The sequence below is a fragment of the Xanthomonas sp. SI genome, assembly GCF_014236855.1.
Classification (GTDB): Bacteria; Pseudomonadota; Gammaproteobacteria; order Xanthomonadales; family Xanthomonadaceae; genus Xanthomonas_A.
Genome location: NZ_CP051261.1, coordinates 857,525 through 972,867, shown reverse-complemented (window position 1 = coordinate 972,867; position 115,343 = coordinate 857,525). Strand labels below are relative to the sequence as shown.

At 67.4% G+C, this 115,343-nt stretch carries 85 protein-coding genes, 1 pseudogene and 1 riboswitch (1 of these 87 cut by a window edge); of the genes and pseudogenes, 36 read left to right on the top strand and 50 right to left on the bottom strand.

Annotated features, from left to right (window positions below; translation table 11 throughout):
* Positions 1 to 2,200, top strand: the 3' portion of a protein-coding gene (locus HEP75_RS04195; protein WP_185826491.1) for a TonB-dependent receptor. 248 nt of this gene lie to the left of the window's left edge; 2,200 of the gene's 2,448 nt are visible here — the last part of the coding sequence; its start codon lies off the left edge, out of view; the stop codon is at positions 2,198 to 2,200.
* A 78-nt stretch (positions 2,201 to 2,278) separates the two neighbouring features.
* Complete coding sequence (locus HEP75_RS04190) at positions 2,279 to 4,141, top strand: alpha-amylase family glycosyl hydrolase (protein WP_185825559.1); 1,863 nt, start codon at positions 2,279 to 2,281, stop codon at positions 4,139 to 4,141.
* Between the two features lie 802 nt (positions 4,142 to 4,943).
* On the opposite strand, the gene HEP75_RS04185 is transcribed toward HEP75_RS04190, so the two are convergent.
* The 6 genes from HEP75_RS04185 to HEP75_RS04160 all read right to left on the bottom strand — a co-directional run bounded on the left by HEP75_RS04185 (position 4,944) and on the right by HEP75_RS04160 (position 18,277).
* Positions 4,944 to 5,624 (bottom strand): type 1 glutamine amidotransferase domain-containing protein, encoded by a 681-nt coding sequence (locus tag HEP75_RS04185; RefSeq protein WP_185815296.1) that lies wholly within the window; start codon positions 5,622 to 5,624, stop codon positions 4,944 to 4,946.
* 105 nt (positions 5,625 to 5,729) lie between these two features.
* A complete protein-coding gene (locus tag HEP75_RS04180; protein ID WP_185825558.1) occupies positions 5,730 to 6,983 on the bottom strand; it encodes a flavohemoglobin expression-modulating QEGLA motif protein in 1,254 nt (417 codons plus the stop codon).
* Between the two features lie 28 nt (positions 6,984 to 7,011).
* Positions 7,012 to 8,127, bottom strand: a complete 1,116-nt coding sequence (rsgA, locus tag HEP75_RS04175; protein ID WP_185815294.1) for a ribosome small subunit-dependent GTPase A — start codon at positions 8,125 to 8,127, stop codon at positions 7,012 to 7,014.
* Between the two features lie 230 nt (positions 8,128 to 8,357).
* Positions 8,358 to 14,252, bottom strand: coding sequence for a calcium-binding protein (locus HEP75_RS04170; RefSeq protein WP_255423995.1), 5,895 nt, complete (start codon positions 14,250 to 14,252; stop codon positions 8,358 to 8,360).
* A 441-nt stretch (positions 14,253 to 14,693) separates the two neighbouring features.
* Positions 14,694 to 16,115 (bottom strand): HlyD family type I secretion periplasmic adaptor subunit, encoded by a 1,422-nt coding sequence (locus tag HEP75_RS04165; protein ID WP_185825557.1) that lies wholly within the window; start codon positions 16,113 to 16,115, stop codon positions 14,694 to 14,696.
* Positions 16,112 to 18,277, bottom strand: a complete 2,166-nt coding sequence (locus HEP75_RS04160; RefSeq protein WP_276568363.1) for a type I secretion system permease/ATPase — start codon at positions 18,275 to 18,277, stop codon at positions 16,112 to 16,114. The genes HEP75_RS04165 and HEP75_RS04160 overlap by 4 nt, the downstream gene beginning before the upstream one ends.
* 266 nt (positions 18,278 to 18,543) lie before the next feature.
* On the opposite strand from HEP75_RS04160, the gene HEP75_RS04155 reads away from it, so the two are divergent.
* The 4 genes from HEP75_RS04155 to HEP75_RS04140 all read left to right on the top strand — a co-directional run bounded on the left by HEP75_RS04155 (position 18,544) and on the right by HEP75_RS04140 (position 22,064).
* Positions 18,544 to 19,824, top strand: a complete 1,281-nt coding sequence (locus tag HEP75_RS04155) for a pyridoxal phosphate-dependent aminotransferase (protein WP_185825556.1) — start codon at positions 18,544 to 18,546, stop codon at positions 19,822 to 19,824.
* 89 nt (positions 19,825 to 19,913) lie between these two features.
* Positions 19,914 to 20,555 (top strand): SGNH/GDSL hydrolase family protein, encoded by a 642-nt coding sequence (locus HEP75_RS04150; RefSeq protein ID WP_185825555.1) that lies wholly within the window; start codon positions 19,914 to 19,916, stop codon positions 20,553 to 20,555.
* A 60-nt stretch (positions 20,556 to 20,615) separates the two neighbouring features.
* Positions 20,616 to 21,287, top strand: a complete 672-nt coding sequence (locus HEP75_RS04145) for a class I SAM-dependent methyltransferase (protein ID WP_185825554.1) — start codon at positions 20,616 to 20,618, stop codon at positions 21,285 to 21,287.
* 435 nt (positions 21,288 to 21,722) lie between these two features.
* Positions 21,723 to 22,064 carry a hypothetical protein gene (locus HEP75_RS04140; protein WP_185815291.1) on the top strand — a complete coding sequence of 114 codons (342 nt, stop codon included), beginning with the start codon at positions 21,723 to 21,725 and terminating at the stop codon, positions 22,062 to 22,064.
* 105 nt (positions 22,065 to 22,169) lie between these two features.
* Here HEP75_RS04140 and HEP75_RS04135 read toward each other — a convergent pair whose 3' ends face one another.
* A complete protein-coding gene (locus tag HEP75_RS04135) occupies positions 22,170 to 22,961 on the bottom strand; it encodes a polysaccharide deacetylase family protein (RefSeq protein WP_185825553.1) in 792 nt (263 codons plus the stop codon).
* Between the two features lie 45 nt (positions 22,962 to 23,006).
* On the opposite strand from HEP75_RS04135, the gene grxD reads away from it, so the two are divergent.
* A complete protein-coding gene (grxD, locus tag HEP75_RS04130) occupies positions 23,007 to 23,933 on the top strand; it encodes a Grx4 family monothiol glutaredoxin (protein ID WP_185825552.1) in 927 nt (308 codons plus the stop codon).
* 100 nt (positions 23,934 to 24,033) lie between these two features.
* Positions 24,034 to 24,924 carry a hypothetical protein gene (locus HEP75_RS04125; protein WP_185825551.1) on the top strand — a complete coding sequence of 297 codons (891 nt, stop codon included), beginning with the start codon at positions 24,034 to 24,036 and terminating at the stop codon, positions 24,922 to 24,924.
* A gap of 115 nt (positions 24,925 to 25,039) precedes the next feature.
* Here the strand turns inward: HEP75_RS04125 and HEP75_RS04120 are convergent, their stop codons facing one another.
* Positions 25,040 to 25,585, bottom strand: coding sequence for a DUF924 family protein (locus HEP75_RS04120; protein WP_185815287.1), 546 nt, complete (start codon positions 25,583 to 25,585; stop codon positions 25,040 to 25,042).
* Positions 25,586 to 25,760: 175 nt separating this feature from the next.
* On the opposite strand from HEP75_RS04120, the gene HEP75_RS04115 reads away from it, so the two are divergent.
* Positions 25,761 to 27,161 carry an amidohydrolase gene (locus HEP75_RS04115; protein WP_185825550.1) on the top strand — a complete coding sequence of 467 codons (1,401 nt, stop codon included), beginning with the start codon at positions 25,761 to 25,763 and terminating at the stop codon, positions 27,159 to 27,161.
* Complete coding sequence (locus HEP75_RS04110) at positions 27,158 to 28,447, top strand: amidohydrolase family protein (RefSeq protein ID WP_185825549.1); 1,290 nt, start codon at positions 27,158 to 27,160, stop codon at positions 28,445 to 28,447. Before HEP75_RS04115 ends, HEP75_RS04110 begins: the two co-directional genes overlap by 4 nt.
* A 221-nt stretch (positions 28,448 to 28,668) precedes the next feature.
* Here the strand turns inward: HEP75_RS04110 and HEP75_RS04105 are convergent, their stop codons facing one another.
* Positions 28,669 to 29,487, bottom strand: coding sequence for a cellulase (locus HEP75_RS04105; RefSeq protein WP_185825548.1), 819 nt, complete (start codon positions 29,485 to 29,487; stop codon positions 28,669 to 28,671).
* A 324-nt stretch (positions 29,488 to 29,811) separates the two neighbouring features.
* Between HEP75_RS04105 and HEP75_RS04100 the strand changes: the two are divergent.
* The 3 genes and pseudogenes from HEP75_RS04100 to HEP75_RS04090 all read left to right on the top strand — a co-directional run bounded on the left by HEP75_RS04100 (position 29,812) and on the right by HEP75_RS04090 (position 31,959).
* Positions 29,812 to 30,440, top strand: a pseudogene (locus HEP75_RS04100) (DsbA family protein).
* A gap of 74 nt (positions 30,441 to 30,514) precedes the next feature.
* Positions 30,515 to 31,456: a DegV family protein gene (locus tag HEP75_RS04095; RefSeq protein ID WP_185822246.1), complete on the top strand. Its 942-nt coding sequence runs from the start codon at positions 30,515 to 30,517 to the stop codon at positions 31,454 to 31,456.
* Between the two features lie 164 nt (positions 31,457 to 31,620).
* Positions 31,621 to 31,959 (top strand): hypothetical protein, encoded by a 339-nt coding sequence (locus HEP75_RS04090; RefSeq protein WP_185825547.1) that lies wholly within the window; start codon positions 31,621 to 31,623, stop codon positions 31,957 to 31,959.
* A gap of 159 nt (positions 31,960 to 32,118) precedes the next feature.
* On the opposite strand, the gene HEP75_RS04085 is transcribed toward HEP75_RS04090, so the two are convergent.
* Complete coding sequence (locus tag HEP75_RS04085; RefSeq protein ID WP_185825546.1) at positions 32,119 to 33,048, bottom strand: DMT family transporter; 930 nt, start codon at positions 33,046 to 33,048, stop codon at positions 32,119 to 32,121.
* The gene (locus HEP75_RS04080) at positions 33,045 to 33,836 is read right to left on the bottom strand and encodes a PhzF family phenazine biosynthesis protein (RefSeq protein ID WP_185825545.1); all 792 of its coding nucleotides are present in this window, start codon (positions 33,834 to 33,836) and stop codon (positions 33,045 to 33,047) included. The genes HEP75_RS04085 and HEP75_RS04080 overlap by 4 nt, the downstream gene beginning before the upstream one ends.
* A gap of 125 nt (positions 33,837 to 33,961) precedes the next feature.
* Between HEP75_RS04080 and HEP75_RS04075 the strand changes: the two genes are divergently transcribed.
* Entirely contained in the window at positions 33,962 to 35,371 is a 1,410-nt protein-coding gene (locus tag HEP75_RS04075; RefSeq protein ID WP_185825544.1) for a PLP-dependent aminotransferase family protein, read from the top strand.
* A gap of 141 nt (positions 35,372 to 35,512) precedes the next feature.
* Here the strand turns inward: HEP75_RS04075 and HEP75_RS04070 are convergent, their stop codons facing one another.
* The 10 genes from HEP75_RS04070 to HEP75_RS04025 all read right to left on the bottom strand — a co-directional run bounded on the left by HEP75_RS04070 (position 35,513) and on the right by HEP75_RS04025 (position 42,449).
* Positions 35,513 to 36,229, bottom strand: coding sequence for a DUF4386 domain-containing protein (locus HEP75_RS04070; RefSeq protein WP_185825543.1), 717 nt, complete (start codon positions 36,227 to 36,229; stop codon positions 35,513 to 35,515).
* Positions 36,230 to 36,274: 45 nt separating this feature from the next.
* A complete protein-coding gene (locus HEP75_RS04065; protein ID WP_221899302.1) occupies positions 36,275 to 36,733 on the bottom strand; it encodes a hypothetical protein in 459 nt (152 codons plus the stop codon).
* Positions 36,733 to 36,948, bottom strand: coding sequence for a hypothetical protein (locus HEP75_RS04060; protein WP_185825542.1), 216 nt, complete (start codon positions 36,946 to 36,948; stop codon positions 36,733 to 36,735). The genes HEP75_RS04065 and HEP75_RS04060 overlap by 1 nt, the downstream gene beginning before the upstream one ends.
* Positions 36,949 to 36,957: 9 nt before the next feature.
* Positions 36,958 to 37,254, bottom strand: coding sequence for a winged helix-turn-helix domain-containing protein (locus tag HEP75_RS04055; RefSeq protein WP_255423993.1), 297 nt, complete (start codon positions 37,252 to 37,254; stop codon positions 36,958 to 36,960).
* A gap of 1,171 nt (positions 37,255 to 38,425) precedes the next feature.
* The gene (gene fghA, locus HEP75_RS04050) at positions 38,426 to 39,256 is read right to left on the bottom strand and encodes an S-formylglutathione hydrolase (RefSeq protein WP_185825540.1); all 831 of its coding nucleotides are present in this window, start codon (positions 39,254 to 39,256) and stop codon (positions 38,426 to 38,428) included.
* Between the two features lie 107 nt (positions 39,257 to 39,363).
* A complete protein-coding gene (gfa, locus tag HEP75_RS04045) occupies positions 39,364 to 39,936 on the bottom strand; it encodes an S-(hydroxymethyl)glutathione synthase (protein WP_185815276.1) in 573 nt (190 codons plus the stop codon).
* 69 nt (positions 39,937 to 40,005) lie between these two features.
* Positions 40,006 to 41,115, bottom strand: a complete 1,110-nt coding sequence (locus HEP75_RS04040) for an S-(hydroxymethyl)glutathione dehydrogenase/class III alcohol dehydrogenase (protein ID WP_185815275.1) — start codon at positions 41,113 to 41,115, stop codon at positions 40,006 to 40,008.
* A gap of 43 nt (positions 41,116 to 41,158) precedes the next feature.
* Positions 41,159 to 41,434, bottom strand: a complete 276-nt coding sequence (locus tag HEP75_RS04035; protein ID WP_145702911.1) for a metal/formaldehyde-sensitive transcriptional repressor — start codon at positions 41,432 to 41,434, stop codon at positions 41,159 to 41,161.
* A gap of 112 nt (positions 41,435 to 41,546) precedes the next feature.
* Complete coding sequence (locus HEP75_RS04030; protein WP_185825539.1) at positions 41,547 to 42,026, bottom strand: hypothetical protein; 480 nt, start codon at positions 42,024 to 42,026, stop codon at positions 41,547 to 41,549.
* A 120-nt stretch (positions 42,027 to 42,146) separates the two neighbouring features.
* Positions 42,147 to 42,449 carry a hypothetical protein gene (locus HEP75_RS04025; protein WP_185825538.1) on the bottom strand — a complete coding sequence of 101 codons (303 nt, stop codon included), beginning with the start codon at positions 42,447 to 42,449 and terminating at the stop codon, positions 42,147 to 42,149.
* 215 nt (positions 42,450 to 42,664) lie between these two features.
* Here HEP75_RS04025 and HEP75_RS04020 point away from each other — a divergent pair, with 215 nt between their 5' ends.
* Positions 42,665 to 43,381, top strand: a complete 717-nt coding sequence (locus tag HEP75_RS04020; RefSeq protein WP_185815272.1) for a response regulator — start codon at positions 42,665 to 42,667, stop codon at positions 43,379 to 43,381.
* Positions 43,378 to 44,928, top strand: a complete 1,551-nt coding sequence (locus tag HEP75_RS04015) for an ATP-binding protein (RefSeq protein ID WP_185825537.1) — start codon at positions 43,378 to 43,380, stop codon at positions 44,926 to 44,928. The genes HEP75_RS04020 and HEP75_RS04015 overlap by 4 nt, the downstream gene beginning before the upstream one ends.
* A 207-nt stretch (positions 44,929 to 45,135) precedes the next feature.
* On the opposite strand, the gene HEP75_RS04010 is transcribed toward HEP75_RS04015, so the two are convergent.
* The 6 genes from HEP75_RS04010 to HEP75_RS03985 all read right to left on the bottom strand — a co-directional run bounded on the left by HEP75_RS04010 (position 45,136) and on the right by HEP75_RS03985 (position 49,730).
* The gene (locus HEP75_RS04010; protein WP_185815270.1) at positions 45,136 to 45,384 is read right to left on the bottom strand and encodes a hypothetical protein; all 249 of its coding nucleotides are present in this window, start codon (positions 45,382 to 45,384) and stop codon (positions 45,136 to 45,138) included.
* A 97-nt stretch (positions 45,385 to 45,481) separates the two neighbouring features.
* Positions 45,482 to 45,688: a hypothetical protein gene (locus tag HEP75_RS04005; RefSeq protein ID WP_185815269.1), complete on the bottom strand. Its 207-nt coding sequence runs from the start codon at positions 45,686 to 45,688 to the stop codon at positions 45,482 to 45,484.
* A gap of 812 nt (positions 45,689 to 46,500) precedes the next feature.
* Positions 46,501 to 47,055: a GyrI-like domain-containing protein gene (locus HEP75_RS04000; protein WP_185825536.1), complete on the bottom strand. Its 555-nt coding sequence runs from the start codon at positions 47,053 to 47,055 to the stop codon at positions 46,501 to 46,503.
* A complete protein-coding gene (locus HEP75_RS03995; protein ID WP_185815267.1) occupies positions 47,045 to 47,725 on the bottom strand; it encodes a DUF1287 domain-containing protein in 681 nt (226 codons plus the stop codon). Before HEP75_RS03995 ends, HEP75_RS04000 begins: the two co-directional genes overlap by 11 nt.
* 64 nt (positions 47,726 to 47,789) lie before the next feature.
* Complete coding sequence (locus HEP75_RS03990; protein WP_185815266.1) at positions 47,790 to 48,080, bottom strand: hypothetical protein; 291 nt, start codon at positions 48,078 to 48,080, stop codon at positions 47,790 to 47,792.
* Positions 48,081 to 48,365: 285 nt separating this feature from the next.
* Positions 48,366 to 49,730, bottom strand: a complete 1,365-nt coding sequence (locus HEP75_RS03985) for a glutamate--cysteine ligase (RefSeq protein WP_185815265.1) — start codon at positions 49,728 to 49,730, stop codon at positions 48,366 to 48,368.
* Between the two features lie 220 nt (positions 49,731 to 49,950).
* Between HEP75_RS03985 and HEP75_RS03980 the strand changes: the two genes are divergently transcribed.
* The 3 genes from HEP75_RS03980 (at position 49,951) to HEP75_RS03970 (ending at position 52,910) form a co-directional block, all read left to right on the top strand.
* Positions 49,951 to 50,646 carry a VIT family protein gene (locus HEP75_RS03980; RefSeq protein WP_185815264.1) on the top strand — a complete coding sequence of 232 codons (696 nt, stop codon included), beginning with the start codon at positions 49,951 to 49,953 and terminating at the stop codon, positions 50,644 to 50,646.
* A 328-nt stretch (positions 50,647 to 50,974) separates the two neighbouring features.
* Positions 50,975 to 51,805 (top strand): helix-turn-helix domain-containing protein, encoded by an 831-nt coding sequence (locus HEP75_RS03975; protein WP_185815263.1) that lies wholly within the window; start codon positions 50,975 to 50,977, stop codon positions 51,803 to 51,805.
* 112 nt (positions 51,806 to 51,917) lie between these two features.
* A complete protein-coding gene (locus tag HEP75_RS03970) occupies positions 51,918 to 52,910 on the top strand; it encodes an MBL fold metallo-hydrolase (protein ID WP_185815262.1) in 993 nt (330 codons plus the stop codon).
* A gap of 438 nt (positions 52,911 to 53,348) precedes the next feature.
* On the opposite strand, the gene yihA is transcribed toward HEP75_RS03970, so the two are convergent.
* On the bottom strand, positions 53,349 to 53,972 hold the full coding sequence (gene yihA / locus HEP75_RS03965; RefSeq protein ID WP_185815261.1) for a ribosome biogenesis GTP-binding protein YihA/YsxC: 624 nt from the start codon (positions 53,970 to 53,972) through the stop codon (positions 53,349 to 53,351).
* 129 nt (positions 53,973 to 54,101) lie between these two features.
* On the opposite strand from yihA, the gene HEP75_RS03960 reads away from it, so the two are divergent.
* The 4 genes from HEP75_RS03960 to HEP75_RS03945 all read left to right on the top strand — a co-directional run bounded on the left by HEP75_RS03960 (position 54,102) and on the right by HEP75_RS03945 (position 57,386).
* On the top strand, positions 54,102 to 54,917 hold the full coding sequence (locus HEP75_RS03960; RefSeq protein WP_185825535.1) for a c-type cytochrome: 816 nt from the start codon (positions 54,102 to 54,104) through the stop codon (positions 54,915 to 54,917).
* Positions 54,918 to 55,002: 85 nt separating this feature from the next.
* Positions 55,003 to 55,644, top strand: a complete 642-nt coding sequence (locus tag HEP75_RS03955) for a thiol:disulfide interchange protein DsbA/DsbL (RefSeq protein ID WP_185825534.1) — start codon at positions 55,003 to 55,005, stop codon at positions 55,642 to 55,644.
* Between the two features lie 118 nt (positions 55,645 to 55,762).
* Positions 55,763 to 56,590: a thiol:disulfide interchange protein DsbA/DsbL gene (locus HEP75_RS03950; RefSeq protein WP_185825533.1), complete on the top strand. Its 828-nt coding sequence runs from the start codon at positions 55,763 to 55,765 to the stop codon at positions 56,588 to 56,590.
* Between the two features lie 28 nt (positions 56,591 to 56,618).
* Entirely contained in the window at positions 56,619 to 57,386 is a 768-nt protein-coding gene (locus tag HEP75_RS03945; protein WP_185825532.1) for an endonuclease/exonuclease/phosphatase family protein, read from the top strand.
* 227 nt (positions 57,387 to 57,613) lie between these two features.
* Here HEP75_RS03945 and HEP75_RS03940 read toward each other — a convergent pair whose 3' ends face one another.
* Positions 57,614 to 60,499, bottom strand: coding sequence for a TonB-dependent receptor (locus tag HEP75_RS03940; protein ID WP_185825531.1), 2,886 nt, complete (start codon positions 60,497 to 60,499; stop codon positions 57,614 to 57,616).
* Between the two features lie 649 nt (positions 60,500 to 61,148).
* Between HEP75_RS03940 and HEP75_RS03935 the strand changes: the two genes are divergently transcribed.
* Positions 61,149 to 63,104, top strand: a complete 1,956-nt coding sequence (locus HEP75_RS03935) for a transglycosylase SLT domain-containing protein (RefSeq protein WP_185825530.1) — start codon at positions 61,149 to 61,151, stop codon at positions 63,102 to 63,104.
* Between the two features lie 24 nt (positions 63,105 to 63,128).
* On the opposite strand, the gene HEP75_RS03930 is transcribed toward HEP75_RS03935, so the two are convergent.
* Positions 63,129 to 65,972, bottom strand: a complete 2,844-nt coding sequence (locus HEP75_RS03930; RefSeq protein WP_185825529.1) for an alpha-L-rhamnosidase — start codon at positions 65,970 to 65,972, stop codon at positions 63,129 to 63,131.
* Positions 65,973 to 66,174: 202 nt separating this feature from the next.
* On the opposite strand from HEP75_RS03930, the gene HEP75_RS03925 reads away from it, so the two are divergent.
* Positions 66,175 to 67,410, top strand: a complete 1,236-nt coding sequence (locus tag HEP75_RS03925; protein ID WP_185825528.1) for a multifunctional CCA addition/repair protein — start codon at positions 66,175 to 66,177, stop codon at positions 67,408 to 67,410.
* Positions 67,411 to 67,472: 62 nt separating this feature from the next.
* Here the strand turns inward: HEP75_RS03925 and HEP75_RS03920 are convergent, their stop codons facing one another.
* The 12 genes from HEP75_RS03920 to HEP75_RS03865 form a co-directional block, all read right to left on the bottom strand.
* Positions 67,473 to 68,135 carry a hypothetical protein gene (locus HEP75_RS03920; RefSeq protein WP_185825527.1) on the bottom strand — a complete coding sequence of 221 codons (663 nt, stop codon included), beginning with the start codon at positions 68,133 to 68,135 and terminating at the stop codon, positions 67,473 to 67,475.
* 181 nt (positions 68,136 to 68,316) lie between these two features.
* The gene (locus HEP75_RS03915; RefSeq protein ID WP_185825526.1) at positions 68,317 to 69,369 is read right to left on the bottom strand and encodes a S41 family peptidase; all 1,053 of its coding nucleotides are present in this window, start codon (positions 69,367 to 69,369) and stop codon (positions 68,317 to 68,319) included.
* 48 nt (positions 69,370 to 69,417) lie between these two features.
* Complete coding sequence (locus HEP75_RS03910; RefSeq protein WP_185825525.1) at positions 69,418 to 70,227, bottom strand: fructosamine kinase family protein; 810 nt, start codon at positions 70,225 to 70,227, stop codon at positions 69,418 to 69,420.
* A gap of 170 nt (positions 70,228 to 70,397) precedes the next feature.
* Positions 70,398 to 71,543 carry an N-acetylglucosamine-6-phosphate deacetylase gene (gene nagA, locus HEP75_RS03905; protein ID WP_185825524.1) on the bottom strand — a complete coding sequence of 382 codons (1,146 nt, stop codon included), beginning with the start codon at positions 71,541 to 71,543 and terminating at the stop codon, positions 70,398 to 70,400.
* Entirely contained in the window at positions 71,543 to 72,571 is a 1,029-nt protein-coding gene (locus HEP75_RS03900) for an SIS domain-containing protein (RefSeq protein WP_058360658.1), read from the bottom strand. Before HEP75_RS03900 ends, nagA begins: the two co-directional genes overlap by 1 nt.
* A gap of 8 nt (positions 72,572 to 72,579) precedes the next feature.
* Entirely contained in the window at positions 72,580 to 73,647 is a 1,068-nt protein-coding gene (locus tag HEP75_RS03895) for a LacI family DNA-binding transcriptional regulator (RefSeq protein WP_058360639.1), read from the bottom strand.
* Positions 73,648 to 73,689: 42 nt separating this feature from the next.
* The gene (locus HEP75_RS03890; RefSeq protein ID WP_185825523.1) at positions 73,690 to 74,970 is read right to left on the bottom strand and encodes a sugar MFS transporter; all 1,281 of its coding nucleotides are present in this window, start codon (positions 74,968 to 74,970) and stop codon (positions 73,690 to 73,692) included.
* Between the two features lie 36 nt (positions 74,971 to 75,006).
* Entirely contained in the window at positions 75,007 to 75,729 is a 723-nt protein-coding gene (locus HEP75_RS03885) for a GntR family transcriptional regulator (RefSeq protein ID WP_179568040.1), read from the bottom strand.
* A gap of 104 nt (positions 75,730 to 75,833) precedes the next feature.
* Complete coding sequence (locus HEP75_RS03880) at positions 75,834 to 76,988, bottom strand: heparan-alpha-glucosaminide N-acetyltransferase domain-containing protein (RefSeq protein ID WP_185825522.1); 1,155 nt, start codon at positions 76,986 to 76,988, stop codon at positions 75,834 to 75,836.
* The gene (locus HEP75_RS03875) at positions 76,985 to 79,237 is read right to left on the bottom strand and encodes an alpha-N-acetylglucosaminidase (RefSeq protein ID WP_255424072.1); all 2,253 of its coding nucleotides are present in this window, start codon (positions 79,235 to 79,237) and stop codon (positions 76,985 to 76,987) included. The genes HEP75_RS03880 and HEP75_RS03875 overlap by 4 nt, the downstream gene beginning before the upstream one ends.
* 106 nt (positions 79,238 to 79,343) lie before the next feature.
* Positions 79,344 to 82,235 carry a beta-galactosidase GalA gene (gene galA, locus HEP75_RS03870; RefSeq protein ID WP_185825520.1) on the bottom strand — a complete coding sequence of 964 codons (2,892 nt, stop codon included), beginning with the start codon at positions 82,233 to 82,235 and terminating at the stop codon, positions 79,344 to 79,346.
* Between the two features lie 111 nt (positions 82,236 to 82,346).
* Entirely contained in the window at positions 82,347 to 85,046 is a 2,700-nt protein-coding gene (locus HEP75_RS03865) for a TonB-dependent receptor (RefSeq protein ID WP_185825519.1), read from the bottom strand.
* A gap of 731 nt (positions 85,047 to 85,777) precedes the next feature.
* On the opposite strand from HEP75_RS03865, the gene HEP75_RS03860 reads away from it, so the two are divergent.
* Both HEP75_RS03860 and HEP75_RS03855 read left to right on the top strand, forming a co-directional pair.
* Positions 85,778 to 86,011 carry a hypothetical protein gene (locus HEP75_RS03860; protein ID WP_185825518.1) on the top strand — a complete coding sequence of 78 codons (234 nt, stop codon included), beginning with the start codon at positions 85,778 to 85,780 and terminating at the stop codon, positions 86,009 to 86,011.
* Positions 86,012 to 86,185: 174 nt separating this feature from the next.
* Positions 86,186 to 88,816, top strand: coding sequence for a TonB-dependent receptor (locus HEP75_RS03855; protein ID WP_185825517.1), 2,631 nt, complete (start codon positions 86,186 to 86,188; stop codon positions 88,814 to 88,816).
* Between the two features lie 189 nt (positions 88,817 to 89,005).
* On the opposite strand, the gene HEP75_RS03850 is transcribed toward HEP75_RS03855, so the two are convergent.
* From HEP75_RS03850 to ppc, 6 genes are all read right to left on the bottom strand, one after another.
* A complete protein-coding gene (locus HEP75_RS03850; RefSeq protein WP_185825516.1) occupies positions 89,006 to 90,247 on the bottom strand; it encodes a histidine-type phosphatase in 1,242 nt (413 codons plus the stop codon).
* 303 nt (positions 90,248 to 90,550) lie between these two features.
* Positions 90,551 to 93,364, bottom strand: coding sequence for a TonB-dependent receptor (locus HEP75_RS03845; RefSeq protein WP_185825515.1), 2,814 nt, complete (start codon positions 93,362 to 93,364; stop codon positions 90,551 to 90,553).
* Positions 93,365 to 93,855: 491 nt separating this feature from the next.
* Entirely contained in the window at positions 93,856 to 95,778 is a 1,923-nt protein-coding gene (locus HEP75_RS03840; protein WP_255424071.1) for an alpha/beta fold hydrolase, read from the bottom strand.
* A gap of 17 nt (positions 95,779 to 95,795) precedes the next feature.
* Positions 95,796 to 96,884 (bottom strand): DUF4105 domain-containing protein, encoded by a 1,089-nt coding sequence (locus HEP75_RS03835; RefSeq protein ID WP_255423992.1) that lies wholly within the window; start codon positions 96,882 to 96,884, stop codon positions 95,796 to 95,798.
* Complete coding sequence (locus tag HEP75_RS03830) at positions 96,881 to 97,447, bottom strand: TetR/AcrR family transcriptional regulator (RefSeq protein ID WP_185825513.1); 567 nt, start codon at positions 97,445 to 97,447, stop codon at positions 96,881 to 96,883. The genes HEP75_RS03835 and HEP75_RS03830 overlap by 4 nt, the downstream gene beginning before the upstream one ends.
* 115 nt (positions 97,448 to 97,562) lie before the next feature.
* Positions 97,563 to 100,280, bottom strand: a complete 2,718-nt coding sequence (gene ppc / locus HEP75_RS03825; RefSeq protein WP_185815241.1) for a phosphoenolpyruvate carboxylase — start codon at positions 100,278 to 100,280, stop codon at positions 97,563 to 97,565.
* Positions 100,281 to 100,625: 345 nt separating this feature from the next.
* A riboswitch (S-adenosyl-L-homocysteine riboswitch) is annotated at positions 100,626 to 100,725 on the top strand.
* 35 nt (positions 100,726 to 100,760) lie between these two features.
* On the opposite strand from ppc, the gene ahcY reads away from it, so the two are divergent.
* The 3 genes from ahcY (at position 100,761) to HEP75_RS03810 (ending at position 103,537) form a co-directional block, all read left to right on the top strand.
* The gene (gene ahcY / locus HEP75_RS03820; protein ID WP_185815240.1) at positions 100,761 to 102,206 is read left to right on the top strand and encodes an adenosylhomocysteinase; all 1,446 of its coding nucleotides are present in this window, start codon (positions 100,761 to 100,763) and stop codon (positions 102,204 to 102,206) included.
* Positions 102,207 to 102,708: 502 nt separating this feature from the next.
* Entirely contained in the window at positions 102,709 to 102,891 is a 183-nt protein-coding gene (locus HEP75_RS03815) for a hypothetical protein (RefSeq protein ID WP_185825512.1), read from the top strand.
* A gap of 91 nt (positions 102,892 to 102,982) precedes the next feature.
* Positions 102,983 to 103,537: a transglycosylase domain-containing protein gene (locus HEP75_RS03810; RefSeq protein WP_185825511.1), complete on the top strand. Its 555-nt coding sequence runs from the start codon at positions 102,983 to 102,985 to the stop codon at positions 103,535 to 103,537.
* Positions 103,538 to 103,867: 330 nt separating this feature from the next.
* Here the strand turns inward: HEP75_RS03810 and HEP75_RS03805 are convergent, their stop codons facing one another.
* A complete protein-coding gene (locus tag HEP75_RS03805) occupies positions 103,868 to 106,723 on the bottom strand; it encodes a TonB-dependent receptor (protein WP_255423991.1) in 2,856 nt (951 codons plus the stop codon).
* A 149-nt stretch (positions 106,724 to 106,872) separates the two neighbouring features.
* On the opposite strand from HEP75_RS03805, the gene HEP75_RS03800 reads away from it, so the two are divergent.
* On the top strand, positions 106,873 to 107,652 hold the full coding sequence (locus HEP75_RS03800; RefSeq protein WP_185820959.1) for a DeoR/GlpR family DNA-binding transcription regulator: 780 nt from the start codon (positions 106,873 to 106,875) through the stop codon (positions 107,650 to 107,652).
* A 7-nt stretch (positions 107,653 to 107,659) separates the two neighbouring features.
* Here HEP75_RS03800 and HEP75_RS03795 read toward each other — a convergent pair whose 3' ends face one another.
* Positions 107,660 to 108,790, bottom strand: coding sequence for an amidohydrolase family protein (locus HEP75_RS03795; RefSeq protein ID WP_185825510.1), 1,131 nt, complete (start codon positions 108,788 to 108,790; stop codon positions 107,660 to 107,662).
* Positions 108,791 to 108,899: 109 nt separating this feature from the next.
* Here HEP75_RS03795 and HEP75_RS03790 point away from each other — a divergent pair, with 109 nt between their 5' ends.
* The 5 genes from HEP75_RS03790 to HEP75_RS03770 are packed head-to-tail and all read left to right on the top strand — an operon-like array spanning position 108,900 to position 115,320.
* A complete protein-coding gene (locus tag HEP75_RS03790; RefSeq protein ID WP_185825509.1) occupies positions 108,900 to 111,011 on the top strand; it encodes an alpha-galactosidase in 2,112 nt (703 codons plus the stop codon).
* On the top strand, positions 111,008 to 111,928 hold the full coding sequence (locus tag HEP75_RS03785) for a DMT family transporter (protein WP_185825508.1): 921 nt from the start codon (positions 111,008 to 111,010) through the stop codon (positions 111,926 to 111,928). The genes HEP75_RS03790 and HEP75_RS03785 overlap by 4 nt, the downstream gene beginning before the upstream one ends.
* An 11-nt stretch (positions 111,929 to 111,939) precedes the next feature.
* The gene (locus HEP75_RS03780) at positions 111,940 to 113,229 is read left to right on the top strand and encodes a D-tagatose-bisphosphate aldolase, class II, non-catalytic subunit (protein WP_185825507.1); all 1,290 of its coding nucleotides are present in this window, start codon (positions 111,940 to 111,942) and stop codon (positions 113,227 to 113,229) included.
* Positions 113,216 to 114,376, top strand: coding sequence for an SIS domain-containing protein (locus HEP75_RS03775; protein WP_185825506.1), 1,161 nt, complete (start codon positions 113,216 to 113,218; stop codon positions 114,374 to 114,376). Before HEP75_RS03780 ends, HEP75_RS03775 begins: the two co-directional genes overlap by 14 nt.
* The gene (locus HEP75_RS03770; RefSeq protein ID WP_185825505.1) at positions 114,373 to 115,320 is read left to right on the top strand and encodes a BadF/BadG/BcrA/BcrD ATPase family protein; all 948 of its coding nucleotides are present in this window, start codon (positions 114,373 to 114,375) and stop codon (positions 115,318 to 115,320) included. The genes HEP75_RS03775 and HEP75_RS03770 overlap by 4 nt, the downstream gene beginning before the upstream one ends.
* The last annotated feature ends 23 nt before the right edge of the window (positions 115,321 to 115,343 follow it).

The window sequence follows — 115,343 nt, the reverse complement described above, 5'->3', positions numbered from 1 at the left end:
CTCGACCGCCGAGATCTTCCGCAATATCCCCGGCATCCGCTCCGAATCCAGCGGCGGCGAAGGCAATGCCAACATCGCGGTGCGCGGCCTGCCGGTGGCCTCCGGCGGCGCCAAGTTCCTGCAGTTGCAGGAAGACGGACTGCCGGTGCTGGAATTCGGCGACATCGCCTTCGGCAACGCCGACATCTTCCTGCGCGCCGACTACAGCCTGGAGCGCATCGAGGCGATCCGCGGCGGCTCGGCCTCGACCTTCGCCAGCAACTCGCCCGGCGGCATCATCAACTTCATCAGCAAGACCGGCGACACCGCCGGCGGCAGTGTCGGCCTCAGCCGCGGCCTCGGCCGCTTCGACAACACGCGCCTGGACTTCGACTACGGCGCGCCGTTCGCCGAGCACTGGCAGTTCAACGTCGGCGGCTACTACCGCCGCGGCGACGGCGTGCGCGACGCCGGCTACGCCACCGACAAGGGCGGCCAGCTCAAGGCCAACCTGACCCGGCTGTTCGACAACGGCTACGTGCGCGTCTACGCCAAGTACCTCAACGACCGCGCCGCCGCCTACACGCCGGTGCCTACGCTGGTCAGCGGCAGCGACGGTTCGCCGCACTTCCACGATGTGGGCAGCTTCGATCCGGGCAGCGACACCCTGTACAGCCCGTATTTCCGCAGCAGCAACAGCCTGGACGGCAGCAACCGGCTCACCCGCGTCGAGCTCGGCGACGGCATGCACCCGGTGTCGCGCGCGATCGGCGCCGAGGCGCAGTTCGACATCGGCGGCGGCTGGACCCTGACCGACAAGTTCCGTATCGCCGACACCTCCGGCCGCTTCGTCTCGCCGTTCCCGGCCGAGGTGGCCGACGCCGCCAACCTGGCGACGGAGATCGGCGGCGTCGGCGCCACGCTGCGCGATGCCGACGGCCAACCCTACAGCGGCCAGGCGGTGCGCACCCACCTGTTCAACACCCGCATCAACGACCTCGGCAACGCGGTCAACGACCTGAGCCTGGCGCGCGACTTCGGCAACGGCACTGGCGGCAACGTCAATCTCAAGGCCGGCCTGTACAGCTCGCGCCAGGTCATCGACATGGACTGGACCTGGAATTCCTACGTGCAGTCGGTGTCCAGCCGTTCGCGCCTGCTCGACGTGATCGCGGCCGACGGCAGCCTGCTCTCGCAGAACGGCCTGTATGCCTACGGTGTGCCCTACTGGGGCACCGACAACACCCGCCACTACGACGTGCGCTACACCATCAACGCGCCTTACGTGGCGCTGGGCTGGGACCAGGGACCGTTGAGCGTGGACGCCAGCGTGCGCTATGACATGGGCAAGGCACGCGGCGACACCGCCGGCGGACTGCTGGTCGACAATCTCGACGTCGATGGCGACGGCGTGATCCAGGCGCCGGAGCGCAGCGTGGCGACGATCGACTACGCCAACCGCAAGCCGGTGGATTACGACTGGAACTACCTGTCGTACTCGCTCGGCGGCAACTACATGCTCAACGACGATCTGGCCGCGTTCGCCCGCTACAGTCGCGGCGCGCGCGCCAACGCCGACCGACTGCTGTTCGGCGTGGTGCGCGACGACGGCTCGGTGTCTTCCGACGAAGCGGTGAACTTCGTCAAGCAGCTCGAGGGCGGCCTGAAGTGGCGCGCCGGCGGCCTGAGCGTGTTCGCCACCGCCTTCGCCGCGCGCACCCAGGAACAGAACTACGAGGCCACCAGCCAGCGCTTCTTCAACCGCACCTACAAGGCGCACGGGCTGGAGCTGGAAGCGGCCTACCGCAGCGGCGGCTTCGCCATCAACGGCGGCGCGACCTGGACCGATGCGACCATCGACAAGGACCAGATCACCCCGGCCAACGAAGGCCACACGCCGCGCCGCCAGGCCAGGTTCGTCTGGCAACTGACTCCCAGCTACCGCGGCGAGCGCTACGAGGTGGGGGTCAACGCGATCGGCACCAGCTCGGCCTACACCCAGGACAGCAACCAGTTGAAGATGCCCGGCTACACGCAGGTGAACCTGTTCGGCAACTACCGTGTCAGCGATGCGCTGACGCTGTCGCTGAACGTCAACAACCTGTTCGACGCCTTCGGCCTGACCGAAGCCGAGGACGCGAGCATTCCGGACAATGCCATCATCCGCGCCCGCTCCATCCCCGGCCGCACCGCCAGCGTCGGCGTGCGCTACGATTTCTGACCCAAGGAGCCCGTCGCGCCCGGCTCCCGGGCGCGGCCCATCATGAACACCGCTTTTCCCCTCTTCGATCACCCCGGCATGCACGCGGCACTGGCCGCACAGCCCGGCGCGCACGCGCGCTACGGCGCCCATGGCCCACGTCTGTTCGCCGCCCTGCAGGCCCTGTACGGCGAGCATCCGCACTACGCGCAATGGCTGCCGCGCTGGCTCGACGCGGTCGCCGCCACGATCCGCGCGCGCCCGCCGGCACTGGCCGAACTGGATGCGGCGCGCGCGCCGGACTGGTTCGGCGAGCCGTCGATGCTCGGCTACAGCGCCTACGCCGACCGCTTCGCCGGCACCCTGGCCGGCGTCGGCGAACGCGTGCCCTACCTGCAGGAACTGGGCGTGCGCTACCTGCACCTGCTGCCGTTCCTGCGCATGCGCGACGGCGACAACGACGGCGGCTTCGCGGTCAGCGACTACGGCCAGGTCGAGCCACGGCTCGGCGACAACGCCGACCTGGTCGCCCTGACCACGCGCCTGCGCGGCGCCGGCATCAGCCTGTGCGCCGACTTCGTGCTCAACCACACCGCCGACGACCACCCCTGGGCGCTGGCCGCCAAACGGGGCGACGCGCGTTACCTGGACTACTACCACCACTTCGCCGACCGCGACCTGCCCGACCGCTACGAACGCACCCTGGGCGAAGTGTTCCCGCACACCGCGCCGGGCAACTTCACCTGGGTCGAGGACGCCCAGGCCTGGCTGTGGACCACGTTCTATCCCTATCAATGGGACCTGGACTGGAGCAACCCGGCGGTGTTCGGCGAGATGGCCTTGGCCCTGCTGCGCCTGGCCAACCTGGGCGTGGAAGTGTTCCGGCTGGATTCCACCGCCTACCTGTGGAAGCGCGAAGGCAGCGACTGCATGAACCAGCCCGAGGCGCACACCATCCTGCAGGCGTTGCGCGCGCTCACCGACATCGCCGCGCCGGCGGTGCTGCTGAAGGCCGAGGCGATCGTGCCGATGGCGCAGCTGCCGCCCTACTTCGGCGACGGCGACGCACGCGGCCACGAATGCCAGTTGGCCTACCACAGCACGCTGATGGCCGCCGGCTGGGTGGCGCTGGCCGCGCAGCGCGGCGACATCGTGCAGGGCGCGATCGCACAGACGCCGGCGCTGCCGCCGGCCTGCGCGTGGCTGAGCTACGTGCGCTGCCACGACGACATCGGCTGGAACGTGCTGCAGCGCGAAGCGGCCGGCAGCGACGGCAACGCGCCGTTCGACCTCGCGCAGGCCGCACGCTTCTTCGCCGGCGGCGTGCCGGGCAGCTACGCGCGCGGCGAAGCGTTCCAGAGCAGCGGCGACGGCGTGCACGGCAGCAACGGCATGAGCGCCGCGTTGGTCGGCATCGAGGCGGCCCTGGCCGCTGGCGATGCCGCCGCCCTGGAACTGGCGATCCGACGCCTGCTGCTGTTGTACGCAGTGGCGCTGGCGATGCCGGGCATCCCGCTGCTGTACATGGGCGACGAACTGGCGCTGGGCAACGACGCGGACTATCGCAGCGATCCGCTGCGCCGCCACGAAGGCCGTTGGCTGCACCGCCCGCCGATGGACTGGGAGCGCGCCGCGCGGCGCGACGACCAAGCAAGCCTTCCCGGCCAGGTCTATACCCGCCTGCGGCGGCTGATCGCCGCGCGTGCGGCGACCGCTGCGTTGGCTGCCGGGCAACCGCTGCGGGCGTTGCCGCTGGGCGATCCGGCTTTGCTCGGGATCGCGCGCGGCGCAGACTTCGTCGCGGCCTACAATTTCAGTGCGCAACCGGTGGCGGTGGATCGCAACGCATTGGGCACTGGCGAATGGCAGGCCATCGCCGACGGCGGACCCGACGCGGCCACGCTGCAGGAATGGGACGGCATCCTGCCGGCCTACGGCCTGCGCTGGTGGCGGCGCGGCTGAGCGCGGCGGCGCGCCCTGCGGACGCCGCGGACTCGCGAAAGCGCTGCATCGGAGCAGCACTTTCGAGGATTAGACCGTCGACGCACGGGGCCGCAGCCGCGATCCGGCTCCGATGCAGTCGGGACTGAAGTCCCTCCCACAAAAAGCAGCAATGCCTGCACGGCAAAGCGCCTCTGTAGGAGCGGCTTCAGTCGCGACGCACGAAGCCGCAACTTGGCCGATCCCATAAACGGTCGGGACTGAAGTCCCTCCTACAGAAAAACGGGCATGACATGCACGCCAATTCCTTTGTAGGAGCGGCTTCAGCCGCGACAAACGAAGCAGCAGACGCTACGAACCCGGACAGCGTCGGGACTGAAGCCCTTCCCACAAAAAGCAGCGATGCCTGCACGGCAAAGCGTCCTTGTGGGAGCGACTTCAGTCGCGACGCACGAAGCCGCAACCTAGCCGATCCCGAAAGCGGTCGGGACCGAAGTCCCTCCTACAGAAAACGGGCATAGCATGTATCGCCAATACCCTTGTAGGAGCGGCTTCAGCCGCGACAAACGAAGCAGCAGACGCTACGAACCCGGACAGCGTCGGGACTGAAACCCTTCCCACAGAAAGCAGCGATGCCTGCACGGCAAAGCGCCCTTGTGGGAGCGACTTCAGTCGCGACGCACGAAGCCGCAACCTGGCCGATCCCGAAAGCGGTCGGGACCGAAGTCCCTCCTACAGAAGGCAAGCCGACGCCTTGCCTAGCCCTCGAGCCAGCATTGCGACACGCGCCCGGCATCCGCCGAAAAACGCGCGCCACAGACACTCACTTGCCCAACAACCCCAGCAACGCCTTCGCCGCTTCCTCGGACGAAGCCGGGTTCTGGCCGGTGACCAGTTTGCCGTCCACCACCACGTGCACGCCCCAGTCGGCGCCCTTCTCGTACAGTCCGCCGAGGCGCTGGAACTCGTCCTCGATCAGGAACGGCACCACCTCGGTCAAACCGACCGCAGCCTCTTCACCATTGGTGAAACCGGTGACGCGGCGGCCCTTGACCAGCGGCGCGCCATCGGCGGCGGTGACCCGGCGCAGCGCGCCCGGCGCGTGGCAGACGAAGCCGATCGGCTTGCCGGCACGCTCGAACGCCTCGATCAGCGCGATCGACGTGCGGTCCTCGGCCAGATCCCACAGCGGGCCGTGGCCGCCGGGATAGAACACGCTGTCGTAGTCGGCCATCTGCACGTCGGCCAGCGGCCGCGTGCTCGCCAGCTGCCGCTGCGCGTCCGCATCGGCCTTGAAGCGCTGCGTGGCCGCGGTCTGCGCATCGGCCGCGTCGCTCTTCGGGTCCAGCGGCGGTTGCCCACCCTTGGGCGAAGCCAGCGTGATCTCGGCGCCAGCGTCCTTGAACACGTAGTACGGCGCGGCGAATTCCTCCAGCCAGAAGCCGGTCTTGTGGCCGGTGTCGCCGAGGCGGTCGTGCGAGGTCAGCACCATCAGAATTTTCATGTGAATGTCCCTTGTTTGCGTGGAAATGGCGGCCATGCGCTGCAGGCCAGGCGCGCAGTATCGGCACGCATGCATTCGCGGCGGGTGAGCGCGGCGCGCTGGCGTTCAGGCGCCTTCGGCGCCGTCCAGCTGATCCATGCGGATGCGGTTGGCGAACAGCGAGAACGCCAGCATCCCGGCCAGGCCGCTGGCGCGCGCGACCCAGTTCGGCAACCAGCGCGGCGACGCCAGCACGCCGGCCTCGAACAACGGCGCGAACGCGGCCACGTCCTCCAGCGCCATCTTGCCGGCGAACAACCAGCGGCACAGCGGCAGGCGATCGCGCTGCAAGGCCTGGCGGAAGAAGGTGTGCACCGAGACCAGCCCACGCAGATACACCGTGTCCTTGGTGAAAGCGGCACCGCCGCCAGTCGGCACGCCGCGGAACACGCGCTGCGCCGAGGAAAAACTCTCCGCCGGCGACTGCCCGGCTGCATCGAAATAACGGAACACCTCAATGAAATCGGCACCGCCGCGCGCCAGCGCGATCGCCTCGATGCGCAGGCTGATCCGCTTCATGCGCGCGATGTCGATGCTGCCGGTGATCTGCTCGGCGAAGGTCGCCAGGCCCTCCTGCGTGGCGGCGACCCGCGGCGACGACAAGGCCAGGCTCGGCAGGTGCGCCTGCTCGCGGCCGTTGAGCGCGGTCAGCGAATGCACCAGCGCCTCGTGGTGGAACAGCTGCGCGCGGTCGTAATCGCTGAACGAGGCGCCGGTGCGCAGGCGGATGCGGTGCGCGCCGGCCGCGGCCTTGGCCAGCAACTCCGGATCCAGCTCCACCGCGATCACCCGCGCGCCGAAGAATTCGTCCAGATCGCGTTGCAGCAGCAGGCGCAGCGCCGTCGCCGACACCGGCACCTGTTCTTCGGCCGACAGCAGTTCGCGGTCCAGGTCCTGCGCGATATGGATGAAATGGCGCGCGGCATCGCGGGTGGTCGGGCCATGCCCGGGCATCGGATCCTCGGGCACGCCGAACAGCTGCGCCGAGTACGTGCCGACCGCCGGCGTGCCCAGCGACTCCAGCAACGCCGCGGCCAGGTCCCAGCTATGCGCGGAGGCTTGCAGATACGCGCCCAGCGGATGCGTCGGATCGGCCGCCTGCGCGATCGCCGCCAGCTCGCGGCGCGTGTCGGCGAAATCCAGCCGCGGGTACTGCACCTGCGGCAGCTGCGGCTGGCCGCGCGCCACGCTGTCCAGGAACGGCGCCTGCACCGCCGCCGGCCAGCTCGCCAGCGCCAACAGGCGGATGCCGCGCACTGCCTTGACCAGGCGCGCATCCAGAGCGGCGTGGTGCAGGATCTCGGCAGGCAGCGCGGTCATCGCGAGCGTGGCGGGCGCGCGCGGCCGCTCAGCGGCGCTGGTTGCGCGGCGGCGGCCGCTTGCCGCCGGGCTTGCCCGCGCCGGGCCGGCCCGACCTGGCGGCGTCCGCGTTCTGCGCCTGGCGCTGCGCCAGCTTGCTGGCGGCGCCGGCCACTTCCTCGCGCAGCTTCATGTAGTTGGCCAGCCGCGCCTCCTCGATGTCGCCGCGCTCGATCGCCGCCTGCACCGCACAGCCCGGTTCGGCCTGGTGCGCGCAATCGTTGAAGCGGCACTGCGCGGCCAGCGCCTCGATGTCGGCGAACCCGCCCTCGGCCAGGTCTTCCTCGCCGGTGGGCTTGAGCTCGCGCATGCCCGGCGTGTCGATCAGGCAGGCGCCGGACGGCAGCGGCAGCAGCGCCCGATGGGTGGTGGTGTGGCGGCCGCGCGAATCGTTCTCGCGCACTGCCGCGGTGCGCATCTTCTCCACCCCGAGCAAGGTGTTGGTGAGCGTGGACTTGCCGGCGCCGGAGGAGCCGACCAGCACCGCGGTGCGCCCGGCCCCCAGCCACGGCCGCAGCGCCGCCACGCTGTCGGGGTCCTTGGCGTTGACGGTCAGCAGCGGAATCGACTGCGCGGCCAACTCCTCCAGCACCGCCAGCGCATCGTCGGCGTACTCCGTGAGATCGGCCTTGGTCAGGATCACCACCGGCTCGGCGCCGCCGCCGCCGACCAGCAGCAGGTAGCGCTCGATGCGCCGCGGATTGAAGTCCGCATCCAGGCCGCAGACGATGAACACCGTATCGATGTTGGCCGCGATCACCTGCTGGTGATAGTGCTCGCCGGCTGCGCCGCGCTTGATCGCGGTGCGCCGCGGCAGCAGCGCGACAATGCGCTTGTCGTCCTCCAGCAGCACCCAGTCGCCGACCGCGGCGCGCTCGTGGCTGGGGAAGCGCGGCCGCTGCCATTCCGGCAACGACTCGACCTTGAAGCCGGCATCCACCGCATCGGCCACCACATAGCCGGTGCGGTGCTGCTCGCTGACCCGCGCCGGCCGCGCCAGCGGATGCGCGGCCATCGCCGCCAGCCAGGCCGGTTCTTCCGGCATGCCGGGCCAGGGCCAGCCGATGGGGCGCAGCGCGTCGAAGTCGATCTGGGGGGAAGTCATGGGCGGATTCTAGAGGGTGTCGCGTGCTCGTGGTGCTATCGAGACTCGAAGACCGCCGGAATAGTGAATCTGGGAAGATCACGACAATGGCAAGAATCCCTGGCGAAAAGGTGTTATCCGTGATTGCTTGCCGCGGATGCTGATCCCAGAAGAGGAGCACCCATAAAAAAGAGGCCCCGCGTCAGCGGGGCCTCGTTAGTTACAACTCATGCAAGGACTGGGAAGCAGTTTCAGACTATTGAACTGGCAACCAACAGCTTCGCTTCTTGAGAGTTGGAAGATACCAACGGTGAGGACGAGGAACTGGTGGTTGCCATTGCAGCGATCAAGGCGGCCACTTCGCTAGACGCGACAGTCTCGTCCTTGAACTGCAAATACTCGACTTGGCGGGAGCTGGAGGCAAACCAACCAGAGACGGTCAGCTGATCGTCGCTTCCCCGAATGGCGATGGACAGATCGTTTCCGGATCTGCTGAAGAAGGTGTCGTCTACAGCAAGATCCTTGTCAAAGACAATACGATCCGTAGCCCCACTATACGTGGAGATCTCTACCACCGTATCGCGACCGTCTCCCTTGTTGAACAAGTACGTATCCGAGTAGTAGCTGCCGGTGAGCGTATCGTTGCCCGTTCCGCCCACCAGCACGTTGTCTTGCGAGTCTGACGACACGCTCAGTACGTCGTCGCCTGCGCCGCCTTCCAGACGGTTTGTGCCCAAACTACCGTTCAACGTATCGTTTCCGTTGCCGCCCAACAGGATGTCGTTGCCACGCCAACCCGTCAGCGTGTCATTCCCGTCCGTACCCAGCGTTGTCAACCCTGTCGCCTTTATGGTCGCTGGCGTCCAGATCGTCCCATCGGCAAAGATGACCTGCTCGATGCTGGCACCTGCACTCTCATAGCCGCTGGAGTCCAGCCACTTCTTCAGCCGCACCGCGTCCGTACCATCGCCAATGGACAGCACCACATCCTGCCCTTCTCTCAACACGCGCACGTCACTGGCTGCAATACCGGTACCGAACACGATCTTGTCCACCGCCCCACTCGTGTAGGACGTCTCCACCACCGAGTCGCGACCATCGCCCTTGTTGAACAGGTACGTATCCGAGTAGTAGCTGCCGGTGAGCGTATCGTTGCCCGTTCCGCCGACCAGCACGTTGTCTTGCGACTCCGACGACACGCTCAGTACGTCGTCGCCTGCGCCGCCTTCCAGACGGTTTGTGCCCAAACTACCGTTCAACGTATCGTTGCCGTTGCCGCCCAACAGGATGTCGTTGCCACGCCAACCCGTCAGCGTGTCATTCCCGTCCGTACCCAGCGTTGTCAACCCTGTCGCCTTTATGGTCGCTGGCGTCCAGATCGTCCCATCGGCAAAGATGACCTGCTCGATGCTGGCACCTGCACTCTCATAGCCAGCGGAATCCAGCCAGTTCTTCAACCGCACCGCGTCCGTGCCGTCGCCGATGGACAGCACCACATCCTGCCCTTCTCTCAACACGCGCACGTCACTGGCTGCAATACCGGTACCGAACACGATCTTGTCCAGCGTCCCACTCGTGTAGGACGTCTCTACCACCGTGTCACGGCCATCACCCTTGTTGAACAGGTACGTATCCGAGTAGTAGCTACCGGTGAGCGTATCGTTGCCCGTTCCGCCGGCCAGCACGTTGTCCTTCGACTCCGACGACACACTCAATACATCGTCGCCTGCACCGCCTTCAAGACGGTTTGTGCCCAAACTACCGTTCAACGTATCGTTTCCGTTGCCGCCCAACAGGATGTCGTTGCCACGCCAACCCGTCAGCGTGTCATTCCCGTCCGTACCCAGCGTTGTCAACCCTGTCGCCTTTATGGTCGCTGGCGTCCAGATCGTCCCATCGGCAAAGATGACCTGCTCGATGCTGGCACCTGCACTCTCATAGCCAGCGGAATCCAGCCAGTTCTTCAACCGCACCGCGTCCGTGCCGTCGCCGATGGACAGCACCACATCCTGCCCTTCTCTCAACACGCGCACGTCACTGGCTGCAATACCGGTACCGAACACGATCTTGTCCAGCGTCCCACTCGTGTAGGACGTCTCTACCACCGTGTCACGGCCATCACCCTTGTTGAACAGGTACGTATCCGAGTAGTAGCTACCGGTGAGCGTATCGTTGCCCGTTCCGCCGGCCAGCACGTTGTCCTTCGACTCCGACGACACACTCAATACATCGTCGCCTGCACCGCCTTCAAGACGGTTTGTGCCCAAACTACCGTTCAACGTATCGTTTCCGTTGCCGCCCAACAGGATGTCGTTGCCACGCCAACCCGTCAGCGTGTCATTCCCGTCCGTACCCAGCGTTGTCAACCCTGTCGCCTTTATGGTCGCTGGCGTCCAGATCGTCCCATCGGCAAAGATGACCTGCTCGATGCTGGCACCTGCACTCTCATAGCCAGCGGAATCCAGCCAGTTCTTCAACCGCACCGCGTCCGTGCCGTCGCCGATGGACAGCACCACATCCTGCCCTTCTCTCAACACGCGCACGTCACTGGCTGCAATACCGGTACCGAACACGATCTTGTCCAGCGTCCCACTCGTGTAGGACGTCTCTACCACCGTGTCACGGCCATCACCCTTGTTGAACAGGTACGTATCCGAGTAGTAGCTACCGGTGAGCGTATCGTTGCCCGTTCCGCCGGCCAGCACGTTGTCCTTCGACTCCGACGACACACTCAATACATCGTCGCCTGCACCGCCTTCAAGACGGTTCGTGCCCAAGCCACCATTCAATTTATCGCTACCATCCCCCCCCAGCAAGATATCGTTGCCAGCCCAGCCAGTCAGGATGTCGTTTCCTACCGTGCCAAGCGTTGTCAATCCTGCTGCCTTTATTGTCGCTGGCGTCCAGATCGTGCCATCGGCAAAGACGACCTGCTCGATGCTGGCACCTGCACTCTCATAGCCAGTGGAATCCAGCCAGTTCTTCAACCGCACCGCGTCCGTGCCGTCGCCGATGGACAGCACCACATCCCGCCCCTCCTTAAAAACCCGAACATCGCCAGTTGCAATGCCGGCACCGAACACGATCTTGTCCAGCGTCCCACTCGTGTAGGACGTCTCTACCACCGTGTCGCGGCCATCACCCTTGTTGAACAAGTACGTGTCCGAGTAGTAGCTACCGGTGAGCGTATCGTTGCCCGTTCCGCCGGCCAGCACGTTGTCTTGCGCCTCCGAGGACACGCTCAATACATCGTCGCCTGCACCGCCTTCCAGACGATTCATACCCAAACTACCGTTCAACGTATCATTGCCGTCGCCGCCCAACAGGATGTCGTTGCCACGCCAACCCGTCAGCGTGTCATTCCCGTCCGTACCCAGCGTTGTCAACCCTGTCGCCTTTATGGTTGCTGGCGTCCAGATCGTTCCATCGGCAAAAACGACCTGCTCGATGCTGGCACCTGCATTCTCATAGCCAGCGGAATCCAGCCAGTTCTTCAACCGCACCGCATCCGTGCCGTCGCCGACGGACAGCACCACATCCTGTCCTTCCTTAAAAATCCGCACATCGCCAGTTGCAATACCGGCACCGAACACGACTTTGTCCACCGCCCCACTCGTGTAGGACGTTTCCACCACCGTGTCGCGGCCATCTCCCTTGTTAAACAGGTATGTATCCGAGTAATAGCTGCCGGTGAGCATGTCGTTGCCCGTTCCGCCGGCCAGCACGTTGTCCTTCGACTCCGACGACACACTCAGTACGTCGTCGCCTGCACCGCCTTCCAGACGGTTCGTGCCCAAGCCACCACTCAACGTGTCGTTGCCTCCACCGCCCAGCAGAACATCGTTACCTTCTCCACCGATGACCACATCGTCACCCAGGCCGCCGAACAACCTATCGTCTCCTGCCTCACCATACAAAGTGTCCGCCTCTGCGCCACCTCCGATAAGATCGTTACCGGCACCGCCATGAATGATGTCTCTAGCCGCTTCACCCCAGACCAGATCATCTGCAGACGTGCCCGTGAAACTTCCTGACACGGTCTTGATGCCCGCGAACGCGATAGCTTCGAGCCCGGCGGATGTCGTGCTGGCGCTTTCGATCCAGTCGTTCAGTAATGTCGGACCATCCCAGCCGCCGTCACTCAGGAAACCGTCTGCGTATGTATAAAGATCCAGGACATCTTGAAGAGCTGCACCAAGATCACTTTCCCGCTTACTTTCCAACATTTCACCCAGCGCAGAAAGATCAAACTGCAGATTTCCATTGGAATAATACAATAAGACACTATCCATATAGCCTGACAGCCTAGTATAGGCAACCAAACCAGCGTACACTGACTCTTTTAGCTTACTGTAGGCGTCCAGTATGGCGCTGATTTGCTCAGGCTGCAAAAGGATACTCATTATCTGTTCGGAAGCACCATTCGCACGTGAAATGCTCCTCCACTGATATGTACCCCCACCAGTTGATACCTGATCATTTTGATAACTGACCAAGCTAGATCCATTAAACTTCTCCAGGATGGCAATAATAGGTGCTAACTGCTCATGCTGCTGCTGTATCCATGCTTCGACGGCAGCTGGACCCTCAGCGTTGACAGCCGCCGGAACTGCGCCATGGTAATAGACGGTGCGATTTATCGAACCGGAGGCTTCAATGAAATCCTCGCTACTCTGCATGGTCGAGGTCTCCGCCCAGCGCATGATAATCATGTCGAGTGCGGATCTCATCTGGTTACGGGAAATTCCGGGCGCTAGTGATTGAACCGATGCGAGAAGATCTTCTGACAGACTTGCGGCCTCTACCAAATCGCGGACAGCTCCACTACCCTTGAGTCCAGGCAACTGTTTCGCTTCGTCGGTTATGACAATCGGCACCAAAGAACCACTGAAGTCCCGAAAGAAATTGTTCATAGCTAGCTGCAGGTCGCCCGCCAAACCGGTAGCGCCGTCAGTGCGGGTATACGCACCACGATTGTCAACGATATTTCCGTTGCCAAGATCGAGATCTGTGGTTGTAACCGGCGTCAGCGTAATCGATGCAATTCCAAGCGTGGAGAGCTGAAACAACTCAGAAGCCTGCGACACCCCATCCTGATTGAGGTCGCGCCATACCCTAACGTCACCGAATCGTGTATCGCTTGCGTCAAATATGCCATCATTGTTGGAATCAAGATCAGCTAACGCTGCAAAGCCTGACGACGCGCTTCCGCCATCAGCAAGAATAGTATCCACACCAAAAAGCTCAGAACCATTATCTATCAAGCCATTCCCATTCCTATCCAGAACGAGCAAGCCGTCATCTGACGATATCCATCCTGTGCCACTACGTACACCGTCGCCATCGTGATCGAATAGCACCGAACCATTAGCACCAATGGTTTCAATCCCGTCGCCATCAAGATCCAGCGTCAATGGGTCACGGCGAGGAATCCACTGACGTGCGCGATCAAACAGATCATCGACAAAATCCCCGGCTTCAGCCACTTTATCCTTGGTCCAGTGCCATGCATCCTCGTACCAGTCGTCAATGGCCTTCTTTGCATCATCTAACTTCTTCCTTCCTGCTTCGTACCATTCCTCACCTGTTTCTTGGGCCTGCTGCGCCCTCTCTTTAACCCAATCAGATATCTGCTCAGCGGTCTTATCCGCCCAATCCTCGACACTTTCTATCTCCTTCTGTATCCACTCACTCGCACCACCGTAATAATCTTCAATCTGGTCAACGATGTATTGACCATATGGATTCCAGTTACTATCAGCCAGAGTAGGAGACGCCAAGCCAGCATAATCGAAAGCCGCATCTTGCCAAGTGGTGCAGTTGTACATTTTCGGCGTCAAATTATCGCCACCAACCCAATATTCACTACCAGATCTTGTGTAATCAATAAATTCCATAAGATTAGCATATTGAGCCTCGGTAATGGCGACCTTATTGCTCGCCCCTTGATATTCATGCTCCCCCTCCTCAGTCCCCACACCCGTTTCATAGACTTTTCCATCCCCCCACATTCTTCCACTCACCGCCGGAGCAAAACCATACTCCCTAGTAGTGCCATCAGGGTTGGTGACAACAATAAATGTATGAGGAGTGCTATCAGCTCCACCCACGTCATACCTAACTTCCACATATCCGTAATCTTTCACAAAATCTCCTTTGTATGCACAGGGGTACAGTTAAATTTACAACTTAAAGCCTCGAACTTACTATCCTTAAAAAAGGATAATTTAACAGGATGCTTAATATTTGAATCATACTTAACCTTAGCCACAGCAGATTCGATTTCCGACCACTGATTCGCATCGCCAGATGAATAAATATTAAAATACATCGTATTGTTACTACTCTCCCAAAAAACAATACTTTTGCCCTGGCAGTCCCTCAGACTTTCACAAACTCCTCTTTTCATCAAGACTTTGTTAATTGCGACATATACATCGCTGTGACCAGGCAAGGGCCCACTATCACAACCCACTAGTATAAAAGTAAAAAAAAATATAAAATTTAATTTCATATAGTTTTCCAAACTTTATTTAATAAATATTGGGCACACGCCACATCATTAGGGAATGCACACTCTTTTAGAACTATCGCTCCCGTAGCGACTCGGACGAATAGCTACTTAATGGACTCAACAGATATTCAATCACCCTCCGCTTCCCCGTCTTTATCTCCGCGCTCAAACTCATGCCTGCACTCATCTGCACTTTCATACCCTCAATCTCCAGCATGTCGTTATCAAGCCGAATTCGTGCCGGAAAAACTAAACCGAGCTTTTCATCTTGCGCAGCGTCATGCGAAACACTCGCCACAGTCCCAGTCAAATAACCATAGCGCGTGTAAGGAAAGCTATCGATCTTCACGGTCACCGGTTGCCCAGGCCGCATAAATCCGATGTCCTTGTTCAACACGGTGACTTCCACCTCCAACGCCTCCTCAGCTGGCACCACCACCAGCAGGGATTGCGCTGGCGTCACCACACCGCCAACCGTGTGCACCGCCAGTTGCTGCACCGTTCCGTCCACCGGAGCTCGCAGTGCCATCAGCTTGTCGCGCTGCCCCGTCTTTGCTACATCCTGCGTCAGCTGTCCGACTTGTTCGTTCGCCTGGCGCACAGCGTCCAACGCTTGCTGCCGGGTATCGGTCACCAGTATCCGCAGCTCCTCCTGCGCGCCACTGAGGGCAGAGCGAATCTCCTGCAGGCGATTGCGCTGAGTCGCGAGCTGGCTTTCCGCAGAGATGCGTTCTTGTTCGCGCAGCAGGTATTCGTGGCGTCCCACGTACTTACCCTCTAGCAGGCGGCTGTAGTCCTCTGCGCGGACTTTGGAAATGCGCGCAGACTCAGCCAACGGGCCGATCTCATCCTGTGTCGTGCGCAGTTCAGCCTGCCGTTGCGCGATGCTGGCCTGCAGGTTGTGACGGCGAGCCTGGAAGGCTTCGAACTGGCTGACGACCAGTTGCTGTTCGGTTGCGACACGCTCGGCATCTAGATCCGGCGCCGGGTCCAAGCTCGGCGGCTGGCCATCGGCGATCGCACGGGCAAGTGCCGACTGCCGCAGAACCATTAGGCGCGCATTGACCAGAGAACCGCCGGCCTGGACGAAGTCCGCACCGGTTGCGGTGGCGTCCAACTCGATTAGAAGTTGGCCCTGCTTCACTGCCTGCCCATCGCGCACCAGGATCTTGCGCACCACCGCTGTCTCTGCCGTCTGCACCACCTTGGTCCGGGAATCGACTACGGTCTTGCCTGGGGCGACTGCCACGATGTCCAACTTGCCCAGGCAAGCCCATAGCAACGCTACGCAAAAGAACGCGATGATGACGCGCATGGTCCAACGCGCAGTGGGCGATGTCGGCGATTCGATCAATTCAAGATGCGCGGGAAGAAACGCACGCTCGTCCGATGTCCTATCAGGCGCATCCAACTGCTTCCGGATGGACCAGACGGATCTGAAGACATTGAAATAACGGTGGAAAAAGTCGCGCCATCCCTGGAGCAGATGCTTCATGGGGTTCCCTGCTGAAGTCGGAATAGATTTGCGTAGTGGCCGTCTGGACGATCCACCAGTTCGCTGTGCGAGCCGCTCTCTACGATGCGTCCCTTTTCCACCACGACGATCCGATTGGCCTGGCGCACGGTCGATAGCCGATGGGCAATGATCAGCACGGTGCGGCCTTTGCAGATCGAACGCATGTTGCTCATCACCGCATGCTCGGACTCATAGTCCAGAGCGCTGGTCGCCTCATCCAGGATCAGGATGCGAGGATCACCGATCAATGCGCGTGCAATCGCGATTCGCTGGCGCTGGCCGCCGGATAGACCCGCGCCGTGCTCGCCCACCTTGGTGTCGTAGCCTTCCGGCAACTCGACGATGAAGTCGTGTGCGCCCGCCAGTCTCGCCGCATTGATCACCCGATCCAGCGACATGCCGGGGTCGGACAGGGCGATGTTCTCGCGCACACTGCGGTTGAACAGGAAGTTCTCCTGCAGCACAACGCCCAGCTGCCGGCGCAGCCAGGCAGGATCGGCCAACGCCAGGTCCTGACCATCGATCAGGACGCGGCCACGCTCAGGCGTGTAGAGCCTCTGCACCAGCTTGGTCAAGGTGCTCTTGCCGGAGCCAGATCGTCCTACGATGCCGATGACCTCGCCTGGCCGGACATCCAACTCGATGCCGTTCAGCACTTCCGGCGCATCAGGACGATAACGGAACGTCACCCGTTCGAACGTCACTTGCCCACGTATCGGAGGCAGCGCCAGGCGGCTACCTGGCACCTCGGTACGCGTATTGAGGATGTCGCCCAACCGCTCGACCGATATGCCGACCTGCTGAAAGTCCTGCCACAGCTGGGCCAGGCGGATGATCGGCGCAGTCACCTGACCGGACAGCATATTGAAGGCGATCAATTGCCCAACCGACAGTTTGCCCTCGATGACCAGCTTGGCGCCCCAGAACAACACGGCGACGGCTGTCAGTTTTTGGACCAGTTGCACGCTTTGCTGACCGAGCGTGGCGATCCTGGTAACGCCGAAGCCCGCATTGACGTAACCAGCGAGTTGATTGTCCCAGGTACGGGTAACACGCGGGTCGACCGCCATTGCCTTGACTGTGCCGATGCCACTGATGGTTTCCACTAGAAAGGATTGGTTGTCCGCACCGCGGGCGAACTTCTCGTTCAGGCGGGTCCGCAACACCGGGGTCACTAGTGTCGAGATCAGTGCGTAAAGCGGCAAGGACAACACTACGATCAAGGTGAGCCAACCGCTATACCAGAACATCACCGCCAGGAATACCACGGTGAAGAACAGGTCCAGCACCGAAGTAAGCGCCTGCCCGGTCAGGAAATTACGGATATTCTCCAGCTCCCTCACGCGTGCGATGGTGTCGCCTACTCGCCGCGATTCGAAATAAGCCAGCGGCAGGGCGAGTACGTGGCGGAACAGACGCGCACCGAGCTCCACATCGATCTTGCTGGTCGTGTGGGCGAAGACATAGGTACGCAAGCCAGACAACACCACCTCGAACACGCCCATCGAGACCAGCCCGATGGCGATGACGTCCAGGGTTGTCAATCCGTGATGGACCAGCACCTTGTCCATCACGACTTGATAGAACAGCGGCGTTACCAGCGCGAACAGCTGGATGAAGAAGGAGACGACGAACACCTCGAGCATCAGCTTGCGATACTTGACCACCGCGGGGATGAACCAGCTGAAATCGAACTTGGCCAGATCGCCGAGCACAGAAGCACGAGATGCCACTTGCAACAAGCGACCTTTATAGCGTGCCTCGAACTCAGCAACTGAAATCGAGCGCGGCCGCTTTTCGACCAGATCGTGGATCAGGATTTGTTCGCCACTGACCTTTGCGACAATGAATGCCTCGCCGTCCGGCACCAGCGCAAGCGCTGGCAGGGCCGCCATACCTATCCGCGAGGCAGATTGCGACACCACCTTAGCCTTGAGCCCAAGTTGCTTGGCAGCCAACAGCAATGTGGTTTCGTCGAACGATTCGCCGATACGTGCGAACGCATGCGCGAGTTGCGCCGCATCGGCTGCCACCCCATGAAACTGCGCAAGCAGCACCAAACCCTGCAGTGCCAGATCTGTTCGATCCTGCACAGCCTCACCGCCCTCGATGATCGAGAGCGACGCCATTCCCCCTGACATAGCACAATCCTTTGCTTCTGAACCCAACTTAGGCCCAAATCCCTACATAGGATCCTTCGGTCTGCGCGCCTCGTCAATCCGGCTATCGCCATATCGACCCGGTTTTGCCTTTCCTTACTGCCACCAATAAAGCCTGCCGAATGACCGAGCCTCCAGCGGCTAGTGCCCAACGCCCCAAGACGTTTCCCATCAGGGCGCCACGACCTGCGGCACAACCACATTTCCGTTACCATGCCAAGTCCAACGCCTGCCACCGGCTCACCGCAATGCCCACGCCCCCGATCAAGCCGCTCGCGATCCGCGAACGCCTGTCCGAAGTCCGCTACGAGATCCGGGGCGAACTGGCGCGGCGAGCCCGGGAGCTGGAGGCGCAGGGGCGCAAGCTGATCAAGCTCAACATCGGCAATCCCGGCGCGTTCGGGTTCCGCGCGCCGGAGCACCTGCAGCGTGCGATCGCCGACGACATGGGCCGCACCGATCCCTATACGCACCAGCAGGGCCTGCCGGAGGCGCGCGAGGCGATCGCCGCGGCCTATGCGCGGCGCCAGCACCCGGACGCGCATCCGGACCGCATCTTCATCGGCAACGGGGTCAGCGAGCTGATCGACCTGTCGCTGCGCGCGCTGCTCAATCCCGGCGACGAAGTGCTGGTGCCCTCGCCCGACTATCCGCTGTGGTCGGCCGCCACCATCCTCAACGACGGCCGCCCGGTGTACTACCGCTGCGCGCCGGAGAACGGCTTCCAGCCCGACCCGGTGGAGATCGAGACGCTGGTGTCCTCGCGTACCCGCGCCATCGTGCTGATCAACCCGAACAATCCCAGCGGCGCCAGCTATTCGCGCGAGCTGCTGGAGAAGATCGTGGCGATCGCGGCCAAGCACAACCTGCTGCTGATGGTCGACGAGATCTACGACCAGGTGCTGTACGACGGCGCCGACTTCGTGCCGGTCGCGCCGCTGGCCGGCGAGCACCCGTGCATCAGTTTCGGCGGCCTGAGCAAGGTGCACCGCGCCTGCGGCTGGCGGGTGGGCTGGGCGCTGCTGTCCGGCGCCGCCGAGCGCGTCACCGAATTCCGCAATGCGATGGATCTGCTCGGCGCGCTGCGCCTGTGCGCGAACGTGCCGGGCCAGTACGCGATCGACGCCGCGGTCAACGGCCCGGACACGATCTCGCCGCTGTGCGCGCCGGGCGGGCGCCTGTACGAAACCCGCCGCGCGGTGATCGAGGCCTGTGCGGCCAGCGAACACTTGTCGCTGGTGCAGCCGGCCGGCGCGCTGTACGCGTTCCCGGCGGTGGTCGGCGCGGCCGCGCGCAACTTCGACGACCACGACTTCGCGCTGGAGCTGATGAACGACGAGGGCGTGCTGGTGGTGCCCGGTTCCAGCTTCAACGTGCCCTACCGCCACCATTTCCGCGTGACCCTGTTACCGGAAGCGGCGGTGATGCGCGAGGTGTTCGCGCGCATCGACCGGGTGCTGGCGCGCCGCGCCGAGGCGGCGACCAAGGTGGTGCCGCTGAAGCAGCGCAGTGTGGCTGGGGGGCGGTGAATCGGGAATGGGGAATCGGGAATGGCAAAGCGTGAGGCGTTGCTGCGATTTCCGGTGTCGGTGACCCGGCCGTCTTCGGTGCCGTCGCGATGAGCCAGGCCAGCTTCGCCACACTCCAGCATGCCCCGCTGCGCTATCTGGCGCTGGGCGATTCCTACACGATCGGCGAAGGCGTGGCCAACGCCGGGCGCTGGCCGCTGCAGCTGGCCGCGGCGCTGCGCCACGACGGCATCGCCATCGCCGATCCGCAGATCGTCGCCACCACCGGCTGGACCACCGACGAACTCGCTGCCGGCATCGATGCGGCCGCGCCGCAGGGGCCGTTCGCGCTGGTGACGCTGCTGATCGGGGTCAACAACCAGTACCGCGGGCGCGCGCTCGACGAGTACCGCACGCAGTTCGCTGCGCTGCTGCAACGCGCGATCGGCTTTGCCGACGGCCAGCCGCGGCGGGTGCTGGCGGTATCGATCCCGGACTGGGGCGTGACCACGTTCGCGCAGACGCCCGAACACGATCCGGTGCGCATCGGCACGCAGATCGATGCGTTCAATGCGGCCGCGCAGGCCTGCTGCCAGGCGCGTGCGGTGCGCTTCGTCGACATCACCGCGGCCAGCCGCGATGGCGGCGGCAGCGCCGCGATGCTCGCCGCCGACGGCCTGCATCCATCAGCGGCGATGTATGCGCGCTGGACCGGCCTGCTGTTGCCTGCGGCGCGCGATGCGTTAGCCTAGCGGAGTACGACGCCCCGCTGCCAAGGACCGACATTGCGCGACGCCAGCACCATCCAGCCCATGACCCGCCCGCAGGCCCTGGCCATCGCCCGCGCCTTCCTGCCGACGCATCCGCTCGGCAACCGCTACGACTACTACTACACCCGCACCAAGCTGCGCACCGATCCGCTCTACCCCGGCGTGCTCGCCGCACTGCGCGGCACCGACGCGCCGATCATGGACCTGGGCTGCGGCCTGGGCCTGCTCGCGCATGCGCTGCGCGCCGACGGCCAGCGGCAGCGCTACCTCGGCGTGGACATCGACGCGTCCAAGATCCGCCGCGCGCTCCGCATCGCCGCGCGCAGCGAACTGCACGACACTCGCTTCGACGTGGTCGATCTCGGCCAGGCCTGGCCTGAGCACAGCGGCAGCGTCGCGATCCTGGACGTGCTGCAGTACCTGGACGCGGCCATGCAGGCCAACCTGATCCGCAGCGTGGCGAAGATGCTCGGCCCCGGCGCCAAGCTGGTGATCCGCAGTGCCCTGGGCGATGCCAGCGGCCGCGGCCGCACCAGCCGCGTCACCGATGTGCTCGCGCACCTGGCCGGCTGGATGCAGGAAGTGCCCAAGTGCTATCCCACCCGCGACAGCCTGGAACGCCAGCTTGGCGACGCTGGGCTGCGCGCCACGTTCGCGCCGCTGTACGGCAACACGCCGTTCAACAACTGGCTGATCGTGGCCGAACTGCGCTGACGCGGCTGGTCATGCGCCTTTACGCCTGGGAATACACCAAGCAGCTCCGTTTCGACATTGCATGCACTGCCGTCGCCAGACGCCTGGCGACGCGGAAACGCTGTGCATCGGTTGCGTGCACGTATTGCAGCTCGAGTCCGCACCGCATTTCCGCGGTCACCGGCAACTGGCGAGGCGCGTGACGTCTATACTGCCGCGCCGTCGCTGGCGCATCGATAGCGCCGCTCGGATTCCACGGATGGAAATGCAAGCTTCGGCAATGTGCAGCGCCACGCTCATTCAGTGCGAACGCGCCGACCTGCCGATTCGCATCCGCATCCGCGATCGCTGCCATGGCAACGCATGCCGACGCGACCAGCGCCGCGCGCGCAAACCGCATCACGCTCTCCTGCGCGCATCGGCGCCGGAACGATCCTGCCCCCCCTCGGAGTCCCCATGACATCCCCAACGCTTCCTCCCTATTCCGGCCTCGGCATCGCCTCGTTCGCGGTCAGCCTGATCGCCGCGGTGCTCACGCTCGTGCTGATCGGCGTGTGCGCGGCACTGGTCTATTCCCAGCCCGACAGCCTGGACGAAGACTCGCCGCTGGCGATGCTGGTCGGCATGGCGATGATGGTCGGCGTCTTCGCCGAGTTGGCCGCCGCCGCGCTCGGCATCGGCAGCCTGTTCCAGCGCGACCGCAGGAAGCTGTACGGCGTGCTAGGCCTGATCTTTGCGATCGCGACCCTGGTCGGCGTCGCCGCGCTGATCGTGTTCGGACTCATCCAGGGCAGCTGAGTCCGGCGCGAACGCGAGCTGCTGGCTCGCGTCGCGACTCCACAGCAACTGCAGTGCAGGCAGACCCGCGCGGTTGCCGCCTGGCATCTCGGTCGCGCAGGCGCGCTAGCCCGGCAGGATGCTGACCAGGCCTTTGTCGCGCATCGCCTGCAACACGCCTTCCACGATCGCCAGGTTGTGCCCATGCGCCGCGCCCTCGTGCAGCAGCACGATCGCGCCGGGCGCCAGATCGCGCGCGATGCGCGCCACGGTCGCGGCGGGATCGCAGTTCACGCCGTCGAAGCCGCGCGCGCTCCACGCCACCCGGGTCAGGCCATGCGCGCGCAGCGGCGCGGCGACGAACGGGTTGGTCATGCCCACCACCGAGCGGTACCAGCGCGGCGCGGTGCCGGCGATGGCGCCCAGCACCTGCTGCGCCTGGCCGATCTCGCGCGCCATGCGCCGCGGCCCCAGCGCCCAGAACCAGGCCTGCGGGTGGGTGTGGCTGTGGTTGCCGATGCCGTGGCCGCGGCGCAGGATCTCGCGCACCAGTTCCGGGCGGGCAGCAGCGCGCACGCCGACCAGGAAGAAGGTGGCCTTGGCCTGGTGGCGGTCGAGCAGGTCCAGCAGCGGCGCAGTGTCGGCGGAGGGGCCGTCGTCGATGGTCAGCCACACCCGCGGGGCGGTGCCGGGCAGGCGGCTGAGCACCGGCGCGTACAGCCAGGCCCGCGGCAGGAACACCGGCAGCACCAGGGCCGCATGCGAGGCCAGCAGCGCCGGCAGCCCGATCCGCCAGCCCCAGTGCCACCAGAGCGCCGCCACCAGCGCCTGCGAGGCCAGCGCCACAGGCAGCCAGCGGTAGGGGTGACGGGGGATGCGATGCAGCGTTTCCGGAACTGTCATGCCCCATGATGCCATGCGGCGTAGAATGACCGGTCCGACTCAGCGACCGAAATCACTGCCATGTCCCTCGATCCCGCCCTGCGTTCCCGCATCGAAACGCTGCTCAGTTCCAACCGCGTCGTGCTGTTCATGAAAGGCCAGCCGAGCATGCCGCAGTGCGGCTTCTCCGCCAAGGCGGTGGGTGCGCTGAACGAACTGGGCGTCGATTTCGCCCACGTCAATGTGCTGGCCGACCAGGACATCCGCGAAGGCATCAAGGCCTACGGTGATTGGCCGACCATCCCGCAGCTGTACGTGGACGGCGAACTGGTCGGCGGCAGCGACATCATCCTGCAGATGGCCGGCAGCGGCGAGCTGAGCGAACTGCTCGGCGTGCAGGCGCCGGACCGCACCCCGCCGTCGATCACCATCACCGACGCCGCCGCCGACATGCTGCGCGGCGCGCTGGCCGATGCCCCGGGCGCGACCCTGGCGCTGGCGATCGACGCGCAGTTCCAGCCGAACTTCCAGCTGGCCCCGACCGACCCCAACGCCATCGCCGCCGAGTCCAACGGCCTGCGCGTGCAGTTCGATCTGGCCAGCGCGCGCCGCGCCGAAGGCATCACCATCGACTGGGTCGACGACCTGCGCGGCCGCGGCCTGGCGATCGACAACCCGAACGCGCCCAAGCCGGTGCAGGAACTGAGCGTGCGCGACGCCGACGACCAGGTGCGCGCCGGCGGCCTGATCCTGGTGGACGTGCGCCCGCCGGAAGAGCGCGCAATCGCCTCGGTGAACGTGCCGTTCCGCACCCTGGACGGCGACCAGCGCGCGCAGCTGGAAGCGCTGCCGAAGGACACCGCGCTGGCGTTCCTGTGCCACCACGGCGGGCGCAGCGCGCAGGCCGCCGAGCAGTTCCGCGCGCTCGGCTTCAGCCGCGTGCACAACGTGGTCGGCGGCATCGAGGCCTGGGCCAGCGACGTGGACAGCAGCGTGGCGAAATACTGAGCCAGCGGCACGCGATACAGCGACATCACGGCGGGCGATCCAGAGGGTCGCCCGCTTTTTTTGCGATACGGTTTTTGTGCTTCCGGGGAGGAAGCAAGCCATGACACGCACACTGAAACGCTGGACCGCAGCACTACTCTGCCTCGCCGCCCTGCCTGCCGCCGCCGCGCCAACCGCACCGACGCCGCAGACGGTGATCTACGTCACCCCGGTCTCGGACGAGGCGAAGGTGATGAGCTATATCCCGGTGCGCGGCGCGCCGTCGGAAGAAGCCGAACTGGGCGCCTGGCGCGGGCTGAAAAAGCCGCTGCGGGTGTTCGACAAAGGCGCCGAGGACGGCGTGGCGACCCCGCTGGCGTTCTCGGTCGACGACAACACTATGTGCGGCGGCGACCTGCGCGTGCGCCTGAAGACCGCGCACGGCGCTACCTTCGCCCACGATGCCCTGCTCGCCTCGTTCGACCTCAATCCCGGCCAGCGCTTCACCCGCCACGATCCCGATGCCACGCAGCGGCGTGCGCTGTTGCAGGTCGTCGGCGCCGATCCGTCGGTGCGCAAGCGCCTGCCTGCCGCGGCGCTGAAGCGGCTGCTGGCGCATCTGGCTGCGGCGCCGGCCGACGAGAAGCCGGCACTGACCGTGATCGCCGATGCCAAACGACCGGGGCACGACGTGGCGCTGGTCACCGCCAGCGTCTACGACCCGGCGCCGGCAGCGAACGCGGACGGCGCCTCACCCAAGCTGACCACCCTGCTGGCGGTGCTGGAACGCAGCGACAGCGGTTGGCGCATGCGCAAGATCCTCGCCGACTACGGCTGTGACGATTGCGAAGGGCGCAAGGACAACTATGCACTGCTGCAGTTCGCCGATCTCGATGCCGACGGCACGGTCGATTTCCTGATCCAGCACAGCGGCTACGAGACCTACGGGTTCTGGCTGCTGCACCTGGTCGATGGCCAATGGCGCAGCGACGACCTGGTCGGCGGCTGCTGAGCGCGAAAACGCTCGGCGCTGCACTGTAGGAGCGGCTTCAGCCGCGACAGACTCTCCGGATACAACCTGTCGCGGCTGAAGCCGCTCCTACAACAGCGCTACCGCGGCGCGCCACTCAACCGGCGAAACCGCCCTCGTCCAGAAACCGCTGCTCGTCCTGCGTGCTCTCCCGCCCCAGCGCCGCATTGCGATGCGGGAAGCGGCCGAAGCGCTGGATGATGTCCTCGTGCTGCGTGGCCCACTGCAGGCTGTCGGCATCGCCGAGCGCGCTGAACAGCTCCACCGCCTCGCGCTGCAGGCCCGGATCCTCGGCGTGTTCGTACGGCAGGTAGAAGAACATGCGCAACCCCGGCTCGACCTGCTGGTCGAAGCCGGCCGCCAACGCCCATTGCGCGTAGCGCCGCGCCAGGCCATCGGTGGCGTAGGCGTGCGCGCTGCCGCGAAAGGCGTTGCGCGGCACCTGGTCGAGCAACAGCAGCAGCGCCAGCGCGCCCTCCGCGCTGCCCATCCACGCCGCGTATTCGTCCCGCGCCGCGGCGTGATGCGCGTCCAGCAAATTCTGGCGGACGTTCGCATCGAACGAGTCGTTGGCGGCGAACCAGCGTTCGCGGCCGGCGCTGCGCCAGAACTCCACGACATCGCAGGGCAGGATCTCGGTCATCGCATTTCCATCGGTCGGCAATCGGCCTCTATACCCGATCCGGCGTCGGCATGCGGTGTGCGCCGCGGCGCCGCCGGCATGCGGCCGCCACCGCCCGCACTTGGCAAGCGCGCCGGCTCGGGCTAGCGTGCGCAGGCGGCGCCAACGCTGCCAGCCAACATCCGGGGAAAATCTGATGCGTCATCTGTTGCTCGCCTGCCTGGGCGTGGCGCTGTGCGGCCCTGCCGCGGCCGCCTCGCGTTTCGTCGAAGACCCTTACCCCAGCACCTACCGGCCGCTGGCGTCCACGCCGGTGCTGATCGAACACGCCACCGTGCTCACCGGCACCGGCGAGCGCCTGGACGATGCCGACGTGCTGCTGCAGGACGGCCACGTGCAGGCGGTGGGCCGCGCGCTCGCCGCCCCGGCCAACGCCACCCGCATCGACGGCCACGGCAAGTGGGTCACGCCCGGCATCATCGACGTGCACTCGCACCTGGGCGTGTACGCCAGCCCCGGCGTCAGCGCGCACAGCGACGGCAACGAGATGACCGCGCCGGTGACGCCCAACGTCTGGGCCGAGCATTCGATCTGGCCGCAGGATCCGGGCTTCGGCACCGCGCTGGCCGGCGGCGTCACCTCGCTGCAGGTGCTGCCCGGATCGGCCAACTTGGTCGGCGGCCGCGGCGTGACCCTGAAGAACGTGCCGGCCACCACCTACCAGGCGATGAAGTTCCCCGGCGCGCCGTGGGGCCTGAAGATGGCCTGCGGCGAGAACCCCAAGCGCGTGTACGGCGAGAAGGGCGGCCCGGCCACGCGCATGGGCAACGTCGCCGGCTACCGCGCCGCGTTCATCGACGCCAGCGAATACCTGCGCAAGAACGCGCCGAAGAAGAAGGCGCCGGAAAAGCGCCATTGGTGGAGCCGCGGCGCAGGCGACAACGACAGCTCCGGCGACAGCGGCGGCAAGCGCGACCTGAAGCTGGACACCCTGGCCGGCGCGATCAACGGCGACATCCGCGTGCACATCCACTGCTACCGCGCCGACGAGATGACCACCATGCTCGACCTGGCCAAGGAATTCGGCTTCAAGATCGCCGCCTTCCACCACGGCGTGGAGGCCTACAAGATCGCCGACCGGCTGGCCCAGGAAAACGTCTGCGGCGCGCTGTGGGCGGACTGGTGGGGCTTCAAGATGGAGGCCTTCGACGGCATCCAGGAGAACATCGCGCTGGTCGATCGCCCGGCCAACGGCTGCGCCATCGTGCATTCGGATTCGGAGGAAGGCATCCAGCGGCTCAACCAGGAAGCGGCCAAGGCGATGGCCGCCGGGCGCCGTGCCGGCATCGCCATCGCACCCGAGCGCGCGATCCGCTGGCTGACCAGCAATCCGGCCAAGGCGCTGGGCATCGAGAAGCAGACCGGCTCGCTGGAGCCGGGCAAGATGGCCGACGTGGTGGTGTGGAACGGCAGCCCGTTCAGTTCCTACGCGCTGGCCGAGAAGGTCTACATCGACGGCGCGCAGGTCTACGACCGCGCCGACCGCCGCCTGCAACCCACTTCCGACTTCATGCTCGGCCAGGAGGCTGCCCCATGAGCCGCTCCGCTCCGCCCTCGCGCCACCTGGCGCAACGCCTGCTCATCGCGGCCTGCCTGGCCCTGGGCAGCGCGCCCGCCTTCGCCCAGGACGTGCTGATCCGCGGCGCCACCGTGCATACCGCCAGCGCGCGCGGCACGCTGCAGAACGCCGACGTGCTGGTCCAGGGCGGCACTATCCGCGCGGTCGGCAGCGGCTTGTCGGCACCGGCCGGGGTCGCGGTGATCGAGGCCAAGGGCCGCCCGCTGACCCCCGCGCTGTTCGGCGGCATCACCGAGATCGGCATCGAGGAAGTGTCCGGCGAGTCCTCCACCGTGGACAGCGCGCTGAGCCTGCCGCACGACCAGCCGATGCGCCCGGAGTTCGACGTGACCCTGGCCTACAACCCCGACTCGGTGCTGATCCCGGTCGCGCGCGTGGAGGGCATCGGCTTCACCGCGCTCGGCGCCAACAGCGGCGGCGCCTTCATCGCCGGCCAGGGCGCGGTGATGCGCCTGGACGGCGGCGCCGACCCGATCGGCCCACGCGCGCTGTACGTGCGCCTGGGCAGCGACGCGCTGGAACTGAGCGGCAAGTCGCGCGCCGCGCAATGGATGCTGCTCGACCAGTTGGTGGCCGAAGCGCGCGGACGCATGCCGGCCGACTCGCCGCATGCCTTGCTGACCCCGGCCGGGCGCGCCGTGCTGGCCAGGTACCTGGCCGGCCAGGGTCGCATCGTGGTGGCGGTGAACCGCGCCGCCGACATCCGCCAGCTGCTGCGCTGGGCGCAACGCGAGAAGGTGCGCATCGCCATCGCCGGCGGCGACGAGGCGTGGAAACTGGCGCCGGAACTGGCCAGGGCGCAGGTGCCGGTGTTCGTCAACGCGCTGGACGACCTGCCGGCCAGCTTCGACCAGATCGGCGCCACCCTGGAGAACGCCGCGCGCCTGCACGCGGCCGGCGTCGCGGTGAGCTTCACCCAAGGCGGCGACGGCTCGCACAACGCGCGCAAGCAGCGCCAGCTGGCCGGCAACGCGGTAGCGCACGGGCTACCCTGGGAAGACGGCCTGGCCGGCCTGACCCGGGTTCCGGCCGAGGCGCTGGGCGTGGGCGACAGGCTCGGCAGCATCGCCCCCGGCAAACTCGCCGACCTGGTTCTGTGGGAAGGCGATCCACTGGACGTGGCCCACTACGCCGAACAGGTCTGGCTGGGCGGCCGCGCGATGCCGATGCGTTCGCGCCAGACCGAACTGCGCGACCGCTACATGAAGCAGGCCGGCGCGCTGCCGCGGGCGTATACGCAGTAGCGCGAGTGGTACAGGCGCTGCGTGCCGCGACGCAGGACGTCGCGACACGCGGCGTGGCCCGGCTGCTGCTCTGCAAGCGTCCGCGGTTGCGCCGCGACGACAAGTGCGGCACTCCGGTCCGCTCCGCTGGCGCCGGCTATTACCGGCGCGCCAGCATCGATGCCGGGAACTTCCCGCCATGGCGGCGACGGCCCGGCCTGGCCGTCGCTGCGGCGCGCGACTCAATGCGCGTCGATGGTCGCGCTGACCTTGGCCCAGCCGTTGCCGCGCACCACCTCGAAGCCGGCCTCGACCACATGCAGGTACAGCGCGTTGCTGTAACGGCCGTCCTTGCTGCGGTTGGCCTGCAGCCAGTTCAGGAACGGCTTGACGTCGACGTTGAGGTTGCCGCTGGTGGGCAGGTTGGGCTGGCCGGCGGTGCCGTGCGGGATGAACGTGTAGACGTAGTAGCCGGCGGCGCTGTTGTTGCCTTCCCACAGGTCGAAGGTATAGCCGCCGGCGCTGATCACGTTGCTGGCGCTGAGCGTGCCGATCGGCCAGGAGTTGTGCCCGCCCCAGATCATCACTTCCAGCTGCGGCACGCCCTTGCTGGTGTCGTGGCGGAAGAACAGGTCGTAGGCGAAATCGCCGCCCAGGTTGCTGCCGCCGGCGCTGTAGTTGAACTTGACCGGGATCGTGCTCAGCGACGACACCTGCCGTGGGAACAAGGTATCGCTGGTCGGATTCCAGTCGTAGTGCCAGCCGCGCACGATCGCCGGATACCCGTACAGGCTGGAGTTGGCGAAATTGAAGGTGACCCTCAGCTCCGGCGTGCTGCCGGTGCCGAAGGTGCCCTGGATGACGTTGTTGGGGTCGTTGAAATTGTTGACCCACGCATAGTGGTTGCCGAAGATCTTGTAAGGCCCGGCCAAGGCCAGCGGCGCGGCCGCCAGGCACGACACGGCGAACAAGGCTTGCAGCAGGCACCGGCGCAAGCGCGCGCGTGGCACGGCGGCGCGCAGCTGCGGTGCGGCGATCGGAGCGATCTGGACATCATGCATGTTCGGTTTCTCCCAAGAGGTCGGCAGGCACGGCAGCGGAGGTGCTGTCGCGGCGGACGCTAGCAAGAGAGGCGCGGCACGAGCTATGCGAAGAACGTCGAGCGGCATGCGCTGCGGCAATAGCGCCACGCGATCGCGACCGGCAGCGTGCGCGCGTTCCCAGTTCCCATACGCCATCGAGATCGGCGGCGACGCATTGTCTACCGCAGCGTCCAGCGTGCCGGTTGCAACACGTTCACGAACGCGGCATGCGCCGCAGTGCAACACGCTGCGCCGCAGACCGGCAGGCGAGTAAGCTGGCGCATCCCCGACCGGAGCCCGCTCATGCGCCTGCGCTGGTATTTCGATTTCGTCTCGCCGTTTTCCTATCTGCACTGGCACAAGCTCAAGGCGCTGCCCGAGTTCGCGCGGATCGAACCGGTGCGGATCGTGTTCGGCGCGGTGCTGCAGCATCTGCACACGCGCGGACCGGCGGAGATCCCGCACAAACGCAGCTTCACCTATCAGTTCGTGCAGTGGCAGGCGCAGCAGGAAGGCGTGCCGCTGCGGTTTCCGCCGGCGCATCCGTTCAACCCGCTGGCCGCGCTACGGCTGTGCATCGCCGCCGGTAGCACGCCGCAGGCGATCGACGCGCTGTTCGATTGGCTGTGGCGCGATGGCCATGCCGGCGACGATGCCGCCGCACTGGCGCCGGTTGCGCAGGCGCTGGGCATCGCCGATGCGGCCGCCGCCGTCGGCGATCCGCAGGTCAAGGCACGGTTGCGCGCAAATACCGAAAGGCGATCGCCGCGGGCGTGTTCGGCGTGCCGACGCTGCAGATCGGCGAGACCTTGCTCTGGGGCAACGATGCGCATCCGCTGATGCAAGCGCTATTGGCCGATCCGCGGCTGCTGCAGCGCGGCGAGATGGCGCGGCTGGCGGCGCTGCCGGTCGCCGTGCAGCGCGGCGGCTGAGCCGGCCGCGACGTCGCCAGGCGTCTGCGCTAACCTAGCCGGTACTGACGAGGCGCAACGCCGGAGGGGGCCAGATGCGTATCGGGATCGTGGTGGATTCTGCCTGCGACTTGCCGCAGGACTACATCGCAGACAACAACATCGTGTTGCTGCCGATCAGCGTGCGCATCGGCGAGGCGGTGCTGGCCGACCATCGCGACGAGGAAGCCACGCTCAGCTTCCTGCATGCGCACGTGGCCGAGCACGGCGCCGAAGCGGAGACCATTCCGTTCAGCGTGGCGCAGATCCGCGAGCTGTTCCTGAGCCGGCTGGTGATCGACTACGACCACGTGTTCTGCATGACCATCACCAAGACCCGCAGCCCGATCCACCAGCATGCGCTGCAGGCCAGTTTCGCCATCCTCAACGACTACAAGCCGATCCGGCAGGCCGCCGGGCACACCTCGCCGTTCGCGCTGCGGGTGATCGACACGCAGAACCTGTTCGCCGCGCAGGCGGTGACCGCGGTGGAGGCGGTACGCCTGCGCGCGGCCGGGGCCAGCGTGCAGGCGATCCGCGAACGGCTGGAGGAACTGGCCGGCAACGTGCACGGCTACATGATCACCCGCGACCTGTACTACATGCGCGCCCGCGCGCGCAGCAAGGGCGACCGCAGCGTCGGCCTGATCAGCGCCGCGCTCGGCACCGCGCTGGACATCAAGCCGGTGCTGCACGGCTATCGCGGCGAAACCGCGCCGGTGGCCAAGATCAAGGGCTTCGACGCCGCGGTGCAGAAGCTGTTCGAGTTCGTCGGCAAGCGCGTCGCCGCCGGGCTGATGACGCCGACGCTGTGCCTGAGCTACGGCGGCGAACTGAGCGAACTGCGCGCCCTGCCCGGCTACGCGGCACTGCGCCAGGTCTGTGAGGCGCACGCGGTGGAGGTGCTGGAGAGCGTGATGAGCCTGACTGGCATGGTCAACGTCGGCAAGGGCGCGCTCACCCTGGGTTTCGCCGATGGGCCGCATGCGTTCGCCTAGACGTTGCGGGCGGATCCTGTCGTTGTAGGAGCGGCTTCAGCCGCGACAGGTGCGATCGGCAGCTGGTCGCGGCTGAAGCCGCTCCTACAGGGATCGCAGCGTAGACAGCCCACTCACGACGCCGCCTGCTAGGCTGCGCCGCACCGCTCCACAGAGGAACCGCCATGGCCGTGACCTATTCGATCAGCTTGCCCGACCCTGCCCGCGCACGCGGCAGCGAGCCCTCGCTCAGCTTCAGCGCCAACGGCGCCGACGCCTTCGCCGAGCAGTTGCAGCAGGCCTTGAGCAGCCCCGCCTGGTTCGAGCGCTGGCGCGCGCTGCAGCCGGAACCGGACGACGTGGACCCGTCGCTGGGCGTGGTCGATGCAGCCGCCACGGTCAGCGGTAAGCAGGACGACCTGCGCATCGATCTGGTCGCCACCACCAGCATTCCCGGCGACATCCTCAAGCAACGCATGCGCCTGCTCGCCGGCAGCGGCTGGGAATTGCGCAACGTGCGTTGAGCGCATCGCCGCATGCCCGCGACGACGTGGATCGGATAGATCAGCCTTGGTGCAGGCGATGACACCTGTAGGAGCGACTTCAGTCGCGACAGGCCTTGCTGAAAAAGTCTGTCGCGGCTGAAGCCGCTCCTACAGTGCTTCGCCGACTGCAATGAGCATCTAGGGCACTACGCCGCCTGCCGCCGCGCCTGCGGCGCGCTGCGGCCAACGCCATTTCAGGTTCACCGCCAGCGTGCCAAGCACGATCAGCGCCAGGCCCAGCCATTGCACCGGCACCAGCCGGTGACCGTACAGCAGGAAGTCCAGCAGCAGGGTGACCAGCGGGTACACGAACGCCAGGATCGCGATCGTCGCCACGTGCAGGTGCCGGTAGGACGAGTAGAACAGCACGTAGACGATGCCGCTGTGGATCACCCCCAGGCCAACCAGCCACAGCCAGTGCATGCCGGTATGCAACGCGCTGCCGCTGGAAAATCCCGCCAGCAGCAGCGTGCCCACCCAGCACTGCACCGTCACCACCGCCAGCGGCCGCTCGCGGCTGATGCGCCGCGACATCAACAGCGACGCGCCGCACAGCAGCGCGGCCAGCAAGGTCAGCGCGATGCCGAGCAGGTAGCCGCGATCTGCGGTGTGCCAGAGCCGCGCCGGATCCGCCGAGCACGCCACGCCGACGAAGGCCAACAGCGTCCAGCCCAGGTCGCTGCGGCGCGTGCGCTCGCCTTGCAGCATCGCGGCCAGGAGCAGCATCACGAACGGGAACACGTGGTAGACCATCGTCGCCACGCCGATCGACGAGCGCGCCATGCCGGCGAACAGCGCCACCCAGTTCAGCACCAGCAGCACGCCGCTGATCGTGGCGTCGCGCAGCAGCCCGCGCTCGCGCCACAGCCCGCGCAGCTGGCCGCCGAGCAGCCCGCACACGGTGAGGAACAACGCGCCGAACAGGCAGCGGTAGAACACCGCGGTCACCGGGTCCTGCCCGCTCTCGTGCACGAACACGCCGACCGAGCCGATCAGCACTTCGGCCAGCAACAACTGCCACAGCGCGCGCCGCGTGGCGCCGGCGGGAACGGCGACGGCCGCGCTCACAATTCGATCGTCCCGTGCAGGTACTGCACCGCGCTGCCGCGGACATACACGTACTGCGTCTCGACCCGGCACCCGAGCTCACCGCCACGCGCCGAGGCCTGCAGCGCGGTCAACTGCGCCTTGCCCAGCGCCTGCGCCCACAACGGCGCCAGCGCGGCATGGATCGAGCCGGTCACCGGATCTTCGGCGCCGCCATTGGCCGGCCAGAAATAGCGCGACACGAAATCGTGGCCGCTGCCCGGCGCGGTTACCGCGACGTCGCGCGGCGCCAGCGCCAGCATTCGCGCCAGATCCGGCACCACCTCGCGCACCTGGCGCTCATCCGCATACACCGCGATGTACGCCTGCTGGTTGGCGTAGACCGCCTGCGGCGCGATCGACAAGGCATCGCGCAAGGCCTGCGGCACCGACGCCAACAAGGCCGGCGCCTGATTCGGAAAGCGCATCTCGAAACTGCCGTCGGCGAGCCGCTCCACACCGAGTTCGCCGACTGCGGCCGCACGCAAGCGCAGCGGGAACGGTGCCAGTTGCTGGGTGGCGATCACGAACGCACTGGCCAGCGTCGCATGGCCGCAGAAGCCGACTTCCTTCAGCGGCGAGAACCAGCGGATCGCGAACACGCCATCGGCATCGCGCACGAAGAACGCGGTCTCCGACAGGTTGTTCTCGCTGGCGATGGCCTGCATCAGCGCATCCGGCAGCCAGGCCTGCAGCGGCACCACCGCGGCGGGATTGCCCTTGAAGCGGACCGTGGTGAAGGCATCGACGACGAACACGGAAAGCGGCATGGCCGGCCTCGCAAACAATGGGAACGCCGACACGGTGGCCGGCACAGGACCAGTGTGCAGCGCCGTCCCCGACCAGTACAGATTCAGATACGCTGTAAGTGGACCGATACAGATGAGGCGCCCGCATGCTCTTGTACGAATCGCTCGCCGTGCAGCTGCGCGCGCAGATCGAGCGCGGCACGCTGCGCGCCGGCGAGCGCCTGCCGTCGATCCGGCAACTGGCCGCCAACCACGGCATCAGCACCGCCACCGCGGTGCAGGCCTGCCTGCAGCTGGAACGCGAAGGACGGGTGCAGGCGCGGCCGCGCTCGGGCTATTTCGTACGCACTGCAACGGAGTCATTGCCGCCGCTGCCGCCGCCGATTCGGCGGCGCACCCCGGGCATGGTCGACAACCCGGCGCTGCAAGGCGTGCTCGACATGCTCGCGCGCTCCGACCTGGTTCCGCTGCACACCGCCACCCCGGCACCGGCGCTGCTGCCGGCCGCGCACCTCGCCGCCGCGTTGGCGCGGCAGCTGCGCCGCCATCGCGCGGTCGCACTCGACTACGCGCCGCCGCAAGGCCACGCCGCGCTGCGCCGGCAGATCGCGCAGCGCTACGCGCACTGCGCCACCACGGTGGCGGCGGACGAAGTGGTGGTGACCGCCGGCGCGATGGAGGCGATCAGCCTGGCGTTGCGCACGCTGACCGCACCCGGCGACGTGGTGCTGGTGGAAACACCGACCTACCACGGCATCCTGCAGGCGGTCGCGGCGCTACGGTTGAAGGTGCTGGAAGTGCCCACCCGCGCCGGCCACGGCATCGACGCCGCGCGCCTGGACGCGCTGCTGCAACGCACCCCGGCGCGCGCGGCGGTGCTGGTGCCCAACTTCAACAATCCGCTCGGCAGCCTCACCCCCGACAACGCCAAGCGCGCCCTGCTCGACAGCTGCGCGCGCCACGGCACCGTGGTGATCGAGGACGACATCTACGGCGAGCTGGATTGGTCCGGGCAGCGCCCGCGTCCGCTGCGCCACTTCGATACCCACGGCAACGTGATCACCTGCGGCTCGTTCTCCAAGGTGCTGGCGCCGGGCCTGCGTGTGGGCTGGTTGCTCGGCGGCGAATGGACCGATGCGCTGGTTCGCGCCAAGTATTTCTCCACCGTCGGCGGCGCCAGCCTGCCGCAGCTGGCGCTGGCCGACTACCTGGCGCAGCACGACCTGGAACGGCACCTGCGCAAGCTGCGCCGCACCCTCGCCGACAACGGCCAGCGCCTGCGCGAGGCGATCGTGCGGCATTGGCCGGCCGGCACCCGGGTCGGCGATCCCGCCGGCGGGCTGTCGCTCTGGCTGCAGCTGGCCGACGGCGGCAGCGGCCAGGCGCTGTTCGAGGCGGCGCTGGCCGCAGGCATCGGCACCTCGCCCGGGCACCTGTATTCCAGCCGCGGCGACTACGCCGACCACCTGCGCCTGACCTGCGGCCAGCCGTGGAGCGAAACCCTGGAAAGCGCGATGCGACGACTGGGAACACTGGCCGCGCGGTTGCCGCGCTGAGCGCGTCCACGCAGCCAGGCACTCACCGCATCCGCGTCGACACAGTGCCAGGGCTTGCACAGGCCAAGCGCCTGCACTGCGGCAAGTCTGCCGAACAAGGACATGCCGCAACGGACCCGCGACAGGACCTGGCCGGAACGTCTACGGCACGGCGGCCCTGGCCTCCCATTGCCGCAGGTTGACGCCGCGAATCAACAGCCACAGGCAGAACGTCGTCTCGCCCACCAGCACCGGCAACAAAATGCCGGGGCCGAGCAGACGAGCGACCGCAGGCGCCAACAACGCTGCGAACGACGCCACCAGATAACTCAGGCCGGCCAGCACCATCAATGCGCCGACGAACCGGGGCAGGTAGCGCGAGCGCCAGATCAGCGTGCCACTGACCAGGCAGGCGGCGCCGAAGAAGATCAGCGCGATGTTGAAACCGACCTCATGGCCCAGCAATGCCAGCGAGGCCAACGCGACCGCCTGGTGCGGGTCAGCAGCCAACGCGTCAGCGGACGCCAGGGGCAGGACCAGCAGTTGGAACAGCTTGCTGACCGCCTCCACCGCAAGCGACGCCATGTTCAACAATACGAACAGCAGCGCCAGGCCCTTTCCGGCCGGCCGCAGCAACATGTATTCGATCCACAGCTGCACCACCGCGATCAGCGGCACGACTAGGTTCGCGGCCAGTCCCAGCTTCCATAGTTGCGCATGCTGCACGATGGCGTGGATCGTCGCCAGGTCGTCGCCGGGCACGACCAGGGCGTTCGTCACATAGCCCTCGGCCAGGCCGCCCAGGACGATCACGGCCAGATAAAGCGCGCCAGCCAGGCGCGCGTAGAACTGAGGGCGAGCTTGAATGTCGTAAACCATGAAGTGTCCCGCCGTTGCAGAGTTGCCAATGGAGCGAGGCGGCAGCTACCGCCAGCGGTCGCCGCGGGCGCGGATGAAGGTCGCGGCGACGTAACGCCACGGGATCACGATCGGGAAGACCACGACCAGCAGACAGGCCGAGAGCGTGGACCAGGTGCCGGCATCCATCTGCTCGTGCATCAGCCGCGGCGCTGCAACGACGCCGAGCCACACGAGCTTCCACACGATCTCGAACAGCAGCAGCGGCAGCATCTTGAGCGGGTAGCGAAGCCCGAGCACAGCCAGCAGCCCCATCGCGCCAAGCATGCACTGCACCACGCCCTCCATCAGTTCCCAGCCATCATGCCGCAGCACGATGCCCGGCCAGACCTGCACGCCCAGACCGATCGCGAGCAGCAGATAGCCGGCGCGCAGCGCGTAAAACCGCCACAGCGGCACCGCGTCGCGCTCGCGCCCAGGCGCGGTGCTGGCGGCAGCGATGGCGGGAGCTGGCTGGATCGCCATCACCCGACGTCCTTGAGAATCTTCTCGATGCCATCGAGGCGGGTACGGATGTCGCTCAGCGCAGCCTGGGTCTTCTCCGCCAGTACGCGATAGGCCTGGTTGTGATCGAGCTGCGCCTTGGCCTGCCGCACCGCAGCGAGATAGCGCATGCCGAAGATCAGCAGAACAGTGCCCAGCGGCAGGCAAATCGTCAAAAGGTACAGATGCTCCGACAAGGCCGTCTCCTATTTTTCCGTCTTGTCGGTCAGCGACATCGCTGCATCCGCAATGACCGAGGGTGAAAGTTCGAGTCGAAAGGCGCTGACCTCGAAGTAGTTGAGCGCCTTTCCGTCGTGCGACAGCTCGAGCTGGCTGGTCACCAGACCGGCGGCCTCGAGTTTGTTCAGATGCAAATGCAATAGCGGCCGGCTGATGCCGACGTCCCGCGCCAAGCTGCTGATGTAATTGCGGCCACCGGTTTGCAGCGCCGCGATGATCCTCAGCCGGTGCGGGTTGTCGAGCGCCGAAAGGATCGCCAGCAATCGATCCCCTGTCGTCTCTGCCTCCCTTTTCATGCGTAAGAAATATCTGACAGGTTACGGCGTGTCAAGCCTCGCCGCAGGCGGCGCGCACGAGCGCGATGCCCGAATGGGAGGCCATGAGGCGATTGGACGCGCGCGCACTCGCCACACGAGGCACTGCATCATGCGGATGCATCAGCGAGGCCGCTGCGGCCACGCCCCTGCAGCGTGCGCGCGGCATGCTGCAACCTCCCGCGCGCGTCGGCGCGCTCTCGTCGGCGCATCGGCATCACAGACGCCGGCCTTCCAGTCACAGCGACGAGATCGGCCAGATGCGGCCGACTGGCAGCCCGCCGCGCAGCGCGCCTCTTCGGAACCGACGATGCGGCCGCCGCACAGAGCCGTCAGCGGCCATGCCATGCGAACGAATGGCGCCATGCTCACTGCCAGGGCGGAATGGTGCGCAGGAATGCCCAAGGTGCCGGTCAGCCGCAGCGATCGCGCCCGGCGTCGAACGATGCCGTCGCTGCGGCGCTCGATAACGGAGTGTGGACGCGGGCACCGCCGTCCAAGCGCGGTCCGATCTACGGCGTCGCCGCGCCGATCGCCAGCGCTGCGCAAGCGCCGAACAAGGTGCAGGCGAGCATGGCCCGCGCGCTGAGCGGACTGCGCCAGCGTTGCCGCGAGAACAGCGATGCAGGTTTGCGGCAAGCGAGCATGGCGCGACTCCAGTCCCGGAAGACACGATGGCGAAGGCCGAGGAATCTAGCGGCACGCCGTCTCAGCCGACGCGACGGCAATCGCACAACCGCGCATTGGACGATGCGCCGTGCATTTGTTTACGAGCAGCGCCGGCACCCGAGTGGAATCGACATGCAACTGCCATTGCGCCGTTATCGTGCGGCAGCGATCGCGATGATCCGGTGGCGGCGGGAGCCGGCCAGTGCCGGCATGCCAGCGGCACCGCAAGACGGCGCCAGCGCGGTTCTCTGTCTACTGACAGGCAACGCAACCTTGTAGGAGCGACTTCAGTCGCGAAGGGCCTTACCGGGTAGAGCCCGTCGCGACTGAAGTCGCTCCCACAATGATGCCCAGGCATGTACCCCGCCATCGCTTCCGATGCGGAGCATGCTGCGCTAACGCATGCAACCGCCGGCGCCCGGCATGACCGGGACACCGCCGCGTTGCGAACTCAATCCTGCAGCGCGCGCGCGTGGTGGGCGATGTGCTCGCCGATGAAGCTGCCGATGAAGTAGTAGCTGTGGTCGTAGCCGGGCTGCAGGCGCAGCGTCAGCGGATAGCCGGCGGCATCGGCCGCGGCCTGCAGCAACTGCGGCTGCAACTGCTTGTCGAGGAACTCGTCGCCGCCGCCCTGGTCGATCAGCAACGGCAGGCGCTCGCTGGCCTCGGCGATCAGCGCGGTGGCGTCGTAGGCCTTCCAGCTGGCGCGGTCGTCGCCGAGATACGCCGAAAACGCCTTCTCGCCCCACGGCACCTGCGACGGCGCCACGATCGGCGAGAACGCCGACACGCTGCGATAGCGGCCCGGATTCTTCAGCGCGATCACCAGCGCGCCGTGGCCGCCCATGGAGTGGCCGCTGATCGCGCGCCGCCCGTTGTGCGGGAACTGCGCTTCGATCAGCGCGGGCAGCTCCTGCACTATGTAGTCGTACATGCGGTAGTGCTTGGCCCACGGCTCGCGGGTCGCGTTGACGTAGAAACCGGCGCCCTTGCCCAGGTCGTAGCCCTCGGCATCGGCGACATCGTCGCCGCGCGGGCTGGTGTCCGGCGCGACCAGGACCACCCCGTGCTCGGCGGCGTAGCGCTGCGCGCCGGCCTTGGTGATGAAATTCTGCTCGGTGCAGGTGAGCCCGCTGAGCCAGTACAGCACCGGCAGCGTGGCGTGTTCGGCCTGCGGCGGCAGGTACACGGCCACGTTCATCGTGCAGCCGAGCACGGCCGAGTCGTGGCGATAGACGTCCTGCCAGCCGCCGCAGCAGGCATGGTGTTCGATGCGTTCCATGAAAGGGATCCCGAAGAGGGGGGAGGCGGCCGGGCAAACGCCGGCCGCCTCCGGAGACGCCGCCGCGACGCGCCGCCAGGGCGGCACGCCGCGGGGAGCGACAGGCTTTACTGGAGCACGCCGTTCTTGCGCGCGACGTGGGTGGAAATTGCGTCCATCAACGCCGGCGACAGGCAGTCGTACGGCTCCAACTTCAGCTCGCGCAGCCGGCTGCGCACGCCGTCCATCGCTTCCGGGCGGGTGCCGCTCTCGATGATCGAGGACACGAACGCGGCGAAGCCCGGCGCCGACCAACCCTGCTGCGGCGACAGCTCGGTATGCACGAAGTCCAGGCCGTAGAACGGATGCTCGGTGTTCTCGATGCGCCCGTACAGGTGCACGCCGCAGCCGGTGCAGGCATGGCGCCGGATCGTCGCGCTGTCGTCGACGACCTTCAACTTCTCCTCGTGCGCGGTGACCTTGACCTTGTCGCGGCCCACCACCGCCACCACCGAGAAGGTCGCCCCTTTCGGCTTCCAGCACTTGGTGCAGCCGCAGGCGTGGTTGTGCGCGGTCTGCGCTCCCACGTCCACGGTGACCTTGTCGCTGGCGCAGTGGCATTCCAGCGTGCCGCCCTGGAAATTCTCTGCGCCTGCGCGCACACCACCGTCCACCGACGGATGAATCGTTACGGTACTCATCATGCCCCTCCCGGGTTTGTCGCGTACCTGCATGCGCGGAATCGGCCGCGCGCCGGACTGACCGTCAGGTCAGAAATGGATCACGGTGCGGATCGACTTGCCTTCGTGCATCAGGTGGAAGGCTTCGTTGATCTCTTCGAGCGGCATGGTGTGGGTGATGAACGGATCCAGATCGATCTCGCCATGCATCGCCTGCTCCACCATGCCCGGCAATTGGGTGCGGCCCTTGACGCCGCCGAACGCGCTGCCGCGCCACACGCGGCCGGTGACCAGCTGGAACGGACGCGTGCTGATCTCCTGGCCGGCGCCGGCCACGCCGATGATGACGCTCTCGCCCCAGCCCTTGTGGCAGCACTCCAGCGCCGAGCGCATCACGTGCACGTTGCCGATGCACTCGAAGCTGAAATCCACGCCGCCATCGGTCAGCTCGACGATGACTTCCTGGATCGGCTTGTCGTAGTCCTTCGGGTTGATGCAATCGGTGGCGCCCATGCTGCGCGCCAGATCGAACTTGCCCGGGTTGGTGTCGATGGCCAGGATGCGCCCGGCCTTGGCCTGCACCGCGCCCTGGATCACCGCCAGGCCGATGCCGCCCAGGCCGAACACGGCCACCGAGTCGCCCGGCTTGACCTTGGCGGTGTTGTGCACCGCGCCGATACCGGTGGTGACGCCGCAGCCGAGCAGGCACACCTTCTCCAGCGGCGCCTCCGGATTCACCACCGCCAGCGAGATCTCCGGCACCACGGTGTATTCGCTGAAGGTGCTGCAGCCCATGTAGTGGAAGATCGGCTGGCCGTTGTAGGAGAAGCGGGTGGTGCCGTCGGGCATCAGGCCCTTGCCCTGGGTGGCGCGCACCGCCTGGCACAGGTTGGTCTTGCCGGACAGGCAGAACTTGCACTTGCGGCATTCGGCCGTGTACAGCGGGATCACGTGGTCGCCGACCTTGACGCTGGTCACGCCCTCGCCGATCGCCTCGACGATGCCGCCGCCTTCATGGCCAAGCACGGCGGGAAAGATGCCTTCCGGATCGTCGCCGGACAGCGTGAACGCATCGGTATGGCAGACGCCGGTGTGGGTGATGCGGACCAGCACCTCGCCCTGGCGCGGCGGTTCGACGTCGATCTCCACGATCTGCAGCGGCTGGCCGGCTTCGAAAGCGACGGCGGCACGGGATTTCATGAGGTTTCTCCTGGAAGAACGGGTTGGGTCGTGGGGTTCGGGATCACTTGAGGTAGGAACGGACCAGCATGCCCATCTCGCGCACGCGCGCGGCGCGCTGCGTGTCCGAGGCGGCGGCGTGGCCGAATTCTTCGCGGATATGCGCCTGCATCACTTCCGACATCAGGCCGTTGACCGCGCCGCGGATCGCGGCGATCTGCTGCAGCACCGCGGCGCAATCGGCGCCGCCTTCCAGCGCGCGCTCCAGCGCCTCGGTCTGTCCGCGCACGCGGCGGATGCGGGCCAGGACGCGTTTCTTCTCGTGGGGCGTATGCGGCATGCGGGACCTAGGAACTATACTGGGGGACAGTATATTCCCCTGCCCGAAAAAGAAAACGCCCCCGCCGTCCCGGATCGGGACGACGCGGGCATGCGGCACCTGGCCGCAGGACTCAGCGTTGGGCGGGCGGCGCCGCCGGGGGAGGCGCGGCGCCGTCCTGCGGCGGGCCGCGCCACGGCGGTGGGGTCACGCCCTTGCCGCGCAGACAGGCGTCGAGCTTGGCGAAATTGGCGCGCATCGCCGGGTCCGGCTTGGAGCCTGGCGCCCGCGTGGCCGCAGCGGCCGCAGCGGCCGGGGCGTCGTCCGCGCCGGCAGCGGCCGGCGGCGGACCCGGCGGACGTCCATGCGGCGGCAGCGGCAGCCCGAGTTCGCGCGCGCAGGACTGCACCGCGGCCTCGAACGCCGGGTCGCGCGGCGGCGGCTGATCGTGGCCCGGTCCCCCGCCCACTCCGTGACCGGGGCCGTGATGCGGCCCGCCATCCGGCGGCGGCGGCGGCGCGGCGGGTCCACCGACACAGACGGTGACGCAGCCGCTCAGCGCGGCACTCAACACTAGGGTCAGCGCCCCTTTGGCGACTCGATGCGATGTCATGCTAGGCATGCCTCCTCCTGATGGCGGGGTGGTGAAAATAGGCAATGGACGCGGTGCGCCGACGGCGCCGCGCCCGCTCCCCGCGACACGCTCGCCAATGCATCCACGTACGGCATCGTTTCATGCCGATATCGCGTGCCGTTGTCGCCGCGCGACACGTGGGAAAGCGCGCTTGCCGAGCACGACGCACGCAGCGCAGCGCCGCTCGGCCGCCGACTGCGGCGCAACCGCAGACACCGCGCCGGCGTCGGAAAGCTCATGGCAGCGACGCGCCGCATCGGCCGCCTTGGCAGGCGCCGACTCGGTCAGCACCGCGACCTGGAAGCGCGCCGCGAAAGCCGCGTCGTTATGGCAGAAATAGCGGTGCGCGATCGAGGCGCGCGGCAATGCCGACGCCCGCTGACGCCGGCTTGATGCCGCCATGGTCGGCTGCGAGGCGCCGGCGCGTTAGCGTTTTGTGTCAACGCATGGCTGAATACGACACAAACCCGCCATGAGGCCACCGTCGCCACTCCCTATCATGGCGCCGCGATCATGCGCCCGCTTGCTTCCGGCAGCGACGGCCTGCCCGCACCAGTTACCGGCGGCAGCGGCCGCGTCTAGACTGGCTGTACTCCGAGCGGCCGCCCTTCAAGATCATGGATATGCAATCCTTCATTCTGGTAGTCGACGACGACCCCGATCTGCGCCGGCTCATCAGCGAGTTCCTGCAAGAGCACGGCTACCAGGTGGAAGCTGCCGAGAATGTCGCGGACATGCGCCGGCTGATGGCGATACGCCAGCCCGACCTGGTGATCCTGGACGTGATGATGCCCGGCGAAGACGGCCTCAGCGCCGCCCGGCAGCTGGCCAGCGAGCGCGGTGCGCCGGCGGTGATCATGCTCAGCGCGCTGGGCAGCGACACCGACCGCATCATCGGCCTGGAAGTGGGCGCCGACGACTATCTGGCCAAGCCATGCAATCCGCGCGAACTGCTGGCGCGGGTGCGCGCGCTGCTGCGCCGCAGCCAGGCGGCGTCGCTGCCGCCGGAAGCGCGCGGCAACGTCTACGAATTCGCTGGCTGGCGCCTGGACGTGATCCGCCGCGACCTGCGCGATCCCACCGGCATCTTCATCAACCTCTCCGACGGCGAATTCGCCCTGCTGCGCACCTTCGTCGAGCATCCGCAGCGGGTGCTCAGCCGCGACCAGTTGCTCGACTACGCGCGCGGCCGCGACACCGAAGTCTACGACCGCGCCATCGACAGCCAGATCAGCCGCCTGCGGCGCAAGATCAACGAACGCGTGCAGACCGAACTGATCCGCACCGTGCGCAACGAGGGCTACATGCTGCTGCCGAGCGTCGCCCGGCTGTGAGCGCGCCCAAGCAGCGGGGCCGCCGCGGCGTCTCGATCTTCGCCCGCACCTTCCTGCTGCTGCTGGCCGCCCTGCTGACCGCACAGCTGATCGGCATCGCCCTGCTGGTGTTGCGCACGCCGGTCTACGAAATGCCGGTGCATCCGCCGGAAGTGATCGCGCTGCTGACCACGAAGATGCCGGCCGGCACGCAGACGTTGAAAGTGCACGACGCCAAGCAGGCGCCGTTGCCCGCGCCGGGACAGGTGCGCGACCGTTTCGCCGAGTTCATGCTCACCAATTGGCTGGACGTGGCGCCGGAGCGGGTGCGCTTCTACCGCAGCAGCGACGAGAAGCTGCCCAACCCGAATTTCTCGCCGGAAGAACGCAACCGCCTGCGGCCGCGCTCCGGACCGCCCGGCGACGCGCGCTTCCTGCACGATGGACCGCCGCCGTTCGCAGATCCCGGCGTGCCGCCGCAGGCGCCCTTCGACAGCGAAGCCGACGCGCAACAGCCGCCACCGGCACCACCGGGCGAGGCCAATCCTGACGCGTTCGGCAGCGCGATGCGCGCGGCGGGTTCGCGCTGGCGCGAGCGCGGGCTGGCCCCGGCGTCGCCGCTGCTGGGCGGCTTCACCGCCGCACTGCAGCAACCCGATGGCCGCTGGCGCAGCGTGGTATCGCCGCCGCGACGCTTCTCCACCGCGTTCAAGACCCAGGTCGCGCTGCTGTTCGTCGCCGGCCTGCTGGCGATGCTGCCGCTGGCGTGGTGGTTCTCGCGCGCGCTGGCCGCACCGATCAAGCGTTTCGCCGAAGCCGCCGACCGGCTCGGCCGCAATCCCGATGCGGAGCCGCTGCAGCGCAGCGGCCCCAGCGAAATCGTGCAGGCCGCTGACTCGTTCAACGCCATGCAGGCGCGCCTGAACCGCCTGATCAACGAGCGCACGCACATGGTCGCGGCGATCGCCCACGACCTGCGCACCCCGCTGGCGCGCCTGGCGTTCCGCCTGGAAGGCCTGCAGCCGCCGCTGCGCGACAAGACCATCGCCGACATCGACGAGATGAAGGCGATGATCTCCGCCGCGCTGGACTTCATCCACAACGACAGCCGCCGCGGCACCCGCGCACCGCTGGATTTCCGCCTATTGGTGGAGAGCGTGGTCGACGACGCCAGCGACACCGGCGCCGAGGCGAGCTTCGTCGCCGGCCAAGCCATCACCCTCGATGGCGATCCGTTGTCGCTGCGGCGGATGGTGATGAACCTGCTTGAGAACGCACTGAAGTACGGCAAGCGCGCGCGCCTGCAACTGCACCGCGACGGCGCCGACTGCGTGCTGTGGATCGACGACGACGGCCCCGGCATCGACCCGACCCAGCACGAGCAACTGTTCCTGCCGTTCTTCCGCGGCGAGAACTCGCGCAACCGCGACACCGGCGGCATCGGTCTGGGCCTGTCGGTGGCGCACAGCATCGCGCTCGCCCACGGCGGCGAAATCACCCTGACCAACCGCTCCGAAGGCGGGTTGCGGGTGTGTGTGGAGTTGCCGTGCCAGGCGGCGACTGTCTAAGACAGCGACAGCATTACGGGGCCACGGAGTGTGGTGCAACATCGGCGCGACAGGATGCACGAGCCGATACCCAGGCTCCGTTGCAGTTCCAGCAAGCGTGCGCTCCCCCACCCCCGATACCGTGCACACGGCAAAAATCATCGGCCTTGAGGGCTTTGGCGCCTGAATCAAGCCGAGCCGCGAAGCGGCTTCGGCCTGAATAGACCATCAGGTTTCTGCGTCCAATTGATGAATGTAGAGCTTTTTCGCGTGTGGCCGGACATCCAAGAAATACTGAGTGTCGCAACCCCTGCAGCTAGCGGGATGATCTTCATCACTTCCCCGCTGGCTATCCAGCGCCACAGCCACTATCGGGTAACCACATTGCATGCAGCAAAAGGCTAGATGGTCGCCATCGGAATCAGCAGCGATCACGATGCCGTACGCGTCCATTATCAGAAAGTCAGTAATCGTCATGATTCCACAGAATCCTTGATATCCTCAGCGCCTGAGCCCAATACCCGAGTTGGACCGCGCCATAAGCAGCCTCGGCTTGAACGGATTGTCCGGGGGGTCACTTGTCTTGTCCAATCCAGAGGCGATTGCCGTCCGGATCCTCAATCCGAAACTCGGTCATGTCGCAGAACGTCTTGTCTGCATCCGGGACGTCCAGGCCGTTCTTGCACGCACGCCTGTGGAAATCCTGCAAGTTCTCCGTATAGAGATAGATGACAGAAATCCGGGGAATGTCTGGATGAAGATTGATGGATTGATCGACCATGAGCCGGCATTCGCCACAATAAGGCATGGCCCAGCCCCAGTCGTCGTTCCGGCTCTCAACCGAGAGCCGAGCTTCTCGTAGAACTCGACGCTCGCCGGCATGCTTGCAACGGGCTGCATTGGAACGAGACGCTTGAGACTCATATGAACCCTCCTCGATGGATTGCAGGACTCCAGGCCAGGAGAGGCCAACCAATCAGTGTCGCAACGCGCGCCCGGCCCTGACCAGGCAGACACCCACCAACAACATTCCGACGCCTACGCTCAGTGGTACTAACGGCTCAAACACGCCCTCTGGCGGATCGACAATGGCCGTTAGAACGCGAACCATCTGGAAAGCCCCAAGCAACGCCGCGATGGTCCCCGCCAGCAGGGCAAGAGCCGCCGCAAGCCTTCGTAGCTTTTCCATTGCACATCGCCTGAATTAGGCCGAGCCGCGACGCAGCTTCGGCTTGAATGACGTGTCGGACGCCACACCGAACCACGCGATGCACGTGAGCGTGACTGGAAACACTACGCCTCCGACCGGAAGTTGGGATTAGATGTGTAGCTCCCAGGAACGATCTCGCCACGGTCATCCACGCGCCAGGCGCCCTTGATTGCGTGAGGCGGAACTGCGCCATTCGGGTCGTACCGACTTGAAATCTCGTACACCCATCCGCCCGGATTGGCTTTTGCTTCACGGACCATGTCCTCCGGGAACGCGTGGCGCGGTTCCGCAGCGCCTTTGGAGAATAGATTTCTGAAAATTTTCATGAAGCCTGGTGTCCGAGTTACGCAGCGCCGCAAAGCGGCGTCGACCTGAACAACTTGTTAGGCCTTGGCGGCTGGCCCGAGTGGGAGATACACATCCGTGATCATTTCATGCTCTTGAACATCCGGACCGACGTTGACGTAGTGGAAAAAGATGGGAAACGCTCCGCTGACCTCGCCGCTGTTCGGAAGCCAAGCGCGACCGAGGTATTCGGCGGTGGCGTTATGCCGGCGAGAGCCCAAATGCCGCGCGAACGCGCAACGAAGGCGGGGAATGACCTTGGCCACCACCCCTTCTTCGTTCGGCTCGATCGTGCCGTTGTACGACACACAGAAGTCGACACGGTGCTTCTCGGGAGCAACGCGAGCAGGGTCAGTGTGATGAACTCCAAACGTGCGGGCAAGCTGAGGTGAAATGCCGTTGCGTATACGCCACAGGATCAGACGCTTGGAGCTCTCGTACTCCAACTCTGGCGGCCCGTAATGCTCAACCGCGGCCACGGCGGTTTCGGAGAACTCGACGATTTTCACTTCCATAAAGCTTTCTGGCAGGTCCAACGCCTGAATTAGGCCGCGCCGCAAAGCGGCATCGGTTTGAGAATTGTTAGGCGTCATCGGGAAAGTAGCGAAAATGGCCTACTATCTTATAGGCGAAGAGGATGTCGTCTTCAGCAGTGCCGGCACCAATATTGTGGAGTATCAGGAGACGGTCGCTGCTTGGCGCATGGCGATCCGAGACGATTCCGATGTGGGGCAATCCGCCAGCCAGCCGCCACGTCACCAAGTCGCCGGGACGATAGTCCACGGCACGGTCGCTGATCGGCAGCGATGCACCCTCGCGGGCCAGGAACCGCTCGATGTTGGGCACCCGCCGATGATCGATGTTGCTGTCGGTCGATTGGCTTCCCCAAAGCTGCGGATACGCCGAAAAATTCCGACGCATGTCCTCATGGATCAACTGCTGAAAATCGATCCCGAGATGCCTGTAGGCGCGAATGACGACATCGGTGCAGACGCCACGGTCGTTGGCGACATCTCCGCCCGGATAGGCGATGGTGTAGTACTTGGGATCGTAGATCTCTCCCAAGGACATTCTTTCTCGGCTGGCCGCAATGATGGCACGGGCATCGGCAGGCAAGCTTGGCCGAGCCGGCGCGCGGGCAGCCGAATCATCGGAAGTGGACGCTCGTGGAGCACGGATCTGCTCCTCTTGCTGCGGCTTGCACGCGGTGATGGCGAGTGCGATGCAGATACTGGCACCGACAATTACACGAAATTTGGGCATGGCACCTGACACCAAAATTAAGCAGCCCGCAAGGCGGATTCGTTTGAATGAACTGCTGGGCATGCTAGCGCGTCACAGCATCCCGCCATTCGAGCAACTTACGCGCCGCCAAATCCGAGCGGTCTTGCGTGTCGGGAAGGCCCATATTCTGGTCGGCCAGTTGCACAAGGTGCTTTGAGATTTGAATGGCGTCAGCGCCGTCCCAAAGTAGGCCACAGACATGATCGATATACCCGTCGTACTCGTCCCTGGCCTGCACCGATCCGGATACGCCGATCGGATCCCATATGTAATGCAGGACCTCACCTACAGCACGTCGCAACACTTGCTCCTCGGGTCCCAATCGATCTTCCATGGCCTGCCTGACTATTGTTGGACCGCCAAGCGGTCTTGCGCCGAGTATCCACCATCGATGGCGGCCTGGAAAAAAGCCGTTCCTATATCAACGACTTACCGGATGGCCTGCAGGCAATTCTATCGGCGCGAGGCGCGACCCGTTCGTGACGGCGACCCACGCTCCCGAGGACAGGCCGGCGCGCTTGAGGCGCTTATCTCGCGATGTTGCGATCCAAGCCGCTCCGCAGAGCAGGCAGCGACGCGCAGGACAGCGACCGCATCGAACGCAGCCGGCGGTCTCCGATCAGTAAGCGAACTCAGTGAATACCGGATCGACGTTTTCCTGCCAAGCCCCGTGATACAGCGCCAGCTTGCGCTCGGCCGCGGTCTCGCCGGCGTGCAGGATCTCCACCAGCGGTTCCAGGAAGCGCGATTCGTCCTGGCCGTCGCCGTTCAAACGGGCGCGGCGGCGCAGGCCGTTCAGGGCGATCTTCACCGACTCGGCGGCGAGGTCCTGCACGGTGCCGTTGCGGAACGGCAGCTTCAGCGCCTGCTTCGGCACGCCGTCGCGCAGCGCGTGGCGTTCGACCAGGCTGAAATCCTTGACCAAGTCCCAGGCTGCGTCCAGTGCGGCATCGTCGTACAACAGGCCGACCCAGTACGCCGACAGCGCGCACAGCCGGCCCCACGGGCCGGCGTCGGCGCCGCGCATTTCCAGGTATTTCTTCAGCCGCACTTCCGGGAACGCGGTGGTCATGTGATCGGACCAGTCGCGCAGCGTCGGCAGCGCGCCCGGCAACGCCGGCAGCTTGCCCTGCATGAAGTCGCGGAAGCTCTGCCCGCTGGCGTCGACGTAGGTGCCGTCGCGGTAGGAGAAGTACATCGGCACGTCGAGCAGGTAGTCGACGTAGCGCTCGTAGCCGAACCCATCTTCGAACACGAAGTCGAGCATGCCGGTGCGGTCGGCGTCGGTGTCGGTCCAGATATGCGAGCGGTAGCTGAGGTAGCCGTTGGGCTTGCCCTCGGTGAACGGCGAGTCGGCGAACAGCGCGGTGACGATCGGCTGCAGCGCCAGCGACACGCGGAACTTCTTGATCATGTCCGCTTCGCTGGCGTAGTCCAGGTTGACCTGCACCGTGCAGGTGCGGGTCATCATGTCCAGGCCGAGCGAACCGACCTTGGGCATGTAGTTCTTCATGATCTGGTAGCGGCCCTTGGGCATCCACGGCATCTCGTCGCGGCGCCACTTCGGCTGGAAGCCCATGCCGAGGAAGCCCAGGCGCAACTCGTCGGCGACCTGCTTGACCTCGTTGAGGTGGCTGCCCACTTCCACGCAGGTGTCGTGGATGGTTTCCAGCGGCGCACCCGACAGCTCCAGCTGCCCGGCCGGTTCCAGCGTCACCGAGGCGCCGTCGCGCAGCAGCGCGATGGTGTGCCCGCCTTCGCGCACCGGCTCCCAGCCGAAGCGGGTCAGGCCGGTGAGCAGGGCCTCGATGCCGCGCTCGCCTTCGAAGGTCGGCGGGCGCAGGTCGTCCAGGCGGAAGCCGAACTTCTCGTGTTCGGTGCCGATGCGCCACTGCGCTTCGGGCTTTTCTCCGGAGGCCAACACCTCGACCAGTTCGTTGCGGTCGGTGATCGGCGTTTCGGCAACGTGGCTTGGGCTCGACAAGGGCAGGCTCGCACGGAAGATGAGGCGATGTGGGGATGGAACGCCCGCCTCGCAAGGCCCGCACTATAACGTGACCGGCGCCAAGCCCACATCGCTACCAGCGGTGCTGCAGCATTCCACGGATCCGCCCGGTCGGCGCCGGCGAGAGTGAGACGCAGCACCGCCGGCCGCGCCGCCCTCGGCTAGGCTGCAGGCCTGTTCTCCGCCATGCAGGCCTCCGATGCGCCCCGCCCATTCCGAACTGCATCGCGCCGATCGCGCCGGCTGGCTGCGCGCCGCGGTGCTCGGCGCCAACGACGGCATCCTGTCGGTGGCCGGGCTGGTGGTCGGTGTGGCCAGCAGCGGCGCGCCCGCGCCGGCGGTGCTGGCGACCGGTATCGCCGGCCTGGTCGCCGGCGCGATGTCGATGGCCGCCGGCGAATACGTCTCGGTGCAGTCGCAGGTGGACACCGAACGCGCCGACCTGGCGATCGAGCGCCGCGAACTGCGCGAGGATCCGCACAGCGAGTTGGAAGAACTGGCCGGGATCTACCGCCAGCGCGGGCTGGACGCGGCGCTGGCGCGGCAGGTCGCCGAGCAGCTGACCGCGCACGATGCGCTGGGTGCGCATGCGCGCGACGAACTGGGCATCACCGAGACCCTGCGCGCGCGGCCGCTGCAGGCCGCGCTGGCATCGGCGGCCGCGTTCTGCTGCGGCGCGGCACTGCCGATCCTGGCCGCGCTGCTGGCGCCGGCCGGGCGCCAGGTGTGGGTGACGGTCGCGGCGACGCTGCTCGGGCTGTCGCTGACCGGCGCCTTGGCGGCACGCGCCGGCGGCGCCTCCGGTGCACGCGGCGCGGCGCGCGTGGTGTTCTGGGGCGCGGCGGCGATGCTCGCCACCGGCGCGGCCGGCCGCCTGTTCGGCGTACAAGTCTGATCCGACGCTGCGCAGCCTGGACCAGGGCGATTCCTTTCCGGCACGGCAGCGAGCCTGGCCGCCTCGATCAAGCGGCGGCGACGCGTAACGCCAGGGCGACACCACCGTCGCGACTAGAGGGCACCTCTAATAACCCCCAAAAGCTCTGTCTAAGCACTCGCAAGTGATTGATGTGTCTAGCGTGCAATTCTCGGATTGAGGTTATTAGAGGTGCCCTAGAATCGCCTTCGGCCGCGACCGCTTCTGATCGGAAATGCGCCGACCGCGGACCGCATCGCGCGCCGACGCCGCGCATGCGGCGCTGCGCACTGCGGTAGCATCGCCAACGATGGCCGACACCCACGACCCCGAATTCCTGCTGCTCGCGCAACTGGCGACGCTGGCGGAGTGCGAGCGCGCCGAAGGCTATGCCTGCATCACCGCGCGCCGCGAACACGGCGCAAGCTCGGTCGCCATTCCGCGGCCGCAGCTGGCGATCCTGCTGCAAGGCCGCAAGCAGGTGCGCACGGCGACACAGACGCTGGAATTCGCGCCGGGCGATCTGTTCCTGGTCACCCGGCGCTGCCGCATCGACGTAGTGAATATCCCCGACCCGCACAGCGGCATCTATCTGAGCGCGGTGATCCCGTTGTGCGAAGAAGCGCTGACCGCCGCGCGCACGCTGTGGAACGAACCGTTGCCGGCCGCCGGCGAGGAACTGGCGCGGCTGCGCACGGTCGAGTTCGGCAGCGCGCTGCTGCAGTGGCGGCAGGCGCTGCAGGACGGCCACTACACCGAAGCCAGGCTGGCGCTGGCGTCGCTGGTGGTCGCATTCTGCCGCCGAGGCCATGGCGGCTTGCTGTTGCCGCCGGCCCCGAGCATCGCCGCGCAGGTACGCGACTTGATCGCGGCCCAGCCGCAGCGCGCGTGGCGATCGCGCGATCTGGAAGACAGCCTCGGCCTGAGCGGCGCCACTTTGCGCCGGCACCTGGCCGGCGAGCGCACGTCGTTGCGCGAACTGATCACCGACGCGCGCCTGGCGCATGCGATGGAACTGCTCTACACCACCCGCTGGCCGCTGAAGACGGTGGCCGCACGCGCCGGCTATCGTTCCACGCGCAGCTTCAGCCAGCGCTTCCAGCAGCGCTACGGCCTGGATCCGGCGAGCATCGGCAACTAGAACCCGTTCGCAACCCAGCGAGCGCCGCGCGCAGCCGAATGAGCGAATCGCGCAGCGCCGTCCGCGCAGCATGCGGGCACCGCGGCGAATGCCGCTTCCGCTGGAACTCTCGATGCCTGTTTCCCTATCGCGCCCGCTGGCCTTGCTGGCGCTGGCCGCCGTGATCGCCTTGCCGCTGCCGCCGTCCGCCCATGCCGCCGCGCCGGCCGCGCCCGTCCAGCAAGTCCCCGGCGTGTACCGCCAGGCGATCGGCAGGCTGCGCGTCACCGCGCTGTTCGACGGCACGGTGCCGCTGCCGCGCGCGCAGTTGTCCAATCTGGACAGCGACGCGATCGCGCGCCTGCTCGACCACCGCTACGTACCGGAAACCGAGAAGGGGCTGCAGACCGCGGTCAACGCCTACCTGATCCAGGACGGCACGCACCTGACCTTGGTCGATACCGGCACCGCCGCCTGCTTCGGCCCCGGCCTGGGCCAGGTGCTGGCGAACCTGCGCGCGGCCGGCTATGCGCCGGCGCAGGTGGACGACGTGCTGCTGACTCACGCGCATCCCGACCACATGTGCGGCCTGCTCGATGCGCAGGGACAGGCCGCCTACCCCAACGCCACGGTGTGGCTGAGCGCGGCTGATGCCGCGTACTGGCTGGATCCGGCCAGCGAGGCGAGCGCACCGCAGATGCTGAAGTTCGCGTTCCCGCTGGCGCGCGCGGCGGCGGCGCCGTACCAGGCCAAAGACCGGCTGCGCCGCTTCCGCCCCGGCGATGCGTTGCCCGGCGGCGCGGTGGCGCTGGATACGCATGGGCATACGCCCGGCCACGTGTCCTATCGCTTCGATGGCGGCAGCGGCCAGCAGTTGCTGGTGTGGGGCGATCTGGTGCACTACCACGCGGTGCAGTTCGCGCAACCGCAGGCGTCGTACGAGGCCGACAGCGACCGCGCCGCGGCGATCGCCGCGCGCAAGCGGACCATGGCCCAGGCCGCCGACGGCGGCTGGTGGGTGGCCGGCGCGCATCTGCCGTTCCCGGGCCTGGGCCACGTGCGCCGCGACGGCGACGCGTTCGCCTGGGTCCCGGCCGAGTTCGCGCCGTTGCCGGCCATGCCTTGAGGGCGGCCTGCTTTCGGTGGGAGAAGGAAGAACAGCCGCGGTGCGCCTGTGCCTCTCTCTCCTCGGCGACCGAAGGAAGTCCCGTGGGAGAGAGGGGTTGGGGTGAGGGTCCGGCGCGAAAGCGTCTCGCGGAGTTTGGGGCGCGAGGCTGCGCCCGTACCCTCATCCGGCCCTGCGGGCCACCTTCTCCCGACGGGAGAAGGGAGCAGCCGCTAGCCCCTCTCCCACCGGGAGAGGGGTTGGGGTGAGGGTCCGGCGCGAAGCGTCTCGCGGAGTTCGAGTGCACGAGGCTGCGCCCGTACCCGCATCCGCCACTGCGAGCGCCCGGCATCGTGCATGCGATGCATGCCAACGCAGACAAGACGACCGCGTCCGCTATTCGCGATCGATCGCAAGCAGCGCATGCACGAAGACACCGGAGGTCCGGCGCCGCCGCGCTCATTCCGCGGCGGTCGGCTCCGTGTCCAGCCCCAGCCAGCCGCCGACGATGGCGCGCGCCTCGTCCACGCCCTGGCGGGTCTCGCCGGAAAACAGCTGCACGCTGACCGTGTCGCCGAAGGAACTGGACAGGTCCTTGCGCACCTGCTGCAGCGCCTGCGCCTGCTGGCCGCGGCCGAGCTTGTCGGCCTTGGTCAGCAGCGCATGCGCCGGCAATCCACGCTGCACCGCGTAACCGAGCATCTGCCGGTCGTAATCCTTCAGCGGGTGGCGGATGTCCATTACCACCACCAAGCCGCGCAGGGCATCGCGGGTGCGGAAATACTTGTCGATGAACGACTGCCAATGCGCCTGCAGTTCCAGCGGCACCTTGGCGTAGCCGTAGCCGGGCAGGTCCACCAGATAGCGCTCGGGCTGGATCTGGAAGAACACCAGCTGCTGGGTGCGGCCGGGGGTCTTGGACACGCGCGCCAGCGCGTTCTGCCGGGTGAGCGCGTTCAGCGCGCTGGATTTGCCGGCGTTGGAGCGGCCGGCGAAGGCCACCTCCCAGCCCCCGTCCTCCGGCAGCTGCCGGGGATTGTGGGCGGAAAGCAGGTATTGGGCACGTTCGATGAGGAGCGACATGGCGCTAGGATCGCACGTCCGCCGCTCCGGGCGGGGTTCGTTGACCGGCAGGGCGCCGCACAGGGATAATCGCGCGAGTGCGGTGGCCGACCTGGCAGCCGCGGGTCGGGTCACACGGAGCTTCAGCTAATGCGCCACGCTCGCGTTCTTGCCTTTGCCGGTCTAGCAATTTCCATCGCGGTCGCGTTCGCGCAGACCTCGGTGGTTCCCATTCCAGACAACGCACCGGTGCGCACCGCGCCACTGGAAGGCGACGTCGGCAAAGTCGCCTGGGGCGATCCCAAGGCCGGCCAGGCCAAGGCCGCCGCCTGCGCCGCCTGCCATGGCGCCGACGGCAACCCGGCGCTGGCGATGTATCCGCGCATCGCCGGCCAGAGCGAACGCTACAGTTCGCGGCAAATGGCCTTGATCGCGCACGGCGAGCGCACCTCCGGTGCGGTCGCGGCGATGATGCCGTTCGTGCAGCCACTGAGCGCGCAGGACATGCGCGATATCGGCGCCTACTTCGCCACGCAGAAGGCCGGTGCCGGTATCGCCGACGACGCGGTGGTCAGCGAAGGCCCGTACGCCGGCATGAAGTTCTACGAGGTCGGGCAGCAGCTGTACCGCGGCGGCGATCCGGCGCGCGGGATTCCGGCGTGCATGGCCTGCCACGGCCCCACCGGCGCCGGCAATCCCGGCCCGGCGTATCCGCACCTCGGCGGCCAGCACGCCGACTACGTGGCGCGGCGCCTGCAGGAATACCAGTCCGGCACCACCCAGGAACGCGACCAGACCATGTTCAAGATCATGGCGCAGGTGGCCAAGCCCCTGACCGAGCAGGAGATGAAGGCGCTGGGCAGTTATCTGCAGGGCCTGCACGACCGTGCCGACGACGCGGCCGCGGCGCAGGCCGCGCCGGCAGCCGCCGCGCCGCAACAGGCCGCGCCTGCGCAACAATCCTGAGCGTGCGCCGCCGTCGCGGCGCCGGACCGCTTCCCCCTCGCGCCGGTCGTCACGACCGGCGTTCGTTTTTTGCCATGGAGATCGCATGAACCGTCTGCCCCGCCTGCTGCTGTGCCTGCTCACCCTGTTGCCGCTGAGCGCCTGCGCGCAGCCCAAGACCGCCGCCGTGGTCGAAGGCGAGGACTACGCGTTGATCGCCAAGCCGCAGCCGTTCGCGCCGCTGGCCGGCAAGATCGAAGTGGTGGAGGTGTTCGGCTACACCTGCCCGCACTGCGCGCACTTCGAGCCGATCCTGGAAGAGTGGACGCGCAAGCAGGGCAAGGACGTGCGGGTGACCCTGGTGCCGGCCGCGTTCGGCGGTTTCTGGGACAGCTTCGCCAGCGCCTTCTATGCGGCGCAGAAACTTGGCGTGCAGACCCGCAGCCACCATGACCTGTTCGAGGCGATCCACGACAAGCACAGCGTGCCGGTCCAGAACGTGGCGCCGGAAGAGCTGGCCGCGTTCTATGCCGCGTACGGGGTCAAGCCGCAGGACTTCGTCGCCGCCTACAGCAGCCCGCAGGTGGCCGCGCAGGTCAAGGCCGCGCGCGACTTCGCCGCGCGCAGCGATATCCCCGGTACCCCGGCGCTGGTGGTCAACGGCAAGTACCTGGTCAAGGGCAAGAATTTCCAGGACATGCTGCGCATCGCCGATGCGCTGGTCGCCCGCGAGCGCGCGGGCAAGTAATCCCGCGCGAACCCGCAACACGGCGCTTCATCCACGCCATGGCATCATGCCGGGGTTGCCTGCCGCGCGTTTCGGCGCGGCCGGCGTTCTGCCCCCCATCCTGCTGGAGATGTCGCCGATGAAGACCCGCTTCGCCCTGACCCTGATGGCCCTGCTGCCGATCCTGGTCGCATGCAAGGCCCAGGACGGCTCTGCCGACACCGTCGCCCCGGCCGCCGACGCGCCTGCCGCAGCGCCGGCTGCGCCCGCCAGCGACGCCGCGCCGGCCGCCACTGCCGACACCGCCTCCACCCCGGCTACCGATGCCGCTGCGCCGCCTGCCGCCGATGCGCCTGCCGCGCCGGTCGCGGCGCGTGCGCCGAGCGGGGCCGAGCCGGTCGCCGGCACCGACTATGTCGACATCGCGGGCGGCCAGCCGTTCCAGCCGACCAATGGCAAGATCGAAGTGGCCGAAGTGTTCGGCTACGTGTGCCCGGCCTGCGCGCGATTCCAGCCGCTGATCGGCCCGTGGAAGGCCGGCCTGCCGTCGGATGTGCACTTCGTCTACGTGCCGGCGATGTTCGGTGGCCCCTGGGACGACTATGCGCGCGCGTTCTACGCTGCCGAGACGCTGGGCGTGCAGGAAAAGACCCACGAGGCGCTGTACAAGGCGATCCACGTCGACGAGACCCTCAAGGGCGAGCGCGGCAAGGACTCGGTTGAGGACATTGCCGGCTTCTACGCCAAGTACGGCGTGGACGCCAAGCAGTTCGCCGACACCATGGGTAGCTTCGCGGTCAGCACCAAGACCAGCCGCGCCAAGCAATTCGCCATGCGCAGCGGCATCACCGGCACGCCGTCGCTGATCGTCAACGGCAAGTACCTGATCAAGGGCAAGGACTACAACGACATCCTGCGCATCGCCGATCACCTGATCGCGCGCGAGCGTGCGGCGCTGGCCAAGTAAGCTCCCGCTCCCACCAGGCCGCTCTGCCGTGACTGCCCCCGCCACCCGCACGCTGCGCGTGCTCACCGCCAATATCCAGGCCGGCTCCAGCACGCGCCGCTACAGCGACTACGTGACCCGCAGCTGGTCGCACGCGCTGCCGGCGGGGAGCAAGCGCAGCAGCCTGGATGCGATCGCGCAGCTGGCCCGCGAGCACGACATCGTCGGTCTGCAGGAAAGCGATCCGGGTAGCCTGCGCTCGGGCTTCACCAACCAGACCCACTACCTGGCCGAGCGCGCCGGCTTCAACTATTGGAGCCACCAGCCGAACCGGCGCATGGGCGGCGTGGCCTCCAGCGCCAACGGCCTGCTCAGCCGGCTGGAGCCGGTGGAAGTGCAGGACCATCCCCTGCCCGGCCGGCTCGGCGGGCGCGGCGTGCTGCTGGCCAAGTTCGGCGACGGCGCGGAAGGATTGGCGATCGCGGTGGCGCATCTGTCGCTGGGCGCCAACTCGCGCGCCTCGCAGTTGGCGTTCATCGCCGAATTGCTGTCCGACCATCCCAACGCGGTGTTGATGGGCGACTTCAACTGCGTCGCCGACCGGCCCGAAATGCAGGCCCTGTACAAGCGCACCCGGCTGCAACCGCCGGGCTGCGTGGTGCCGACCTTCCCCAGCTGGCGCCCGCAGCGCGCGATCGACCACATCCTGGTCAGCGACGGCCTGCGCTGCAACGAACAGCGCGCGCTACCGGCTGCGTTCTCCGACCACCTGGCGGTGGCGACCGAGATCGAAGTGCCGCAGGGGATGCTGCGCTAGCCAGCTGCTGCGTTTGCTATGCGGAATGCATTCGCTGTGCCGCTGCCGCCGAGGTCCCTGTAGGAGCGGCTTCAGCCGCGACCGAACATTACCGGTAACGCCCGGTCGCGGCTGAAGCCGCTCCTACAGAAATGCGGCGACTCGCAAGGAATTGTGGGAGCGACTCTGGATGGCCTAGGCCACCAAGAATCGCTCCCACATTCGGCTTCAGGCGAAGCGCAAGCGCCCTAGAACTTCAGATCCGCACGCACATACAGATAACGGCCGCCCGGGATGTCGTAGGTGGACGCGTCGTAGCCGTTGAGCGAGCACGACAGGCAGATCGGCGGATCCTTGTCGAACACGTTGTTGACGCCGCCGCTGACGGTCAGGCCTTTCATCCAGTCGAAGCGGTAGCCCAATTGCACGTCGTGGTAGGTGATCGCATCCAGCGTGTTGGTGCCGGCGGCCTGGTTGCTGCACACCGGGAACGCCACCGCGTCGCCGCACTGCTCGGTCAGTTCGGAAATATGCCGCACCGTCCACGAGGCGTTCCAGCGGTTCAACGACCAGTCCAGGGTCAAATTGCTGGTCCACTCCGGGATCGAGCTGTCCACCACTTCCACGCCCGGTTCCTGCGGCTGCACCTGGCCGGCGGCGCCGGTGGCGACGTAGCGGGTGACGAAGGTGTTCTGCCAGCCGATCTTGAGCCGCCCGGCCGCGGTTTCCGGCGAGGTCCAGAACAGGTCCACGTCCCAACCGTCGGTCTTGATCGAGCCGAGGTTGGTCAGGCGGTTGTTGAAGCCGTTGATGCCGCCGGTGGAGGCGCGGGTGATGCCGTCGCAATAGGTCGCGTCCAGCGTGTCCGCGCACAGGTCGAGCTGGGTCTGCGCGTTGATCGCCTGGATCGCGCCGTCGATGTCGTGGCGGTAGAAGGTCACCTCGACGTCGAAGCGGTCCGACCACGGCACGTTGCTGGCGAACCACGGGCTCCACACGAAGCCGGCACTGAAGCTGCGTGCCTTCTCCGGTTCCAGCGCGCGGTTGCCGCCGGTGGTCACCGAGATCTGCGAGTTGGCCTGCTGGTAGCCGGCCGGCACGCCGAGCGCGGCGCAGTTCGCTGCGCTGCCGCGCGGCGCGGTGCCGCCCAGGCCGATCGAGCACGGATCGGACAGGGTCAGGTCGGCGCGCGCGGCCGAGCCGTACAGCTCGCCGATGGTCGGTGCGCGGAAGCCTTCGGCATAGCTGGTGCGCAACACGAAGTCCGGCGACACCTGCCAGCGCAGGCCGTACTTCGGGGTGAACTCGCCGCCGAAGGTGGAGTAATCCGAATAACGCCCAGCCAGGCTCAGGTCCAGCTTGTCGCCTAGCGGCGAGTCGGCAAAGATCGGCACGCTCAGTTCGAGGTAGGCCTCCTTGACGTTATAGCTACCCTCGGTCGGCAACGACGGCACGCCGTTGTAGTGGCCGATCACGGTCAGCGGATCGGGCTGGTACCAGCCTTCGTACTTGCGGTATTCCACGCCGGTGGCGAAGGACACCGCGCCGGCCGGCAGGGTGAACAGGTCGCTGCTGAGGTTGGCGGTGAACTGGGTCAGCTCGTTCTGGCTGCGGTCGTGCACCACCGGCTGGATCCAGCGCAGCATTTCCGGGGTGATGCTGCCGGCGCCGCCGAAGATGTCCAGCGGCACGCAGCCGGCCACCGCCGCACAGGCCGCCGGGTCGCCCAGCGCCAGGTTGATGTTGTAGATGTTGTAGCTGCCGTAGTTGGTCTGCTCGGCCTTGTTCTTGCTGTAGGCGCCGTTGACGTCCCAGAACCAGGTGCGGTCGGCGCTCTCGAAACTACCGATGAAGCCGGTGCCCACGTACTGGGTGTCCACGCGCTGCTCGAACACGCGCGCGCCGCCTTCCACCGGCCGCCGTCCGATCATGATCAGGTTGCTGGACGAATCCAGGTCGAAGCCGAACGGGTTGTACGGATTGGCCGCGGAAATGACGATATTGTCGGCCAGCGGATTGCCGGTGCCGGCATCCGGGCCAAGGAAGATCGGCTCCGGCCCGGCCTGGTTGGTCGACTCACGACGGTTGCCGAGCACTTTCAGGTACCACTGCACGTCGTCGTTGAAGAAGTAGCGGAACTGGCCGAACACGCCCTTGCGCTCGGACGGGGTCAGCAACAGGTTGGAAGCGGCGAAGTTGTAGCGGTCGCTGGTGCCGAAGCAGTGGTAGCCGTCACTGCGCGTGCAGCCGGCGCTGCCGTCGTAGGTCGGGGCGCCGGCACCGCTGTTCGGGGTCAGGTCCTGCTCGGCGCCGGTGATCGGATCGACGAAGATGAAACGGCCGTCCGGCGTGGCCGAGCTGCCGAAGCTGAGCCCGGTGCCGGGCACCGGATACAGCGACTGCTTGCGGTCGCGCGCGTAGATCGGATCCTGCTTGGTGTAGCTGGCGCCGAGGAACAGGCTGGTGCGCTCGGTGCTGTGGCCCCAGGCCAGGTCCACGCCCTTGCTGGCACCGTCGCCCTTGTCGAACTGGCCGTAGTTCAGCGTGACCTGGCCGCCGTCGAACTTGCGCCGGGTGATGATGTTGACCACGCCGGCGATCGCGTCGGAGCCGTACAGCGAGGAGGCGCCGTCCTCCAGCACTTCGATGCGCTCGACGATGGCCAGCGGAATGGTGTTGAGGTCGGTGGCCGCGCCCACGCCGGACGCCGAGGACTCGTTGACCCAGCGCATGCCGTCGACCAGCACCAGCACGCGCTTGGCGCCCAGATGGCGCAGATCCACCTGCGCCGAGCCGGCGCCGACGCCGCTGCCGTCGGGCGGGAAACCGAAGTTGCCGGAGGAGTTGAACTTGGTGTTCAACGCCGAGCCGGAGGCGGTCAGTTCCTGCAGCACATCGGCGATCGAGGTCAGACCGGTGCGTTCGATGTCGGCGCGGCTCAGCGTCTGCACCGGCACCTGGCCCTCCAACTCGGCCTTGCGGATGCGCGTGCCAGTGACCTGGACGCTGTCCAGGGTGGTGGCGGATTCGGGGGCAGCGGGCGCGGCCTGCTGGGCGATCGCCAGCGCGGGCGAACCGGCCAGCAAGGACAAGGAAACCGCGAAAACCAAAGGATGGCGGTGCAGGCAATTCATCCGTCTCTCTCTCCAGAAAGGATGTGGGTCGGCCGCTGCGACCCCCTGCACCGCGACGGCGTGGCCTACCTTGTAAACAAAACGTAAACCCTAAGCAAGCAATCGGACCGCGATTCGGACAGTCCTGGACCGACTGGACGATTTCGTAGACATAGCGACAGTCCATCAGGACGCGCATCACGGCCGGCGCGGGACAGCGCGCGCCAGGCGAGCGAGTGCCGGGACATGGGGGAAGCCAACGGCATGCGGATCGCGCCGGCCGGTTCGGGGAGGTGCGGGGACCACGTGCGCGGTGTTCTTGCCGGCACAGCCGCGGCGCGGACCATGCGGGCGACATGGCCGCACGCATCGCGACAGTGCGCACGGTCGCGACACCGCATCGCGGCCTTCGACGGTACGAGGCGGACACGGCGCGAGGCAGCGCCAAGCGTGCGGCAAGCAAAGCGCATGGCGACAGTCCAATGCATCGGCACGCCAAGCACAGATGACGCCTGATCCAGCCTGCGCCTATGCCGCGCCCGACAGCACTGCGCAGGCTGCGGCGAGCCAAAGTGCAACCTCTGCATATCCCTGCCCCGCTGCGCTCGCGCCGCCATCGCCGCGGCGCCCTTGCCGCGCCGATTCATCGGCGTTCGGTATAGTCCCGCGCATGAAATTGCGCACGTCTCTCCTGCTGCTCGCCGCCGCGTTGTGCGGCACCTCCCCTGCCCTCGCCCAGACCCTGGACGCCCAGCGTCCTGCGCTGCGCGCGGCGATCGACGCCGCCGAGCGCGGCCAGTTCGATCCCGCGCAAGCGGCCGCATTCAAACAGCACCCGCTGTACGGCTGGCTCGAATACGCCAACCTGCGCCGCACCATCGACCGCGTCTCCGATGCGCAGGCGCAGGATTTCCTCAAGCGCTACGCCGGGCAGCCGGTGGCCGAGAGCTTCCGCACGCTGTGGTTGCCCGCGCTGGCGCGGCGCCAGGATTGGCCGGCGCTGCTGGCCAACTGGAAACCCACCGACAACACCGGCCTGCGCTGCGCCCAGCTCAACGCGCGCCAGGCCACCGGCCGCGCCGACGCGCAATGGGTCGACGAGGCGCAGGCGCTGTGGCGCAGCAGCGGCAAGTCGCTGCCCGATGCCTGCGACGCGGTGTTCGCGGTGCTGCAGGCGCGCGGCGGCATGACCGACGCGTTGCGCTGGACGCGCGTGGAAGCGGCGGCCGATGCGCAGCAACCGGCAGTGATGCGCAGCGCCGCGCGCGGCCTGCCCGCCGCCGAACTGGCCCTGGCCAACGACTACGCGGCGTTCCTGGACGCGGTGCATACGCGCGCGCTGACCTGGCCGAAGACCGAGCGTAGCCGCAAGGTGGCGGTGGACGGCCTGGAGAAACTGGCCAAGACCGATCCGGACGCGGCCGAGCGGCAGTTGCCGCAATTCGCCCAGGCGCTGCAGCTGAGCGAAGCGCAGCGCGGCGAAGTGCTGTACCAGATCGCGTTGTGGACGGTGGCCTCGTACGGCCCGGATTCGGCGCGCCGGCTCAACGCGGTACCCGAGTCCGCCTACGACGAACGCCTGCACGAATGGCGCACGCGCGAAGCGATGGCGCGCGGCGACTGGCCAGCGGCGCTGGCGGCGATCCGCAAGATGGCGCCGGCACAGCGCAACGATTCGCGCTGGCAGTATTTCGAGGCGCGGCTGGCGGAGAAGACCGGCAATGCCGGCGAGGCGCAGCGCCTGTACCGCGAGGCGGCCAAGTCCGCCACCTTCCACGGCTTCATGGCCGCCGACCGGCTCAAGCAGCCCTACGCGCTGTGTCCGTGGGAACCCAACGACAACGCCCAGGCGCAGGCCGCGGTGGCCCGCGATCCGGCGCTGGTGCGCGCGCTGGAACTGTTCAAGATCGACCGCGCGGCATGGGCCGTGGCCGAATGGAACGACGCGCTGACCCGCTTCGACGACAGCCAGCGGCGCATCGCGGTGGAAGTGGCGCGCGACAACGGCTGGTTCGATCGCGCGGTGTTCGCGCTGGGCAAGCTGCCCGACGAGCAGCGCCTGTACTCGCTGCGCTTCCCGCTGCACCACGACGCCAGCATCCGCCGCGAAGCGGGCAAGAACGCGATCGACCCGGCCTGGGTCGCCGCCGAGATCCGCGCCGAGAGCATCTTCAATCCGAACGCGCGTTCGCCGGCCAATGCGATGGGCCTGATGCAGGTATTGCCGGCCACAGGCGCCAGCGTGGCCAGGAACCTCGGCCTGGCCGGTTACGGCGGCGCCGCCAGCCTGTACGACCCGGACACCAACATCGCCATCGGCACCGCCTACCTGCGCCAGCTGTTGAACACCTACGGCCTGCCGTACCTGACCATCGCCGCCTACAACGCCGGCCCCGGCCCGGCGGCGCGCTGGCAGACCCAGCGCCCCGGCCACGACGCCGACTTCTGGATCGAGACCATCAGCTACAAGGAAACCCGCGAATACGTCGCGCGCATCCTCGCCTTCAGCGTGATCTACGACTGGCGCCTCAACGGCGACGCCCTGCCAGTCAGCGAGCGCATGCTCGGCAAGCTGGATGCGCCGCGCAAACGCTTCGTCTGCCCGCTCGACACGGCGCCACGGTGAACGCTGTCCCCCGGGCAGCGGCGTTCACCGTGGTGCCAACGGCGCCTCCAAGCCATAGCGGCCCGACCCCAAGGTCAACGCGACCTGCCCCTGCCAGGCGTCGACCCGCAGCACACCGCCGGCATGCGCCAGCGGCCGCCCGCCTTCCCTGATCGCCGCGGCCTCGGTGGTTGGCAGGATGACCTGTGCGGTGGCGCCAGGCGGAATCGCCACATCCAGCCACAACCGCTGCCGGTCCTGGTGCCACACGCTTTCCACCCGGCCCAGCGTACTTTCGTAGGCCACGCTGGCATGGTCGACCGCGGCGACCGGCTGCGGCGCGATGCGCAGCGGCAAGCCGCCGTCGGCGCGTGCGAAGTCCACGCTGACACCTCCCAGCCCACCATACAGCCACGCCTCGGCATGGCCGAGCATGAAGTGGTTCAACGACTGCGCTGGATTGGCATCCCAGGCTTCGGCCAGCGAGGTCATGCCATGCGCGAGCTGATAGCCGTAGCTAGGCCGATCGGTGAGCGCGAGCATCGCCATCATCACGTCCGCGCGGCGGTATTCGGTCAACGCACGCACCACGTAGTGAAAGCCGACATCGCCGGCGGTGACCGCATTCCCGTCGGCACGGATCGTCGCGACCAGATTCGCCAGCACCTCCGCTTCGCGCCCGGACGGCACCAGGCCCACGACCAGCGGCATCGCCTGCGCGGTCTGGCTGCCGCGATCGTAGCGGTTGCGTGCAGGATCGAATAACCGCGCGTTGTACGCATGCTTGACCGCAGCAGCACGCTGGCGGTAAGCCTCGCGCTCTGCGGCCGGACGGCGCAGGATCGCGGCGATCCGCGCCATCGCATCCAAAGCCTCGTAGTAGACGGCGGTCGCGGTAACCGCCTTGCTGGTCAGCTGTGCCTCGCCCGGCTCCTTGGGGCCGATGTCATACCAGTCGCCCAGGCCATAGTCCAAGATGTCGTCGTGCGCTTGCCGCTGCAAATACGCCAGATAGCGGCGCATGCCCGCATAGTTCTGCTCCAGGATGTGCGGATCGCCATAGCGCCGGTAAGCGGCCCAGGGGCTGAGCACCGCCGCGATGCCCCACTCCGGCGAATCGCGGAACGCGTTATTGCGGCCGTGGTCGGCGAAGACGGTGTACTCGGGCGCGATCGACGGCACCAGGCCATCGTCGAGCTGGCTGTCCAGGATGTCCTGGCCCATTTTTTCGTACAGGGTGATCGCGTCGAGGTTGTACAGCGCGGTATCGGCGTTGAGGTACGTCTGCTCCAGCCAGCCGAGCTTCTCGCGGTGCGGGCAGTCGGTAAAGATGCTGACCGTATTGCTGAGCAAGGCGCGTTCGATGATGCGATGGGTGTCCACCAGCAACGGCAGGCTGCAATCGAAGCGGCCGCTGCGTGGCAGATCCGCGTGCATGAATTCGCCATGCAGCGCCTCGATCGCCGGCATGTCGGCCTGCGCCTGCGCGGCCGGCGCCGCCCCTTCCACCTGCAAATAGCGGAAGCCGTGATAGGTGAAGCGCGGGTGGAACGTCTGCGTGCCGGCGCCATCGACGGTGTAGCTGAAATAGGTGGCAAAATCCGCCCGCGCACCGTAGCTGCGCTGGCTGACCAGGCCCGCGGCATCCAGCGCCTCGCCCGGGGTCAGGCGGATCGTCTGCCCGGCGCGCCCGGCACGCACCTGCAACCGTGGCCGCCCGGAAAAGTTACTGCCAAAGTCATAGACGTACACGCCCGGCCGGGGTTGCTGCACGGCCACCGGCGCGAACGTCTCGACCGGCAGAACGGACGGCGTGGCCTGCGCCCGCAACGTGCCTCCCGGCCCCTCGCCACGGATCACCGACGTCCACCCGGGCAGCTCGCTGTGCGGCGTGTCCCAGCCGGCGGTCGCGCGGCGCGCGTCCACGTCTTCGCCGCCATAGATCGACGAGAACGTCACCGGACCGGAGCGCGACTGCCACGCCTCGTCGCTGAGCAGCCATTGCTCACTGCCATCCTCGAACAGCACACGCAACTGCGCGATCAGGGTAAGTGCGCCAAACGAGCCGACGAACTTGGTGTAGCGGCCAGGACGATCCGGCACGTTGTACATGCCATTGCCAAGCATCACGCCCAGCGTGTTGGCGCCGGCCAGCAAGTGCGGGGCGAGATCGTAGGTGTTGTACAGCACCGTCTTGCGGTAATTGGTCCAACCCGGGTCCAGCGAGGCGTGCAGCGCCTGTCCATTGAGTGACAGCAGGTACTGGCCGAGTCCACTGATCGATAGCAACGCCTGACGCACACGCTTGTCGGCTGGCAAGGTGAAACTGCGCCGCAGCAGCGGCAGCGCCTCGGCCCCGTCCACCGGCGCCGGCACGATCCAGCGCGCGCGCCAGTCCGCGGCGGTGAGAATGCCGGTGGCGAACGACGCCGGTTCGCTCCACGCCGAGGCGCGGCCGTGCCGGTCCCAGACCCGCAGCGACCACCAGTAGCGCTGCTGCGAGCGCAGCGGCAGGTCGCGGAACGGCGTGGCGCGGGTGTGCTCGCCGGGGACCCGACCGCTGTCCCACACATCGGCGCGGCCGGCGCGCAGCGACTCCAGCGACGAGGCGACGCGCAAGTGATATGCCTGCTGGCGCAGATGTCGCGCGCCGTCCTGCACGCCCTGCAACTGCCAATCGAAGCGCGGGCGCAAGGTATCGATGCCCAGCGGCGCGATACGCCATTCCACGCGTGGCGCGCGGATACCCAACGCTACCGGCGCGACGCTCTCGCCAGGTTCGCCGGCCAACGCATTGACCAACGCCGATGCTGGCGGCAAGATCGCCATCGACTTGAGCAGACGGCGGCGCTGCTGTGAACAGCCGCCCTCTGGGCCTTCGTAGTTCATGTCGTGCCTCTTGCAGTTCGGTAGCCTGCTCGCCGCCGCCGCCGCCGCCGCCGAGCATAGCAGCGCACAAGCGCGGCACACACGCCAGGCGCCGGAAGATGCAGACGCCGCGAGAATCAGGCACCATTGGCCGCCATCGCGGCGCAGTCCCACACGCGTCCCGGTTTCATCACCCAGCAATCGCGTGCCGCGGGGCTTTTCGATGCATGTCTATCTGGTTGGCGGCGCTGTCCGCGACAGCCTGCTCAAGCAGCCGCCCGGCGACCGCGACTGGGTCGTGGTCGGCGCCACGCCGCAGCACATGCTGGACCTGGGCTACAAACAGGTGGGCCGCGATTTCCCGGTGTTCCTGCATCCGCACAGCGGCGAGGAATACGCGCTGGCCCGTACCGAGCGCAAGTCCGGGCGCGGCTACCACGGCTTCGTGGTCGACGCCGACCCGTCGGTGACGCTGGAAGAAGACCTGCAGCGGCGCGACTTCACCATCAACGCGATCGCCCGCGACGAGGACAGCGGCACGTTGGTGGATCCGTATGGCGGCGTGCGCGACATCGAACAACGCGTGCTGCGCCACATCGGCCCGGCCTTCGGCGAAGACCCGTTGCGCGTGCTGCGCGCGGCGCGCTTCATGGCGCGGCTGGCGCCGCTCGGTTTCAGCGTGGCGCCGGAAACGCTGGCGCTGATGCGCGAGATGGCGGCCAGCGGCGAACTGGACACGCTGGTGCCCGAGCGCGTGTGGCAGGAGCTGCGGCGCAGCCTCGCCTCGGCGCAGCCGTCGGCATTCCTGCGCACGCTGCACGATGCCGACGCGCTGCGCAGCGTGCTGCCGGAACTGGACGCGCTGTACGGCGTGCCGCAGCGCGCCGAATACCATCCCGAGATCGATACCGGCCGCCACCAGGAACTGGTCAGCGACATGGCCGCGCGGCTGGCGCCGGGCGATGCGCTGATCGGCTTCGCCGCGCTGACCCACGACCTGGGCAAGGCGCTGACGCCACCCGCGGAATGGCCGAAGCATGTGATGCACGAACAGCGCGGCGTCGCCCCGCTACGCGCGCTGTGCGAACGCCTGAAGCTGCCGCAGGAACATCGCCAGCTGGCCGAGATCGCCTGCCGCGAGCACTTGAACGTGCATCGCCTGGCCGAGCTGCGCGACCGTACCGTGCACGAACTGCTGCAGCGCTGCGACGGCTTCCGCAAGCCCGAACGCATCGCGCAGCTGGCACTGGTGTGCGAAGCCGACAAGCGCGGCCGCCTCGGCAGCGAGGACGCGGACTATCCGCAGGGCCGCGAACTGCAGCGCCTGCACGCCGCGGCGTTGGCGGTCAACGCCCGCGACCTGGCCGCGCAAGGCCTGAGCGGCCCACAGATCGGCGAGGCACTGGCGAAGGCGCGGATCAAGGCGATCGCCGCGGCGCGTGACACGCCCGCGGACTGATGTGGCCGGGCACTATGTCGCATCCGTCTGTTGCAGGCGTCGCTGGATTGCGATGCCGCAGCTCAGGTAAATTGAACGAAGAAATACCCAGCTTCGTCGCCTTCCTTCATCTTCTTCGCTCGGTTGTCGGCGAACACATAGCCGATGCCGCCGCCGAAAATTCCTTCGTGGCGCGAACTGATTCCAGCGATGTCGGCGTCCAGGAGTTGGGCCAGGAAATAATAGCGCGGGCTCTCGTACAAGGGATCCTGCAACCAGCCAGGGCGACCTAATGCCTTGCTGAGACTGGCGCCACTATCAGGATCATCCAGCTCTTCGGACATTTGTTCATCGGTGAGGGGTTGCTGGGCGATGTATCTACGCGGAATCGGATCTTCCAGCATCGGCGGCGAAAGCTCGACAGGTGCCAACGTGTGCAGCAGAACCTTGCTGTGCCCCTGCGCCAGCTTTTCCATCTCGCTCTGTTGGTGGACGGCCAATTGACGCAACGATGACCGCTTGTACGTATCGCCTTCGCGCACGACGGAAACGAATACCGTCAGAGCCATGTCCGGCGGGATAAAAGAAGTTCCCAGGAAGTTCGATGTCACCATGAGCATCGGCAACATCAGGCGACCGGTCTTCGGATCCTTTGGCCACATATCGAGATCCATGAGCCAAGCGCCACCGCCTACTTGCCCAAGGCCATGGTCTTTTTCGGAGAGGAGAATCTGGTTGATGCCCATGGCCCACTAGCCTTCAGAAGCTGCTTGCCGTTTGGCGACGGGTATGGATCACCGGGTCGCTGCTTGTGCGTATCGTAGGTAATGCAGTGTTTGCCCGGTCGGCATTGCCCCCCTGCCTACCGCCGCCCGCAGCTCGAAGGCGCTCTCGCGCGTGACAGCGTCGGCGCCCAGGTCTGATCATTCAGCGCCCGCCACCGGCGCAGCGGCCTTGCGTCGCCAGCCAGGCCTGCGCCTGGCCCACCGTGCTGTCGATCGCGCCAGGGTCGACCGCGACGCGCTGGTCCGGCTGCAACGCCTGCAGATACAGCTGTCCGTTGCGGTCGCGATAGTAGGCGCTGGCGATCGCGAGCATGCTGCCGTCGGGCAACTGCAAGGACATGTTCGCCGACACGCGGCCATCGCTGGGCAGGCCTAAGCTGCGGGTGGCAGTGCGACCGCGAAACGCAACGGCGACCGCTTCGCCGGCACTGGAGGTGCGCGGCCCTTGCAGCACCGCCACCGGCACCTGGGTCAGGTCTGGCCAGCGCTGCGCGTCCGCCAGCGGCATGCCCGATGCCGACCACGGAAGGTTGCTGCCGTCGCGGGGTCGCATGGTGCCCAGCACGCCATTGCCCAGCAAGGGACGCAACGCGGCGAGCATCGGCCACATGTTGCCGCCGGTGTCGTCGCGCAGGTCCACCACCCACCCGCAGCGGGTCTGGGCCGCCGCCGCGGCAATGGCGTTGCCGATGCCGGCGGCGAACGCCTGTTGCGCCGCCGGGTCGGCAGCAGTGAAGCCGGGCATCGCGACGAACCCGGTCTCGCCGCGCAGCACCAACACCAGCGTCGGCGGTGACGCGACAGTTACAGCGCGGGTACCGGTATCGGAACGCATCGCCGCCGTGGCGGCCGGCATCAGGAAGCTGTGTCCGTCGCCAAGGGCCTCGAGCAACGCGCGAATCGCCGGATAGGCATCGGCCGGCGGCGCGCCTGCGCGCACCATCGCGCGCAGGCGCGACTCGGTCCGGACCCAGTCGATGCGATCGACGTGGTAGGCATGCTCGCGCACCAGCGCAATCGCCTTGTCGAGCATCTGCACCGCATCGGCGGTCTGCGCAGCGGACGCTGTCTGGACCTGGGCAGGGGCGACCCGCGGCGCGGAAGCGGCGCTGGCGTCGACGCCAGCCAGGGCATTGAGGGGCAGGCAGGCCATCGCCAACAGGCAGGCGCAGGCACCTGGATAAGCTGATTTCATTCGGCGTCCTTGTCGCAAAGTCGTCCGCTCGCGGCGGGATGCCGAATCCTACCCGAAGCGGCGCAGCACCTGCTCCACCTTCGGACGGTAGCCCGCGCCGAACAGGTTCAGGTGATTGAGCAGGTGGTAGAGGTTGTACAGCGGCGCACGTTCGCGCCAGTCGTTCGCCAACGGCGCGTGTTCGGCGTAGTTGCGCAGCAGTTGCGGATCGGGTTCGCCGAACAGCGTCAGCATCGCCAGCTCGGCCTCGGCCCAGCCGTAGTGCGCCGCGCCGGCATCGATCAGCGCCGGCAGGCCGTCGCCGGCGCAGTGCAGGTTGTCCTGCCATAGATCGCCGTGCAGCAGCACCGGCGGCTGCGCCGGGATCAGCTGCGGCAGGCGCGCGTACAGCCGTTCGAGGCGCGCCATGTCGGCAGGGCCCAGCGCCGCGTTGCGCAGCGCGCGCTCCGCTTGCGGGCGCAGCCGCCGTTCGACGAAGAAGCGATGGCCATCGCAGTCGGTACAGTTGTTCTGCGGGCTGTCGCCGATGTAGCCGTCGTGGTCGAAACCGAAGTGGCCGCCGCGTACGTGGTGCTGGCGTGCCAGGCCCTCGCCGGCGAGCCGGGCGAAGTGCGGATGCGGCGCTGCCGCGCCCAGGTCTTCGAGCAACAGCCAGTCTTCGCCTTGCGCGTACACCTGCGGCACGCGCAGGCCACCCGCAGCGCGCAGTGCGTCCAGGCCGCGCACTTCGGCGGCGAAGAAATCGGCCGGCATCGCGTGGCGACGTTTGCAGATCGCGTCGCGGCCGTCGCGCAACCTCAGCCGGTGCAGGCCGTCGTGCAGCGGCAAGGCGAACAGGTCGGAACCGGCGGTAGGCATCGGCTCAGGCTAGAGGGCTTTCGCTTGGGTGCGATCGGCATTCACGGTGCAGCGCGTCGCGACTGAAGTCGCTCCCACAACTGGATCGAAATCGCCAGCACGCCGGCGACGAACGCCACCCGCTTGCGCGAGGGCGGACGCGCGCGGCGCACGATCGGCAACGCCGCCGATTATTCCACCGCGCCCGCGATCCAGGTCTGCCGCACCTGCAGCGCGTCGTCGAGCAGCACCAAGTCGGCCTGGTAGCCGGGCGCGATGCGGCCGTAGCGGTCGTCCAGGCCCAGGCATTGCGCCGGATACAGCGAGGCCATGCGCGCGGCTTCGTCCAGGCTCACGCCCAGCCACTGCACGCTGTTGCGGACCGCGCTGGCCATGTCCAGCGCCGAGCCGGCCAGGGCGCCGGCCGCGTTGCGCACCACGCCGTCCACCTCGGTGATGGTTTCGCCGTACAGGTCGAAGCTGGGGCTGTCGGCGCCGACCATTGGCATCGCGTCGGTGACCAGGAACAGCGTGCCGCGCGGCTTGGCCGCCAGCGCCACGCGCAGGCTGGCCGGATGCACGTGCACGCCGTCGACGATCAGCCCACACCAGGCGTGACGGTCTTCCAGCGCGGCGCCGACCGCGCCGGGATCGCGTCCCTGCAGCGGCGACATCGCGTTGTACAGATGGGTGAAGCCGCACACGCCCGCCTCCAGGCCGGCACGGATCTCGTCGTAGCTGCCGGCGGTGTGGCCGGCGAACACGCGCGCGCCGGCAGCGGCCAGCGCGCGGATGCTGTCGACCGGCAGCCGTTCCGGCGCCAGCGTGATCAGGGTGACGCCGTTGTCCAGCGAGGTTGCCAGCGCCAGTTCGGCGGCGTCGGGCACGCGGAACTTGTCCACGTTGTGGGTGCCCTTGCGCGCCGGCGCCAGGTACGGCCCTTCCAGGTGGATGCCGAGCACGCCCGGCACGCCCTCGGCGATGGCCTGGCGGGTCGCGGCGATCGCCGCGCGCATCACCTCGACATCGTCGCTGATCAACGTCGGCAGGTAGCCGGTGGTGCCGTAGCGGCGATGCGCCTGGCCGATGCGGCGCAGCGCCTCGACGTCGGTGCTGTTGTTGAACAGCACGCCGCCGCCGCCGTTGACCTGCACATCGATGAAACCCGGCAGCAGCGTGCCGCCGCCCAGGTCCAGCTGCGTCGTCGCCGCAGCCACGCGCGCGTCGCCGTCGTCGAGCAGCGCGGCGATGCGCCCGTCCTGCAGCAGCACGCTCACGCCATCGAGGAATCCGTCCGCACCGAGCACACGCGCATTGCGCAGCGCCGTCGTCGTCATTACACCGTCTCCGTCACTTTGTTCAGATGCGGCGGCAGGTCCGGGTTGTAGCCGCGGCGCAGCGCCAGCGCGTTGATCGCGCGGTAGAAACTCTGAATGGTCAGCAGCGGCGCGCACACCGGATGCGGCGCGGCGACCAGCGGCAGATCGCCGTCGGCGCTGGCCAGCCACACCTGCGCACCGCGGCCGCGGAATTCCTCGGCCAGGCTGCTGGTGCCGGCGCCGGTTTCGTCAGGCTGGGCGAAGGCCAGCACCGGGAAGCCGGGGCCGACCAGCGCCATCGGTCCATGCTTCACTTCCGCCGAGCTGTAGGCCTCGGCATGCAGGCCGCAGGTTTCCTTGAACTTCAGCGCCGCTTCCTGCGCCGCGGCCAGGCCCAGGCCGCGGCCGAGCACGAACAGGTTGTGCGCATCGACCAGACCGTCGGTGAGCGGCCGCCAATCGGCCTGCCACGCGGCGCGCAGCGCCTGCGGCAGCGCGTCGAGCGCGGCGAGCAGCGTCGCATCGTTCTTCCAGTGCGCGCCGAGCTGCAGGATCGCCGCCAGCGAAGCCAGGTAGCTCTTGGTCGCGGCCACGCTCTTCTCGGGGCCGGCGCCGAGCGCGATCACCGTGTCGGCCAGCTGCGCCAGCGGCGAATCCTCGACGTTGACCAGCGCCACCACGCGCGCGCCGGCGGCCTTGGCGGCCTCGGCGTTGCGCAGCAGATCGGGACTTTTACCGGACTGCGAGATCACCACGTACAGCGCGCCGCGCAACTGCAGCGGCGAGGCGTACACCGAGCCCACCGACGGCGAGGCCGAGGCGGTGACGACGCCGAGCTGGGTCTCGAACAGGTACTTGGCGTAGGTCGCGGCATGGTCGGAACTGCCGCGCGCGCAGGTGACCACGAACGGCGGTGGATCGGCGCGCAGCGAAGCGGCCAGCGCGCTGACCACGGCATGGTTGCGCGCGAACTGCGCGGCGACGACATCGGCGGTTTCCGCGGCTTCGCGGAACATCAGGGTTTCGGTTTCGGTGGGCAGTGCCATGGGCAGGGTCATGTGGGATCGGGGGAAGGAGAGCGGCGGGAATGCGGCTGCATCGGCGCGGTGGAGCCGCGCACCACCAGCTGCGGCACGAAGCCCTGGTTGTGCATCGGCGCCGGATGGTCTTCGTAGGCGTCGCTGCGCAGCTGGCTGATCAGCAGCCGGGCGGCGTGGCGCGCGATGTCTTCGGTGGCCTGCTTGGCGGTGGTCAGCGCCGGCCACGACTGGCGCGAGAACGGGCTGTCCTCGAAGCCGGCGATGGACAGGTCGTAGGGCACGTTCATGCCCGCCGACTTGGCCGCGGCCAGCACGCCGGCGGCGATCTCGTCGTTGGAACCGAAGATCGCGGTCGGCGGCTCGCGCAGCGCCAGCAATCGCCGCGCGCCGCGGAAGCCATCGTCGAAGGTGTAGTCGCCGGGCACCACCAGGTGCTTGTCCAGGGTGATGCCGTAGTCCTTCAGCGCCGCCTCGTAGCCGGCGTAGCGCTCGCCGCTGGAGCGGTGCGAGGTGCCGCCCCACAGGAAGCCGATGCGCTGGTGGCCGAGCTGGATCAGGTGTTCGGTGACCTCGTAGGCGGCATCGCGGTCGTCGACGTAGACGCAGGGGCCGTCCTTGGGATCTTCGGTGGCGGCGATGATGCGCACGGTCTTGATCCCGCGCGCGGTCAGCGCCGCGACCAGTTCGGCGCGCTCGGACATCGGCGCGGTCAGCACCAGCCCGGCCAGGCGCGAGCGCTGGGTCCATTCGGCCAGCTCCTCGGCCAGCATCGGCGAGGTCGAATCGCAGGGATGGATCTGCAGGCCGAAGCCGGTCTCGCGGCACGCCGCCAGCACGCCGTTCTGCACGCCGATGATGTGGTACGGATTGGGGTTGTCGTACACCAGCCCGATCACGAACGGGGTGCCGCTGCGCAGGTTGCGCGCCGACGGATCCGGTTCGTAGTCCAGCTCGGCGATGGCGTGCAGCACGCGCGCGCGCGTGGCCTGCATCACCGACGGTTCGTTGTTGATGACCCGCGACACGGTCTTCAACGATACCCGCGCCCGCTCGGCGACATCTTTGATGGTGGGTCTACGCATACTGCGGTCCTGCACGTCGGGAAGTACGCCCATGATGCGCGATCACGCGCGGGCGGAGGCTTGACCGGCGCGGTGGCCGACCAGGGAATAGAACAGGATGTACAGGTAGCACGGCACCATCAGCAGCAGGAACACCAGCTGGAAATCGAAGTGCTGCTTCAGCACCGCGAACAGCTGCGGGATGATCGCGCCGCCGGCGATGCCCATCACCAGCAAGGCCGAACCGATCTCGGTGTGGCGGCCCAGGCCCTTGATCGCCAGCGGGAAGATCGCCGGCCACATCATCGCGTTGGCGAAGCCGAGCGCGGCGACGAAGCCCACCGACACGTAGCCGTGGGTGAAGTAGGCGCCGGCCGAGAACAGCACGCCCAGCACTGCAGACACGCTCAGGTAGCGCGCCTGCGAGATCAGCGTCGGGATCAGCAACAGGCCGGCCACGTAGCCGGCCAGCATCGCCGCCAGGGTGTAGGAGGTGAACAGCTTGGTCTCGTCCAGCGGCAGGTGGAAACCGTTGCCGTAGGTGCCGATCGCATCGCCGGCCATCACTTCCACGCCCACGTACACGAACAGGCACAGCACGCCCAGCCACAGGTGCGGGAACTGGAAGATGCTGGTCTTCTGCGCGGCGCTGCCGGCGCCGACCGGCGTGGCGTTGACTTCCGACGCCTTCAGTTCCGGCAGCGGCGAGAACAGCACGCCGATCGCCACCACCACCAGCACACCGGCCATCACCAGGTACGGCAGGTGGATCTTGGCGGCGAACGCGGTGAGCAGCGCTTCCTTGGCCACCGGGTCGGCGGCCTGCACCTGCGTGGCCAGGTCGCCGACGCCGTGCAGCACCAGCGTGCCGATCAGGAACGGCGCCAGGATGCCGGCGATCTTGTTGCAGATGCCCATCATCGCGATGCGCCGCGCCGCGCTCTCGATCGGGCCGAGGATGCTGATGTACGGGTTGATCGCGGTCTGCAGCAGGGCCAGGCCGCTGCCGATCACGAACAGACCGGTCAGTGCGCCTGCATAGAAACGCTGCGTGGCGAACTGGCCGAACGCCGCCGCGCCCACCGCCATCACCACCAGGCTCAGCGCCAGGCCCTTCTTCATGCCGGTGCGCTTGAGGATCCACGACGACGGCAGCGCCAGGAAGAAGTACGACAGGTAGAACACCATCAGCACCAGGAACGCGTTGACCTCGTTGAGGTCGAACGCCAGCCGCACGAAGGTGATCAGCGGGCCGTTGATCCAGGTGAAGAAGCCGATGATGAAGAACAGCAGCCCGACGATGGCGATCGAGGCGAAGGGACTGGCAGGCCGTGCGGTGGTCATGGGCGGGCGGGCTCCGGAAGCGCGTGGGTCGGTCGATCAGCGTCGCAGTTCGGCGACGAAGTCGTAATAGTCGTTGTGGCAATAGGTGTCGGTCAGCTCGATCGCGCTGCCGTCGCGGGTGTAGCCGACCCGCACCACGTGCAGGATCGCCTCGCCCTCCTTCATGCCCAGGTGCCCGGCCAGCCGCGCCGGCAGGTTGATCGCACGGAAGTACTGCAGCGCGCGCACCACCGGGGTGCCCTGCGCGTCCAGGTAGGCGTACAGCGAATCGCCGATGGCCAGCGGATCGGGCACGGTGCGCTGCGGCAGCACCGCTTTCTCGTAGGCCATGACCCGGCCGTCGGCGCTGCGCAGGCGGGTCAGCGACGCCACCACGGTATCGGGCGACAGGCCCAGGCGCAGGATCTCTTCGCCGTGCGCCGGGCGCACGCGCCGCTCCAGCCAGCGCGTGCCCGGCTCCAGGCCCTTCATGCGCAGGGTTTCGCTGAAGCTGGCCAGACCACTGAGCTGGTGCTGGATGTGCGAGGTGATGAAGGTGCCGGCGCCCTGCCGGCGCGAGACCAGGCCCTGTTCGACCAGCGCGTCCACCGCCTGGCGCAGGGTCACCCGCGACACTTGCAGTTGCTCGCACAGCTGGCGTTCGGCAGGCAGGGCCTCGCCCGGCTTCCATTGGCCGCCCTTGATTGCCTCCACCAGCTTGCTGGCCAGTTGCAGGTACAGCGGGGTCGGCGCGCTCGGGTCCACGGCCAAGCCGGCCAGTCTGGGGTCGGCTTCCGGCTTGGGCTTGGTCATCGTGCTCCCTCCGGACCGTATGGATTCATTATGTCCAATATAGTACCAATCTGCGGCCTGTGCACGCCGGGTCAGAGCCGCAGGTACAGCCGCCGCCGGTCCATCCACCAGCCCATCGCCCAGCACAGCAGGGTGTAGGCCAGGGCACAGGCCAGGCTACCCCAGGGTCCCGGCAGCAGCCGCTGGAACACCGCGATGCCCACCCATTGGTACAGGTCCATTCCACTGGCGCCGGCCGGAACCAGCCGCAGGCTGATCACGAACAATTCGGAGAACAGGTAAATCGCCAATGGATTGCGTCCGAGCACGGTGAAGAAGCCGCTGCCGGCCCGCCACTGGCGTACCTCGATCGCCCACAGCAGCGCACCCAGCAGCAACAGGTCCAGGCCCACGGTCAGCAGCACGAACGAACTGGTCCACAGCTTCTTGGCCAGCGGGAACCACGGCTGCCAGGCCAGGGCAAGCAGCGCCAGCGCGATGCCGGCCAGCAGCAGCCAGCGCACCGTGCGTGCCTGCTTGCCGACACGGCGCACGTACAGGCCGGTCAGGTAGCCGGCGATGACATTCACCGTGGCCGGCAGCGTGCCGAGCAAGCCTTCCGGATCGAAGCCGCCGTCCTTGCGGTACAGCTGCGCCGGATCCAGCAGCCACAGGTCCAGGCGCGTGCCGGCGTTGCCGAGCTTGCTCAGTTCCGCGCCCGGCTGGCCCCACAGATACAGCGCCGCCCAGTAGCCGAGCAGCAGCGCGACGCAGGCGGCCAGCAGCCCGCGCGGCGGCAGCCAGCGGCACAGCAGCGCCCCCAGCGCGTAGCACAGCGCAATGCGCTGCAACACGCCCGGCACCCGGGTCTGGTCGATCGCGGTGAAGCTCCAGCTGCCGTCGGCGCCCTGGTGCACGAACGGAAACCAGTACATCAGGAAGCCGAGCAGGAAGATCAGCGCGCTGCGCTTGCCGATCCGGCGCAGGAACGCGCCGAGCGGCTGGCCGCGGTCCAGCGCGAAGCTCATCGCGTTGCCGACCGCGAACAGGAACGACGGGAACACCAGATCGGCGGCGGTGAAGCCGAACCACGGCGTGTGCCGCAACTGCACGAACGCATCGGCGCCGGCCCCGGGCGTGTTGACCAGGATCATCAGGAAGATGGTCAGGCCGCGGAACACGTCCAGCGACAGGAAGCGTTCGCGCGACGGCGCCACGGCGGGGATGCTCACGGAAGCGGCGCTCATCGGGCATCCACCTGTTGCAGCAGCGTACGCACCGCGGCGACCGGGTCGGCCGGCGCTTGTCGCGTGTATGGAGTGTCCCGCTTCACCCAGGCCTGCTCCCATGCGCGCAATCGCTGCTGCAACGCTGCCTCGTCCACGCTGCCGCCGCTGACGGCGGCGTCGCGCAGCGCCTGCATCGCCAGCGCCCAGCGCGGCAGGTAGTAGTCGGCGTACATGCCCTGCCAGGCCTTGGACGCGTAGTCGCCGAGATTGCCCTCGCCGCCCCACACGCTGACCTGCGCCTTGGCGTCGCGCCGGTAGTAGGCCGCGTCCTGCGGCGTCTTCGCATAGCCTTCGGCATCGCCGAGCCAGCTCGACAGGGTTTCCTGCTGGCCGCCGACCAGGCCGTCGAGCTGCTGCACCGCCGCCTGCACACGGGCGAAGGCGGCATCGCCGGCGGCGACGTCGCCGCGCTTGTACGCGGCCACCGCCTGCTGCAACTGCGCATCCACGCTGCCGGTCGCGTAGTGGCGGGCGAAGTCGACCAGGTCGTAGCGGTACAACGGCGCGTCGGCGTACTCCGGCGCCAGCGCCAGCAACTGGTCCAGCGCGCGGCGCAGGCGCGGCGGATCGCCGGGGGCGCCTTCGAATTCGCCGATGTCCAGCGTCGGCCGCTTGAACAGCAGGTAGGCGCCAGCCCGGCTGCGCCACCAGCGCGGCGTCCAGTAGCGCGTGGACAGCACCGAGGCCTGCAGATCGTCCCAGGCCGCGCGCAATGCCGGCGAAGTGTGTCCATAGCGGGCGCGGGTGTAGTCGCCGAGCCAGTCCTGCAGCGAACGCTCCTGCCCGCCCCAGGCCAGCGCGTACATGTACTCGTAGACCACCGAGTTGTTGTGCAGGCCTTCGGGGAACGCGCCGAAGCCGACCAGTTGCTGCTTGTCCTTGTCGGCGAGCAGCCCGCGCAGGTCGTCGCGGTAGAACGCCAGGTCGCCGTAGACCGGATTGCTGCCGCCGTAGTTGTGCACGTAGCCGTAGATCCACTGCTTGCCGTCGAACGCGTCGGACAGTTTCCAGGTGCCCGGATAGCGATCGTTGCCGATGTCCAGCACCAGCAGCTTGTCGTTGGGCACCTCGCGCAGGAACGCGGCGATCGCCTGCGGCGTCCAGAAATGGCGATCGGCGCCAAACAGCCAGCCCTGCATCACCCACACCGCGTCGGGATTGGCGCGATGGATCGATTCGTACAGCGCGCGGCCGTAATCGGCCAGGCGCTTGTCGCGCTGCGCCGGCGACACCTCGGGCGGCGCAGTCTTGGCGGTGTTGGCGGTGCTGTCGCCGTAGCTGGCCAGGCGCGCGTCGCTGCCGTCGGCGGCGATCGGCGGTAGCATTTCGTTGAACGCATCGGCCAGGTAATAGGTGCCCTTGCCGTAGGTGCGGTCGTAGAGCTGGATGAAACGCTGCGCGATTTTGGCGAACAACGGATCGGCCGGATCCAGCCAATAGGTTTCGTGGAAGCCTTCCCAGGCGCGCATGCGGTAGATGCGCGCCTGCGGATGCGCCTGCGCGAACGCCTTCGGCACGTAGCCAGCGAAGGCCGGCAGCACCGGCTTCATGCCCAGCGCGCGCATGCGCTGCAGGATGCGCTGCTGCAGCGCGTGCTTGTCCTCGATCCACTGCTGCGGCAGCGGCGCGTCGTAGCCTTCGATGTTGCCCATGCGCTGCCACGGCGCGAACGCCGGGCCGGAGAAATACTGCGCCAGGTCCGCTTCGCTCACCCCGAACTCGCGCCACAGCGCCTGCCACACGTAGTCCTGGCCTTCCATCGCCAGCGGCATGTCGATGCCGTGCAGCGCCATCCAGTCGATCTCGCGCTCCCAGCGCGCCCAGTCCCACCACGGCGTGGTGTAGCCGTAGGTGCAGACATTGAGATAGGCGCGATAGGCGAACGGCGTGACCACGCGCTGCCCGCTGAAATCGGCATAGGCCGCAGGCAACGCGACCCGGCTGCCCTCCCAGCTCACCGAGGCGGCGCCGATCGATTGCAGATAGCTGTACGCGCCATGCGCCAGCGCCACTTCCGAGGAACCGGACACGCGCAGCGTGCCGGCCTCGGCGGCGACCTGATACCAGTCGTTGCCGCTGCCGCGCGGCTGCCGTTGCAGGGTCAGCGCGGCGGCGCGCGGGCCGAGCGTACGCAGCAGCACGCCGCGTGCGGCGTCGGCCTGCGTGTCCTGAGCTGGTGCCGCAACCGCGGCCGGCACCAGCAGCATGCAGGCCAGCAGCAACACGGCTCGCGCGGAAATCGGCAACGCGCGTACGAGGCGCATCCAGGCACCCGCGTGCGGGAAGGCATGGCGGAAAACTCGCTTCATTCGGTCAATACTCCACTATCGCGACATCGTCGAAGCCGAAAGGCATTCCGGCCGTCACCTGCATCACCACCGCCAGCACGCGTTCGCCGTCCGCGGGCGGCAAGCGCAGGTGCGCATGCTGCCCCGCGGCCACGCGCGCGACCAGTTTCCGGTCCAGATACACCTGCGCCGCGCCGGTCGCGCGACCCAGTCGCAGCACGCCGCCGCGCTGCTGGATCCCGGCCCACGGCGTGAACGCGGTGCGGTACAGCACATAACCATCGCGCTCGGCGCGCGTTTCCAGGTTGCCCGGCTGGCAGAAGCTCCAGCTGTTGTTGTCGTTGGGCGCGCGCGGCAGCGCCGGATCCGGCGGCGCGGCGAACGGCAGCGTGCGCCGCCAGCCGGGCACCACCATCGCCGCAGCGGCCGGCGGCAGCGACGGCGGCAAGGCCACCGCATCCAGGCCGATCGTGACCTGTGCAGCCCGCAGCCCCGGCGCGCGCGCCTCGATGCGCAGCCGACGCTGGCCAGTGCCGGCCTCGACGATGGCCTGCGCCAGGCCGTTGAACAACTGCACCTGCGGCACGTTGTCGGCCGCATGTCGATTCGGATCGCCGTTGCCGACGCCGAGCAGGCGCCCGCCTTCGACCTGCAGCGCGATCTGCGCATCGGCGAACGGCACGTGGCGGCCCTGCGCGTCCACCGCTTCCAGGGTGATCGGCTGCGCATCGCGGCCATCGCCGCGCATCCGCGCGCGGTCCGCGGTCAGCCGCAGCGCGACCGGCGCACCGACCGTCTGCACCCGCTGCCGCGCCACTTCGCGGCCGTCGCGATAGGCCACCGCCTCCAGCACGCCCGGCACGTACGTCACCTGCCAGGCGTTCATTTCGATCCGGTCCACCGCCTGCCGCCCCTGCGACTGCCCGTTGAGCCACAGCTCCACCTGCTGCGCATTGCAGAACGCCATCACCTTGATCGGCGTGCCTTCGCGGCCCGGCCAGTTCCAGTGCGGCAGCAGCTGCAGCACCGGCGCATCGTCGATCCACTGCGCCTGGCGCAGCCAGTAGGCGCCTTTCGGAAAACCGCACAGATCCATGATGCCGAAGAACGAGGACACCGATGGCCATTCGAACGGAGTCGGCTCGCCGCGGTAGTCGAATCCGGTCCAGACGAAACCGCCGGCCAGATAGGGGCGCTCGTCGATCAGTTTCCAGGACGTGCGATGGGTGTTGCCCCACGGCGCGGCGACCGAATCGTCCTCGGCGGTCACGTGCGCGTCCATGTCGGTGAACCAGGCGCCGCGGGTCTGAAACGCGCTGGTGTCCTCGCTCGACAGCAGCGGCTTGTGCGGCATCGCCGCGCGCACCCGGTCGTAGTTGAACTGGCGGTAGTTGAAGCCGACCACGTCCACCGCATCGGCGGCGTTGCGCTGGGTCAGCATGCCGTCGTTCATCGCCGCGGTCACCGGGCGGCTGTCGTCCAGTTCGCGCACCAGCGCCACTGCGCGACGCACCATCTGGTAGCCGGCGACGGTGCCCTGCATCGGCTCCTCGTTGAACACCGACCACAGGAACACGCAGGCGCGGTTGCGGTCGCGACGCACCAGCCAGCGCAATTGCGCGGCGTAGTCCGGCGCCGGATTGAACACCCGGTTCTCGGCCATCACCAGCATGCCCAGGCGATCGCACACGTCGAGCAGTTCGCTGGCCACCGCGTGGTGCAGGCGGATCGCATTGCAGCCCAGCTGCTTGAGCCGGCGGATGCGAAACTCCAGCAGGCTGTCGGGCACCGCCACGCCGACCCCGGCATGGTCCTGGTGCAGGCAGGCGCCCTTGATCTTCAGCGGCCGCTCGTTGAGGAAGAAGCCCTGTTGCGCATCGAAGCGCAGCGTGCGAAAACCGATCGCGCATTCGCGGCGGTCGCGCTCGCGGCCCGCGCTGCGCAGCACCGCCGCGACCCGGTACAGATTCGGCGCGGCCACGTCCCAGCGTTGCGGCTGCCGCACCTGCAGTTCGACCTGCGCCACCGCCTGCGCCAGCGCGCCCACCTGCAGCGCGCTGCTGCCCTGCGCCATCAGCGTGCCGTGCGCGTCGTACAGCGCCACCTCCAGCAGCGCCGCGCCGGCCTGTTCGCCAGTATTGGCGACGGTGACCGCAACCGGCAGCGTCCAATGTTCGTTGTCGCCGATCCGTGGCACCGCGTGCACGCCATCGCCGACGATATGCAGCGCATCGCGCACCGCCAGCCAGGTGTGCCGGTAGATGCCCGCGCCTTCGTACCACCAGCCGTCCATCGCCTCGGCATCCACACGCACCGCGATGCTGTTGAGGTCCTGGCCGTAGCGCGCGATCGCGCTCAGGTCGATGGCGAACCCGTCGTAGCCGCTCCAGCTGCGCGCCATCAGCAAGCCGTTGACCCACACCGTGGCACGGCTGGAAATGCCGTCGAAACGCAGCTCCAACGCCTTGCCGCGCTGCGCCTCGTCCAGCCGCAGGCTGCGCCGGTACCAGGCGATGCCGCGGCGGCGATAGCCCTGCGCCACGTTGGCGCTGGCCTCGATCGGCTGCTCGATGGCGAAATCGTACGGCAGTCGCAGTTGCCGCCATTGGCTGTCGTCGAAATCGCCCGCAGCCGCGCCCCAGGCCTTGCCGGCCTTGGCGTTGTCGTAGCTGGCGTCCTGGCCGATGACCGGCGGGAACGGGATATCGCCTTCGTGGAAACGCCAGCCCTCGTCCAGGCACAGCAGGCCGGGATCGACCGCCAGCGTCAGCGCCGGCACCGCCGCTGCGGCAGTGCCGGTGCCGGTAACGGTGCCGGCCATGCCGGCATCCGCCGCGCTGCCCGCCCAACTCAACTGCGGCGCCGCCAGCAGCAGGCCGGCGCCCGCGCCGCCCGCCAGGAATTCTCGTCGTTGCATGCGCTTGCCCTAGAACCTGTGAATGCGATCGGGAGAGGCCACGTTGCCATGCCCGGCGCCAGCGCGGCGCCGGGCAGGCTGCGGACTAACCTGCAAGCGACCGCACCGCCGTCACAGGATGTCCCACTGCATCGACACGTAGAAGCTGCGGCCGGTGACGCCGGTCATCTGCCAGCGGTCGCTGATGTCCTTGTACGCCTCTTCCTTCTTGTCGGTCAGGTTGAGTCCGCCGAGCTGGAAGCTGAGCTTGTCGGTGGCCTGGTAGCCGAGCACCGCGTCGAGCTGGGTGCGCGCCTTCATGGTGTGGCCTTCGCGAGCGAAGAAGCTGTCGCTGCTGTCCTGCTCGTACTCGCTGCGGTGGTTCAGCGACAGCCGCGCGGAGAACATCGCGTTTTCCCAGTAGCCGGTGGCGTTCCAGGTCTTCTCCGACAGGTTGCGGATCTGGAAGTCGGTATCGCGCTGCGGGAGTACCCGGGTGAAGTTGGCGGTCAGGCCGAAGCCCTGGATCGGCAGCCACGCATCGAACGACTGCGTCCAGCCCAACTCGTAGCCCTTGATCTTGACCTTGCTCGGATCATTCCGGGTGGCGGTGATCTCATAGATGTTGCCGCTGCCGTCCACGCAATCGCCGGAGCTGTTGCTGGACAGCGCCGCACCGTTGAACGTGGTCGGGCACACGATGCTGTTGAAGGTGCCGTTCTTGACCTGCTTCCAGAAGCCGGCCAGGGTCAGGCCGCCGCCTTGGCCGTAGTACCACTCCAGGCTGAGGTCGGCCTGGTTGGCGGTCAGCGCCTTCAGGTCGGTCTGGCCCAGCGACACGTCGTAGGTGGTGGTGCCGCCGGTGTTGCTGCCCGAGGAGAAGGTGCTGGCGATGGCGGTGTTGCTGTCCAGGATCGGCCGCACCAGCACCTTGCCGGCGGCGAAGCGCAGCAGCAGGTCCTCGCGCATGTCCAGCACCAGGTTCAGGCTCGGCAGCCAGTTGTGGTAGTCGTACGGCGCGCGTTCGGTGCCGATCACCTCGTTGGCGTCCTCGCTGTACTGCGAGGCGGTGGTCAGGTAGGTGTCGGTGGTGCGCTTGGTGTTCTCGTAGCGCACGCCGACATTGCCGCGCAGGCGCATGCTGCCCAGTTCGGTGTCGATCTTGGCCAACGCGTAGGCGGAGAAGATGTCGTTGCGGATGTGGTAGCTGGCCTGCGGTGCGAACAGCACCGGCACGGTGATGCCGGAGGCGGCCAGCGCCTCGGCGTAGGCGTACACGTCCGGCGCCACCCAGTCGGCCTGCGAGGCCAGGTTGCCGTCGAGGAAGTTGCTGACGCTGGAACTGGCCGCCGACAGTTCCGGGAACATCGCGTAGCCGGAGACCGCGCCGGAGTTGATCAGGTACAGGAAATCGCGGCGCCAGACGTTGCGGTCGAAGGTTTCGCGGCGGAACTTGGTGCCGAACTTCACCGAGTCCAGGAAGCCGGCGCCGACATAGCGCTCGGCATCGAACTGCAGCGACCATTCCTTGTTGCTGAGCTTGGTGATCGCGCCGTTGGGGTATTCGTCGCGCACCAGGTTGGCCTGGTTCCAGGCGCTGGCGTCGTTGGCGTCGGCATCGGTGGTCAGCGAGATCGCGCCGGGGTTGGACATGTCGAACAACGTCGCCGACGGCTTGCGGCCGAGGATCACCGCGCGCTCGTCCTCGTCGGTCTTGCCTTCGGTGTAGTTGGCCACGCCGCTGAAGGTCCACGCATCGCCCTTCCACTTCGCGTCCCAGGTCAGCAGCTGCGAGGTGAGATCGTGGCGCTCGAGCTGGCGGTTGTTCTCCAGCCAGTAGTTGGACGCCGACACCTTGGTCGCGGTCAGGCCGTCGGTCTCCAGCACGTTCAGGGAATTGCGCTCGAAGGAATAGACCAACTGGTTCATGTCGTTGTCGGTCTTGTCCTGCGAGTACAGCGCAGTCAGGTTCATCTCCAGCCGGTCGTTCGGTTTCCACTGCAGGCCGGCGGTGAGCATCTTGCGGTCGGTCTCGCGCTCGATCGAGCGGTAGCGCGGACGGCGCGGGATGTACAAGGTGCCGTCGTCGGTGTCCTGGGTGAACCAGCGGTCGATCCACAGGTAGTCGGCACGGTCCTTGAGCTTCTGGTAACCGGCGTTGACGAACACGCCCAGTTGGCCGCCATCGGCGAGCTGGAACTGGTCGATGTAGGTGAGCACCGCCTTCGGCGTCGGCGCGCCACCGGCGAATTCGGAGTACTGCTCCTTCGCCGACAGCAGCAGCTTGCGCTCCTTGTAGTCCAGTGGCTTGGTGGTCTCGATGTTGACCGTGCCCGAGAGCCCGCCGGCATCCATGTCCGCCGACGGCGACTTGATCACCTCGATCGCCGCGGCCACTTCCGGCTGGATGATGTCGTAGCGGAAACCGTCGGTGAAATCGGCGCTCTTGATGGTCTGGCCGTTGATCGTGGTGGCCGAATACTGCGGGCCCAGGCCGCGGATGCTGATGGTCGAGCCGCGGCCGTTGATGGTGGAGATCTGCACGCCGGGAATGCGCTGGATCGCCTCGGCGATGTTCTCGGCCGGGAACTTGCCGATGTCCTCGGAAGAGATGCCGTCGGTCATGCGCGCGTCTTCGCGCTTGTTGTCCAGCGCGGTGATCAGGCTCTTTTGATAGGAGCTGGTGACGGTGACCGTGTCGAGCTGGGAGATCGCATCGGATGCGGGCGCTTGCTGCGCCTGCGCTCCGGCACTGAGCAGGCCGAACGCGATGGCGCTGGCGAGGACGGACATGGAACAACAGTGCGGACGGGAGCGGGCGGCATGTGGCATGGGCTAATCCTGGTTGATGGCTGGTCGGCACGGCACGTCTGACATCCAGCGGCAGCGATCGGCAGGCAGCACCCTCCATTGCGCCCGACGCGACGCGCAGGGCGATGCCGTCCGTGCGGGCACGGAGTCGATGGAACGTGCTGTCTGTTGCTGCGCCTCGTGTTGCGGAAGGCGCGTCCCCGTCCCTACCCCGGAGCGGGCGATTGCATGCTGCTGGCTGATCGACCCGAATTGGCAAAGACCAATTCCAGGCGCCTCGATTCTTATGGTCTTAGAAAGATTGTGTCAACGCCGCAATACACACAATTTGCAAATGGCGCCTGGACTTGTCGCGGATTTCGAAAAATATTATTTATTATCAACCACTTGAAGATTTAAAATATTTTGTATGGGTTCAATTTCACGTATCGTTGTCACGATACCTATGACGCACCAATTCTACGAATGAGACCAATTTTGTGCGTCGCGACATGATTGCGCCGCGTTCTCATTTGCGCGCCGCCGCCGCCGCCCCGGTGCTCCGCATAACCCGTTGATGTAGCTGTCTTTCAGCGATTCCAGGCGACCGCGGCCAAGCGCAGGCCTGGGTGACGCAGCGCGAAACCAGCACCAGACGAATTTTCCGGACAAGACTTGACATCGTTGTCATAGCCTCGTAAGAATCGGCACACACGGGGGTGGGGCCGCGCATACGCGGCGCAAAAGCGGGGCATGGGAGGCATGTGATCGCAATGGTCCGTACGCACGAATCGTGTGCCGCACTCGGCACGCCGTTGCAACACCCGACGCCGTTGCGCGCCCTGTGCGCCATCGGGGTCGGCGCGCCGGTACTGGTGCACGCCGCGGCGGCCGGCATCGCCCTGGCCAGCACCCCCCGGCCGCATCCGTATCGTTTCCAGCTCGACAGCTCGACGCAGCGCGTCCCGTACCACGGCAGAACGCTGCGCCTGGCATTGCACGCATAAGCGAAAGAACCGGCCGCCCTCGGGCGGGAGATTGCAGCCAGCCACACCCCGCATCACCGCACGCAGCAGCACAGCAGGCATCAGCACCGCAGGCAGTAAGGCAACAGGCAGAGCCGGCACGCAGCGCAACGCTCGCGCGCCGCGTCGACCCATTGAATGATGAGGAGAGACATCATGCAATACCGCCATTCCGTCTTGTCCGCAGCAATCCTCGCCACCCTGGCCTTTTCCGCGCAGGCGCAGCAAGCCGGTGGCGACGCCACCGATCTGGACGCGGTCCAGGTCGTGGGCATCCGCGCCAGCCTGGAAAAATCGCTGGACACCAAGCGCAACAACGTCACCGTGTCCGAGGCGATCACCGCCGAGGACATCGGCAAGTTCCCCAGCACCAACGTCGCCGAAGCGTTCGCGCAGATTCCCGGCGTCACCATCGACCGCCGCTTCGGCCAGGGCGAACGGGTCAGCATCGACGGCACCGACCCCAGCCTCAACCTGTCGTTCCTGGACGGCCACCCGGTGGCGCAGGCGATCTGGCTGTACGGCGAGCAGCCCAACCGCGGTTTCGACTACACCCTGCTGTCCCCGCAGATCCTGGGCCGGGCGGAGATCGTCAAATCCTCCGAGGCACGGCTGGTCGAAGGCAGCCTCGGCGGCACCGTGCTGATGCACAGCCGGCAGCCGCTGGACCTGAAGGCCAACGAGATCGCCGGCTCGGTCGGCTACAGCTACAGCCAGCAGGCCAGCGAGGGGAAGCCCAACGCCTCGCTACTGTACAGCTGGAAGAACCCGCAGCAGACCTTCGGCATCGCGGTGTCCGCGCAGCACTACGAGGAGCGCGTCGATCGCCAGGGCATGGAGGTGTTCGGCTACGCCAAGGCCGCGGCCTTCGGCAACGCCGGCGGCGTGCCGGCCGATGCCGACGTGCCCAACTCGGTCAACGCGGCCTGGTTCCAGCAGGACCGCAAGCGCGACAGCGCCGTGGTCAACCTGCAGCTCAAGCCCAGCGATGCGCTGGAGTTCAACCTCAGCGGCCTGTACATCAAGGAGAACTTCGACAACTACAACCAGTCGATGTACAGCTTCCTGACCTGGAACCAGGGCACCATCGACGCGGTGGACGCGCTCGGCAGCGTGCGCAACGGCGTGGTCGGCAGCGGCCATTCCGGCGCCAACGCCAATGCCGGCGGCGGCACGGTGATCTACGACAACAACGTGCGCCAATCGGAAGTCGTCACCAAGGGCATCGACCTGCGCGGCGCGTTCCGCGGCGAAGGCTGGGGCGTGAGCGGCCAGATCGGCCAGAGCAAGTCGGACAACAAGGACCTGTCGCAATACTTCATCGAGCCGTTCTACAACGGCGGCTTCAGCTGGGACCTGCAGCGCGGCATCCGCTTCGACGATGCAGCCGGCGCGCGCGACCCGGCCAACTGGGGTTCGGCCGGCGGCTGGTTCGGCAACAACGGCATCTTCGCCACGCACAGCAAGGACCGCTATGGGCAACTGGATTTCAACCTGCAGTTCGACAGCGTGTTCAACCAGTTGCTGTTCGGCGTGCGCCAGGGCAAGCACGACGAAGACTTCACCTTGAACGTGTACGGCGGCGTCACCCCCGGCACCCTGGCCGACGTGGGCACGATCGGCCTGACCGACATCCAGGGCTTCTATCCCGACCAGGGCCGGCATGTGCAGGCCGGCCGCGGCAACGTCATCGACTGGATCCGCAACAGCCCGGTGGACTACGCCGATCCCGACCCGGCCAGCTACCTCAACAACAGCTGGGCATTGCAGCAGACCAACAATGCCGCCTACGTGCAGCTGAATTTTTCCAACGGCGGCCTGCGCGGCAACCTCGGCGTGCGTTACGTGGATTCCAAGACCGAAGGCAGCGGCTTCGTCTACAGCGGCACGCCGACGCTGGACGACTTGGACAGCAAATGGCAGACCCGCACCCGCAAGGAACACTTCCTGCTGCCGTCGTTGAACCTGGCCTACGACACCGACACCGACTGGGTGTTCCGCTTCGCCGCGGGCAAGGTGATCGCGTGGGCGCCGTACAACCAGATGGTCAACAACACTTTCTTGAACGACACCACGCTCACCGGCAGCGGCGGCAATGCGGCGCTGTCGCCGTACGAATCGTGGAACTTCAACCTGTCGGCCGAGTACTACTTCGCGCAACAGGCGGTGGTGGCCTGGTCGCTGTTCTACAAGAAGATCGACAACTACATCGACACTTCGGCCACGATCGAGCGCCAATACAATTCGATCCGCGACACCTCGCCGCAGACCTGGGCGCAGATGCTGGGCAGCAACGGCTGCAGCGCCGACGGCTATTGCGACTACAGCATCCAGCGCCCGCGCAACGCCGGCGACGGCAAGGTCAAGGGCTTCACCCTCGCCTATCAGCAGCCGTTCGGCAGCAGCGGCTTCGGCCTCACCGCCAACTACACCTATGCCAACGGCGAGAACAACACCGGCGACCGCCTGCCCTACCAGTCGCGCAACAGCGTGGCCTTCAGCCCGTACTACGAGAAGGGGCCGTGGAACGCGCGTATCAGCTTGAACTGGCGCGACAGCTATCTGGCCGGCGGCTACGTCGCCGGCGCCGCGCCAGCCAGTGTCGACGACTACACCGACCTGGGCGCGAGCATCGGCTATGCGATCAGCGACCAGTGGTCGCTGCAGGTGGACGCGCAGAACCTGCTGGACGAAGAGTACTTCCAGTACCTGGGCGACAAGGACCACCCGGCCGGACGCTACAAGAACGGCCGCCGCTACATGGCCACGCTGCACTTCAAGTTCTGAGCGCGATCGGGGTCGGCAATCACGCGGTTGTAGGAGCGGCTTCAGCCGCGACCGGGCGTCACCGGGAATGCCCTGGTCGCGGCTGAAGCCGCTCCTACACAGGCGGTGGCGACCGCACGCTATGCCGTCACCCGATACGCCTCATGCCAGCGTCAGCGCAGCGCACGCACCCGCCGCAGCGGCGCCAGCTCAGCCGCGCCGCTGCAACGCTTCCTGCAACACCTTCTGGAACTGCTGCAGTGTGCACAGCTGGGTCTTGGGGTCACTGCAGCCGGGCACATGCAAGGTCTGCAGCAGCGGCGGCTTGCGCAGGCTCAGCGGGGTCAGCGTGCGCAGCTGGTCCAGCGATTGCGCCTGGTAGCGCAGGCGCACGTAGCGCTGGCCGCTGCGCGCGTCGCGCAGTTGCTCGAGCACCAGCGCGCCGCCCGGCGGCGAATCGTCCCGGCCGAAGCCGGGCAGATGGAAGTGCAGGTCGAGCAAGCCGCTGAGCGCGGCGATATGGGTATCGCTGGCGACGAGCACGCTCAGCTTCGGCGCGTCCGCCACGCCCAGCGTGTCCAGCACCCGCCGCGCCAGCGGCGCGCCGGCGCGCGCGGCCATGTACTGCGGCCGCGCGTAGATCTCGAACAGCAGCGCATGCAGTCGCGACACCACGCCGATGCGTGCGCGGGTGGCGCGGCCCCAGCCCACCTGGTCCAGCGGCAGGCCTTCGGCGTATTGCAGGATGAACACTTCGGCGGTGCCGGAGGTCAGGTCCAGCGGACCGTGCATGGCGATGCCGCGGCCATTGCCGCTGGCGCTCAGCGACGACGGCATCTGCGCGAAATCGCAGTCCTTGGCGCTGCAGCCGAGGATCTGCCGCATCGTGCGCAGTTCCTTCGCGTAGGGCGCGAGCACCGCGCCCGGGCCGCCGGTCTGGCGCTGGATCGACGCCACCGCGGCGTCCGCGCCGAAGTCCACCGCACCGGCCTCGACCGGACGGAACAGCGGATCGTCGCTACCTTGCGGCTGATGCCCGGCCTGCAGCCCGCAGCCCGGGGCCAGCGTCTCGGCCAGGATCTGCGCGCTGACGATGGTGCGCTGGTCGGTGTTGGCGTAGACGCTGACCGCGCCGTCGGCGGGGCAGCCGGCGGCCGGCAGCACGCCGTCGCGGACCAGCCATTGCCGGGTGTAGTCGCCGCTCAGCTGCACGGCCACGCGGCCGTGCGCGGTGAGCAGGCTCGCCGGCGTGTTCCACACCGGCCACGGACGGTCGGCCAATGCCGCCGCCGCGGCCTCGCCGTCCAGCGGCGCACGCACGCCGTGGCGGAACAGCATCACCACCTGCTCGACCTGCAATTGCGGCGCAGACGCTTCGCGTGCAGGCCGCGCCTGCGCGCCGGCGGTCGCCGCCAGCGCTACCAACAGCATCCAACGCATCCGCTTGCTCATCGTCTATCCAGGAAAAAGGAGAAAAAGAAGTCACTCGTTGCACCACACGCATCGCCGGGCATGCCGACTCGATTGCAACGCAAGTCCACGGCGATGGCGAGTCGGTCGCCAAGCCCTTACAGAAAAGGCGGAAACGGCGGCGTCATCGCCGCCGCTCCGCTGCACATCCAACGCCACTACCGGCTACGTGCGCCGGCAGTCATACGCCCGCGCCACGCGTCGGCTAACTGCATGCACGCCGAAACGCGTCGCGGCGACATGCCGCGACGCGCGAGGGAAGCCGGCCTGTGCGAGGCCGCCGGCTCAGAACGTGTACTTCACCGTCAGCAGGCTGGTGCGCCCGGCATCCACGATGTCCGAGATCGCGGTGCTGTTGCGGCCGACGTGCGCCCAGTAGCTCAGGCGATTGGTCAGGTTGGCCACCGACAGGTCGGCGCGCAGGTGCTCGTTCACCGCGTAACCCACGTGCAGGTCGACGCGAGTGATCGGCTTCACCCACAGGTCGTCCCAGCTGGCGCCCTGGTCCAGGTAGTCGTAGGCCGACACGTATTCGCCCGAGTAGTGGTAGCTCAGGTTCACCGACAGCGGCCCCTTCTCGTAGAACAGTTCGGCATTGGCCATCAGGTCCGGTGCGTTCTGGATACGCTCGTCGTGGAAGCCGGTCATGCCCAGGTCGACGCGGGTGGACTGGCGGGTGACGTTGGCGCCGATGCCGAAGCCGTCCAGCGGCGCCGGCATGCCCTGCAGTGTCTGTCGCACCGCTGCTTCCACGCCCAGCACCTTGCCGTCGCCACCGTTCTGCGGACGCACGTAGCGCACGCCGCTGGCGTCGGTGTTGGCGCCGGCATTGGCCGCGTCCGAACCGTTCTCGTAGATGTAGTCGGACAGGCGCTTGTAGTAGCCGGCCAGCATCGCGTGGCCGCCGACGCCGTTGTCCCATTCGCCGGAGACGTCGACGTTGACCGCCTTGATCGGCTTCAGGTCGGGATTGCCTTCGGTGATGGTGGTCTTGCCGTCGCTGGACACGTCGTAGTTGGAGCCGCCGCCGAGCTGCACGAACGCCGGACGCGTGTAACTGGTCCACACCGAGGCGCGGTACACCGCGTTGGCGTTGCCGGGGCGGTAGTTCAGGAACACGCTGGGCAGCGGCACGTCGTAGCTGGTGTGGTTGTTCTGGAAGTAGCCGGCCAGCTCGTTGCCGCCGCTGTCCTTGGGCATCGTCCAGTAGGTGTTGCGGATGCGGGTCTGTTCGAAACGCACGCCGGGGATGATCTCCAAGTCGCCGGTCTTGAACGTGGCCATCGCATACGCCGCGGCCACTGCCTCGGTGCCGCGCATGGTCGCGCAGTTCTGGTTGTTGATCGCCAGGCTGCCGCAGGTATCGAAGCTGCCCGGGGCCAGGTACTTGGCGATCGATGCCTTCAGCGCCGAGTTGCTCAGCTTGACCGTCGGGTAGTCGTACTTGCCCGGATACACAGAGTCGTAGCTGCCGCTGACCAGGCCGGTGTTCTCCAGCAAGGTGCCGTCGGTGAACTTGGCGGTGGTCCAGTCGCGCGAGGTGTATTCGCGCGAGCTGTCCACGTACTTCACGCCGAACTGCAGGCTGCTCAGCGCGCCCTCGTCGAAATCGTAGCGTGCGTCGAACTTGGCGCCGCCCTTCTTCTGCCCGCTGTAGGACTTGGTCAGCTGGCCGTGGCGGCGCGCGTACAGGCTGCCGATGTCGTCGGCCTGGTTCTGCATTGCGGCGGTCAGCTGCGGCACCGGGAATCCTTCGCTGTCGTAGCCGATGAAGCTGTTGGCTCCGTACGGAAACTGGGTGGACGTGTATTGATCCACGCGCGCGGAGACTTCGATGTGGTCCGGGCGATCGTTGTCGCCGTAGCCGTAGAACAGGTTCGGCGACAGCGTCCAGTTGCCGAGCTGCTTGTCGGCGCCGAACTGGAACGTGGCGATGTCGGCCACTTCCGGATTGGTCTCGTACCAGTAGCGCACCGCGACGCGATTGATCTGCGGCTGGTACACGCCGCTGCTGCCGATCTGGGTGTAGCTGACGCTGGCCGGCACGAACTGCGTGTAGCCGGTGTTCTGCTCGGTCTTGGCGTAGGCGTAGGTGGCCCGCGCATACAGCTGCAGGCTCGGATCCACATGCCAGTCGAAGGAGACGTTGCCGCCGTAGCGCTTGGTGTCGCCGCCGGAATAGCCGATGTTGGTGCCGGTGGACTGCAGCGAATCTTCCGCGTCGTAGCCGGACGCCAGTGCGCCCTTGGCGGTGGTGCGGGCGAATTCCCACGAGCCGTCGTTGCGCGCGGCGGAGGCGCTGGCCACTTCGCTGTTCACGTAGTGGCGCTCGTCGTAATAGGCGCTGGCATAGATGCCGAACTGGTGCTCGCTGCCGAACTTGGCATGGAACTCGCCGGCCGCTCCCTTGCCCAGGCCGCTCTCGTCGTAGTCGCGGGCACGGCTTTCCATGCGCCCGCTGGCGGTGATGCTGCCGCCGATCGCGTCGCTGTAGTCGAAGCCGCTGGGAGTGCGGTAGTCGATGGTGCCGCCGATCGCATCGCCGTCCATCGCCGCGGTCGAGGTCTTGTTCAACACGATGGTCTGCAGGCCGGACGGCGGCAGCAGGCTCAGCTGCACGCTGCGGCTGTACGGCATGCCCTGGGCGACGTTGACGCCGTTGATCAGGTTGACGTTGTATTCGGCGTTGAGGCCGCGCACCGAGGCGAACATGCCCTCGCCGCGCGCGGCGCCGTCGACGCCGCCGAAATACGACTGTCCGGTGTTGACCACGTTGACGCCCGGCAGCAGGCCCAGCGCCTCGGCGATGTTGTGCACGGCGGTGTACTTCAGGTCGTCGGCAGAGAGCACGTTGGCGGTGTTGCTGGCCGCCATCTGCATGTCGGCAGCGGTGTAGCGGTTCGCCGCGACGGTCACGGTCGACAGGGTCTGCGCGTTGCCTTTGGCGGCGGCCGGCGCGGTGTCGTCGCCGGCGTTGTTCTGCGCCTGCTGCTGCGCCGGGTCTTCGGCATGGGCGGCGGCGGCGAGGGCCAGGCTCAGGGCCAGGGCGATGGATCCGGCAAGCCGGTGCGGCCTGGCGCGGTGCGATGCGTGGTTCATGGACATTCCATCAGGACGTGGGGTGGTGTCCCGGCACGCGACGACGCCGCGGCCGGAGAAGGCAAAGCACTGCCCGTATCGCCGGCGTCGAGCCGGCAACTGGGCGAACATCTGGGGGAGTTCCGTGTCGGAGCTGAGCCGTGCGAACTGACGGCCCGTTAACAACTGCGGCGCAGTGTGTGCGTCGATGTTTACAGACGCGTGACGGAGTTCATAGGTGAACGGAATGCGATACGTCAGTGATGCATACATGTGCATATTGCAGGAGCGCATGGCTGCGGCGCCTTTGCCGCTGGCATCCGGCGCACCATAACGCCACTGTAGGAACGGCTTCAGCCGCGACGAACGAAGCGGCGGGCCTGACGGCGATGGAGGCTGTCGCGGCTGAAGCCGCTCCTACAATGCACCCGGACAGTCGCGACGCGCTCTACCGGTAGTGCGCGTCGCGACTGAAGTCGCTCCCACAAGGAGGCGCATCGGCTCCGACGGCATCACTCCGATGCGATCTGCGCATGCAGGATGCGGCGGATCTCCAGGATCGCCTGCGGCGTCTCCTGCACGCTGTGCCCGGAGGTGATCACCAGTTCCGATTCGGCGCCATCCAGATGCGCGCTGCGGTACGGCACCACCCCGTCGTTGGCGTCGGCCAGCGGCAGCGCCGGATCGCGCCGGGCGATGATCGAGTTGTAGCGCACGGCGGGCGAAATCGGCAGCTCGGCGGCCGCACGCACGAACGGGTCGGTATCGCGCAGGTTGTCGATGCCGTTGGGCAGGCGCTGCGGCGCGCCGTCCTGGTCGGCCATGTCCTGCATCACTTCGGTGAAACGCTGCAGCAAGGTCACCGGCAGGCGGATCAGCCCGCCGACCAGGCGTCCGATGCGGCCCTCGGCGAACGAGGTGCCGCGGTGCGGCGCGGCGATGAAGATGGCGCGGTCCACCTGCGGCAGCGGCGCGAAGCGCAACAGCGGCTGCAGGCGCTCGCGGATCCGCGCGCCGCGTTCGCCGCTCAGATCGCGGCCGGCGAGCAAGTCGTTCCAGATGCGCTCGCCGGAGTTGCTGACCAGCAGCCGCGCGATCACTCCGCCCATGCTGTGGCCGATCAGCACCATGTGCCGCGAGGCCGGCGCCTGCCCCTGCGGATCGAAATCGTGCAGGGTCTGCCGCAGCAAGGTTTCGATCTGCGCGCGGTTCCAGGCGATCGGCATGTTGGTCGGGTAATAGACCTGCCAGATCTGGTAGTGGCGGCGCAGTTGCTCGTCGCCCATGATCTCGTTGGCGACGTTGACCCAGGCTTCGGGGCTGCTGGCCAGGCCGTGCAGCATCAGCACGATGCGCCGGTTCGGGTCGTAGGGCTGCATCAGGTACAGGTGCGGCTGCTCGATGCCGTGTTCGCGCCCCAGCATCGAGCGTAACGACTGCTTGGCGAACCCCGAACGCGCCAGCCACAGGCCGTAGGCGGCGGTGAAATTGGCCGCCAGCGGCAGCCGCTGGCCGTGCACCACGACCTCGTTGTCGCGATACGGATCGTAGGGCGCGATCACCACGCTGCGCGTGTCCAGCACCTGCGCCAGGCTGTCGCCGTCGAAGCGCAGCAGCACGGTGGTCGGCGCGTACGACAGTTCGCTGTAGCCGGCGGTGTCGGCGACCGCTTGCCCTGGCTTCGCGACAGCCATGATCGCGGTCGGATCGCCGACCTGCGCCGGCGACACTTCCGCTACCAGTTCGGCGCCGAAGCCATCGCGGCGATAGGTGCTGCGCAGGCCGTCGAAACGCAACGAGGCCGCAGGCACCATCGCATTCGGCCGCGCCACTCCGCCCGGCAGGCGGAAACTGTCCAGCTCCGCGCGTACCCGCCAGCCGGCGGCGGCCAGCGTGTCGTCGTCGCGCAATTCGCCGCTGGCGCTGCGCGCGCGCCAACGTTCGAACAGCGCGCCGGCCACGTGCTGCACCGCGTAGTTGTAGTAGTCGCGCACCTGGGTCTGTCGGTCCTCGAAGGCGCGCGCGCTGGCCGGGCGTTCGGTATAGAACAGGTAGGCATAGGCGTAGCGCGCGGTTTCCAGCCACGCCTGCAGGGCCGCATCGTCGAGCGCGACGGTCCCCTTCGGCGTACGCGTCGTCGCCGCACGCAACCACAGCTCCGACAAGGTCGCCAGGCGGCGTTCCTCGTCCAATCCCTGCACCGTGCGCAGTTGCGCGGCGCAGGCGGGGATGTCGGCCTCGCAGGGCTTGCGCTCGATCGCGACCACGCGCAGCGTTTCCTGGCTGGCGTCGCTGAGTTCGCCGGTGCTGAGCACGTCGCCGCGCTTGGTCGCGATGTAGTCGCCGGCCGCGCGCGACTGCACGGTGACCATGGCGCAACCGGACCCGGCGAGCAGGCCCACGGCCAGCAGCCCACGCGCCGCCAGCTGCCACATCGCGTGCGCGGCGCGCATCAGCGCGGCGCTCCGGGCAGTTCTTCGCCGGGGATGCCTTCGCGGATACGCTGCGAAAAATCGGCGCCGGTGCCGGCCTGGCGGGCGCGCTCGCCGATGCGCCCGCGCGCCTGCAGCGTGGCCAGCGCGTAGCCCGGCACGAAGCCGTGCTGCGCGTACACATACGACGGCAGATAGCCGGACAGCAGCAAGCGGTAATCCAGCGGCAGTTGCGGTTCGAACTTGCGCACCAGCTCGAACACGATGGTGGTGCAGTTGCTGGTGGCGGTGTTGTAGAACTTCGGCGTGCGCTGCAGCTGCTGCGCGCGCGCCACGTAGCCCATGAACAGCTGGCGCAGCTGTGCGCGCGGAATGTTCAGCCGGTACAGGTAGACGTCTTCGCCACGCACGTTGCTGCGCACCGCGAGGATGTCGCGCTCGTCGGCGGCGATCATTGCCTGTTCGAAATTGCGGAAGAACCCGGCCAGCGCGGAGAACGATTCGCCGCGTTCCCTGCGGATCTCCAGCGAGAACACCACCCGGCGGCCGTCGTCGAAGCCGAACGAGACCAGGGTGTGGGCGATCGCCGGGCCCATCCAGTAGGACAGCGCCAGGTCCGCCGAGACCAGCCGGTCCAGGTCGTACTGGCGGGTTTCCCAGCGCGGCGTGTAGTCGCTGTCGCTGCGCCAGGCGAAGTTCCGCACGTTGTGCAGGGTGACGAGGTGGTCATCGACCTGCGGCTGCAGCGGCTGCGCCACGTCGTCGGCCCAGTCGCGGTTCTGCTCGGGCAGCAACTGCGACCAGCCGAACACCAGGCCGGCGCAGGCGACGGCGAAGATCCACGGCAGCACGCGGTACTCGCGGGGGTGGCGCAGGCCCCACAGCGCGGCACCGCCCATCGCCAGCCACAGCAGCGCCGAGGCGTAACGCACCAGGGTGCCGGTATGCGGCAGGTAGGCCAGGAACAGACCGCCCCAGACGCTGGCCAGCACGATCGCCAGCGCCACCGCAGCGCGCGCCAGGCGTGCCGGCCAGCGCCGTTGCGGGGCGTTGCGCGCGGCGATCGCGGCGGCAGCGCGTCCCGGCCCTCGCCCGCGACGCAGGCTCATAGCGTCGCCGCCGCCGCGGGCGTGGCCAGCGCATGGCACAGCAGCCGGCAACCGCGCAGCGCCAGGGCCTTGCGTTCGGCTTCGTCGCTGCCACGCTGGCAGGCGCCGAGCATGTCCAGCAACAGGTTGAGGTCGTCGCCGTCCAGGCCCGCGCGGCACAGGCCGGCATCGGTGGCGCGCTGCAGGAACGGCAGCAGGATCGCCATCAGCCGCGCATGCGCCACTTCGATCTGCGGATGGTCGCGCGGCATCGAGCGCCAATAGTCGGCCAGCGGCGCGGACATCGCGATGTGCTCGGCGACATCGCGCAGCAGCAGGAACAGGCCGTCGGGGCGCTCGCCGATATCGCGCGCGCAGCCTTCCAGCCCGTCCAGGGCGCGCTGCAGAAGCGCGATCATCAGGTCCGCACGGTCGGCGAAATTGCGGTACAGCGTGGCCCGGCCCAAGCCGGAGCGCTCGACCACCAACTCCAGCGGCGCCAGCACGCCGTGCTCGCAGAACACTTCGTCGGCCGCGTCGAGCAGCAGGCGGCGGCGTTGGGCGGCATCGGGTCGCATCTCCATGCCGCGGATTATCGGACAATTTTGTCCGCTTGCAAGCGCTGTGTTGGCCGGACCGTGTCCGGCGCCCCCGGCAACGCTGCGGCGAGCGCCGTTGCGGGGGTCTACCCGGCGACCGTCAGCCGGTGTTCTGAACGCCCTGCGAGACGCCGTTGACGCAGGCCACCAATGCCCGCAGCAGGTCCTCGTCCTCGCCGTCGGTGGCCCGCCAGCGCTGCAGCAGGTCCACCTGCAACACGCTGATCGGATCGATGTAGGGATTGCGCAGGCGGATCGACAACGCCAGCCGCGGGTCGTGCTGCAGCAGCGACGCCTGCCCGGTCAGCGTCTTCACCCAGCCCTTGGTCAGCGCGAGTTCGTCGCGGATGCGCGGGAAGAAGCGCTCGTGCAGCGGCCCGGCCAGGCGCGAGAACATCTCGGCGATGTTGAGGTCGCCCTTGGACAGCACCATGGCGATGTCGTCGAGGAAGGTGCGGAAGAACGGCCAGTCGGCGGCCATCTCGCGCAGCGTGTCTTCGTGGCCGGCCTCCACCGCCGCGCGCAGGCCGCTGCCGACGCCGTACCAGCCCGGGATCACCGCACGCGCCTGGCTCCACGCGAACACCCAGGGGATCGCGCGCAGGTTGTCCAGCGCCGCGTCCTGGCCCAGCCGCCGCGACGGCCGCGAGCCCAGGGTCATCCGCTCGATCACGTCGATCGGCGTGGCCAGGCGGAAATAGCGCATGAACTCGGCATCGCCGACGAAGCTGCGGTAGGCGCGGGTGCTGTGCTCGGCGACGATGTCCATCACCGGCCGCCATGCCTCTTCGCGCGCGTCCGCCGCGCGCGGACGCATGCTCGACAGCAGCACCGCGCCGGTCATCTGCTCCAGCGAACGCAGCGCCAGCGCGCGGATGCCGTACTTGCGGTGGATCACCTCGCCCTGCTCGGTCACCCGCAGGCGGCCATCGACGCTGCCGCGCGGCGCCGCTTCCAGCGCGCGCGTGGTCTTGCCGCCGCCGCGCACGATGGAACCGCCGCGGCCATGGAAGAAGGTCAGGCGGATGCCGAGGTCGGCGGCCGCATCCAGCAGTTCCACCTGCGCGCGTTGCAGGCCCCAGCGCGAAGCGGCGATGCCGCCGTCCTTGCCGCTGTCCGAATAGCCGAGCATCACCATCTGCACGTCGTTGCGCGCAGCCAGGTGGCGGCGGTAAACCGGGTCGGCGAGCAGGTCGCGCAGCGTGTCGGTGCCGCCGCGCAGGTCGTCCACGGTCTCGAACAGCGGCACGATGTCCAGCGGCACCGCGCCTTGCGCATCGACCAGGCCGCCGCGCCGCGCCAGGGCGAGCACGGTCAGCACGTCGGCGCGGTTGTGCGCCATGCTGATGATGTAGCTGCCCAGCGCATCGGCGCCGTGGCGCGCGCGCGCATCGGCGAGCGCGGCGAACACCGCGTCCAGGCGCGCGTTGCCGGCATCCTCGGGCGCTGCCGGCAGGGTCTGCTCGCCGCCGGCATAGGCGCCGAGCACGCTGGCACGGTCCTGCGCCGAACGCGCATCCCAATCGTCCTCGCCCAGCGCCGCGGCAACCGCGCGCGCGTGCACGCTGGACTCCTGGCGCACGTCCAGCCGCGCCAGGTGGAAGCCGAAGCTGCGCACGCGCCACAGCAGCCGGCGCACCGCGAACCAGCCGGCGTGCAGGCCCTTGTTGGCCTGCAGGCTGTCGAGGATCAACTGCAGGTCCTGCTCCAGCTCGGCCGGTGCGGCATAGGCGCCCGGCGCGTCGTCCAGGGTCGCCTGCAGGCGCGCGCGCATCAGGTCGTTGAGCAGCCGGTACGGCATGTCGGCATGGCGCGGCCGCGAGTGCGCCGCGGCCTCCGGCAGCAGTTGCCGGTAGCGTTCCAGCTGCGCCAACAGCGCATCGCTGACCGCCACCAGCGTGGTCGATTGGCTGAGCAGGCTGGCCAGCTGCCACAGTTCCTTCAGGTAACGGTCCAGCACCGCGCGGCGTTGCGCGTCGAGCGTGGCGGTGATGGTGCCGGCATCCACGTTCGGATTGCCATCCATGTCGCCGCCGACCCACGTGCCGAAACGCAGCAGCCGCGGCAGCGGCACCGGCTCGCCGTAGGTTTCTTCGATCGCGTGCTCCAGGGTCTCGTACATCACCGGGATCACCCGGTACAGCACCTGGGTCAGGTAAAAGCCGACGTGCTCGCGCTCGTCTTCCACCGTCGGCCGCACCGGCGAGGAATCGGCGGTCTGCCACGAGGCGGTCAGCGCCATGCGGAAACGCGCCGCATCGGTGGCGCGCTCGCCGGGGGTGCGCATGCCGTCGAGGTTGTCGACCAGGCTGGCGACCATCAGCTGTTCTTTCTCCAGCAGCGCGCGGCGCACCGCTTCGGTCGGGTGCGCGGTGAACACCGGCTCCACGTCGATGCGCGGCAGCCATTGGCCCAGTTCCTGCGCGCTCACCCCCTGCGCCTTGAGCCGGCGCAGCGCATCGTGCAGGCCGTCCGGCTGCGGCGTATCGGCGCTGTTGCGCTGGTAGTCGCGGCGGCGGCGGATGCGGTGCACGCGCTCGGCGATATTGACCACCTGGAAGTAGGTACTGAAGGCACGCACCAGCGCCTCGGCATCGCGCGGCGTGCGGCCGTACAGCTGCTCGCTCAGCGACGACGGCGGTGCATCGCTCTCGCGGCGCGCGATCGCGGTGGTGCGGACGGTTTCGATCTCGTCGAGGAACTCCGCAGACACCTGCTCGGCGAGCAGGTCGCCGACCAGCGCCCCCAGTCGGCGCACGTCGTCGCGCAAGGGGATATCGGGCGTGGCAAACACGATGCTGCTGCGGTACTCGTTCATCGGAAACGCATGGCTCGGCTGTGGGGGCGCCGCAAGACTAACCCAAAAGTATTAGTCCCTCGCCCGGCGTGGTAACGGTTTCAAAACGAACCATCGCCCCGCCGTGCAAGGCAATCAGGACGTGTGGGAGCGACTTCAGCCGCGACGACGCCAAGCCGGAAGCCTCGCGACTGAAGTCGCCCTGCAGATGCCAGGCATCCTAGGCCACGCAGGCCGCTGGGCTGCCCGGCCGAAGGGCGAGACCGCGGTGCGGGCCGTTGCCGGATGACCGGCGTGCGCCGCGCCCCAGGCCGCAGCGCCCCCATTCAAGCACCTCACGTCGCAGCCGCTATAATTGGTTATCCCTCCGCCGAGGGGCGCTGCGACCGTGTCGATGCGGGGCTCCCCGCCTCCAGACCCGGCCAGGCTCGGCGGCAGGCTTGAGCGACAACGGCGCCCGGACCTTCGCGAGTTTTCTCGCCATTGACCGGAGCATGACCGATGAACGCTGTACGCAAGAGCTTTTCCACCGAGGGCGACTACAAGGTCGCCGACATCTCCCTGGCCGATTGGGGCCGCAAGGAGCTGGACATCGCCGAGCACGAGATGCCGGGCCTGATGTCGATCCGCCGCCAGTACGCCACCGCCAAGCCGCTGGCCGGCGTGCGCGTGACCGGCTCGCTGCACATGACCATCCAGACCGCGGTGCTGATCGAGACGCTGAAGGACATCGGCGCCGACGTGCGCTGGGCCTCGTGCAACATCTTCTCGACCCAGGACCACGCCGCTGCGGCGATCGCCGTCACCGGCACCCCCGTGTTCGCCTGGAAGGGCGAGAGCCTGGAGGAATACTGGGACTGCACCCTCGACGCGCTGACCTTCACCCTGGCCGACGGCACCCAGACCGGCCCGGAGCTGGTGGTGGACGACGGCGGCGACGTCACCCTGCTGATCCACAAGGGCTACGAGCTGGAGAACGGCTCCAAGTGGGTGGACGAACCCGCCTCATCGCACGAAGAGCAGGTGATCAAGGACCTGCTCAAGCGCGTGGCGGTCGAGCGCCCCGGCTACTGGACCCGCGTGGTCAAGGACTGGAAGGGCGTGTCCGAAGAGACCACCACCGGCGTGCACCGCCTGTACCAGCTGGCCGAGGCCGGCACCCTGCTGGTGCCGTCGATCAACGTGAACGACTCGGTGACCAAGAGCAAGTTCGACAACCTGTACGGCTGCCGCGAGTCGCTGGCCGACGGCCTCAAGCGCGCGATGGACGTGATGCTGGCCGGCAAGGTCGCCGTGGTCTGCGGCTACGGCGACGTCGGCAAGGGCTCGGCGCATAGCCTGCGCGCCTACGGCGCCCGCGTCATCGTCACCGAGATCGACCCGATCTGCGCGCTGCAGGCGGCGATGGAAGGCTTCGAGGTCAACACCGTCGAAGACAGCCTGGGCCAGGCCGACATCTACGTCACCACCACCGGCAACAAGGACATCATCCGCATCGAGCACCTGACGCAGATGAAGGACCAGGCCATCGTCTGCAACATCGGCCACTTCGACAACGAGATCCAGGTCGAGGCGCTGTACAAGTACCCCGGCGTGCAGAAGATCAACATCAAGCCGCAGGTGGACAAGTTCGTGTTCCCGAACGGCAACGCGATCTTCCTGCTGGCCGAAGGCCGCCTGGTCAACCTGGGCTGCGCCACCGGCCACCCCAGCTTCGTGATGTCCAACAGCTTCGCCAACCAGACCCTGGCGCAGATCGACCTGTGGCAGAACAAGGACAGCTACGAGAAGCAGGTCTACCGCCTGCCGAAGAAGCTGGACGAGGAAGTGGCGCGCCTGCACCTGGAAAAGATCGGCGTGAAGCTGACCACGCTCAGCGACGACCAGGCCGCCTACCTCGGCGTCTCGGTCGACGGTCCGTACAAGCCGGAGCATTACCGGTACTGAGTGGTCGGCGGGTTTGTCCGCCGGACGCGAAGAGCTAATAAGTAGAACGGGCGCCGAAAGGCGCCCGTTTTTTGTTGGTAACCAGGGCGACCTAGAGACATCCGACCATGACGCAGACGACGAGCTCCACCGACCAGTGGTCGCTTGTGCTTCATGGAGGCGAGCGATAGCATCGCCCCGCATACATCCATGGATAGGACCGTCATGATCAGACGCGGAAGCGATGCAGACAGAGCGTCGCGATGGCCTGAAGGTCTACTCAGTCCTTCACCCATGCGCATCCCCAACAGCAATCGACGACCAGCGCTCATGACGTGGTCATTGCCATGCCTCGTCATGCTTCTGCTTTCGCTAGGCTGCGCCAGGAACCTGCAGCACAAACAACTGACGGATATTCCATTGGCCGAGAAACCCGCCATTCCGTCGACCGAGTCCGCATGCAAGGCATGCCGGGCAATTCTGGTCGGAGCAGGGCTTGCCCGGTAGTCCGAAATCCTGCGCGGTGAAGACGACCGATGCATTCAAGATATGCACCGACAGCCTGCACTGCCAGGGAAGCTGTCTGGTCGCGAAAGACCTGCCGTTGGGTGCCAAAGCGATCGGCAGTTGCTCGGAATGGGTAGCAAACTTCAGCTGCTACAAATACATCGAAGATGGACGGGTGCGCATGCTCTGCGCGGATTGAGCAGGCAGCGTAGCCCCCCTGCTCTGCGGTCAAAACCGCCCATGCAAGCCAGGCGCCCTCAACCCGGTACGGGTCCGATGAGTGACATCCCATGAAACGCATCGCAGCCTCGGCATTAACCGCAGTCACGGCGCTCTTGCTGATTGCGATCGCCGCATTCAGCTGCTACGACATGGTGGCGTTCCAGCCGCGCCGAGTGGAGATCCAGGCGCTCCTCAAGCGCGCTCCAGCGCAGGATCGTGATCCGCCGGTACTGATTCGCCGCTACATCCTTGCGTCGTACCAAGCCGACTATCCGCCTACCGCGGCCGTCGCCCGCATGCTGCTGGCGCGCCTGGATGTACCGCGCGATGGAGGCATGCTTGCCTGGCATGCGCGCATGGTGCTCTGGGATCGACTGGTCTGGCTGCACCTGTCGCAGGACGAGATCGTGGCGCTGTACACCACTTTGTCCTACAACGGCTCGGGCCTTGGCCTCAGCCAGCTGTCGCAGCGGCTGTACGCGAAACCGTTGAGTGCGCTGTCCGAGCCCGAAGCGGCCACGGTCGTTGCGATTCTCTGGTCGCCTGGCATGTACCTGAGCGACAGGTCGCGCCTGGATCGGCGACGGGACCTCTTGATGGCAAGAGTACGGGCTGCACGTTGACGATACGCTCGTCACACGGCATGGCCGGCTCCGCTCAGGCGCCCGCTTTATTTCGGAAAGAGATTTCTGGAATCGATGGATGCACCCGTTGAATTGACACCACCATATTGAGTTGGCAACTCTGACTACCTGACACCAAGCGGAAAGGGCTCATGTTGAAACCTCGCCGGCTGCTCGGCCTTGATCGTTGCGAGTGCCAGCTAAAGAGGGAACGCTTGAGCGTGTCCAGCAATGCGCTTGCTGCCGGACCCTCACCCCAACCCCTCTCCCGGTGGGAGAGGGGCTAAGGCGTGGTCCTCTGTGGGGATGCTCAGAGCCGCAGGCGGATGCTCAGAACCGCAGGCTCAGGCCCAGGGTGAACGCGCGGCCGTAGCGGGAGTAGCCCTGCGACAGCAGCGGGTTGCCGTTGATGCTGTAGGTCTGCTCGTCGTCCAGCAGGTTCTGGCCTTCCAGGCTGAGGCTCAGCATGTCGTTGACTTCGTAGGACACGTGCGCGGTCAGCCAGGTGATCTTGTCGGCCTGTTCGTTGTAGCCGGCGCCCAGCACGTTGACCGCGGTGACGAAGCCGTCGGTGTGGTCGGCGGTGGCGCCGATCGACCACGGCCCCTTCTCGTACATCACCCCGAGCGAATACACCGCCGGCGCGATGCCTTCCAGCGGGCGCTCCTCGCCGTTGACCCAGCTGCGCGACCAGTTGCGGGTGTACTGCGCGCGGAAGCCCAGGCCGTTGTCCCAGAAATGCTGCAGGCCGGCCTCGATGCCGCGGACCTTGGCGTAGTCGCCGTTGATCGGCCGCATCACGTTGAACAGGTGGCCCGGCACGCCGATGTCCTGGTTCGGCTCCCAGCTGGTGGTGATCTGGTTTTCGATGCGCTTGTAGAACACCGCCACGTTGGCGATGGACTGTTCGGCGAAATACCACTCCAACGACAGGTCGCCCTGCTTGGCGCTGTAGGGCTTGAGGTTGACGTTGCCGCCGTAGATCTGGGTGAACTCGCCCCAGGACACGCTGGCGGTGGTGTTGGTCGGCGCCAGCTTGTCCACCGAGGGGCGCGCCATGGTCTTGGCCGCGCCCGCGCGCAGCAGCAGGTCGTCGCTGAAGCGCCAGGTGAAGTTGCCCGACGGCAGCACGAAGGTGTAGTCGCCGTCCTGCACGATCGCGGTCGGCTCGGCGTATTCGGCGGTGTAGTTGAACGCGCCGTTCTCGGTGATGCTGAGGATCTTCGCGTCCCAGGCCTGTGCGCGGGTGCGGGTCTTGACCAGGCGCACGCCGACGTCGGCGTTCCAGCGCTCGCCGGACAGGTCGGCCTGCACGTAGAAGGCGTTGGTCTTCTCCTCGACCCGGTAACTTTCCAGCGGATTCCACTGCGGCGCGGCCAGCGCGTAGTCGTAGCTGCTGCCGTCCTGGCGCGGGTTGCCGTCGTAGGCCCGCAACTGCGCCAGGTAATTGGGCACGTCGAAAGCCAGGAACGTGCGCGGGAACGTGGAGCCCACCTTGTCCATGAAATGCGGCAGGGCGAAGGTGTGATCGAGCACATTGCCGCCCAGCGCGCCGACGTTGATCGCGTTGTCGCCGGAATAGTAGTCGGCGCCGCCGTTGAGGGTGTTGTTGATCAGGTCGCGGCGCTTGCTGCGCTCGGTGCGGGTCACCCCGAAATGCAGGTTGTCCACGCCCCACTGACCGACGTACAACTTGCCGCCGATAGTGCCGCCGGTGATCTCGTCGGCGATGTTGTCGCCGCGCAGTTCCATGTAGTGCGTGTTGAAGTCGGTGTCGGTGAACTGGCCGTTGGCCAGGCCGGTGGCGAGGTCGCGACCGTCGTCGAAGCTGGCGGTGACGTTGGGCACGGCGTTGCGGCCGAGGGTGATGCGGGTGGTGTTGGGCTGGTTCATGCGCAGCACCACGTAGGTGTCCTGGCCGCCGGAATAGCGCTTGGAGGTGGAGCGGTACAGGTCGCCGGTCAGGGTCAGGCTGTCGCTGGCCTTCCATTGCCCGTTGATGCCGTACAGGTCGGTGTCGACCACCCGGTGTTCGGTCTGGTTGAGGATCTCCGGATTCATGCGCAACTCCGGATCCGGGTTGTCCAGGGTGAGGCCGGTGACGATGCCGTTCTGCACGGTGATGTCGGACCAGCGCCCCGGCGCGAACAACGGGTAGTACGACTGCTGGTAGGACACCTGCGGCGAATCGAGGCGGGTCTTGAGCCCGTCGACGACGATGCGCACGTCGTCGTTCGGCCGCCACTCGAACTTGCCGGAGAAGGCGCGGCGCTTCTTGTCCTCCAGGATCGAGCCGACGCGGAACTGGCCCGGCGCGATCAGCCCATATTCGTCCGGATCCAACTGGCCGTTGCCGTTGGGATCGATATTGCCGCCCCACGCGTTGCCACCCCAGGTCGGGTCGCTCGGGTCGGGATTGCGGGTCCAGCCGCCGTCGTTGCCGGCGATGTCGGTGCGGTCCTTGCGCTCGGCGTAGACCACGCCCAGCAGCACGCCGAACGTGTCGTCGAGGAAAGTGTTGCTGTAGGCCGCCGACAGCTTGCGGCCGTTGAGTTCGGACATCTGGTTGCGGTCGCCTTCGGCGCGGACGATCGCGTGCTGGCCCTTCTGGTCGAACGGGCTGGCCGAGCGCAGGTTGATCAGGCCGCCGATGGCGCCTTCGGTCAGCACCGATTGCGCGCCCTTGACCACGTCGGCGCCGCTGATCACGTCGGCCGGCAGCACGTCGTAGGCGAAATCGCGCCCGGCGCCGTCGGTGGCCAGGATGCGGCCGTTGAAGGTGGTGAGCGTGTATTCCGGCCCCAGCCCGCGCACGCTGACCTTCTGCCCTTCGCCGCCAGCGGTGCGGGTGATGGACACGCCGGTGATGTGGCTGAGCGAATCGGCCACGTTGTCGTCGGGGAAACGGCCCAGTTCCAGCGCGCTGATCGAATCCTGCACCGTCGCCGCGTCGCGCTTGAGTTCGGTGGAACGCGCCAGGGCGGCGCGCACGCCGGTGACCTGGATCGTCTCCAGGTCGACCGGATTCTGGCTTGCCTCGGCATTGCTGGTGGTGGCGCTGCCCGGCGCCGGCTGCGCCTGCGGCGAGACCGGTACGGCGTCCTGGGACCAGGCCGTGGCCGGCATCAGCAGGGCAAGGGCGATGGCATGGAACAGGCTGTGGCGATGCGGACGAACGGCGTTCACGGGCGGTCTCCTGGGCTGGCGGGCGTAGGACGGCGGTGCGGGGGCCAGATGAAAAGCAACGAAACCGAGCCTATATCAGGTTTCGTTTTGTATCAATAGCGAAATGTAACGAACTGTCGCATACTCTGGACCGTTTGCAAGGAGCCCCCATGTCCGTCACCCGCGACACCAGCCAACGCCGTCTCCAGATCAGCGAATTGGTCCGCCAGCACGGCAGCGTGCAGGTGTCCGCCCTGGCGCAGCAGTTCGGGGTGAGCCTGCAGACGGTGCGCAAGGATCTGCGCTACCTGGCCGAACGCGGGGTCATGGCGCGCGCCTACGGCGGCGGCATCGACAGCAGCGCGGTCAATGCCGTGCCGGCCGAACCGCATTACGACGCCAAGCGCACCGTGCACCTGGAAGAAAAGCGCCGCATCGGCCGGCGCGCGGCGGCGATGGTGCAGCCGGGCAACACCATCGCCATCGATTCGGGCACCACCGCGATCCAGCTGGCCGAAGCGTTGCCGGACATCGACGTGACCGTGGTCACCAACGACTTCGGCGTGCTGACCGCGCTCAGCCCCAAGACCCACATCAACCTGGTGATGCTGGGCGGCGAACTGCGGCGCAAGAACATGGCCTTCTATGGCGGGCTGACGGTCGAAGCGCTGGACGCGCTGCACGTAGACCTGCTGTTCCTGGGCGTGGACGGCTTCGATCTGGAGCGCGGTATCACCACCCACTACGAGCCCGAGGCGATGCTCAACCGCAAGATGGTGGAGGCCGCGCGCGCGGTCATCGCCATCACCGACAGTTCCAAGTTCGGCAAGATCTGCCTGCACCGGATCATCCCGGTGTCGGAGCTGGACGCGCTGATCACCGACACCGGCGCCCCGGAAGACGTCGCCCAGGCCTGCCAGGCGCTGGGCGTGGACCTGCTGCGCGCCTGATCGCGGCCTATTGCGCAGCGGCCTTGGCCGCGGCGAATTCGCGCAGCGCATTGCGGTAGTAGATCTTGTCGATCACCGCGCGCGGCAGCGCCAGGCCGCGCACGTCGGCCTCCAGCACGGCGACGCGCTGGGTTTCGTCGGTGGCCAGATAGCGCCAGTCCGATTGCCACACGCCATGCGCTTCGGCGCGGAACTGCGCCGGATCGGCGCCCGGCGCATAGGTCAGGTCGGTGCCGTACAGCAAGCGGTCCTGGTAGCGGACGAAGAAGTCGCGCACCTTGGCCCGGTCGCGGTTGGACTGGTACTGCACCTGGCTCATGCGCGCGGCCAGGTCGACCGTGGCGTTGGGGAAGCGGTCAAGGAAGTCCGCCAGCCGATCGACATCGTATTCGAGGCTGGCCATGTGCGCGCCGACCACCCGCAACTGCGGATGCGCGCCGACGAAGCGGTCGCGCGCGGCCATCAGCGCGGCATGCGAGGGCATCTCCGGGTGCAGGTACATGTGGTATTGCGGATGCTTGGCGAAATACTCGCGGTCGTTGTTGGTGGTCATCTGCTGCAGCGGCAGCCAGCAGTTGTAGGGCTCGCCCTGGTGCGCGATCAGCGGCACGCCCAGTGCGCGGATGTGCTCGGCGACCGGCGCCAGGCCGGGATCGTCGAGCATGATCAGCTTGCCCTGCGCGTCCTTCTCCACCATGCCGATGTTCTTCCACACCTTCACCGCGCGCGCGCCTTCGCGCACCGCCTGGTCGAGGCCGGCCTCGACGCGCTCGTGCCAGCCGGGCGTGGCATAGCCGCGCATCGAAAACGTCGCCGCCCAATGGAAGCGCGCCGGATCGGCCTTGGCCAGGATCAGCGCAGCGCGGTGCTGCCGCTCGATGCTGGGGAAATCCGGATAGTCGACGTTGATCGAGAGCAGTTCGAAGTTGTCGGCGCGCGCCTGTTCGAGGAAGGCGCGGTCGGCGCGGTTGGCGTGGACATGCGCGTCGTACTTGCGGACCTTGGCGAAATCGGCCATCGCATACGGCACGTCGGCTGCGCTGGCGCCTTTCGCGTCGGGTTGCGCATGCGCTGCCGGCACGCCGCCCAACAGCGCGATGGCCAGCGGGACGCCGAACAGGATCAGGACGGTCTTCATCACTCCACCTCGCGTCATCGAAACAAGTAGCAACATAACGAAACAAAACGCTTGCATCAATCGTCGGGGCGCGCGCAGAATGCGGGCAACGCCACCGGACCCGTTGCCCATGTCCCCGATTGGACGCCGCAGTGTCTTGAAGTACGTCGTCGGCAGCGTGGCCGGCGCTGCCGCATGGAGCGTGGCGCCCTGGGCGCGCTCGGCCGAAGCCGTCGATGCGACCGCCGCCGACGGCAAACCGGTAATCGCCGATGCAGTGCTGTCCCTCGCCTTCGATCGGCGCATGCACACGCGGCTGTCCTCGCGCGGCAAGGCGCTGACTGCCTACCAGCCCAGCGAAGCGCTGCTGCTGGCCGACGGCAGCGAACTCACCGATTTCGCGCTGACCGGCCAGCAAACGCATGCGCTGGACGATCCGCGCCATGGCCGCGGCCGGCAGACCGTGTTCACCGGGCGCGCGGCCAAGGCCAGCGTGGAGAAGCAGGTAGCGGTGAGCCTGTTCGACGCGCTGCCCGGCCTGGCGCTGCTGCAGGTGCGCTATCGCAACCTGGGCACCACCGCGTTGCAAGTGGCCGGCTGGCGCAACGGCGCGCACGAACTGCCGGCCGTGGCCGGCGGCTTCTGGAGTTTCTCCGGCGCCACCCACACCGACCGCCGCGATTGGGTGCAACCGCTCGGCGACGGCTTCGCGCAGCGCAACACGCTGGCGATGGATTCCTCCGACTACGGCGGCGGCACGCCTGTGGCCAATCTCTGGCGCCGCGACGTCGGCATCGCCGTGGGCCACGTCGAACTGGTGCCGCGGCCGCTGGACATGCCGGTGCGCCGCACCGCCGCGGGCGCCGCGATCGCGATCGAATCGGCGCAGGCGACGACGCTGGCGCCCGGCCAGGAACTGGTCACCGAGCGCACCCTGCTGGCGGTGCACAGCGGCGATTTCTTCGCCCCGCTGCAGCAATACCAGGCGTTCATGCGCGCCGAGGGCATCGAGGGCCCGCGCCCGCCGGATTCGGCGTTCGCGCCGATCTGGTGCGCCTGGGGCTACGAGCGCGATTTCAACGTGCAGCAGATCTTCGCCACGCTGCCCAAGGCACGCGAGCTCGGCTTCGAATGGGCGGTGCTGGACGACGGCTGGCAGACCAACGAAGGCGACTGGAAGATCGACCGGCGCAAGTTCCCGCGCGGCGATGCCGACATGCGCGCGTTCACCGCCGAAGTGCGCAAGCACGGCATGCGCCCGCGCCTGTGGCTGGCGCCGCTGGCCGCCGATCCCGGCAGCGACGTGCTGCACGAGCACGTGGACATGCTGCTGCTGGACAAGGAAGGCGCCTTCCAGACCGTGACCTGGTGGAACGCGCTGACCCAGTGCCCGGCTTACCAGCCGACCATCGACTTCTACGTGGCGCTGGTGAAGAAGGCCATCGGCGACTGGGGCTTCGAAGGCATCAAGCTCGACGGCCAGCATCTCAACGCCGTCGCGCCCTGCTACAACCCCGCGCACCACCACGCCAGCCCGAACGATTCGGTCGAAGGCCTGGCCAAGTTCTGGGAGGCGATCTATCGCGCCGCGCACCAGGCCAATCCGCAGGCGGTGGTGGAACTGTGCCCGTGCGGCACCGCGTTCGCGTTCCACAACCTGCCGGCCACCGACCAGTACCCGTCCTCGGACCCGCTGTCGTCGTGGCAGGTGCGCAGCAAGGGCAAGTCGATCAAGGCGCTGATCGGCGCGCGCAGCAGCTACGCCGGCGATCATGTGGAACTGTCGGACAACCGCGACGATTTCGCCTCCAGCGTCGGCATCGGCGCGGTGATCTCCAGCAAGTTCACCTGGCCCAAGGACACCGACCATCCGTCGGTGCCGCTGCCGCCGGGCGGTTTCGTGCTGACGCCCGAGCGCGAAGCGCTGTGGCGCAAGTGGGTGGAGCTGTACAAGACCCACATGCTGCCCAAGGGCGAGTATCTGGGCACGCTGTACGACATCGGCTTCGACAAGCCCGAAGCGCATGCGATCCGCAAGGACGGCGCGCAGTACTACACGTTCTATGCGCCGCAGTGGGACGGCAAGGTCGAGTTGCGCGGCCTGGCGCCCGGCCGCTGGCAGGTGCGCGACCTGTTCAACGAACGCGAGCTCGGCGTGGTCGATGCCGCGCATGCGTTCCTGCCCGCGCGCTTCCAGCGCTTCCTGTTCCTGCAGGCCACGCCGGCCAGGGACCCGGCATGAGCGCGGCACCGACGCACGCCGCGCGGCGCCGGCCCTGGCTGGTCTTCGCCCTGACCACGGTGGTGCTGTGGGGATTGTGGGGTGCGCTGTCGCCGCTGTCGGCGGCGCACGGCTTCCCCGACACGCTGGTGTACTGCGTGTGGGCGCTGACCATGCTGCCGCCGGCGCTGTACCTGCTGTGGCGCAACGGCTGGCAGTTGGAGCGCTCGCCCAGGGCGATCGGCTACGGCCTGACCATCGGCCTGCTCGGCGCCGGCGGGCAGATGCTGCTGTTCCACACGCTGACCATCGGCCCGGCGTACTTCGTGTTCCCGATCATCTCGCTGTCGCCGGTGGCGACCATCGCGCTGTCGTTCCTGCTGCTGCGCGAGCGCACCGGCTGGCAGGGCACGCTGGGCATCGTGCTGGCGCTGCTCGCCCTGCCCCTGCTGGACCTGTCGTTCGGCCGCGGCAGCGGCGGCGGGCTGGGCTGGTTCCTGCAGTCGCTGCTGATCATGCTGGCGTGGGGCGTGCAGGCGTTCTTCATGAAGCTGGCCAACGACAGCGTGCGCGCGGAAAGCATCTTCGCCTACATGACGCTCGGCGCCTTGCTGCTGGCGCCGGTGGCGCTGGCGATGACCGACTGGCGGCAGCCGATCAACACCGGACTGGACGGGCCGTGGATGACCGCGGCCATCCAACTGCTCAACGCCGTGGGCGCGGTAACCCTGGTCTACGCCTTCCGCTACGGCAAGGCCATGGTCGTGGCGCCGCTGAGCAATGCCGGCGCGCCGCTGGTCACCGCAGTGCTGGCGCTGCTGTTCGCCGGCATCGTGCCTGGGCCGCTGAAGGCGATCGGCCTGGTGCTGGCGCTGCTCGCCTCGCTGCTGCTGGTGCTCGAACCCGAGCGCGCGCCGCCACCGCCCTCTTCCCCCTGACTGGATTTTCCATGCACGCTCTGCTCGATCTGATCGCGCGGCATCGGCAAGGCCACGCCATCGGCGTGACCTCGATCTGCTCGGCCCATCCCCTCGTCGTCGAAGCCGGACTGCGCCATGCGCAGCGCAGCGGCCAGGCGCTGGTGCTGTTCGAGGCGACCTGCAACCAGGTCAACCAGGACGGCGGCTACACCGGCATGCGCCCGGCCGACTTCGTCGCGTTCGTGCACGCCATCGCCGACCGGGTCGGCTTCGAGCGCGGGCGCATCGCGCTGGGCGGCGACCATCTCGGTCCCAACCCGTGGACGGCGCTGGACGCCGCCGCGGCGATGGACAAGGCCGAGGTCATGGTGTCCGCATACGTCGCCGCCGGCTTCCGCAAGATCCACCTGGATTGCTCGATGGCCTGCAGCGGCGATCCCGAGCCGCTGCCCGAAGCGGAGATCGTGCGCCGCGCGGTGCGCCTGTGCCGCGCCGCCGAGGACGCGTGGGCGCTGGCGGGCGGCGAAGCGCCGGTGTACGTGATCGGCACCGAAGTACCGGTGCCCGGCGGCGCCACCGAAGCGATCGACGGCCTGGCGCTGACCACGCCGGACGCGGCGCTGGCCACTATCGAAGCGCACCGCAGCGCGTTCGCACAGGCCGGGCTGGGGGATGCCTGGACCCGGGTCATCGCCTCGGTGGTGCAACCGGGCGTGGAATTCGACCATCACGTCGTCATCGACTACGACAGCGGCAAGGCGCGCGACCTGAGCCAGGCGGTGACCGCCGTGCCGGACATGGTGTTCGAAGCGCATTCCACCGACTACCAGACGCGCGCGGCGCTGGACGCGCTGGTGCGCGACCACTTCGCGATCCTCAAGGTCGGCCCCGGGCTGACCTTTGCCCTGCGCGAAGCGCTGTGGGCGCTGGACGCGATCGAACGCGAATGGATCGACGCCACGCAGCGCGCCAACCTGCGCGAGGTGACCGTGCGCCGCATGCAGGCCGCACCCGGCCACTGGCAGCGCTATTACCACGGGCAGGGCCGCGGCCTGGCCATCGACCTGCAGTACAGCCTCAGCGACCGCATCCGCTACTACTGGCCGGATGCGCAGATCGAGCAGGCGCGCGTGCGCCTGTTCGACAACCTGCGCGCCGATCCGCCGCCACTGCCGCTCCTCGGCCAGTATCTCCCCCACGCATTGCACGCCATCCGTACCGGGACCGCGACGCGCGATCCGCAGTCCCTGGTCATGGCCCACGTCAGTGCCGTTCTCGACGACTATCACCATGCATGCCATGCCCATGACCCCTCCTGATGCCCTCGGCATTGCCGAATCCGAACTGGATGCCAGCGGCGCGCTGTGGACCGCGCGCGAGATCGCGCAGCAGCCGCGCATGCTCGAACGCACCCATGCGCTGGTCGCCGAGCTGCACGCGCAGCTGCAGGCCTTCGCCGCACCGATCGCCGACGACCCGCGCGCGCGAGTGATCCTCACCGGCGCGGGCACCTCCGCCTACATCGGCCAGTGCCTGGCGCCGCTGCTGGACCGCGTGCTGGCCGCGCGCGTGGACGCGGTGCCCACCACCGACATCGTCTGCGCGCCGCAGCTGTACCTGGACCCGGCGCAGCCGCTGCTGCTGATCTCCTTCGGCCGCTCCGGCAACAGTCCCGAGAGCCTGGCCGCGGTGGACCTGGCCGAAGCGCTGGTCGCCGACGTGCGCCACCTGGTGGTGACCTGCAACCGCGACGGCGCGCTGGCGCGCGCGCCGGTGGCCAAGGCCATGACCCTGTTGCTGCCGCAGGAAACCCATGACGTCAGCTTCGCGATGACCTCCAGCTTCAGCTGCATGATGTACGCCACCCTGGCGGCGCTGCTGCCGGCCGGCGCGCTCGATGCCCGCATCGGCCCGATCGGTCGCGCCGTCGACGCGGTGCTGCTGCACGCGCGGCCGTTGCTGGAAACGCTCGCGCGCGGCGGCTTCGAGCGCGTGGTGTACCTGGGCAGCGGCCTGCTGCAGGGCCTGGCGCGCGAGGCCACGCTCAAGCTCGGCGAGCTCAGCAACGGCGCCGTGGCCACCTGCTACGACTCGCCGCTGGGGTTTCGCCACGGGCCGAAGACCTTCGTCAACGCGCGCACGCTGGTGCTGGTGTTCGTGTCCAACGACCCCTACACGCGTCGCTACGATCACGACCTGCTCGACGAACTGCGCCGCGACGGCTGCGCCGCCCGCATCGTCGAGATCACCGCGCAGCCGCGCCCGGGCCTGGAGGCGGACACGCTCGCGGTTCCCGGCATGCACGCGGCCGCGGACGCTGACCTGCTGTGGCCGTACATCGCCGCCGCGCAGCTGTTCGCGTTCCTGACCGCGCGCGCGATGGGCGTGACCCCGGACAATCCGAATCCGTCCGGGTTGGTCAATCGCGTCGTGCAGGGCGTGCGTCTGTACGCGTTGGACGCATGAGCGCAGCGCTCTACCTCGGCGTCGACGGCGGCGGCAGCAAGACCCGCTTCGCCGCGATCGACGCCAGCGGCGCGCTGCTGGCCGAGGCGCAGCTGGGCGCCACCTATCACCCGCAGGTGGGCCTGGACGGCGTGCGCGCCACCTTGGCGGACGGCATCGGCCAAGTCCTCGGCCAGTTGCAGCGCGCCCCGGCCGATATCGCGCAGGCCTTCTTCGGGCTGCCCGCCTATGGCGAGGACAGCCGCGCTACCGCCGCGCTGCAAAGCATTCCCGCGCAGGTGCTGGGCCACGACCGCTACGCCTGCGACAACGACATGGTGTGCGGCTGGGCCGGTTCGCTGGCCTGCGCCGACGGCATCAACATCATCGCCGGCACCGGCTCGATGGGATACGGCCGGCGCGGCGCCGCCGCCGCACGCTGCGGCGGCTGGGGCGAGGCGTTCTCCGACGAAGGCTCGGCCTACTGGATCGCGATGCAGGGCCTGAACGCGTTCTCGCGCATGAGCGACGGGCGCCTGCCGCGCGGTCCGCTGCATGCGCTGCTGCGCGAGCATTTCCAGCTGGGCGCGCACGACCTGGACATCTGCGCGCACGTCTACGGCGAAGGCGTCGGCAGTCGCGGCGACCTGGCCAGGCTGTCGCCGCTGGTCGCGCGCGCCGCGCAGGCGGGCGACGCGGTGGCCACGGCGATCTTCGAGCGTGCAGGCCAGGAACTGGCGGCGATCGCGGTGGCGCTGCGCGGCGCGCTCGGATTCGCAGCCGGCGAGCCGGTGCCGGTGTCGTATTCCGGTGGCGCGTTCAGCGCCGGCGAGCTGTTGATGCGCCCGCTGCGGCTGGCGCTGGACGCGGCCGCTCGCGATTTCCAACTGCGCGCGCCCTTGCACGCCCCGCACTACGGGGCCGCGCTCTACGCGCGGCAACTGGCCGCCATTCCACCCCGCTGAAGCATCGCCGCGGACGCCGACCA

Excerpts from the sequence above, each read along its gene's own strand:
- HEP75_RS04190 (WP_185825559.1), top strand. The coding sequence starts at position 2,279 with ATGCACGCGGCACTGGCCGCACAGCCCGGCGCGCACGCGCGCTACGGC.
- HEP75_RS04185 (WP_185815296.1), bottom strand. The coding sequence starts at position 5,624 with ATGAAAATTCTGATGGTGCTGACCTCGCACGACCGCCTCGGCGACACC.
- HEP75_RS04180 (WP_185825558.1), bottom strand. The coding sequence starts at position 6,983 with ATGACCGCGCTGCCTGCCGAGATCCTGCACCACGCCGCTCTGGATGCG.
- rsgA (WP_185815294.1), bottom strand. The coding sequence starts at position 8,127 with ATGACTTCCCCCCAGATCGACTTCGACGCGCTGCGCCCCATCGGCTGG.
- HEP75_RS04165 (WP_185825557.1), bottom strand. The coding sequence starts at position 16,115 with ATGAAGCATCTGCTCCAGGGATGGCGCGACTTTTTCCACCGTTATTTC.
- HEP75_RS04160 (WP_276568363.1), bottom strand. The coding sequence starts at position 18,277 with ATGTCAGGGGGAATGGCGTCGCTCTCGATCATCGAGGGCGGTGAGGCT.
- HEP75_RS04155 (WP_185825556.1), top strand. The coding sequence starts at position 18,544 with ATGCCCACGCCCCCGATCAAGCCGCTCGCGATCCGCGAACGCCTGTCC.
- HEP75_RS04150 (WP_185825555.1), top strand. The coding sequence starts at position 19,914 with ATGAGCCAGGCCAGCTTCGCCACACTCCAGCATGCCCCGCTGCGCTAT.
- HEP75_RS04145 (WP_185825554.1), top strand. The coding sequence starts at position 20,616 with ATGACCCGCCCGCAGGCCCTGGCCATCGCCCGCGCCTTCCTGCCGACG.
- HEP75_RS04140 (WP_185815291.1), top strand. The coding sequence starts at position 21,723 with ATGACATCCCCAACGCTTCCTCCCTATTCCGGCCTCGGCATCGCCTCG.
- HEP75_RS04135 (WP_185825553.1), bottom strand. The coding sequence starts at position 22,961 with ATGGCATCATGGGGCATGACAGTTCCGGAAACGCTGCATCGCATCCCC.
- grxD (WP_185825552.1), top strand. The coding sequence starts at position 23,007 with ATGTCCCTCGATCCCGCCCTGCGTTCCCGCATCGAAACGCTGCTCAGT.
- HEP75_RS04125 (WP_185825551.1), top strand. The coding sequence starts at position 24,034 with ATGACACGCACACTGAAACGCTGGACCGCAGCACTACTCTGCCTCGCC.
- HEP75_RS04120 (WP_185815287.1), bottom strand. The coding sequence starts at position 25,585 with ATGACCGAGATCCTGCCCTGCGATGTCGTGGAGTTCTGGCGCAGCGCC.
- HEP75_RS04115 (WP_185825550.1), top strand. The coding sequence starts at position 25,761 with ATGCGTCATCTGTTGCTCGCCTGCCTGGGCGTGGCGCTGTGCGGCCCT.
- HEP75_RS04110 (WP_185825549.1), top strand. The coding sequence starts at position 27,158 with ATGAGCCGCTCCGCTCCGCCCTCGCGCCACCTGGCGCAACGCCTGCTC.
- HEP75_RS04105 (WP_185825548.1), bottom strand. The coding sequence starts at position 29,487 with ATGCATGATGTCCAGATCGCTCCGATCGCCGCACCGCAGCTGCGCGCC.
- HEP75_RS04095 (WP_185822246.1), top strand. The coding sequence starts at position 30,515 with ATGCGTATCGGGATCGTGGTGGATTCTGCCTGCGACTTGCCGCAGGAC.
- HEP75_RS04090 (WP_185825547.1), top strand. The coding sequence starts at position 31,621 with ATGGCCGTGACCTATTCGATCAGCTTGCCCGACCCTGCCCGCGCACGC.
- HEP75_RS04080 (WP_185825545.1), bottom strand. The coding sequence starts at position 33,836 with ATGCCGCTTTCCGTGTTCGTCGTCGATGCCTTCACCACGGTCCGCTTC.
- HEP75_RS04075 (WP_185825544.1), top strand. The coding sequence starts at position 33,962 with ATGCTCTTGTACGAATCGCTCGCCGTGCAGCTGCGCGCGCAGATCGAG.
- HEP75_RS04070 (WP_185825543.1), bottom strand. The coding sequence starts at position 36,229 with ATGGTTTACGACATTCAAGCTCGCCCTCAGTTCTACGCGCGCCTGGCT.
- HEP75_RS04065 (WP_221899302.1), bottom strand. The coding sequence starts at position 36,733 with ATGGCGATCCAGCCAGCTCCCGCCATCGCTGCCGCCAGCACCGCGCCT.
- fghA (WP_185825540.1), bottom strand. The coding sequence starts at position 39,256 with ATGGAACGCATCGAACACCATGCCTGCTGCGGCGGCTGGCAGGACGTC.
- gfa (WP_185815276.1), bottom strand. The coding sequence starts at position 39,936 with ATGAGTACCGTAACGATTCATCCGTCGGTGGACGGTGGTGTGCGCGCA.
- HEP75_RS04040 (WP_185815275.1), bottom strand. The coding sequence starts at position 41,115 with ATGAAATCCCGTGCCGCCGTCGCTTTCGAAGCCGGCCAGCCGCTGCAG.
- HEP75_RS04035 (WP_145702911.1), bottom strand. The coding sequence starts at position 41,434 with ATGCCGCATACGCCCCACGAGAAGAAACGCGTCCTGGCCCGCATCCGC.
- HEP75_RS04030 (WP_185825539.1), bottom strand. The coding sequence starts at position 42,026 with ATGACATCGCATCGAGTCGCCAAAGGGGCGCTGACCCTAGTGTTGAGT.
- HEP75_RS04025 (WP_185825538.1), bottom strand. The coding sequence starts at position 42,449 with ATGGCGGCATCAAGCCGGCGTCAGCGGGCGTCGGCATTGCCGCGCGCC.
- HEP75_RS04020 (WP_185815272.1), top strand. The coding sequence starts at position 42,665 with ATGGATATGCAATCCTTCATTCTGGTAGTCGACGACGACCCCGATCTG.
- HEP75_RS04010 (WP_185815270.1), bottom strand. The coding sequence starts at position 45,384 with ATGACGATTACTGACTTTCTGATAATGGACGCGTACGGCATCGTGATC.
- HEP75_RS04005 (WP_185815269.1), bottom strand. The coding sequence starts at position 45,688 with ATGGTCGATCAATCCATCAATCTTCATCCAGACATTCCCCGGATTTCT.
- HEP75_RS04000 (WP_185825536.1), bottom strand. The coding sequence starts at position 47,055 with ATGACGCCTAACAATTCTCAAACCGATGCCGCTTTGCGGCGCGGCCTA.
- HEP75_RS03995 (WP_185815267.1), bottom strand. The coding sequence starts at position 47,725 with ATGCCCAAATTTCGTGTAATTGTCGGTGCCAGTATCTGCATCGCACTC.
- HEP75_RS03990 (WP_185815266.1), bottom strand. The coding sequence starts at position 48,080 with ATGGAAGATCGATTGGGACCCGAGGAGCAAGTGTTGCGACGTGCTGTA.
- HEP75_RS03980 (WP_185815264.1), top strand. The coding sequence starts at position 49,951 with ATGCGCCCCGCCCATTCCGAACTGCATCGCGCCGATCGCGCCGGCTGG.
- HEP75_RS03975 (WP_185815263.1), top strand. The coding sequence starts at position 50,975 with ATGGCCGACACCCACGACCCCGAATTCCTGCTGCTCGCGCAACTGGCG.
- HEP75_RS03970 (WP_185815262.1), top strand. The coding sequence starts at position 51,918 with ATGCCTGTTTCCCTATCGCGCCCGCTGGCCTTGCTGGCGCTGGCCGCC.
- yihA (WP_185815261.1), bottom strand. The coding sequence starts at position 53,972 with ATGTCGCTCCTCATCGAACGTGCCCAATACCTGCTTTCCGCCCACAAT.
- HEP75_RS03960 (WP_185825535.1), top strand. The coding sequence starts at position 54,102 with ATGCGCCACGCTCGCGTTCTTGCCTTTGCCGGTCTAGCAATTTCCATC.
- HEP75_RS03955 (WP_185825534.1), top strand. The coding sequence starts at position 55,003 with ATGAACCGTCTGCCCCGCCTGCTGCTGTGCCTGCTCACCCTGTTGCCG.
- HEP75_RS03950 (WP_185825533.1), top strand. The coding sequence starts at position 55,763 with ATGAAGACCCGCTTCGCCCTGACCCTGATGGCCCTGCTGCCGATCCTG.
- HEP75_RS03940 (WP_185825531.1), bottom strand. The coding sequence starts at position 60,499 with ATGAATTGCCTGCACCGCCATCCTTTGGTTTTCGCGGTTTCCTTGTCC.
- HEP75_RS03935 (WP_185825530.1), top strand. The coding sequence starts at position 61,149 with ATGAAATTGCGCACGTCTCTCCTGCTGCTCGCCGCCGCGTTGTGCGGC.
- HEP75_RS03930 (WP_185825529.1), bottom strand. The coding sequence starts at position 65,972 with ATGAACTACGAAGGCCCAGAGGGCGGCTGTTCACAGCAGCGCCGCCGT.
- HEP75_RS03925 (WP_185825528.1), top strand. The coding sequence starts at position 66,175 with ATGCATGTCTATCTGGTTGGCGGCGCTGTCCGCGACAGCCTGCTCAAG.
- HEP75_RS03920 (WP_185825527.1), bottom strand. The coding sequence starts at position 68,135 with ATGGGCATCAACCAGATTCTCCTCTCCGAAAAAGACCATGGCCTTGGG.
- HEP75_RS03915 (WP_185825526.1), bottom strand. The coding sequence starts at position 69,369 with ATGAAATCAGCTTATCCAGGTGCCTGCGCCTGCCTGTTGGCGATGGCC.
- HEP75_RS03910 (WP_185825525.1), bottom strand. The coding sequence starts at position 70,227 with ATGCCTACCGCCGGTTCCGACCTGTTCGCCTTGCCGCTGCACGACGGC.
- nagA (WP_185825524.1), bottom strand. The coding sequence starts at position 71,543 with ATGACGACGACGGCGCTGCGCAATGCGCGTGTGCTCGGTGCGGACGGA.
- HEP75_RS03900 (WP_058360658.1), bottom strand. The coding sequence starts at position 72,571 with ATGGCACTGCCCACCGAAACCGAAACCCTGATGTTCCGCGAAGCCGCG.
- HEP75_RS03895 (WP_058360639.1), bottom strand. The coding sequence starts at position 73,647 with ATGCGTAGACCCACCATCAAAGATGTCGCCGAGCGGGCGCGGGTATCG.
- HEP75_RS03890 (WP_185825523.1), bottom strand. The coding sequence starts at position 74,970 with ATGACCACCGCACGGCCTGCCAGTCCCTTCGCCTCGATCGCCATCGTC.
- HEP75_RS03880 (WP_185825522.1), bottom strand. The coding sequence starts at position 76,988 with ATGAGCGCCGCTTCCGTGAGCATCCCCGCCGTGGCGCCGTCGCGCGAA.
- HEP75_RS03875 (WP_255424072.1), bottom strand. The coding sequence starts at position 79,237 with ATGCTGCTGGTGCCGGCCGCGGTTGCGGCACCAGCTCAGGACACGCAG.
- galA (WP_185825520.1), bottom strand. The coding sequence starts at position 82,235 with ATGCAACGACGAGAATTCCTGGCGGGCGGCGCGGGCGCCGGCCTGCTG.
- HEP75_RS03865 (WP_185825519.1), bottom strand. The coding sequence starts at position 85,046 with ATGCCACATGCCGCCCGCTCCCGTCCGCACTGTTGTTCCATGTCCGTC.
- HEP75_RS03860 (WP_185825518.1), top strand. The coding sequence starts at position 85,778 with ATGGTCCGTACGCACGAATCGTGTGCCGCACTCGGCACGCCGTTGCAA.
- HEP75_RS03855 (WP_185825517.1), top strand. The coding sequence starts at position 86,186 with ATGCAATACCGCCATTCCGTCTTGTCCGCAGCAATCCTCGCCACCCTG.
- HEP75_RS03850 (WP_185825516.1), bottom strand. The coding sequence starts at position 90,247 with ATGAGCAAGCGGATGCGTTGGATGCTGTTGGTAGCGCTGGCGGCGACC.
- HEP75_RS03845 (WP_185825515.1), bottom strand. The coding sequence starts at position 93,364 with ATGAACCACGCATCGCACCGCGCCAGGCCGCACCGGCTTGCCGGATCC.
- HEP75_RS03840 (WP_255424071.1), bottom strand. The coding sequence starts at position 95,778 with ATGTGGCAGCTGGCGGCGCGTGGGCTGCTGGCCGTGGGCCTGCTCGCC.
- HEP75_RS03835 (WP_255423992.1), bottom strand. The coding sequence starts at position 96,884 with ATGAGCCTGCGTCGCGGGCGAGGGCCGGGACGCGCTGCCGCCGCGATC.
- HEP75_RS03830 (WP_185825513.1), bottom strand. The coding sequence starts at position 97,447 with ATGGAGATGCGACCCGATGCCGCCCAACGCCGCCGCCTGCTGCTCGAC.
- ppc (WP_185815241.1), bottom strand. The coding sequence starts at position 100,280 with ATGAACGAGTACCGCAGCAGCATCGTGTTTGCCACGCCCGATATCCCC.
- ahcY (WP_185815240.1), top strand. The coding sequence starts at position 100,761 with ATGAACGCTGTACGCAAGAGCTTTTCCACCGAGGGCGACTACAAGGTC.
- HEP75_RS03810 (WP_185825511.1), top strand. The coding sequence starts at position 102,983 with ATGAAACGCATCGCAGCCTCGGCATTAACCGCAGTCACGGCGCTCTTG.
- HEP75_RS03800 (WP_185820959.1), top strand. The coding sequence starts at position 106,873 with ATGTCCGTCACCCGCGACACCAGCCAACGCCGTCTCCAGATCAGCGAA.
- HEP75_RS03795 (WP_185825510.1), bottom strand. The coding sequence starts at position 108,790 with ATGAAGACCGTCCTGATCCTGTTCGGCGTCCCGCTGGCCATCGCGCTG.
- HEP75_RS03790 (WP_185825509.1), top strand. The coding sequence starts at position 108,900 with ATGTCCCCGATTGGACGCCGCAGTGTCTTGAAGTACGTCGTCGGCAGC.
- HEP75_RS03785 (WP_185825508.1), top strand. The coding sequence starts at position 111,008 with ATGAGCGCGGCACCGACGCACGCCGCGCGGCGCCGGCCCTGGCTGGTC.
- HEP75_RS03780 (WP_185825507.1), top strand. The coding sequence starts at position 111,940 with ATGCACGCTCTGCTCGATCTGATCGCGCGGCATCGGCAAGGCCACGCC.
- HEP75_RS03775 (WP_185825506.1), top strand. The coding sequence starts at position 113,216 with ATGACCCCTCCTGATGCCCTCGGCATTGCCGAATCCGAACTGGATGCC.
- HEP75_RS03770 (WP_185825505.1), top strand. The coding sequence starts at position 114,373 with ATGAGCGCAGCGCTCTACCTCGGCGTCGACGGCGGCGGCAGCAAGACC.